Genomic DNA, 115,343 nt, shown 5'->3' on the forward strand with positions numbered 1-115,343 from the left:
AGATTTTGCTAAAGCAGACATTTTGCTAAAAGGTGATGTCAATCTATGGGCACGTTATGCAAATTCTTTACGCTTAAGATTACTGATGCGTATTTCGAAAGTTGACGAAGGAACAGCCAGAACAGCTGTATTGGATATGTTAAACAACTCGGCTGCTTTTCCATTGATTGATGGTGGAAATAATCCTTCTTACAACCCGGGTGTATCTGATGTTTTACTACAACCTTTAACCAATAGCACCAGTGATTTAAGTGCAGCTTTTATGGAAGGCAGCTGGTATGCTACAGATTACATGTTAAACACGGTGATGTTGCCAGCGAACGACCCGCGTATTCCGGTAATTTATGATAAATACGGCAGAACAGTAAATGGTAAGTTTGTACCAAATGCAGGCTATAAAGCAATGCCGGTTACGATGACCGGATCAGATCAGGAAACTAAATTTGCAGATTATTCAGTACTTGATTCTGCTACCTTTCTTTATAACCAAAAATTACCGGGTATTGTAATCACAGCTTCTGAAGTCAATCTTTTGAAAGCTGAAGCCTATGAAAGATGGGGTAGCTCAGCCAGTGCGCAGACTGCTTATGGAAATGCCTTAAGACAATCCGTTACTTTTTATCACTACCTGAATAGTTTAAATCAGGGTGGTGGATATGTGAATGTTCCAGTTCCTGCCGCTGCTGATATTGATGCCTGGGTAAATACGTCTTCTGCTGCCTATACGGGTACTTCTGCAAATAAACTGGCTAATATTTATACTCAAAAATGGGTTCATTTAGGGGTACTTCAATCTACAGAAGCCTGGTCTGAGTACAGAAGAACAGGTTTTCCTGTCTTAACTTTCCCTTCAGATGGTAAATTATCTGGTTTTGATACTCCTCCAACCAGGTTAATTTATCCAGGTAAAGAAAAGATCCTGAATGCAGCAAATTATCAGGCTGTTCAAGCTAAGGATACGCGTAAAACCAAGATCTTCTGGCAACCGTAACCTATAGCATGTTAAGTTAACATCTTGTCCCGGTTAGTTTTTTTAGCCGGGACATTTTTATATTCCGGAGATAAAATCAGTTCAATAAATCCGATCCTAATGAAGATAAAAATTATAATTGCAGCGATGCTGATTTGTGCTGCCGGCAAATTAGCAGCACAAGAAAACGGAGTTCATCAGCAGTCAACGGTTTATGAATGGCCTGAAGATCCACTGGTTAAAAAGAAACTTGACAAATGGCAGGACCAGAAATTTGGAATGATAATTCACTGGGGATTATATGCCGTACCCGGTATTATAGAATCCTGGTCGCTTTGTTCAGAAGATTGGATAGAACGCGATAGTACAAAGACTTATGACGATTATAAAAAGTGGTACTGGGGGTTGAGTAAAGCTTTTAATCCGGTACATTTCAATCCGGAACAATGGGCAAAAGCTGGTAAAAGTGCAGGCATGAAATATCTTGTTTTTACCACTAAACATCATGATGGTTTTGCGATGTTTGATACCAGAGAATCTGATTTTAGCATCGCTAAAGGCCCTTTTGCAAACAACCCTAAAGCAGATGTTGCTAAATATGTATTTGACTCTTTCAGAAAAGAAGGCTTTATGATCGGTGCTTATTTTTCCAAGCCCGACTGGCACTCTGAATATTACTGGTGGTCTAAATATGCTACTCCCAACCGCAATAACAATTATGACATTCAGAAAAATCCATGGAGATGGAATAAGTTTAAAGGTTTTGCCTATAACCAGCTGGAAGAACTGATGACCCGCTATGGTGGTATTGATATCTTATGGCTTGATGGAGGATGGGTAAGACCGCTGGAAACTGTCAATGAAGAGGTACGCTCCTGGGGCGCTGATATCCCAAAGTGGAGCCAGGATATTGATATGCCTGAAATCGCCCGGATGGCAAGAAAAGCGCAACCCGGTATTTTGATGGTAGACAGAACTGTTCACGGGCCTTATGAGAATTATCAGACCCCTGAACAAAAGATTCCTGACACGCAACTGGATCATCCATGGGAAAGTTGCATGACATTGGGCGGGGCATGGGGATTTGTTCCAAATGATCAATATAAGCCTGCCAGTGAAGTGATTCACAAACTCGTGGAAATTGTAGCTAAAGGCGGAAGTTTGCTTTTAGGGATTGGGCCAGATCCGGATGGTACGTTACCAGCTTCGGTAGTGACTAAATTAAATGAGATTGGTCAATGGACTTCTAAAAATGGTAAAGCCATTTACAATACCCGGATTACTAAAAACTACCACAGTGGCCAAACCTGGTTTACGCAAAGTAAAGATGGTAAATTAAAGTATGCAATCTATTGTAGAAATGTTGAAGAACATCCGGCGAAGACCATTAGCTGGACAGGGAATTTACCAAAAAAAGGGACAGTGATGAAATTAGTTTCTACAGGTCAGCCGCTAAAATGGACAATATCAAATGAGCAAATCACCGTAGAATTACCTGCGGATACAATAGGTTCAGAAGCCGCTTTGTCTTTTGAATTTATACCTGCCACTTAGTGGTTTACAATTTTTACAGGAAGAAAACTTAAATTATAATTAATGAAGTATAAAGTCGTTTTATTGCCGTTCCTGCTTTCCTTTTTAAGTTATGCTGCTGTTGCGAACGATACACTTAAAGTAGTTAAAAATAAAAGCAAGGTAAAGACATCATCTATTTTGCCCCTATATAAAAATCCGGGTATCAGTATTGAAGAAAGAGTGCGTGATTTGCTCTCCAGAATGACCCCAGAAGAGAAATTCTGGCAGCTTTTTATGATTCCCGGAGACCTCGATGGGGTAGATAAAAACCGCTATAAAAACGGGATCTTTGGCTTACAGGTCAGTGCAGTTTCACAGGGAGGGGGGGGCGCAGGACAAATGTTAAACTACAATACAAAAGAAAACGCTTTTACACTGGCCAAAAAGATTAATGCCATACAGCGGTATTTCGTTAAAGAAAGCCGTTTAGGTATTCCTATTATTGCATTTGATGAAGCACTGCATGGCCTTGTCAGACAAGGAGCTACCGCTTTTCCACAAGCTATTGGTCTTGCAGCCAGCTTTGATACCGCTATGATGGGACAAGTAGCCAGCACAATAGCAAAGGAAACTAAAATCAGGGGGATCAGGGATATTTTAACACCGGTAGTGAATATTGCTTCGGATGTACGCTGGGGGCGCACCGAAGAAACTTATGGGGAAGACCCTTTTTTGGCTTCTCAAATGGGGCTGGCTTTTGTAAGCGCATTTGAAAGAGAGAATATCATTACTACGCCTAAACATTTTGTAGCCAACGTTGGCGATGGTGGCCGTGATAGTTATCCGATCCATGCCGATGAACGTTTATTGGAAGAAGTCTATTTCCCTCCGTTTAAAGCTACCCTACAGCAAGGAAAAAGCCGTTCACTGATGACTGCTTATAATAGCTTAAACGGAACTCCTGCTACTTCAAATGCTTATTTGCTGACTCAAAAACTGAAAACAGAATGGGGATTTAAAGGGTTCGTTATTTCTGATGCAGGAGCTGTTGGGGGTGCAAATGTTTTGCATTATACAGCTGCGGATTATACGGAGGCAACCAGGCAAGCGATTATTGCAGGTCTGGATGTGATTTTTCAGACAGAATATGACCATTACAAATTATTTATTCCTCCGTTCCTTGATGGGTCAATTCCTCAAAAACGAATAGATGATGCAGTTTCAAGAGTTTTAAGAGCAAAATTTGAATTGGGACTTTTTGAAAACCCTTATGTTTCCGAAAAGGATGCTGAAAATGCTTTGAATGACCAAAGTCATAAAGCTATTGCTAAACAGGCTGCTTTAAAATCTTTTGTTTTGCTGAAGAATTCAAAATCTGTGTTGCCTCTGCAAAATATTAAGAACATATTGGTGGTTGGAGAAGATGCTGCTGAAGCCCGTTTAGGAGGCTACAGTGGAACTGGTAATGGTAAGGTCAGTATAGTGGACGGTTTGAAAAAAAGAGCTGGTGAACAGGTTAAGATTACTTATAGTAAAGGAAGCACACGCGATCCGGTTTTATACCTGCCTGTCGCTAAACAATTTCTGAAAACAGATACCGCTTCCGGGCTTTTCGCTGAATATTTTGATAACCTTACTTTAAGTGGTAAACCTTTGTTTACGCGGACAGATCAGGGTATCGATTTTATGTGGACACTGTCTGCTCCGGACAAACGTTTAGAAAAAGATCAATATGCGGTCCGGTGGAACGGGGAAATTAAAGCCCCGAAATCGGGAACTTATCAAATTGGACTGGAAGGGAATGATGGTTACCGTTTGTATCTGGACGGAAAACTATTAATTGATCAGTGGGAGAAAATATCTTATCATACCCGTTTAGTTCCATTCACTTTTGAGCAGAACAAGTCCTATCGGGTCCGTGTAGAGTTTAAAGAACCTAAGGGCAATGCGCACATCAGGCTGATCTGGAATTACGGCGTTGCAGATGCGCGCGCTAAAGATTTAGCTGATGCAGTTCAACTCGCTGAACAAGCAGATGTTATTGTGGTAGCTGCTGGAATTAAAGAAGGAGAATTTCAGGATCGCGCATTATTGAGCTTGCCAGGTAACCAGGAGAAACTGATTGAGGCGATGGAGAAATCAGGGAAACCTGTAGTTGTTTTATTAGTGGGTGGCAGTGCCATTACGATGGACAATTGGTATAATGACGCTGCGGCAGTTCTGGCCATCTGGTATCCGGGAGAAGAAGGAGGAAATGCGGTTGCAGAAACTTTGTTCGGGGACTACAATCCCGCAGGACGCTTACCAATTACTTATCCGGTTCATGAATCACAACTGCCATTAATCTACAACCATAAACCAACCGGAAGAGGTGATGATTATAACAACCTGAGTGGTGAACCTCTTTTACCATTTGGCTTTGGCCTGAGTTATACAAAATTTGAATACAGAGACCTGAAATTAAGTAAAAAGGTGATTTCAAATCAAACTGATATCTCCAAAACGGAATCCGTAACAGCAAGTTTTACTTTACAGAATACAGGGACTTTTGACGGAGAGGAAGTTGTACAACTCTATATCCGTGACCTGCTGAGTACGGTAGCCAGACCGGTTTTAGAATTGAAGGGTTTTGAACGCGTCAGGTTAAAAGCAGGTGAGTCAAAGCGGGTTTCATTTGAAATTACTCCTCAAATGTTACAAATGCTGAACGCTGAAATGAAGACTGTTATCGAGCCCGGAGACTTTAGAATAATGATTGGATCTTCGAGCAAAGAACTCCTGTTAAAGGATACTTTAAAGGTTATTAAATGACCGGAGAAAATCGTGTAACATATCAGATTGACTAAGCAGTTAAAGGCCCTTTTTATTCATAAAAAGGGCCTTTTTTCGTATCTTTAAGCTTAATCATTTATGGGAGAAACACAAGTGGGGAAACCCGGATTCAAGGAAGCTTTAAGGTTTTGGTTTAAGTTAGGATGGATTAGTTTTGGTGGAACCGCAGGGCATATCGCCATCATGCACGATTTTCTGGTTGGTCAGAAAAAATGGGTCAGCAATAGCCGTTTCTTTCACGCCCTGAGTATTTGTATGTTGCTGCCCGGGCCCGAAGCACAACAATTGGCTATTTATATTGGCTGGCAATTACATGGAAAAAAAGGAGGATTGGCTGCGGGTATATTATTCGTGCTTCCCTCCATGTTTATTTTGCTGGCTTTAAGTATTGTTTACGTGTCTTACGGAAGCCTCCCGTGGATTTACGCCATGTTTAACGGTTTAAAACCGGCTGTAATTGCAATCATTATTATTGCGCTGTATAAGGTCGGGCAAAAATCCCTTAATGGTGTTTTACACTATTTGGTAGCTGTCCTTGCTTTTATCTGTATTTTCTTTTTCAATGTTTCTATGCTGATGATTATTGCAGGAAGCATTACGCTTGCTCTGCTGATCCAGTATCTTAAGCCCGGTTTATTGCATGAGAAAAGTAAAGCAGCAGGGCAGGAGTTGCAGGAAGAACAGGATTATTATATCAACTCCTGTTCAGCTGAGCCGGACGGTGGTTTTAAAATTAAAACATTCCTCAAACAAATATCCATTTTTCTGCTGTTATGGTGTATACCGATAGCCGTTTTCTACTGCCTGTCAGGAGAATTTATTTTCTGGAAGCAATTGACCCTTTTCTTTACGCAATCTGCTTTTATGACTATAGGAGGCTCTTATACGGTATTGCCATACGTTGCACAATTTGCAGTTGCCAAATTAGGATGGCTTTCTAAAATGCAAATGGTGGACGGTTTTGCACTGGCAGAAACTACACCGGGGCCGCTGATCATTGTAGTCGGCTTTGTCGGTTTTATGGCGGGATTTAATCATTTCCACGGATCGCTGCTGATGGGAAGCCTGGCCCTTGTTACTACTGTTTTTTACACCTTTTTACCCTGTTTTCTATTCATATTTGCTGGCGGGCCTTTAATTGAAAAGTCACACGGAAATGAAACCATTGGCGGTGTCCTGAAACTGGTTACTGCTGCTGTGGTAGGGGTAATTTTGAACCTGACGCTGTTTTTAGGTAAAGATGTGATATTTCCAGGCGGTGTGACCCTCCAGCATCTGGATCCGGTAGCACTGGTCTGGGTAGCCGTTTCGTTGTTTCTTTTGCTCAAACTGAAACTGAATGTAGTTTATCTTATTTTATTAAGTTTGCTATTTGGGCTGATACGTTATTATATTGGCGAAGTTTATATTGGATAACAAATACCCGGGTATCAATTTGATTATGACGCATTGGAAAAAGCTGGAAGTCTACAGACCATTGAGCAAGCTATTTATTTTGAAATCTCGGCAGCGTTTAAAATGACTTATCCGTTAACGCAGGAATTTTTAATACTGGCCGAACATATTGCAGAAGAAATAAGGAAAGATTTACTGCCATTTACTTTATCCATTGTGCTAAAGAGCTGATGAATTCTGTCTGCTGATCTGTATATAAATAGTGGGCGCAATTTTCAAGATATTTCAACTGACCAGCACCCACCAGATTTTGCAGGTTCATGATTTGTGCTGTGGAAAACAGGCCGTCATCTTTACCATATAAAGCATGGATACTAAGCTTGTTGTCATGTAAACGCTTCAAAACTGGCATAATGCTCATACCAGAATAATTCTCGTTTTTCCAGAAACCAAGCACAGGAGCATCCGTTTTATGTGCAGATAGCTGCTTATAAACTATATCTGATTCCAGTTTAGCATATAAACTTTTAGCTAACGCATTCTGATTTTTTGTACTGAAAAATCCATTTCCGGAAGAATGCTTAAAACAAGCTGCCCTGTATTCAAAAGAATTGGGATCCATCTTTTCAATTGCAGAAACACGGCTCAGGTTTATGCTGTCATTTTTAGACCGGTAAATTACCTTTGACCGTTCCAATATAGTTTTATAAGTTTCAGGCTGTGATAACAGGGAACTGACCAGAACTAAAGACCTTACATTTTGCGGATATTTTTCTGTATATAATGTGGCTGCAATTCCACCAAAGCTAAAGCCAATCAGTGTCGCTTTTTTCAAAGAATACTTTTGATAAATGCCATTCAAATCCTCAAAAGTCTGCTGGAAATTGTATTGTGCATTTTTATCATTTTATAACCCTTCACCACGTCTATCATAAAGCACCACATAAAAACCCTGATCGGCAAGTTTCTGCGCTGTAGTAACCTCAAAAGCCCTGGAGCTGCTGCCTGGGCCACCATGAATAAAGATTACAGGTTTATGCTTATGGTTTCCGTAAGCTTTGCTGTAAAGTGATTGTCCATTTGCAAGAAATGCCGTTAAGAAAAGGAGAAAAAAGAAGGTATATTTCACAAACGAAAGTACAAAAAATGCCGCCCAATCTGAGCGGCATTTTTTGTTAAATTACAAGCTATAAATCCAGCCCGATTAATTGATGAATTATTGCTCTGCTGCATATTTATCACTGAACTTTTTGTCCAGTTGCTTATGCAGGTTATCCAGATTAATATCCCTTCCCTGGATAAAAGCCTGCTCTACCTTATTTGTTTTCATATCCAGTGCATCTCCCGCAGAAATAAAGAAAGTGGCATCTTTCCCAACTTCAATACTTCCGGTGGTTTGGTCTGTACCCATTGCTTTTGCTGCATTCAAGGTAATTGTACTTAATGCCTTTTCTTTATCCAGGCCCCATGCAGTAACTGTTCCTGCCATAAAAGGCAAGTTGCGCTGTTGCCAGTACCCATCAATGCTTAAAACAACATTTAAGCCAGCATTAGCCAGAATAGCTGCATTTTTATAAGGCATATTTACATCGTCATCATTGTTGTTTGGCAAAGCATGCGGCTGTTTAACCACCACCGTAATGTTGTTCGCCTTTAAAAAATCAATGATTAAATAAGCCTCATCCGCGCCCGTAATTACCGGTGTGATACCGAACCCTTTCGCGAAATTAACCGCTGCTACAATATTCTTTTGACTTTCTGCCTCAATAAACAACTTTTCTGTACCTGCGAAAACAGGCTTCATAGCCTCAAACCGCGTATTGATCACTTCAGGTTTGCCCATTTCTGCATAAGCTTTTGCTTCCGCAAAAAAAGAAGTCAATTGGTTAATAGCCGATTGTGTACGTTCTGCTAATACTTCTGGTGCCAGCTGCGGACGGCCATAACCCCTGAAGCGGGGTGTCGCCGGCCAGCTCATATGCATCGCATCGTCTTTCCTGAGCGCAGCATCTTCCCAATTCCAAGCATCCAGTTGAACCACAGAAGAACTGCCAGAAATTACTCCACCCTGTGGTGTGGGTTGTGCCATCAATATACCATTACTACGTAAAGTAGCAGGTACTTTTGAATCCGTATTGTAAGCAACAATAGAGCGGATATGCGAATTATAATCACCAATCTCCTCAAAATCAAGCGTAGCTTTTACAGCCTCAATTTCTGTTAACCCTAAATTTGTTGTTGCGGCAATAAAGCCCGGGTAAATATGTTTCCCACTCGCGTTGATGCTCATGACATCACCTTGAGGAACTTGCCCGCTGGCAGCTACCGCTATAATTTTTCCATTCCCAAAAAGGAGTGTTCCGTTTTCAATCACTGAACCATTTCCAACATGTATTGTTGCGCCGGTTATCGCTATGGTTTTACTTTGTTTTTTCGCCGGAGATATGTTGGCCTGTGCAAAACACATCAGGCTTGATGCCGATAAAGCCAGGCTAAATAGATATGTTTTCATCTTAGTGTGCATGTTCTGATTCATTTAATTCTGCTGAGTAGTTTTCTAAAGTTTCGCAATTGTAAAGGCGTGGAGCAATTCCCTGGGCACGTTGCGTACCAGAACCGCTGCTTTTGCTCTCTAACATCTTTTGAATTAAACGTGCTTTTTCAGTTTGCTGAGTTTTAATCACCAATGCATCCTTCTCTATATCCCAATAAGCAACACCATCTACAAAAGTCTTTTCAGCTTTTGCATAAATAGAAAGCGGGTTGTCTGACCAGATCACTACATCAGCATCTTTACCCGCTTTTAAACTTCCAACCTGGCCGTCAATATGAAGCATTTTTGCAGGATTTAAGGTCACAAACTTAAAAGCTTCCTCTTCAGGAACATTTCCATATAAAACAGCCTTGCCAGCTTCCTGATTTAAATGTCTCGCCATTTCTGCATCATCAGAATTGAAAGCAGTTGTAATCCCTACATTGTGCATAATCTTTCCATTGTAAGGAATAGCTTCTGCAACTTCATTTTTATAAGCCCACCAATCAGAAAATGTCGAACCGGCAATGCCATGCGCCTTCATTTTGTCAGCCACTTTGTAACCTTCTAAAATATGTGTGAACGTATTGATCTTGAAACCCAGACTATCTGCCACATGGATCAGCATATTAATTTCACTTTGCACATACGAGTGACAGGTAATGAAACGCTTATTCTTTAAGATTTCTACAATCGCATCTAATTCCAGGTCACGGCGGACATTGTTCCCTTTTACGGCGATTGCTTTCTCATACTCTTTTCCGCGTGTAAACTCATCCACAAAAGTCTGTTCAACACCCATACGTGTTACCGGGAAGCGTGCACCAGTACCAAAATTACTCTGCTTTACGTTTTCACCCAAAGCAAACTTGATGAAACCATCAGCACCAGCAAATTTCAACTCTTCTGGTGCTTTACCCCAGCGTAATTTAATCAATTGAGACTGACCGCCAATCGGGTTTGCCGAACCATGTAAAATATGAGAAGTGGTTACACCTCCTGCCAGCTGGCGATAAATATTTACATCTTCCGAATTAATAATATCCGCGATACGAACCTCCGCAGAAACAGATTGTGCACCTTCATTAATACCACCGCTGCCTGCAATATGCGAATGCTCATCAATAATTCCCGCAGTTACATGTTTGCCTGTTGCATCAATAACTTTTGCATTGCCTGCATTCAGGTTTTTGCCTACTGCTTTGATTTTTCCATTTTCCAGCAATACATCTGCATTTTGCAGGATGCCTTCTTTTTCATTTGTCCAGACTGTCGCATTTTTAATCAGCACATTTTCTGCTTTTGGCAATTCTGTATTTCCGAAAGCGCCAAAAGGATAGATGACCGGGCCCATGGCTAAACTAGATTTCGGCTCTTCCTTTTTGAGTGTTTCTTTAGCTGCTTCTTTGTAAGATGCTGTAAATCTGCCGGTCGTTCCATCCGGAAGTACTGCTTCACCTTTAAATACCAGGGGAGAAGCTGCGGTCAAAAATCCACTTAAGCGGACATTACCAGCAGGATTCTTTTTTAAATTGAAGTTAATGCTTACCCAATCGCCATTTCTTGTAAAAGCAGCAGTAGCTTTAACGCTATCTACACCAATTCTTTCAATTGCTGCCACTGAACCACCTGATGCCCCGGTGATTTTTAAAGTTAAGGCACCTAAACCGTCAATGTTTAAATTGTAATTTCCACGGATATCTGTGATATCTATTCTGTTGATAATAAAGCGTTTTCCCTGTACCCAGTTTTCAAAAATGATGTTCTCTTTTTTGAACAGGTTATCGGATGAAATCAGGAAATTGGCTACTTTACCTTTTTCCAGTGAACCTACTTTATCGCTGATCCCTAAAAGAGAAGCCGGGATTTCGGTGATGGATTGTAAAGCTTGTTTCTCTGTTAAACCTTTTTCAATTGCAAGGCGGAGATTGGCCCAGAAATCACGGGTGTTTTCTAAACCGAACGACGTCAAGGCGAATTTAATTCCTGCCTTTTCTAAAGCAGCTGCATTGGCAGGTGCCATTTCCCAGGCTTTCATTTGTGCCAGCGTTAAGTTTCTTGCTTCCGAAGGATCTTCCACATCATAAGCTTTAGGGAAATTCAACGGTATAATTAAGCTTGCCCCGGTTGCTTTAACTTCCTGAATGCGCTGATATTCATCACCTGTAGATTTGATGATATATTGTTTGCCAAACTCTTTTCCAATTTTATCGGCACGAAGGATATTAGCCCAGCCATCAACCTCAAAAAGCTGGGGGATATTTTGCTGCTTTCCAAATTCTTCGAGTGAAATATTGTATTCCTCTTTTTGTTTGCTATACCACTGTGCATCGTAATAAGTTTGACGCAATAAAGCAATTGAACCCATTAAAGAGGTTGGATAATCGTTTGAAGACGTCCCTTTGCTGAATGAATAGTTTGCAGCAGTCTGATCTTTCAGGAATATAGTGTTAGCAGCACCATCATTCAAGGTTACTGCCGCAGAAATTCCGCGTGCAATTCCGTCACGGTTGATTACATTGACACTTCCGAAACCAGCTTTCCGCAGCTCATCTGCTTTTTTGCTGTCCACAGAGAAAATGTTTTTCACCTGTGTTTCCGGTCTGATAGCTTCGTTCCACCCATAAGCGCCTTTTTTTGTCGAAACAAAAACAGATTGACGTGCGCCGCGAGGTTGAACAACAGCTTCCGGTAAACCATAGCCGGTAAAAGCGTCTACTAAGGAAGGATAAATGAATTTTCCTTTCACATCAATAATCACGTAACCTTTAGGTACAGCCAGGCCAGAGCCAACTGCTTGTATTGTTTGGCCTTTCACCAATAAGGTAGCGTTTGTAAGTGTTTGATTGGAATTGACGACGATTGTTGCGTTGGTAAACGCAAACATACCCGGTCTGGTGTCAAAAGAGCCATTAACAGGGTAGGTAGTTTGCTGTGCAAACAAAAATGCAGCATAAAATACCAGCACAACGGCGAGTAAAAGTTTCTTCATAATAGGTTAAGGGGTTAATTTATTTAAAAATAATACAAATTAATAATCAACTCACTTAATCACTCAATTTTTACAATTGAGACAAGGAAAAAAGTGGTTTATTATTTCTTCCGTTAGAATTGTAAAAAAAATAATTTAAAATAAACCAATTGAAATATAGATTGTTAAGGATTTCAAATTGTCAATATTGAAAGTCCAATTTTAGAAAAAAATGGATACTGATCATCAAACAGTTGCAATTATTGTAGCTCATCCGGACGATGAAACATTATGGACAGGTGGTACATTAATTGACCATCCGGACTGGCGGGTTTTTATAGCCTGTTTATGTCGTAAAAACGATGAAGAGCGTGCTGGCAAATTTAGCAAAGTCCTTAATTATTATAAGGCAAAAGGGGCAATGTCAGATCTGGACGATGGCCCGGCTCAGCAACCTTTAGCTGAAAAATTGGTACAAAGGAAAATCCTCGGGCTGGTTCCTCATAAATGGTTCGATCTGATCATTACACATAGCCCGGATGGTGAATATACCAGGCATCGCCGGCACGAAGAAATAGGAAAAGCAGTAATCAAGCTCTGGCATTCAGGAAAAATCCGGGCAAGTGCACTCTGGACATTTGCTTACGAAGATGGAAACCGTACGTATTTTCCAAAAGCAATCACTAATGGAACTTCCAATTACGAACTCAGCTGGCAAAGCTGGCAGAAAAAATATAATATTATCACCGAAATTTATGGTTTTGCCACAGATAGCTGGGAGGCAATGGCTACTCCAAAACACGAAGCTTTCTGGCAATTTAAGGAACCTGAAAAAGCGATGGCGCAGCTATATCTTCAGAAAAAGGACATCAAATGAAAGTACTTTTGCTTTATGACTACCCACCATCTCCAAGCGGCTTAGCTACTCAGGGAGATCTTTTATACCGTGGGCTGACCGAAATGGGGATTGATGTACATGCAGTACATTTTGAGTCTCATCTGGAAAAAGAATGGTATTACCGATGGTTTAAACCAGATATTGTGACTGGTGTAGGCTACTGGGGTTATACACCTGAACAGGTAATACATCCCCAAAAGTATGGATTAACTGCTGTGCCATGGCTGGTTGCAGATGGGTATATCGCAAATCATCAGCAAGTACTGAATAGGCTTCCATTACTGTTAGTGACCTCAAATTGGGTAAAAGAAATGTATATCCGTGATGGGATCATTGGAGATCGTATAGCAGTATTGCCGGTAGGTTGTGATACAGCCAGGTTTGCAGCTGCTCATCTGGAAGAAGCGAAAATAAAGGCAGTCAGAGATTCATTTGGTCTGTCCCCGGATCAATTAATGATTTTGACTGTTGGTGGCGATGCCGCCTCAAAAGGGGCAAGGGAAGTTATGCAGGCATTATCTATGATCCAGAACGAAGTGCCTGACTGGAAATATGTTTGTAAAGTATGGCCGCAGCCAAGAACAACAATTCAGAATAGTGCTGATCTTGACCTTGCAGATGGGCTCGGTATTCACAAGCGGTTTAGTTTTGCAACAAGTATTACCTCGAGAAATTTTATGCCTTATTTGATTTCGGCTTGTGATATTTATGCCGCTCCTTCCCGGTTAGAAGGTTTTGGAATGTCACAAGTGGAAGCAGGTGCCTGTGGAAAACCTGTCATTGGAATGAAGGCTATGGGGATGCTGGATACTATGGTTCATCAGCAAACAGCTTTGCTGGCGGAAATAGGGGTCCGTATCATTGCCGATGAAGTCAGTGTGCCGGATCTAACCGATCCTGAGAAAACTTGTAAAGTTCGTCTTGATCCGCCCAGAACTGTAGATTATCGTGCTGATCCAATCAGTATTGCTGGCCATTTAAAGGAGTTAATGACAAATCCGGCTTTAAGAGAAAGCTTAGGTAAAGCAGCTCAAAAGCATGTCGAAGCACATTTTGATTATCGGGTAGTAGCTAAGCGGTATCTAGAAATTATCAAAGACAGACTGGGCGTTCAATAATAAGGGGCCTGCAATTCAATAAAAAGATTGGAGATCATAACAATGGAAAAACAACTGATCGGGAAAGCAAAACAAGCTGCACTTGAAGTATTGCTGCACAATATGAATGGCCCTTATCATGGACTGCCCCGTACTGCGGGTTGGGGATATCCTGAGCCTTATACCAGGGACCTGCTGATTACTGCATTAGGAATCGGTGTTAGCGGTAATGACCCGTTGAAAGAGAGCATGGTCAAGGTATTGGAAACCCTTGCCGGAACACAAAGTAAAAATGGTCATATTCCATCGCTTGTACATGATCAAGAGAATCGGGGTGCCAGTGATACCACACCTTTATTTTTACTGGCTACAGGGATCTTTAGAAAAATAATGGATCAACCTGATTTTCTGGAAGAAGCTGTCCAAAAAGCAATGACCTGGATGGAATTTCAGAAACCTGCTGATAGTGGACTGGTTGCTCAGCAACCCACCAGTGATTGGAGAGATGAACAATGGGTGCCAGGTTACGGGCTCTTTGTGAATACGCTGACCTATAGTTATCTCAAATTGTTTGACAAACAGGAGCAGGCCAATGAAATACTGAAGGAAATGAGCCGGTTTGCACTCACTGATAAACCCTATTATGCATTGTGGACTTATAAGGTTTACAGCAGTGAACGCTTTGATTTATTGGGAAATAGCCTGGCTATTTTATCCGGGATAATCCCAGTTTCCAATGCAAAAGATATAATTGCATGGATTGAAGACGAATGTGCGGGCATGAGATTAAAAGGAGAGCTTGCGGTTGATCTTCCCCCGAATTTATTTCCATTCATTGAGCCTGGAGATCTCGACTGGATTACAAGGTATCAATACTTTAACCAACCCGGGGAATACCATAATGGAGGAATCTGGCCATTTGTTTGCGGATTTTATATCGCGGCACTGGTTGCCTGTGAGCAATATCAACTGGCCGGAGAAAAATTAATCGTGCTGGGCAAAGCATTGCAAGCAGCTGCTGATCAAAGTAAAAATCTTCAGTTCGGATTTAATGAATGGCTAAAAGCACAGAGCGGAAAGCCTGCCGGACAAGACTGGCAAAGCTGGAGTGCATCTATGTATATCTATGCTGCTGAATGCGTAGCAACCAAAAGAACACCCTTTTTTGAAAATATAAGATAATCGAAGGAGGTTATTTATTCACCCGCTAAAATCCATAGCGGGTTTTTTTATGCGCATTCAAGTTCAAAAATGACCAGTTCAAGATCGACATCGTCCAGATTAGGTATTTGCTGATTGATTTCGGATGGAAGCAGGGATACTTTTGAAGAAGAAATTAAAACACAAGCTAAAAAATAGAACGATGAAAAAGAATCAACGCTACCTTGCCAATACCCTGATTACCGGGGCGCTTGCCATCTTGGCAACTCCCATTTTTGCACAGTCAGTTTCAGCCACAAAGGGTGCTGATCAGATCCGTCATTTCCACATTAATGTCCCCCAGGCGGCGATTGCCGATCTTCGTCAACGTATTGCCGCTACAAGATGGCCGGAAAAGGAAACGGTAAAAGATCAGACTCAGGGTGTGCAATTAGAGAAGATCCAGAAACTGGTAAAGTACTGGGGAACAACCTATGACTGGCGTAAAGCAGAAGCCAAACTGAATGCTTTGCCACAGTTTATAACAACCATCGACGGATTGGATATTCAGTTCGTACATATCAAGTCTAAGCATAAAAATGCGATGCCACTGATTATTACGCATGGCTGGCCTGGTTCTATCTTTGAACTGCTGAAAATCGTTGGCCCACTTACAGATCCTACCGCTTATGGAGGCCGCGCAGAAGACGCTTTTGACCTTGTTCTTCCATCAATGCCGGGATATGGTTTTTCTGGTAAACCTCAGGGAACCGGCTGGGATGCAGATCACATTGCTACAGCATGGGATGTATTGATGAAACGTCTGGGCTACCAGCATTATGTTGCTCAGGGGGGAGACTGGGGTTCAGTAGTTGCCGATAAAATGGCGCACCAAAAGCCAGCAGGATTGCTTGGCATCCATGTGAATATGCCTGCAACTGTGCCTGCTGATGTAGCGAAAGCACTTAACAATGGAGAACCTGCACCCGCAGGACTATCTGTTAAAGAAAAAGCAGCATTTAAATCACTGAATTATTTATACAAAAAAGGTGGAGGTTATGCAGCAATGATGGTTACCCGTCCACAGACTTTGGGCTATGGTTTATCGGATTCACCAGCCGGGCTTGCTTCCTTTTTCTACGACAAACTAAATGAGTGGACTTTTAGTGGAGGCGATGCAGAAAAAGTATTGACTAAAGATGAAATTCTGGATGACATTTCTCTCTACTGGCTTACCAATACCGCAGCTTCTTCTGCCCAACTTTACTGGGAGAATAATGCCAATAACTTCAACGCTGTAGATATCTCGGTTCCGGCAGCTGTAACGGTCTTTCCCGGGGAAATTTACCAGGCACCAAAAAGCTGGACGGAACGCAGTTACCATAACCTGATCTATTTCAATGAGGTTAGCAAAGGGGGCCACTTTGCCGCCTGGGAAGAGCCGCAGCTTTTTGCAGAAGAGCTTCGTGCAGCATTCAAATCATTACGTTAATTCAATACGCATTCAGTTAAAAACATAAACATTTAAAATAGAAATCATGGAAAATCACACGATAGAAAAAGTACTTTATACAGGTAAAACACATACCACAGGCGGCAGAGACGGTGCGTCTCAAAGTTCTGACGGACGCCTTGATGTTAAACTCTCCATCCCTGGTAGTTCAGGAAGCGGTACTAATCCGGAACAACTATTAGCGGCGGGCTGGTCTGCCTGTTTTATCGGAGCAATGAAAATTGCAGCGGCTAAGATGAAGATCAATCTTCCTGAAGATGCAGCAATTGATACAGAGGTGGATCTGGGGACAGCGGGAGATGCTTACTTTTTACAGGCACGTTTAACTATAAGTCTGCCCGGTTTACAGCCGGAAGTCGCAAGGGCGCTTGCAGATGCTGCTCACCAGACTTGCCCATATTCCAAAGCCACGCGTGGTAATATTGATGTAGTCATTAACCTGGTTTAAAAAGCTCAAGGCCTGTTCGTTTACCGGACAGGCCTTCATTTGTAAAATGATAACTGTAAATTAACATTTGTTATCACAAAAAATAGAAAGATGAAGATTATAGGTGTACATTATGATACCTTCGGATTATGATATTACAAGATTAGAGCCAGCAGCTATATATGAAAATTTCCAGAGACGATCCGTTTGACTTGAATCTTTGTATCAGAGGGTTAGGTGTTTTAACTACTTATATGCATTCTGATATTTATGAATATATCTACTATTTCACTTTTAAAAAAGTGATGAAATCCTATGCGAAAGATTTCAATGATGCGTGGGAACAATATCTGGATGAAGATGAGTTTTTTGAAAAAATAGAGGATCCTTTTGTTCAGAATGCGCTTAAAGCTCAGTTCAAACTCATGAAGTTTAAATTGGAACTGATCCGGAGATTTGGGTTTACGGAAACAGAAGATCTGGAAGATGCTGAAATTATTATACAGGCACAGCGGTTTAAACCTTATGTACTGATTTATAAGCGGGCTAAAAGTTATAAAAAACTAAAGCTTTATTACGAACGGACATTGGAGGGGATTATCGCGTGTTTGTATAGCTATGCCGCGGCGATCACTGTACAGCGTTATAAAATTCCACTGTTATTTAAAAGACAGTTTAATTCAGCTGATCAGAACTGGTCGCGTCTGCTGAACACTGATGATAATAATGTCATATTATTGAAGCAATTGATTGCTGGATTAAAGGAAGATCTGGATCAGTTGAGGTTATTGTTGTAGAAATAAGAAAGCCAATCATTTTTAAAAGTAATAGGGGTATTAACTTTTTGTTCGTTTAAGTTATAAGTGTTAACTATACACTGTTGATTATATAATTTAAATTATGAAACTTACAAATTTTAAGGTAGTGGTTATGTTGCTGTTCCTCACGCCTTTAATGACCCTGGCGCAAAGTGGCGGACAAAGAAAAAGTGATCTGGTAGTCGTACTGATCAAAAAATATATTACTGAAAAACGCGTGGATCAGATTTATGCGCTGGGCAGTAAAAGCTATAAATCTTCTATCAGCCAGGAAAAATTGGCTGATTTTTTTGAGAAAAACATCTATATTCTGGGGAAAATTAAGGAATCTTCTTTGATCAGCCCCAAGAAAAACCTGAATAGATACAAGTTGGAGTTCGAAGCTGAAAATATAGAACTTTCTTTCTCACTTGATCAGAATAACAAACTAACTGAACTTTCTTTTTCAGATTTTGTGCCTGTCATTACTAAAAAGATCACACTGGTTCCTTCTTCCAATCCCTTGAAATCAAAACTGGACAAAGAAATTAATACGCTGGCAAGGAGTTATATTCAAAATTCAAATACTGTAGGTTTGAGCATTGGTATTTTAAAAGATGGAAAGACCTATACTTATGGGTATGGCAGTACACAAAAGAAGAATGGGGTGCTTCCTGATGCGAATACAATTTTTGAAATAGGTTCCATTAGCAAAACATTTACTGCTCAGCTGCTCGCCTGGTATGTGAGTGCAGGAAAGATCAGTTTAACGGATCCAATTACGAAATATCTGCCGGATTCAGTAGCTGCGAACCCTGAGCTTCAGCAAATAAAGGTTGTAAATTTAAGTAACCATACTTCGGGATTAGTTCGCTTGCCGGAAAATCTTATGAACAAAAACTCTGATGCTGCAAATCCTTATAAAAGCTATACTAAGGAATTATTATTCAGTTACTTAAAGTCTTGTAAGCTGGCCTCCGTTCCGGGAGAGGTTTATAGTTATTCCAATACGGGCACGGGGCTTCTGGGCGTGATTTTAGAACGGATCAGTGGTAAAACCTATGAAGAGCTGGTGAAAGAAATCATAACTGATCCTTTAAAAATGAACAGTACATTTCAGCACCTGACTCCTGAATTGGCAAAACGCTTTGCGAAAGTATATAACTTGGAGGCGAAGGAAGTTAAAGCATGGGATCTCGATGCCCTTGTTGGTGCCGGTGGTCTTCGTTCCACTGTTAATGATATGCTGATTTATGCGGATAACAATATTGAAAGTAAAAATCCTGATTTAGCAAAAGCATTTGAACTTACCCATCAGGTTACTTTTTCGAAAGACCCTATGGTTGGTTTGGGTTGGCACATCATGAAGCCAACAACGGATACTTATTATTGGCATAATGGTGGAACTGGCGGAAGCAGAAGTTTTATTATCATCAATATCAATAAAAAGACTGCTGTAGTTGTACTTTCTAATTCGCAAGCCGATACTGATAATGTAGGCGTAGGAATTATAGAGAAATTATAGTGATTTAAATAACCGGTGCGTTTGCTCACCGGTTATTCATTAAATGTTAATTCAGAATTAGCGTTTGTTTTCTATCCGGGCCCACAGAAAGGTATTTTACAGGTATATCTAACTGCTCTTCTAAAAATGTGATATAAGTTTTTAGTTTTGCAGGTATCTGATTTATCGAGTTTATACCAGTTATATCCTCTTTCCAACCTTCAATTTCCTGTAATACAGGTATAGGTTGAATAGAAATTATATCATAAGGCATGTAATCAATGACCTCACCATTGTAATTATAATGTGTACAGGCGTAAATCTGATCAAATCCACTGAGTACATCTGCTTTAGTCATAATCAATTGCGTGACCCCGTTAATCATAATCGCATATTTTAATGCGGGTATGTCAATCCATCCGGTACGTCTGGATCTTCCGGTTATTGCACCAAACTCGTGACCTTTAAGACGTAATTCTTCTCCCGTTTCATTATCTAGTTCCGTAGGAAAGGGGCCGCCGCCTACACGTGTACAGTAAGCTTTGAAAATACCTATTACTTCGCCAATTTGGTTAGGCGCAATCCCCAGGCCTGTACAGGCGCCAGCAGTGGTCGTATTGGAAGAGGTTACAAATGGGTAAGAGCCAAAATCAATATCCAGCATAGTACCCTGTGCACCTTCAGCCAATACCTTTTTTCCTTGTTTTACATAGGTATTGACTACATGTTCTGAATCCACTAATGGAAATTGACAAATTAAATCCAGTGCTTCGAAAAATGCGTTTTCCTGTGCGCTGAAGTCAACAACTTCACCGTATAAGGATTGCAGTATAGCTTTGTGTTTGCTAACCAGTTTTTCGTAACGCTGCTTAAAATCTGGCAAAGTGAAATCACCAATACGTAAACCATTACGGCCGGTTTTATCCATATATGCAGGGCCAATTCCTTTTTGTGTAGAACCAATTTTGCCGTCGCCCATTCTTTTTTCAGAAGCGGCATCCAGCAGCCGGTGCGTAGGTAAGATCAAATGTGCTTTTTTTGCAATCATCAGCTTCTTATTCCCAAGTAAATCATGCCCGGCTTCTTTTAAATTGTCCAGTTCTCTTTTTAAAGCAATTGGATCGATAACCACACCATTTCCAATCAGGTTCATCGTGTTTTCAAAGAATATGCCCGATGGTATTGTATTCAGTACAAACTTTTTACCTTCAAATTCTAAAGTATGACCTGCATTCGGGCCTCCCTGAAAACGGGCAATCAGATCATAGTCCGGACTTAAAACATCCACAATTTTTCCTTTACCTTCGTCGCCCCATTGGAGGCCTAATAAAACATCAACAGCCATTATCTATTTATTTTTTTGTTGAAGCAAAGTTGAGGATAACCTGGTAGCTGTCAATTGTCAAATGGCAAAAAAACAAATCAGTTATTTTTTTCTGATCCGGCTCAGTGAGGATGGCGTAATTCCAAGGTAGGAAGCCAGCATGGAAAGTGGGACGCGGTTAGCCAGGCCAGGATAATGGTCAAGAAAATGCAGATAACGGGTTTGCGCATCCTGAACCAGCATATTACTGCTTGCTCTCATTTTATTTTCCATCACATAAGAAGTGATTTTTGAAAATAGATCGCTCCAGCCGGTAATGGTATTGGAAAGTTCTTCAAAACCTACTTTGGAAAAGACCAGCAGGGTAGAATCAGTTACTGCTTCAATATATTCTGCTGTAGGAATTTCATCCCGAAAGCTATTGATATCGGCTATAAAACGGTTTTCATAAACAAAATAACGGGTATAACCTTCACCAGTTTTATCATAATAACAAACTCTGAATACCCCATCTGTGATGTATCCTATTTTATCTGCTATCTGACCAGCTTGTGAAAAGTATGCTCCTTTTTTTATTGTTTTTGGTTTTACTTTGGATTGAATCATTGCAATCTGCTCCTGACTGAGGTGCCCAAATTGAAGGAGGTAGTTAATTAATTCTTCCATATTCAAAGTTAATCAGTCCTGGTTAAACAAAAATTGCCATTTGACAAAAAATCGTGGAGAAAGGTGGAATTTGACGTAGTTTTATAAATTGTCACAAGTTTACGGATTTCCGTAAATAAAGTATTCTTTTTCTGCATACTTTTGATCAATTAACATGCTAATACGGTGCCTTTCTGTATAATTGCAATAGTCTGTTTAGTTAATATTACGAGGTAGTTGAATTATTGATTAATAAGGCTATGAATAATATTTAAATGAAAAATAATTCACAGCTGATTAAGGTTCTGTTCGGTAGGAACTGAACAGTGTTTGAAGCAGGTCTGAAAGGTGTCTGAACAAGAGATGTCTACTAGCCTTATAGTCAGTAGTTTACGTATAGCCTATTTCGGTCGTTTTTAGGGTGTAATTGGCTGTTTTTCAAGGCTGATTTTAATGGTTTTTTGATTTAGAATAAGGAGATATCAGCTAAATACTTGTGTTTCGTTATTGGTAAGAGAATTGTATATTCGTGATTTAGCTGAAAACTACAATCTGACAATTTATAAATAACCTGATTGATGAAAATGCATGATATTCCTGTTCATAAACTTGAGCTGAGTACTGCGATAGGCGTAGAGCTGCAATACTTTGATAGGGATGATTTCTCAGATTCCAAAATGGAAACGATGGGCGCCCATCGGGATGATCATTATTTGTTTTTTTTTATTGAGAAAGGACATGCCTCTATGGAAGTGGAATTTAAGGAAAGACAATGTAAAACGGGAACATTATACTATATCTTACCATCACAGGTACATCGACGGATAAATAATAAAGATGCTACGGGCTGGATCTTAGCTGTAGACCCCTCTTTGGTTCCACTTAATTATGTAGATATCTTTGATCATCTTTCCTATCTTCAGGAACCATATTTACTGAATCCGGTTCAATTAAAACAATGGAGCAGTGTGTTCAAATTACTTAATGCGAAATACAATAAGGATCAGGATGATCCTTTTTACATACCGGTAGTCCATGCCATAGTTCAGTTGTTCCTGACTATGACTGCCAAATGTTTCAACGCTGGCCCGGGCATGAGTCTGAAATTATCCAGACCCGTTGAAATGTCCAAACAGTTTAAAAGATTGGTGATAGAAAATTTCCGGACAATCAAGAGCCCCTCTGCTTATGCAGATAAGTTAAACGTTTCTGAATCCTATCTGAACGAGGTTGTGAAAAAGGTGACCGGATTCCCGGTAACATTCTGGATAAACCAGGAAATTATACTGGAGGCAAAAAGACAGCTTTATTATAGCCAACTGGATATCAAGGGAATCTCAACATTGCTGGGCTATGATGATCAATCCTATTTTTCCAGGTTCTTTAAGAAACTTACAGGAATGTCTGCTATAGCTTTTCGTGCTAAATACCGCAAATAGTGCTAAAGTTACTCGATTATTGCTATTTAAACGGCGCTTAAATCTGCGTCCCTTTGCTTGTACTAAAACAATAGTATATGCAAAAAGAGTCTCTTCAACAAGCAAATGGCAATTCAATCGATGAGCGGTTATTGCTGCAAACAGGATATGTAGAAAAAGTAAATAGCGTAGGAAAGGGGGAAATCATAGAGATCAGTTTGTATCTCCCTCTGGTTAACATGCTGGACTGGACAGAGGTTCCTTATATAAAATTTTCTGTTGGCGGAGCGCTTTTCCGCAAGTATACACCAGCTGCATGGGATGCCAAAGCTCAGACCTGCACCTTGTTTATTGATGCTGCACATGATGGGCCTGGAACTACCTGGGCACGCAGGCTGCGGGAAAGGGATTTGGTTCAATATATAAAAGTTGGAAGCAGCCGCCAGTCACCTCATCCTACCGGCAGAATAGTTGGACTGGGAGATGTGACGAGTATAGGACAACTGCTTGCCTTATTTCAAATGACGAATCCAGGCACCCGTTTTTCTGGTGTATTATTAATTACTGACCGTGAGCAATCCGAATATTGTAATAAAAATCTGTCTCCTTATCTGCACCCTGTTTTATGTGAGGATACAGATCAGATAACGCCTGTAATTTCCTGGATCAATGCGCAAAAATACTCAATTCCAGACACGTGTTTTTATATCACGGGTAATGATTTTGTGGTTATTCAGTTGAGGAAATCATTGATTGCTATGGGATTTGCTACTGAGCAGATTAAAGTGAAAGGATTCTGGTCATGAGCGACTCTTTTGCAGCCTTAAGGTACAGGGATTTCCGGGTTTATATCGGGACACGTTTGTTTTTTACTTTCGCCTATCAGATGCAAACTGTAATTACAGGGTTTTATATCTATCACTTAACAGAAAGTGTTTTTTTACTTGGATTATTTGGGCTTTTTGAAGCCGTACCTGCGATCACAATTGCATTGTATGGTGGTTACATTGCTGATAAATCCGAAAAACGAAAGATGTTATTGTGGATTTATACGGCCGTATTATTATGTTCTTTGGTTTTGCTTTGTGTAACGATGACTAGTGTACAGGTCTTTATATCCACTGCGGTATTGATAAAAATCATCTTTTTCCTTGTTTTCTGCAATGGAATAGCACGCGCATTTTTGGGGCCTGCTAATTTTACGATCTATACGGAAAGTCTGCCAAAAGAAGCTTATGCGAATGGAAACAGCTGGAATAGTACCATAAGGCAGGCAGGATCTATTCTTGGCCCGGCTGTGGGCGGCATAGTATATGGGTATTTTGGAATAACTGCTGCATTAGTGTTAATTGTCCTGTTTATTTTAATGGCGCTGATCACCGCCTGTTTTCTTAAAAAATATCCGCCTGTTTTTACACCCAAAGAAAATTTCTGGAAAAGTTTGGCCGGGGGTATACAGTTTGTTTTCAGGAATAAAATGATGCTGGGGGCAATGAGCCTTGATTTGTTCGCTGTGTTTTTTGGGGGCTTTGTTGCACTCTTACCAGTTTTTGCGAACGATATTTTAAAAGTCGGCCCGCAAGGATTGGGATTGATGCGGGCTTCAACTTCCGCAGGTGCAATTTTAGTCATGCTGCTGATGACAAAATATTCTCCTATGCACAAGCCGTGGCGGAATTTACTTTTGGCTATCACGGGTTTTGGTTTATCAATCATCTGTTTCGGAATCTCCAAAAATTTCTATTTGTCACTTTTCCTGCTTTTCGCCAGTGGAGGATTTGATAGTGTAAATATGCTAATCAGGGGTACTATTATGCAGTTACTGACGCCAGATACCATGCGTGGCCGGGTATCCGCAGTGACGTCAATGTTTATAGACTCGTCCAACGAAATTGGTGACTTTGAATCCGGAACGGTTGCAGGTTTAATTGGTACTGTACCGGCAGTAGTTGTTGGAGGGTGTATTACCTTAACAGTAGTTGGAATTACCTACTGTAAAACGAAAAAATATATGTCATTCTCCATCGGAGATATCCATCCGGAAATTTAAATTATTATGAAATTATTGAATAATATAATCGCAATAACATTAATGTTTACTGCTATTTCGGGCTTAAGTTTAGCGCAAACGGCTAATGAAGGTCAACTCACTGGAACAGTAATTGATTCTTTAACGAATATGGGTGTTGACTTCGCTACAATCAGTTTATTTAAAGCAGGCGTTACCGAACCAATTGCTATGATCAGTACAGATCCAACGGGTAAATTTGAGTTTGTAGCTATTCCCCGGGGAGTGTATCGCCTTACTGTTGATTTTATTGGCTATCACAGAAAAATTATTACATCTGTCGTTATCGGGCCTGAAGTGTCTTTGGTTTCTCTCGGCAAGCTCATGCTTGCACCCGCCGGTAACACTTTAAAGGAGGTAACTATACAAGCTAAAACCCAGGTTCTGGAAAACAGAGCTGATAAACTGATATACAATGCCGCTGCCGATGTTACCTCCCAAAGTGGTGTGGCTACTGATGTATTAAAAAAGGTGCCGATGGTCGCGGTGGACATTGACGGCAATGTGGAGTTACAGGGAAATGCCAATGTCAGATTTCTGATCAATGGAAAACCTGCTACCATATTTGGCTCGAATATATCGGATGTCTTACAATCTATGCCCGCCAGCCAGATCAAAAATATTGAAGTGATGACCAGTCCGGGAGCGAAATATGATGCTTCGGGCACAGCAGGAGTTATCAATATTGTCTTAAAGGATAATCAAATAAAAGGTGTAAACGGAAGCGTTAATTTATCTGGGGGAACCCGGTTTGAAAATGGTTCAGTAAACCTGAATGCCAGGAATAGAAATTTTGGTGTAAGTGCATTTTTCAGTGGAAATTATCAATTAAACTCTAATATTGGGGTTCTGAGTAACCGGCTTTCCTTCAAGTCCGCTAAAGATACCTTAACCCGGTATATACAGAATCGCTTTAGTCCTTTTTCAAGGAACGGCTATCAATCAGGGGTTAGTGTGGATTGGAATATTACACCTAAAGATGTATTAACAGCTACGTTTGGACTGAACCAGGTGATTACACATGGAACTGGCAGGATTGTACAAAATCAACAAACTTATCTTTCTACAGGCAGGATATTATCTGATATCAATAGTGAGCGTACAGATGCCACGGATTTTGGTGAAAATACGCAGAACTGGAGTCTGGCTTATAAAAAAACCTTTCAAAAAGAGGGAAGGGAGTTGAATTTTCTCTACGTATCGAGCGCTGCTAAAAATACAAATTATGATTCGCAGGTTACCAGTTATCAGAATGGCGCGTTTCCCAGCAGTGGTATCAATAGTGATAATCCTGGAAATGAGCATGAAACTGATATCTCAATTGATTATATTGAACCATTAGCAAAGAATTTCAAGCTGGAGACGGGATTAAAAGCCATATTCGAAAATATCAATAACAGTGTGGTTACTGATAGCTTGTTGAATGATGGGACATTTGTAAATAATCCGGGCCAGACCTATAGTTTTAATTTCAAAAGGAACATTTATGCCGGTTATATTTCAACTTCAATTTCCCTGTTTAACAATTTTTTAAACGGAAAAGCCGGGATACGTTACGAAAGGACGGATACCAAGTCCGATCTGTCAAATGTTGCTATACCAGTGAACAATATATGGGCACCAAATCTTTTAGTACAACATAAGCTGGATGAAACTCAAGCTGTCAGGTTTACTTATATCTACAGAATACAAAGGCCCGATTATGAGGATTTGAATCCCTTCCTGGAAATTATCGATCCACGCAATATCAATACTGGAACGCCTGAATTGAAGAATGAAACGGGACAGAAATTTGAAATAGGTTATAGTAAAACGTTTGCCAATAGCAGCAGTCTGTATATCGGTGCTCTTTATAACCGAAATAGTAATGATATTCAGCATTTTACTGCTTTTTTTTCTGTATATACTGCAAATGGAACTGACTATAATAATGTGTCCCTTACAAAAACCGCAAATATTGGATCTCAAACTACATTAGGAATCAATATTTCGGGTTCAGCAGTAATCAATGAAAAGTTAAACCTGCGTGTTAACCTTCTTTTGCTTGAAAAAAACAACCTGGTTCCCGGATTACCTGCTGTGGGTGGGTTTTCTTATAACGCCAACCTGAATGTGACCTATAACCTGAATAAAGATATAATTGCGGAAGGCTTTGGTACAATTGACTCAAAAAGAACAGATTTTCAAAGTATCCGTCCAGGTTCGTATAATTATACGGTTGCTGTTAAAAAGCAATTATTTAATCATCGGGCCAGTATTGGCCTGATGACCACGAATCCATTTAATCATTATGTAAATCAATATTCCAGCGCATATGGTACTGGTTTTACACAAACTAATTTAAGACAACGAACTATGCGTTCATTTGGAATTACATTTAGCTATAAGTTTAATCAACAGGCTAAATCCTGATAGTTAGTGTTTGATAAACAGGTCAATCAAAAGGCCCAAAAGGATTACTGAAGCAGAAAATGTCAGTAATCCTAATATATAGGAAGCCATTGCTTTTAAATAATTTGCCCATTTCTGTTTGTCAAAAAACTGCCCGATTGCCCAGGTACTATATGCCATACTTATAATTCCGGAAACCTTCATTAAACTTAGTTTTGTCAGGCCTTCTAAAATTGCAAAAACAGAAAAGATGAGCATGCTGGTTCCGATCACAAAACACAATAGAATCAATATTTCAAAAAAGTTGTAGTTCTGTTTTCTGAAAAATAGTTTGAGCCAGAAGGCTATAAATACACCCATGATGATATTCCCATAACCGTAGTGGTTCTGAACCCATTTGAAAATTAAGTTTGCTGTTGGATTTGTGGGGTCATTAAAACTAATGTACTCTTCCTTCAGATGAAAAAAATGGGTGGTTAATGTATAGATTAAAGAGGCTACTATGATGAATATAATTGGTTTTACAAGTTTACTCCTGTCTTTCGCAATAAATTCTCTTACGTTTTGTCCGGGTCTGATCAGCAACTCTTTAATGGTGAACAGGATGCCTCTTTCAAAGTGTAAAACGTGTTCAAGCTCGTGTATAATATAATGACCATTAATTCTTTTGATGCTTGCAGGCTGCCCGCAATTGGAACAATATTTTCCTGTTAATTCAAGATTACAGCTAGTACAATGTGTCATTTATTTATTTTTTTTGAGAAGTATTTTTTTAACTGGCAGTTCATGTTTCTGCCTCACTAAATGTATAAAATTATTTATTGATCTTTCCGGGTGAGCAATTAAAATATAATAATATTTCTTTATTAAACGCTCTGTTTGAGGGAGAAAAACACATTACCGATATTGTTTACAACCCAACTGAACTGGGTGGGGATGACAGGGAGCATAAAAAGGCCTGCTTCGATTTGTTGTGTACCGGAGACCATGGCGAGCAATTTATCGTGGAGATGCAGCGGGCAGCGCATAATAATTTTGAGGACCGCTGTATTTTTTACATGAGCCGGCTGATCCATCAGCAAAAGCTAAAGAGCAGGCGTAACTGGGAAGTTAAACTTAAAGAAGTTTTCCTGGTTGCAATCCTGGATTTTAACATGAAAAATTGCCTGAGTGACCATTATTTGCAAAGTATTTCCCTGGTCAATACCGGTACAGGTGAAATATTCCACAATGGACTGGGATTTAAGTTTTTGGAACTGCCTAAATTTGGGAAGAAAGAAGATGAACTGGAAACTGAGCTGGACAAATGGGTTTATTTGTATACGACTCGATTTTACAACGGGAAGAAGACGATCAGTACCGTCTTGGGTATGCAGAATGGAAGGGAAGAGAAGAAGGAATGGAAAAGGGGTTAGAACAAGGTTTAGGACAAGGAAAGGAAGAAAGGAAACATGAAACTGCGCTTGCTATTGCAAGAAAAATGAAAGAAGAAAAATTTGATATTGATAAAATTGCGGGGTTTACTGCGCTCCCGATTGAAGAAATAGAAAGGCTTTAAAAAGAGGCAAGAGACTATACCCTTAATTTGGTATAGTCTCTGATTCTTAATATACATTTAAGGGTGCTTAAATACTTACTACAAGCCTTTTTCCATCAGTGATTTCCATGTTCCAGATTTTTTCAATGTCCTGAACCGGGACTATGGTTACCTCTATTGTCAATTGCTGATCTGCTGCAAGCTGAAACATTTCCGGAAGGATCTCCTGAAAAAGCAGGCCGACTTCTTCTTTTGTCCAGCTTCCCAAACCGGAGCCTGATAGCTGGAGATCAATGCTGCGTAATATTTGTGAGGATAAAGTGATCGTATCTCCGGACATCGAGCCTATAGATACATAACGGGTACGGGCGGAGAAAGTTCCGGTGCCTTTTAAGGAGGAGAGAATTAGTTCTGCGGAATGCCCCCATAGATAATCGATAACGACGTTGATAGGCGTTACTGCGTGTATCTTTTTTAGCTGGTCAACAAAAGAAGCATCGTCCTGATTCAGAGAGATAAGCTGATCTGCTCCCAGGGCTGGCAAAGTCTTCAGTATTTCTTCATTTCTGCCGGTAACAACTATCTTTCCTGCGCCGTAATGTCTGGCAAGCTGAATAGCTATTTTACCAGTGAAACCAGTAGCGCCATTGATTAAAACTGTTTCCCCGGGTTGTAATCCGGCGCGGAAACGCAGTGCCAGAGCCGATCCCATAGCTGCATTTGGTAATGCTGCGGCGGTAGCATCATCCAGTCCGTCGGGTACAGGCGAGCACCACTCTTTTAAAAACACGGCTTGTTCTGCCATTGTACCAGAAGTGCCGACACCATAAATACGCTGTCCGTTTGATAAAATACCAACACCATCAGTACATACTACTTGTATCTTAGCTGTTTTTTCCGAAGAATAATGCTTGCCACTGGCCTTTAATTTGTCCAGGTTTTTGATGGATACGGCTTTTACCTGCACTAAAATTTCACGATCGTGCTGAACCACTGGTTCAGGGATTTCTGCATATTGAGGTATTTCACCTGCCTGATAGATTATTGCTGCTTTCATTGTTTATCAATTTATACCACAAATTTACGGTCGCAATGCTCAGGCCGCGATAACATTTGTTATCAAATGAAATCATGTTTTTTCCCTGATCAGCTGGCTTTTAATGCGGCTGAGGTGAACGGAACTCACACCTAAATAAGAGGCTATATAATGCTGAGGTACCCGTTGAATGATCATCGGCTTTTCCTGCATCAATACCTGGTATCGTTTTAAAGGAGAATCTCTGAGAAAGGAAAAGAAATGGTTCATGTAGTGAAACATCCGGTCGAAAAGATTATTGATAAATTCGTCTCTTAGTTCCGATACATTTTCCAGTTCTGGCAGTATTTTTTCCAGGTCTTGTTTACTGATATGCCAGAGTACACACGGCTCGATGGTTTCTATGTTGAGCAGACTTGGTACTTGCTTTTTTAAGCTCTCTATTGATGCTACCGTTTCATTTTCAAAAAAGAATTGTGTGGTGAGATCTTTGCCATCATTATTAAACCAGACACGGATACAGCCTTTTTCAATAAAGAATATTTTTTTTGCAATCTCGCCCTCTTTGAGCAAAGTTGTTTTTGCCGGGACTTCCAGTTTTTTGAGACAACCCGAAAATCCAGCAAACTGACTATCGCTCATCCGGAATTTTCTTTTTAATTGTTCAAGCATAGACAGATTTTTTGCTGAATATCCGGAATTTCTTTCAAACAAAACATTAACTTAATACCCAGGCTATACCAATAAGTTTTATTTGCAGCTTAATTCAAAAAAAATGGATAGAAGAGAACTCCTGAAAACTATTGGTATCCTGTCGGGTTCATTATTAATCAGTGATTATGTAGCTGCACAGGAAAATGCAACATCCACCCTGATAGAAAATGGAAAAGATCAGTTATCCATTCAGGAATTCCAGAAATATTATCAGACAGACCGTTCATTTACTAACCTTGAAAATGGTTTTTTTGGTGTCATGTCCGAACCTGTTCTCCATACATTTATTGAAAATACCAGGACTGTGAACAGCAGATTATCAGGTTTTGCAAGGTTAGAATTTCCACAGCTCTACCGGGACGCGCTGCTCTTGACCGGAACCTATCTGAAATTACCTTCAAACTCATTCATCTTTACCAGGAATGCCACAGAAGCACTTAATATTGCTATTCAGGGGTATCCTTTAACAGCTGGTGATGAAGTTATCCTGAGCCAGTTTGATTATGACAGTATGGTTGAGACTTGGGAAATGCTGCAAAAAACCAAAAAGATTAAACTGGTCTACCTGGAAATTCCTGCACACCCTGAGTCTACAGCACAAATTGTTCAGCTTTATAAAAATGCCGTAACCAGCAGGACCAGAATTGTTCATCTGACACATATCAATCATTTTACCGGGTTGATTCTTCCTATCAAAGAAATAACGGATGCTTTAAAGCCTTCTGGTGTCAAAACTATCCTGGATGCAGCACATTCGTTTGCACATATAGATTATTCAATCACGGAACTTGGTGCAGACTTAGTTGCGATTAATCTTCACAAGTGGTTTGGATCACCTGTAGGTACCGGGTTACTTTATGTGAAGCCAGAGCTGATCAGCACGATGAACCCTTTATTTGGTGATGTGAAGCAAAAGGAAAACAGTATTTATAAATTGGCGCATTTTGGGACTACACCATTTGCCAATATTATGACCATAAGTGCTGCAATGGCATTTCAGCAGAAGATTGCGCCTGCGGTCAAACAGAATTATCTGCATGAATTAAAAAAAACCTGGATAGATGGCGTACAGCATTTATCAGCAGTAAAGGTGCTGACACCGGTTAGTCCGGAATGGTCTTGTGCAATTGGTGCTTTCCGGATGAAAAATATGAGCGCTAAAAAAGCTGTTGATCAGCTATGGACTGCGCATAAAATTTTAAGTGTTGTACGTAACCTGAAAGGAGGGGACTGTATCAGGATCACTCCTCAGATCTATAATACAACTGAAGATTCAGAACGTCTGGTCAAAGCATTAACAGTACTTAGCAATTCATAGGACAGCAAAACAGGTCTGTATTTAATCCTGAAAAAGGATGCATCTGAAATAGAATGCATCCTTTTTTAGTAAATGAAGCGGGGGTTAGTAATTAGAAGCTATAACCCAGTTTAGCATAATAATATGCCCCTGTAACGCCTAATTGACTGTTATTCCCATTGTAATATTTAAAGTTTCCATTGAAACTCAGGCTTGGATCATTTAATGGCGGCATTTTATCAAAGATATTATTCGCACCTATTCCAAATCTTACCTTGTTCTTAAATTGATAAGAAACTTCAGCATCTAAAGTGACCAGTGCAGGCATCGTATTTAAACCAATTACCTTTTGAGCAATTGGATATTGGTTCGACAATTCTCCGGCTCTGTAAACCCGTAATGAACTTGTAAATCCATTCAGATTATGTACAATAGACATCGTAAAATTATTCTGTTTAGTTGCGGTTGCGGCAATACGCTCAGGATTAAAAATATTCTCATTTAAGGAAGCCAGAATTGCTGAGTTATGTACGCCAACAATTTTAAGCAGGTTGTAATTATAGGAAGCAAGGAAAGTAAAATGTCCTAAATTATTGGCATGTAATTCATATTGAGCAACAATGTCTATACCTTGGGTGCGGGTGTCAATTGCATTGGCAAAATACCTTGCAGATTGAATACCAACGATATTATAATCATCAAATAATTTCTTGATCAAAGGATTACTTGTCGTAAAAAAACTTGTTCTTACAATTCTGTCGTTGACTCTTACCGCATAAAGATCTGCTGTAATGAATAGGTTTTTTACAGGCAAAGCAGTTAATCCGGCGCTCACATTATATGATTTTTCAGGCTTTAAAGGCTGTGCACCTAAAGCAATTGCAGCTGGAGAGTTGATGGGTAAAGTACTGTTCTCTCTGGACACAATCTGACCTACAGCCGGATCAAGTGTATAATTGGTTTGTGTCTGTGAGAAATATGATTGTTGTAGCGAAGGCGCTCTGAATCCTGTATTGGCTGCACCACGAATCGCATACCCTTTGATAAATTCGTAACGGGCAGAAATCTTTCCATTGATTGTAGAGCCGAAATCACTGTAATATTCATAACGTGTTGCAGCACTTACGGTAAAAGATTTAGTGAAATCTGCTGTTAATTCAGCATAAGCAGCGGTAGTATTTCTGCTTTGAGCTACCTCGTTACTTGGACGGTATCCGACATAACCCTGTGAACCTACAGGAGCTCTCTTTCCTGCATTCGGACCATCAAGAATTGGCACTCCTCCATCAATATACGAAGCTTCTTCACCAGCTTTAATCGAATAGTTTTCCACTCTGAATTCAGCACCGTATGCTAAGGAATAAACCTTGTTCTGGCCTAGTGCTTTTACAAAATCAAGATTGGCAGCATATTGGTTAAAATGGTGCGTACCCAGGTAAAAATCCGTAGGGCTTTTAGTACCTAAAGAAGGATTGTCAGAATTCAGCAGGTTAAATTGCACCGAGTTTCCACCCAGAGAAACACTGGCATCCATCATCCCCAATGATTTAAAGTCTTGTTTGTAACCACCCGCAAAAGAGTAGTCTGTGGTTACTATTTTACCTCTGGCTAAAAAGCCGTCAGGATAGATAGAACGTACCGTACCATCATCACTTGGTAATCTGAAACGGTTACTTCCATTTAAAGTATTGTTGTAGTTTACGCCTCCAAATGCATAGATTTTGCCTTCATTTTTTAAAGGCTGTGAATAATTGATCATGGTTCCCAGTACCTTTTTCTGCGGATCTCCCTCAATCATGGTCACTTTTGGATCGGCAGCGTATGCGGCATTTTTTGCGTCGCCCACAGGGTCTGAATAAGTCACGTTACCGGCTGCATTTTTAATAGTTCCAAAATACTGTTTTCTTAAATCGGCACCAGCTCTTACGGTTTTCTCTGCATACAATCCTTGTACAGCGATGTTAAGTATACCATTGTTTTTTAAAGCAAAACCTTTGTCTATCCCAATCTTTGTATTGAAACCATCTCCTCTGGAAGTAATTCCACTTTGGACATCAACGCTGCCCCCGGTATCTTTCTTCAGAATGATATTGATTACCCCGGCAATCGCATCTGATCCATAAATAGCTGCTGCTCCATCTTTTAATACTTCGATAGATTCAATGGCTGATACTGGAATTGCATTTAAATCTACACCTGTATTGTCAGCAATCAAAAAGGCACTGATATGTCTTCTTTTTCCGTTGACTAACACCAGCATCTGATCGGTTCCCATACCACGCATAGTGCTCGGCCTGATCGTTTCCGAACCATCTCCCCGTACAATACGATTTTGAGTAAATGAGGGAACAAGCATTTGTATCAATTCGGCGGTATTGGTATACCCGGAAGTTTTGATCTCCTGAGAAGAAATCAGCTGAACAGGAACCGGTGATTTAATGATACTTCTGCTTTTTCCCCTGTTACCGACAGAAATGCTAACCTCATTCAAGTTGGATGAGTTATCGGTCATCATTACCGTGATCACCGTATCTCTTGTTAGTTTAATCGTTTTAGTATATTTAACAAAGCCGACACTTGAAATTTCAAGCTGATATACCCCGGTCTTTATTCCTGTGAGTACAAATGAACCATCCGGAGCAGATTTGGTCATTCTGTGTACAGGGTTCAGCGTGATTGTAGCGCCTTCTATCAAGTGACTGCTTTCTTCAGTAGCGATCTTACCTTTTAGGGTTAGCTGCGCTTTTAAAGTGCTTGCTGACAGGGTGAACAGAACAAGTAAACCAAACAATTTTTTAAAGCTGGTGGACATAATTTTCATATAAATATTCTCTTTTTTGACAAAGATGTTCTGCGTATATGAAGTTGATGTTATGACATCTTTATGCTAGCCTACATTGGTCGGATGGATATTCTTAAAAGTTGTGAAAGCAGAGGGAATTCAGTTATACTAAAATCAGGGCAATTGCGTTTAAAACGTATTATTGTTCCCTAAAAAAGTGTAACAGATAAGTTATATGAAATTAAAGCTAGCAATTTAACTATGTTAAGCTAATTTTATTTGGTTTTATTTTCTACATTGCAAATGTGTTCTTTGCATACCACATCAAACGGAAATGGTTATACTTAATTGTAGATTAATAGGGAATCGTGTGTAAATCACGAACTGTCGCGCAACTGTAAGTAACTAAAAAAGTTTTCATCCGCAAAATATCCACTGTTCTACCGATAGAATGGGAAGGATGATGAAAAACGTTACAAGTCAGGAGACCTGCCTGTTCCGAATGGACAATGCTTTCGCGATCCGAAGCTTTTAGTCTGAAAGATGTTTATTCTTACATAAAAAATTGCGTCCCTGATTCAGGTACTGGTATAACTTTGTATTTTTATTCGCCTTTCTCTTCTTAAAATCTTCCCGTCAGCAGCATGGTATTAAAAATCAAAGAACATTTTTAACCGAAGCTAATTTTTCTAAAAAAAACTGACGATGCAAACAAACAATCTTAAATCCCCCGGTCAAAAATTCCGGGAGGCTTTGAAAACAGAAAGTCCCCTTCAAATTGTGGGAGCGATCAATGCTAATCATGCTTTATTAGCGCAACAAGCAGGATTTAATGCCATTTATCTTTCAGGAGGCGGTGTAGCTGCCGGATCATTAGGGATTCCTGATCTGGGTATTACTACACTGGAAGATGTATTAATTGACATTCAACGGATCACTAATGTCTGTGATTTACCGCTGATGGCCGATGTAGATACTGGTTTCGGCCCATCTGCATTTAATGTAGCCCGTACTGTAAAATCATTGATTAAAGCAGGTGCTGCGGCACTTCATATCGAAGATCAGGTAGGTGCCAAGCGCTGTGGCCACCGTCCGGGTAAAGAAGTGGTGAGTAAAGCAGAAATGGCAGATCGCTTGAAAGCTGCTGTGGATGCCAGAACAGATGAGCACTTTGTGATTGGTGCCAGAACAGATGCTTTTGCAATCGAAGGACTGGAGAAAACATTGGAAAGAGCTGTTGCCTATAAAGAAGCAGGGGCAGATTTCATTTTCGCAGAAGCCGTACCAGATCTTTCTTATTATCAGAAATTTGTAGATGCTACAGGAATTCCTGTACTGGCGAATATTACTGAATTTGGCATGATTGACATGTATACGGTCGACGAGCTTAAAAATGCCGGTGTGGGATTGATCTTATATCCATTATCTGCTTTTCGCGCGGCCAATAAGGCTGCTGAAAATGTCTATCGGCACATCCGCAAAGACGGTACGCAAAAGAACGTACTGGACACGATGCAAACCAGGGAAGAACTCTATAAGAGTATAGGATACCACAATTACGAGCAAAAATTAGATAATCTTTTTAAAGCGCAGAAAAATGATTGATAACCAGGAAGTACCAACGTTCAAGCCAAAAAAAAGTGTAGCACTTTCGGGTGTTGTAGCAGGGAATACTGCTTTATGCAGTGTAGGGAAAAATGGTAATGATTTACATTACAGAGGTTATAATATTCTGGACTTAGCAGAAAAAGCCGAATTTGAAGAAGTAGCTTACCTGCTTATTTACGGTTCTTTACCTACTAAACCACAACTGACAAATTATAAGACCAAGTTAAGGTCACTCCGGGGACTGCCTAATTCGGTTAAAAATATTTTACAGCAGATTCCGGCAGCTGCGCATCCGATGGACGTAATGCGTTCCACGGTATCGGCCATTGGCAGTATACAACCGGAAAAGGATGATCATAATATTGCAGGAACAAGAGACATCGCCGATAAATTACTGGCTTGTTTCAGCTCTGCACTATTATACTGGTATCATTACGCACACAATGGAAAAATCATCGAGGTAGAAACGGATGATGATTCGATTGGCGGACATTTCTTACATCTTTTACATGGTCGCAAACCTTCAGCATCCTGGGTAGATGCCATGCAGATCTCACTTAACCTGTATGCAGAGCATGAGTTCAATGCTTCTACTTTTACCAGTAGGGTAATTGCAGGAACAGGTTCTGATATCTATTCAGCTATTACAGGAGCGATAGGGGCATTGCGCGGACCTAAGCATGGTGGTGCAAATGAGGTAGCTTTTGATATACAGAGCCGTTATAATTCACCTGATGAGGCTGAAGAAGATATTCGCAGGCGTGTAGCTAACAAAGAAGTAATCATCGGATTTGGTCATCCGGTTTACACTATTTCAGATCCAAGAAACGTAGTCATTAAAAAGGTAGCCAAAGAGCTTTCGGAAGAGGCAGGAGACATGCTGCTTTACAATGTTGCGGAGCGTTTGGAAACCCTGATGTGGGAGGAGAAAAAGATGTTCCCGAATCTGGATTGGTTCTCCGCAGTTTCTTATCATTTAATGGGTGTACCCACCTTAATGTTCACTCCGCTTTTTGTGATTTCAAGAGTTACAGGATGGAGTGCACATATTATCGAACAAAGACAAGATGGGAAAATCATCAGGCCGAGTGCCAATTATACAGGCCCTGAAAACAGGGAATTTGTTTCAGTTGAAAATCGTTAAAAGTAATCGTTAATAAATCAGATAAAAAAATGTCATCACACATCTCAAATGAAAGACCACAAACTGATCAGGTATTAGTTGATATTGTGGATTATGTATTGAATTACGAAATAAAAAATGAACTGGCCTGGAAAACAGCACACTACTGTTTGCTGGATACTTTAGGATGCGGTTTGGAAGCGCTAACTTATCCTGCCTGCACTAAATTATTAGGCCCTGTGGTACAGGGTACCATTGTTCCCAATGGGGCTAAAGTTCCGGGAACACAATTTCAATTAGACCCGATTCAGGCAGCATTCAATATCGGTACAATTATTCGCTGGCTGGATTTTAACGACACGTGGCTGGCAGCAGAATGGGGCCATCCTTCGGATAATTTAGGTGGTATTCTGGCTACTGCTGATTGGCTTTCCAGAACATCTGTTGCCAATGGAAAACCTGCATTACTGATGAAAGATGTATTGGAAGGGATGATCAAAGCACATGAAATTCAGGGTGTACTAGCTTTGGAGAACTCTTTCAACAAAGTGGGATTAGACCATGTTATCCTGGTTAAAGTAGCTTCTACAGCTGTTGTTGGAAAATTAATCGGGCTTACCCGTGATGAATTGGTCAATGCAGTTTCACTGGCTTTTGTAGATGGACAAGCTTTAAGGACTTATCGTCATTCTCCAAATACTGGAAGCCGTAAGTCGTGGGCTGCGGGAGATGCAACTTCGCGCGCTGTTCGTTTGGCGTTAATTGCGAAAACAGGAGAGATGGGTTATCCATCTGTACTGACCGCTAAAACCTGGGGATTTTATGATGTCTTGTTCAAAGGAAATGAGTTCAGGTTCCAACGTGATTACGGTTCTTATGTGATGGAAAATGTACTGTTCAAAATTTCTTTCCCTGCTGAGTTTCACTCTCAAACTGCGGTAGAAGCTGCCATGACGATTCATGAGAAATTAAAGGCGTCAGGCAAAACAACGGATGATATCAAAAAGATAACTATTCGTACGCATGAAGCGGCTATTCGTATCATTGATAAGAAAGGGCCATTAAATAATCCTGCGGACAGGGACCATTGTATCCAGTATATGGTTGCTGTACCGTTAATTTATGGAAGGTTAACTGCTGCCGATTATGAAGACAACATCGCAGTTGATTCAAGAATTGATTTATTACGTGCGCAGATGGAATGTGTGGAAGATGTACAATTTACCACAGATTACCATGATCCTGCAAAACGTTCGATTGCCAATGCATTGCTTGTGGAATTAAATGATGGAACTGTGCTGGAAGAAGTTGTAGTTGAATATCCTATCGGGCATCAGCGCAGAAGAGCAGAAGGGATTCCTGAGTTATTGAAGAAGTTCAAGATCAATCTTGCGCGGAAATTCCCTGAAAAACAACAACAGGCTGTTTTACATGCTGCATTAGATTACAGCAGACTTGCCAATACGCCTGTAGATGAATTCATGGATTTACTGGTAATTTAATTATTTTAAATGAACTTCGTCACAAATGACAACAGAAGAAAAAATTGATCAATCGGAGACCCATGTTTTTAAAGTGGTATTTCCTGATACGACCAATCATCACAATACGATGTTCGGCGGAAGAATATTAATGATGATGACCGAAACGGCGTTTATGACGGCAACCCGGTTTTGCCGGAAGAGTTTTGTGCTGGTGAGCAGTGGTCAGATAGATTTTAAAAAGCCTATTCCTGCTGGTTCTATGGTTGAATTGGTAGGCAGGGTGGAGCGTATTGGCAATACCAGTATTACTATTCAGGTAGAGGTCTATCTGGAAAAAATGAGGGAAGAGTTCAGAGAAAAGGTAGTGAGCGGTGCGTTTACTTTAGTCGCAATTGACGAGGATAATAAACCTGTTTTAATCCGTTAAATCCTTAACCAACCCGGCTTTAAAAGCCGGGTTGGTTTTTAAAAACTAATATTATAAGAGTTTTTGATTTCTGCCATTGCAAAAGTACTATGTGTACTTCCTATGCTTTTAACAGAGCCTAATTTGTTAAAAACAAAATCCTGGTAATGTTTCATATCTCTGGCGTAAACCTTTAGTATAAAATCAAAGTCCCCCGAAATATTATAACATTCCACCACTTCATCGATCTTTAAAATGTCTTCTACAAATTGGTGACCTATTTTTCTATCGTGTTGTTTGAGTTTAATATTGCAAAAGACTATGAATCCCTGGTTAAATTTTTCGGGATCAAGTATCGCAATATACTTTTTAATATATCCATTACTTTCCAGTCTTTTTACCCGTTCAAAAACAGGCGATGGTGATAAACTTACTTTAGCCGCAAGCTCTTTTATCGTGTAATTTGAATTGTTACCTAATATCTTCAGCAGCAATAAATCTGTATCATCTAATTCGTCCATAGAATAATTTTCCTTAGTGATGCCAAAAATAAAGACTTAAAAGCATAATATGCTTCTGTTTTATCATAAAAAAGTTATTTATCCTTATTTATTGCAAGTAATAAAGTTTTAAAATCTTCATATATACCTTTGTAAGGAATTAAAAACTGATTTGTAGCAAATAGAGCACTGGTTATTGAGAAATAAACGGGGAGTTTTTTACAATGATTATTAACCATTTAAAAAGTTGAACAAAGATGCAAACGCACAACCTTGGCTATCCGCGAATTGGTAGCAACAGAGAACTAAAAAAAGCCTGTGAACAATACTGGGCAGGAAAAATTACTTTAGCAGAGCTATTAAGTAAAGGAAAAAATATATCAGAACATAACTGGAAATTACAACAGGAAGCGGGAATAGACCTGATCCCTTCTAACGATTTTTCGTATTATGACCAGATCCTGGATATGTCCTTAACAGTAGGTGCTATTCCAAGGCGCTATAATCAGGTAGCCTTAAAATCCAATAATGAAATGGATTTGTATTTTGCTATGGCAAGAGGTTATCAGAAAGAAGGATTGGACATTACCGCAATGGAAATGACAAAATGGTTAGATACAAATTACCATTATATCGTTCCTGAATTTTACAAAGATCAGGAGTTCAAATTATTCTCTAATAAAATCGTTAACGAGTTTGTAAGTGCAAAGCGTTTAGGCATCAATAGCAAGCCTGTAATCATTGGCCCGGTTTCTTACCTGTTATTAGGGAAAGAAAAAGAGGAAGGCTTTGATAAACTGGATTTAGTGAAACGTTTACTTCCAGTATATGTAAAGATTTTAACGGAGTTAAAAGCACATGGAGCTGAATGGGTACAATTTGATGAACCATTCCTGGCTTTAGATATTAATGCTCAGGCAAAAGAAGCTTATCAGTATGTTTATGCAGAGCTGAAAAAGAAATTTCCACAACTGAAAATCCTGGTAGCTACTTATTTTGAGGGTTTAAAAGATAATCTGGTTTTAGCAGCGTCATTACCTGTTCATGCTTTACATATTGATCTGGTACGTAATCCAGAGCAATTGGATGAGGTACTGAATGCTATTCCTGAGCAATTGATTTTATCTCTGGGGGTAGTTGATGGAAGAAATGTCTGGAAAAATGATTTTGAGCAATCTTTGTCGATCATAAAAAAAGCAGTGGATCAACTAGGAAGCGACCGCGTACTGATTGCACCTTCGTGCTCTTTGTTGCATTCGCCTTGTGATCTGGATTTAGAAACCAATGATCAAACTTTAACTCCTGAGATTAAACAATGGTTAGCTTTTGCTAAACAAAAGATTGATGAAGTAGTGACGTTGAAGGCTTTGGCCTGTGAAAACCCTGATGCAATTGCATTGGAGAAATTAGAAAAAAATAAAAAGGCTACTTCCAACCGCAGAACATCGAAACTGATTCACAATGAGCAAATCAAACAGCGTGTAAGTGCGATTACGGCTAAAGATGCAGCGCGTACAAGTCCTTTTCCTGTACGTAAAAAAATACAGCAGGAAATTTTACAGTTGCCTCTTTTTCCAACGACAACTATAGGTTCATTTCCACAGACTCCTGAGGTTAGAAGCTGGAGAGCGCAATTCAAGAAAGGCGAAATTACTCCGGCAGAATATGATACCTTATTGAAAAAAGAGACAGAAGAAACAATTCGCTGGCAAGAAGAAGTAGGTATTGATGTATTGGTTCATGGTGAGTTTGAACGCAATGACATGGTAGAATATTTTGGCGAACAGCTGGATGGTTTCACCTTTACAAAAAATGGCTGGGTACAAAGTTATGGTAGTCGTTGTGTTAAGCCTCCTATCATCTATGGAGATGTACACAGACCAGAGGCAATGACTGTTTACTGGACGGAATTTGCACAATCATTGACTAAAAGTTTGGTGAAAGGTATGTTGACCGGCCCTGTTACGATTTTACAATGGTCTTTTGTCCGCAATGACCAGCCACGTTCTGTTACTTGTAACCAAATCGCATTTGCGATTCGTGATGAAGTGGCAGACCTGGAAAAAGCGGGGATCAAAGTTATCCAGATTGATGAGCCAGCTATCCGTGAAGGTTTACCTTTAAGAAAAGCAGATTGGCAAGCTTATTTGCAATGGGCAGTAAACGCGTTTAAAATTTCAGCAAGTGGTGTAAATGATGGAACACAGATTCATACACATATGTGTTATTCTGAATTTAATGATATCATTCAGAATATTGCTGATATGGATGCGGATGTAATTACCATTGAGTGCTCGCGTTCACAAATGGAACTATTAGATGCTTTTGCTGATTTCAAATATCCGAATGATATCGGGCCGGGAGTTTATGATATCCATTCTCCAAGGGTACCTTCAAAGGAAGAAATGGTAGCGCTTTTAGTAAAAGCGAAAGCTGTGATTCCAGCTGAGCAACTTTGGGTAAACCCTGATTGCGGATTAAAAACCCGCCATTGGCCAGAAACTAAAAGTGCTTTAATTGCAATGGTCGCAGCAGCTAAAGAACTAAGTGCAAAGGAATACGCATTAAATTAGCTATAAATGCCTGATGAGGCAATAAAACCCGCTATACAATTTGTATAGCGGGTTTCTTCGTTGATGAAGTTCTGCTTCGGCAAATAAATGAAAAAAAACTTGTGTAGTTAAATAGCTACATTTATATTTGTAGTCAAATAGCTACATAATGAATTTAAGACGAGACGTATTTCAGGCGATAGCAGATCCGACCAGGAGGGCCATCCTGTTATTGGTTGCTTCACAATCCTTAACAGCAGGGGCAATAGCGGCAAATTTTAATACTGCCAGGCCAACAGTTTCCAAACATCTGCAAATACTTACAGAATGTGAACTGCTGGAACAAAAACAAACGGGCAGGGAAATTTACTATCAGACGAATGCGAAAAAGATGAAGGACATAGCTGACTTTATCGAACCGTTCCGCCAGTTGTGGGATGACAGGTTTAACAAATTGGAAAGTATCATGAAAAATTATCAACCAAAATAATAGCATCATATGGAACAAAAAACAAAAGTTAATGCCGAAGAAGGTAAACAGGAGGTAACAATTACAAGAGAATTTGACTTGCCGCTGGAGTTACTTTTCAAAGCATGTGCGGAGCCTGAAATTATTGCACAGTGGATGGGAACGAAGGTGTTGAAAATGGAAAGCCAGAAGCATGGCAGTTATCAGTTTGAAACGAGCGATGCAAAGGGGAATGTAGTATTCCGGGCAAATGGGGTTATTCATGAGTTTATTCCAAACCAAAAAATTACCCGGACATTTGAAATGGAAAACACACCTTTTGGCGTCCAGCTTGAATTTGTAGAATTTGAAAAACTAACTGATCATACTAGTCAGTTGCGTATGCGGGTAATTTATGAATCACTGGCACAAAGGAATCAGGTTTTACAATTGCCTTTTGTTCAGGGAATTAATATGGCACATAACAGGTTACAGGATATTGTTGGTAAAAATAATTTCAATTAATTTATACAGAAATGGATAATTATAAAGAAGAGTTCTCAGCAGCGGAACAAAAAGAGTTTTTCGGGATATTGAAAGTGCGTTTTGAGAAGAACAGGAATCGCCATAAGGATTTGGAATGGGCTGAGATACAGGAGAAACTGGAAGCTCATCCTGAAAAACTCTCGTCCTTACGGGCAATGGAAAAAACTGGCGGTGAGCCGGATGTTGTTGGTTATGATCAAAAGACAAAAGAATACATTTTCTATGATTGTTCGCCGGAAAGTCCGAAGGGGCGCAGAAGTCTTTGTTACGATCTTGAAGCGCATACGTCAAGGAAAGAGTTTAAGCCAGAAAACAATGTTATTGACGTGGCAGCTGATATGGGTGTTGAGCTTTTAACTGAAGAAGAATACAGGGAATTACAGCAAATAGGGAATTTTGACACCAAAACGTCGAGCTGGATAAAAACACCTGCCCATATCAGAAAGTTGGGTGGAGCTGTTTTTTGCGACCGGCGTTATGATACGGTTTTTTTATATCATAATGGAGCAGAATCTTATTATGCGGCGCGTGGTTTCAGGGCTTCAATCCGGGTGTGAATTTATTTCAGTAATCTGAAGCTGGACGGGATTTGTTGCGTATGCTTTTTGAAGAAGTGACTGAAGTTAGATGGATCTTCAAAACCAAGACTATAGCTGATTTGTGAAATATTCCATTCTGAATGCTTCAGCATTGCAATTGCTTCGGTAGTGATCCTATCTGAAATGTGGTTTGTAGTTGTTTTCCCTGTAACAGATTTCACAGCCCGGTTCAGGTAGTTTACATGAACCCCTAATTTATCCGCATAAGCTGCTGCTGAACGCATTTCGAATTCCTCTGATGGAGATTCAATTGGAAACTGCCTGTCCAGCAATTCATTGAAAATTGCTGTAATTCTGGCTTTTGCATCAACAAACTGATAAACTTTATCCAAAGGGGACATTTTCATGGCCAGGTGTATCAGCTCATTTAAATGGGTTCTTATCACATCATGTTTATATTCATAGTCAGTTAACAGGTCTGCCTGCATTTTTTTAAAGATGCTGTCAACTAATTTTTCCTGTGTTTTATTTAACATGAATACTGGTTTCGCACCGTTGGCAAATAAGGTTAGCCCGCGAATTCCATTTTTGTAATAATCGTTGTAATAGGATTCCCGAAAAATTAAATATCCCCCAAAATTGCTTTCTTCAAGCATGTCCAAAGTGTAAGGTATATCAGGATTGAAAAAAACTAAAGCAGTTCCATTTACTTCAAGACTTTTATCGCCATAATGGAGCAAAACACGACCTTTAAAAAGTGATACTTTATAAAAGTCGCGTCGCCGATAGCTTATTTTAGCACCATTTGAACATTGTTCATTCGTTACAATCGCAAATTGGGTTTTACCACTATTTGCAGATTGATCGTATGGCGTAAATTTATCCTTGTAAAAACTTTCTAATGATTCAGTTTTTTTCATTAGCTAAATCTATGCATTTCCGGGGGATTTTAACTTTTACTTGCTATCCGGTTACACTATTCAGGAACTTCAGCGCGTCTTGCGTTGATTTTTGTGATTTTTCGAACACTTCTTTAGTCAGACCTGCGTGGAGCTCATATTCATCTTTTTTCAGGCCAGCCATGAGCGCATCGATAATCGTTGAGGCAGGCATTTTGTAATCTGCTTTTACTGCTTTAGAAAATGGAGTATCCACTAAGGGGGCCATAAGCTCAAATAGCTTAATAGAAGATGAATTACGTTCTAAAACAAGTCTGAGCCCCAGAATATAGGAATGTAACGCAGCCTTGGTTGCACTATAGGTCGGATGCATTAAATCAGGTACAAATGCTACAGCAGAAGTGGTTATAATCATCGCTGATTCTGGATGTACAGCAAGAAGTGGCGCTAGCTCATGCGTGAGTAAAACTGCGGAGTTATAGTTGGTCAACATCTCTTGTTTGCTGATTTCATAAGCGTTGCTACCATCTAAAAGACTATAATTAGTTGCGATACCAGCATTTAGAAAGATCATATTTAAATCGGGATATTCACTTTTGAGTGTGCTGACAAGACTGCGTACAGACTGCTCATCTGATAGGTCACATGCAATGGCAATAGCATTTGGCAACTTTGCTGCCTCTTCTTTCAGCCTTTTCTCATTCCGGGCAATCATGATCACTTTGTTGCCCGCCTGGCTAAACTGCTTTGCAGCTTCAAGCCCCATTCCAGTTCCGCCGCCAGTAATTAGTATGGTGTTTTTAGTCGTTTTCATTTTATTTAGATTCTTTGTTCAATATTTCCGGAATAAATAATTTTCTCATGTAGTTTACATAGTCCTGATCACTTTTATTTTGTCTCGCCCCAAAATATAAACGGGTATCTACGCCGGCCATATAACGCAATTGATCTTTATTATCGGAAGCGGCTTCATAGATTACTTCAGCAATATCAGCTGTGGTTGAGGTCATAGTGTCGTTTTTATACCAATTGTCCAGCGCTATTTTATCAAATTCCTGATAGGCAGTGATGTTATCATTTGCAGCCATGCTTACTGCGCCAAAGAAATTGCTTTCTGTTGATCCTGGCTCAATAATTTTGACTGAAATGTTTTGTGAAAGCAACTCATAAGCTAAGGACTCAGAGAAACCTTCTATTGCAAATTTAGTGGAGTGATAAAGGCTGCATGTTGGAAAAGTTACTCTTCCACCTTGTGAAGTAATATTAATGATTAAGCCTGCTTGTTTTGCTCTGAAATGTGGCAGGATAGCTCTAATGACATCCATTACACCAAATACATTGACACTGAATTGCTGCATGACCTGTTCTGAAGTCGATTTTTCAAACGCACCCAGTACGCCAAAGCCTGCATTGTTCACAACGGCATCAATACTTCCGAATTTTTCAATTCCAGAGGCGATTGCAGCTGCAATACTTTCTTTATCCTGAACATCCAGCTTTGTCAAAAAGATATTTTTGATGGCAGATAGTTCTTCTTCTTTTTCTGGTGCGCGCATAGTAGCGATTACATTCCATCCTGCTGCTGCGAATTTTTTTGCAGTTGCTTTACCAATACCTGAAGATGTTCCTGTGATTAATATAGTTTTCATAATGTTATTTTATTAAGTTAAATTTTTCTATAAGCTGGATTGATTTGAAAGGTTCAGCTGTAAATGCTAAAGCCTGTTCAACGTATTGGTTTGTGGCAACAACTTCTAAATGTCCTTCGAAGCTTTTTTGCGATTCCCATGTTTCAATAATACAGGACACTAATGGATTGGTGCTGTCGCCGTAAATTTCATAACTAATGCATCCCGGTTCGGATGGTGTGTTTTTCCTGAGTACTGAAAAAATAGGTTCAAGAGATGCTGCGTTACTTTGGTCGCTGGCTGTGAATAATGTTAAATAGGTGATCATATAAATGTGTTTTAACACTACAAAGTTATAGAGTGAGGTAAAGGGGATCATGTTTGTTTCAAACCAATACTTGTTCAATTCAAACCTTGCAGTGTTTCTTATCCTTTTATACTTGTGCTGGCGCTATCGGCTCATATTATTTACGACTATTTTTAAATTGAACCCGGCTATTTTACTTGCAGGAATAGGAGTAAGTTTAGAGTGCCTGAATCAAAATATTTTTAGCTTATGTTATTACAGAATAAAAAAGTCGCTATTGTTGGCGGCGGTCCTGGAGGGTTAACTCTGGCGAAGTTGCTTCAACTTAAAGGCGTTGATGTGAAAGTTTATGAAAGAAGTAAAGATAAATCGGCTGTTCAGCAGGGTGCTACGCTTGATTTGCACTACGAATCAGGTTTAAAAGCATTACGGGAATGCGGATTGATGGAAGAGTTTGAAAAAAACTACCGGCCGGGAGCTGACCGGTTAACTATTACTGACCAGCACGCAGTAGTCCGCTTTGGCGAGGCTGAAGAGGGAAGAATTCAGGATTTGAACAGCGAATATGCGCGTCCGGAAATAGACCGTGGCCCGCTCCGTGATTTACTGATTGAATCATTGCAAGACGAAACTATAGTTTGGAATGCCCATTGTGCTGAACTGAAAAAAGATGGGAGCAGATGGGAGCTGATTTTTAAAAACGGGACAGTTGCTGATGCTGATTTTGTGATTGCAGCAGACGGAGCTAATTCAAAAATCAGGAAATACATTACGGACATTCAACCTGTTTATTCAGGGATTACCGTTTTGGAGGGCAATATTTACAACGCTGCGGTTAATGCACCGCATTTGTGGGAATTGACTAACGGGGGAAAAGTTTTTGCACTGGGCGGTTCCAAAACAATTGTGCTGAGTGCAAAGGGTGAAGGTTCACTTTCATTTTATACAGGTACCAGGGAAACAAAGGACTGGGTAAAAGCATCGGGTATTGACTTTGAAAATAAAGAGCAGATTCTCGCCTGGTTTAAACAACGTTTTTCAGATTGGAGTGTGGATTGGCAGAAGGTATTCTTAACTGATGAATCTTATTTTGTGGCCAGACCACAATATTATTTCCCTGTAGATCAAGCATGGCAGGCGCTTCCGGATTTAACTATGATTGGCGATGCAGCTCATCTTATGCCGCCTTTTGCAGGTGAGGGAGTGAATCAGGCCATGCAGGATGCATTGGAATTATATGAAGCATTGTGCATGGGGGATTTTAGTTCTTTGCAGGAGGCCATTGCAGCATTTGAAAAGAAAATGTGCAGCAGAACTTCAGAGGTAACAGTGGATACTCTGCTACAAACTGAAGCATTGCATTCAGAGGACAGCCTTCAGTATTTGCTGGATATGTTTAATCATTTTCGGAGTTAATATTCATAAAAAAGCCGTCCCCTTTAGTTGGAGACGGCTTTTACACAATATAAAAACCTTATAAAGAATAACGTAGTGTTACCCCATAGGTTCTTGGATCACCAAGTACGCCAGCATATAAACCGGAGTTACCCGCTGCGGCCTGCAATTGTTCGTAATAATTTTTATTGGCGATATTTCTGGCCCAGATAAATACAGAGAATTTATCTGACTTAAATCCTAATCTACCATTCAATAGCGAATAACCCTCCACATTTAACACACTTGATGGAGTTGGGTTTGAAGAATATTCTGAGCGGTAACTCGCATCGGCAGCAATAAAATATCTGCCTGTTGTAGTGGCCAGTTTACCAGGATTGCTGAACTCTGCACCACCAGAAACATTCCATTTAGAGATACCCGGTAATCTGCCACCTGAAGCATCTTTAAAGGCTACTTGTGTAGCTACACCATTCACGAGTTCTGTATGACCGGTTTCTTCTAATGGAAGCGGTGCATTTGTAAATTTCACATATTTGCCATCAAGATAAGCCAGAGCCGCATTTATAGTTAAGAACCTTCCTATCTGGTAAGTTCCATCAACTTCCAAACCTTTTACCCTGACTTTTTCTGCATTGGCAAGATAACCTCTGTTTACACCCAATTGTGGTGATTGTACATTGGTCTGGTAATCTTTAATGTCTGTATTAAAAGCACTAACGTTTACGATTGCACCTTTAACAGGTTTAGTTTTAATTCCTAATTCGTAATGTTGAACATATTCTGGTTTTACGACGGCTACAGACAAGTCTGCTTCTCCGGTAGCAGTAGTTGGCAACCCACCCACGTTAACACCAACTGGTTTATAAGCGGTAGAAAAAGTTCCATAAGCGTTTAACTTGGTCGTAGGACGGTATGAAACTGTGATATTACCAGACAAATTGTTGTTGTCCACATTGGTTGTGAACCGCTGATTGGCATAAACAGCTGTTTTTAGTGCAAGTAAAGCAGGATCTGTGGTTTGCAAGCCTCCGTAAGTTGTCCTGTCATAGTCTACATCTTTTTTATCATAAGTATATCTTAACCCTGGTAAAACATGCAGGTGGTTCACAATCTCCCAATCAACCTGTGCGAATACAGCAGCACTCAATGATTTAATAGTTGAATTAGTTTTGATACCGTAACCATCTAGCAGACCTGGTGTTGAATATAATGCCTGTGCACCAGTATTACTAGTTTGCACAAATCTCCACTGATCTTTACCTACTTCTTCTGTCTGTCCCAGACCTTTTAGATTCTGACCAAGGAAATATACACCAATCACACCGCTTACTTTTTCTGAGAGATTACCGGCATATCTGACTTCTTGTGAATACTGATCGTGGCGGGAGGTCCCCTGAGATTTAGTCAATGCAGATAGTTCTGAGAAATCTCTGTCGTTTGTAGGATTCCAGTTCCAGAATCTCCATGCAGTAGTTGAAGTCAGGGTTCCATTACCTATTTTATAATCCACATTTACGGATAACCCACCGATGGACTGATCGTGTTTCCATGGCGTATTGGTATTGATTGTTCTGGACTTCGGATCTACTACAGGCTGCTGGTAGCCTAAGTCAGAAACAATTTTAGCATACTGACGGTAAGGACTTCTTTCTGTTGCAGTAACCCCTGCAATTACCAGTGGGTAACCTGCGGGGTGCTGAATGCTTGCATCTCCACTAAACAAGATTTGTAGTTTATCTGAAGGGGTATAATATAATTGACCTTTAAAACCAAGGTTGTTCTGACCGCTATATCTGCGTTCTTCTTTAGTATTGAAAATTGTACCATCGCGTTGAGTTCCGGAAATGGATAATCTTGCGGCAAGATTTTTTCCAATCCCTCCGGTAACTGATGTTTTCGCCTGCATAAAGTTGTAGTTTCCAAAACTCAATTCAACTTTTCCGCTTGGTGTTTGTGTTGGTTTTGCTGTAGTGATGTTAAATGCACCTGCGGTAGTATTCTTACCAAACAATGTTCCTTGCGGGCCACGTAATATTTCTATTTGTTCAATGTCCAGAAAATCTGTAGAGGTAGCAGCCGGACGAGCCTGGTAAACTCCATCTACATAAAAGCCTACACCTGGATCAATACCATCGTTGGTTAAGCCAAATGTTGAACCTAAACCCCTGATATTAAGTGTCGTATTTCTGGCATTTGAAGCATATAATTGTACTGAGGGAACCAGTTCTTTTAAACGGTTAACGTTAAAAGCACCTGCGTTTTCTGCGGCCTGACCTCCGATAACAGTAATTGCAATAGGCACATCTTGCAATACTTCTGAGCGTCTTCTTGAGGTGACAACGATTTCATCAAGCAGCGCACTTTCGATCAGGATTAACTCAAAAGGTGTATCCTGAAGCTTTAGAATCTGAAAATCCTGTGATTTATAGCCAACTGAACTCACCCGAAGGTAAAATGGGAGTTCTTGCTTTGAATCGATACTGAACTTGCCATCAACATCCGCAGTTGCAGAAATCTTAGTGCCTCTGATCAGCACTGTTGCATGTGGTACCGGAACGCCGTTACTACTTTTTATAACGCCCGTTATCGCACTTTGGGCAGAAACATAATTTGCCGTTAGCAGAAGTGAAAGGATAATGAGTAAATGTTTCTTCATAATGTTAATATTCAATGGTTAGCAGGTTATACGCACCAGATAATTGGTTTTATGCGTTAGTTTTAGGTGATTATTGCATAGCAAAGCCATCTGGATATTTTTAGCATCCAGCCAGGTTTTAAAATATGATATTTATAGGCGTTTTAGTCTTGCTCAGTGACTACTGAGCAGAATCAATAGCAACAGCTACAGTCTGATAGAAAGAGGGTTCCTTCCTGAGCTGTTTTTCTTTTCATTTTTATAAAATGTAAATCTGTTTTCATTTAGTTCTGGTTGTAAAGATTTATTTTGATTATACGAATATAGTATTCTTTTTTTGTTAAAAAGATTAAATCTATGGATTTTGTAGTTTTTATTTGAAGTGTCAGAAAAATCTCTCTTTAATATGGTGTTAAGACAATAATTCATTATTGAAAATCATAAGGGCCGGCTGAGCAGGCTGTTATAAAAATGCCAAACAATCATACGAACATGATGTTATCCTGAAAAAATAAATGAATTATGGCTAAGATATTAATAACAGGAGCGGGGTCAGGATTTGCGAGAGAAGCAGCCTTGCGTTTAGCAGAAAAGGGAAACTCAGTAATTGCAACAGTTGAAATCGTAGCTCAGATTGCTGGTTTGAAAAAAGAAGCTGAAGATAGGGGTATAGATTTGCAAGTTGAGAAATTGGACGTTACCAATTCTGATGATCATATTAAAGCGTGGAAATGGGACATAGATGTGCTATTAAATAATGCAGGGATTTCAGAAGGCGGATCTGCTGTTGATATCCCGTTAGATAAAGTTCGTCGTCAATTTGAAGTTAATGTTTTTGGCCCACTGGCGCTGACACAGGGCTTTGCTAAGAAGTTTATAGAAAATAAGAAAGGGAAAATTGTATTTCTTTCTTCTGTAGCCGGATTATCGGCCGATCCTTTTACTGGTGCTTATGCGGCATCCAAACATTCAATTGAGGCTTTCGCAGAGGCATTGAATAAAGAAGTTAGTGAATTTGGGGTTCAGGTTGCTACTATAAACCCTGGCCCTTACCTGACTGGTTTTAATGACAGGATGTTTGAAACATGGAAAGAGTGGAGAGATGATGATAATCATACGGTATTTGACTATAGTAAGATATCTTTTCCTCATGAACAATATGATCCGGAAGCTATTGTAGATTTAATTGTTAAAGTTCTGAGTAATGAGATCGATAATTACCGTAATCTTTTACCTGAATCTTTTGCAGATCAAATCAAAGAACAACAAAAATTAGTATGGACTAAAAAGCAAAATAGTACAACTGGTAAACGTGATGAACTGGTACAAAAAGCTTATGAAATTGAACCTGGTACTCCGGTCGGGGAGGAAAAATAGAGATTGATAGAATAGATTCAATGTTTGAGGTAATGCAGGTTTCTGCCACCTCAAACATTATTTTGAAGGTTTAATCAATCTTTATACTATCAATTGCGTCTTCCATTGCAGTTTCCTTTACTCCGGGTACTTTTAATCCTTCTGCACGGAATACAGTGAGATCAGTCATGCCTAAAAAGCCAAGAAAAGCTTGCAAATAAGGAGCAACAAAATCGTTAGCTTTACCCGGGCCTTGTGAATATACACCGCCCGAAGACATGGCCACATAAACTTTTTTTCCTGTTACCATTCCGACAGGGCCATTTTCACCATACCCAAAAGTTATTCCTGCCCTGGTAATATGATCAATCCATGCCTTAAGTGACGAATGGATAGTGAAGTTGTAAAGCGGTGCACCAATAACAATGATGTCCGCGGCCAATAATTGTTTAACGACCTGGTCAGAAAAACGGATAGATTCTTTTTCCTGCGCGGTTAGCTGCTCTCCAGGAATAAAGAAGGTACGAAGAACTTCAGGACTAAGATGTGGAATTTTGGCATCGACAAGATTTAATTCTTCCACAGTACTACCCGGGTACTTTTGCTGAATTTTTTCAACTATGGTATAACCCAGCTTAATGCTGTGTGATTCTTTGCCTTGCATGCTTGAGATTAAATGAAGGATATGTTTCATAATAATATTGCTTATTTTTAATACTGTTAACACCAGCAAAAGTAGGGTTGGCAAGTCATTAAAAGTCCGTACTTACCTAAAGGAAAGTAGTTACATTGAGGTAAGTGATGTATCTTTACTACTATGAAAATGATTAGAAATGAGGATCTTCCAAGCCATGAAGAATGCGCAGGCTCGCTCAAAAACGTGCTTGATGCACTCTATGTTCTGAATGGAAAGTGGAAGGTGGCATTGATCCTTTGCCTGGTACAATCCTCAAAACGTTTTAATGAGATTCAACATGAAATCACTGGAATATCCTCCAAGGTATTAGCTAAAGAGTTAAAAGATCTGGAATTGAATGACTTTATCAAACGTAATGTATATCCGACCACCCCGGTAAGTATTATTTATGAAGCAACTGAGTATAGCCAGACTTTAAAAAACGTGATAGGTGAATTGAGTGCCTGGGGTGAACAGCACAGAGAGAAAATTAAGCAAAGTATGCGAAAACAATCCTGAATTCTAAGAATTCCGGTTTAATAATTTCCTTACTTTTTTTACGATCACGTGAGTGAGTGGTAATGCCATATAATCCGTTGGTTTTTTCCAGGAGGAGAACTTTGTGATAACAATATTGTTAGTCCCGTCAACAAACAGATTTTGTCCAGCCGCGTTTTCAATGGCCCAGCCCAAAAGATCAGTATCCGCGGACACATAACTGAAATTCTTCTCTTTAGATTCCTGAATCCTTCAAACTTGTATAGAATTCATAGAGATTCACAGGCTTGTAGCCTGCTGGCACGGGCTCCCAATTTGTTGCTATAGCATAGGTTTTTTGCTGAACTTCATTAAGCTCGTCCATATCCGGTTATTTTGCTAAATGTGAATATAGCTTAAAATTACCTGGGACTCCCCGAACCATACGGTATGATTTCAGTAACCCTTCGTACTGGTAACCACATTTTGTAAGTACACTTTCAGAACGTGAATTTGTTTCAAGAACGGTAGCTTGTATCCTAATGAAGCCAAAGCTTGAAAATCCCCAACTAGTTATTTCTTTGCACATGGCAGTTGCTATGCCTCTTTTCCAGTAAGCAGGTGATAAATCATAAGCAATTTCTGCACTTTTGTTTACAGTAGAGATGGTATGAAAACCTATTGTTCCTATCAGGGTATTATTGTTTTCGTCAATGACGGCTAAACGTATAGCAGAGTCTTTATCAGCAGCATTATATTCCAGGTATAATGATTCCAGATCGTTAACGGAGTTAAGGTTCCAACTGGTACCCTCATATACTTCTTTGATAGATAAATAATCATACCAGCTTTGTAAATCTTCCTTTTCAAGCTGCCTGAAATAAATTCCAGGATAATTCATTTCAGGAATACATTCTGCTCTCATCTCATATTTTTAAATATTAGGGCATAGATAATATTTTATACTATAAATAACAATATAATCTTGTATTCCTTTCGGAAGAATCAAAAAGCCAGAGCAGGAGATGGACTGAATACGTAAATTTATCTAACTCAAAAGGGGAAGGACCTGAAAAGCCTGTTATAAATAGAGTAGGGACATAAAAATGTCCGAAGGGTGGGACACTGGTGTTTAGTTGATTATCCTGAATACAATTCTTTTTAAATAAAAAACCATAAAGGATTTTAAGTGTCCAACAATCTTTAAAGTTTATTGTTGTCATTTAGAAATTATAAAAGAATGGATCAATACCTCGTTATACTTACGATCATAGGGGTAGGAATCCTTGGAATGGCCTGGATGCCATCATTTACTGCCAAAACAAGAATATCATATTCCATCATTTACCTTTTAATCGGTATGCTGCTTTACAGCGTTTTTGACTTTCTGCCTGCCCCAAATCCAAGGGTACATGGTGAATTTACACTTCACTTAACAGAGCTCGTACTTATTGTCTCGTTGATGTGTACAGGACTGAAAATAGATCAGAAATTTTCATTCAGGACATGGATAATTCCATTCCGGCTGATTACTATTACCATGTTTCTTTGTATAGCAGCAGTTACATTAATAGGTATTTACTATTTTAAAATGCCTCTTTCTACTTCCATATTACTTGCTGCCGTACTTTCACCTACAGATCCTGTACTAGCTACTGATGTGCAGGTTGGTGATCCCAATGAGCAGGATCGTGACAATGCTAAGTTTTCTCTGACTGCCGAGGCTGGTTTTAATGACGGCATGGCTTTTCCCTTTGTATGGCTCGCCATAGCGCTGGCCATGACTTCAGGAGGTGATACTTCCTTTTTGTTTACATGGGCATTGAAACATGTGCTTTACCAGATTGCTGCCGGCTTAATTTGTGGATTTCTATTGGGTAAATTATTAGGGTATGTACTTTTTACGCTTGGTAAGAAATACGAGACTTTCTTTACTCAGGATGGTTTTGTCTCTATAGCAGCAACATTGATCGTATACGGTGCGACTGAAAGCATTCATGGATATGGATTTATTGCCGTATTTATTGCTGCAATAACCCTCAGAGCTTACAAGAGGGATCACAAATATCATAACCGCCTGCATGCATTTTCAGATCAGATTGAAAGGATTCTTGTGGCCATTATGTTAATTCTCTTTGGAGGAAGTCTTGTGCGGGGCGTAATGAACAGCCTTACCTGGCCAATGGCCGCGTTTGGGATTGTCTTTATCTTTGTGATCAGACCATTATCTGGTTTGATCGGACTGATTGGCACAAAGCTCAAAATTCAGGAGAAACTGGTGATCAGTTTTTATGGTATCCGGGGAATGGGATCTATTTATTACCTGGCTTTCGCCTTTGGAACTACTTTCTTTAAGGATCAGGATGCCCTTTGGTCAATTATAGCTTTTATTGTACTTATTTCTATTGGCATACACGGGATTACTGCTGGCTTTACATTTAAAAAACTCGAGCAGGTATTACCTGAGGATAACGAATTAATTGCCAGATAATCAGTAAAAAGAATACAAATCTCCTGAATTCGTATTACCTGCCACTAATCCATTGACACGACCTTTACCCTATAATTAAAATCGAAAAAATGAAAAAGACAATTTTAATAACAGGTGCAAGCAGTGGTTTAGGAAAAGAAACTGCGAAGTTATTTCAGCGGGAAGGTTGGAACGTTATTGCTACTATGCGTAATCCAGAAAATGGGGCAGAACTACAAGCATTAGAAAATGTTTTGGTGACCAGACTCGACGTTTTGGATTTAGGTTCTATTGAAAGTACAGTATATGAAGGTATTCAAAGATTTGGAAAAATTGATGTACTGCTTAATAATGCCGGTTATGGTGCTTATGGCCCTTTGGAGGCTTCTCCAAGAGAGAAAATTATTCGCCAGTTTAACACGAATGTAATTGGTCTTTTAGATGTTACTAAAGCATTGCTACCCCATTTTCGCGTGAATAAAAGCGGAATGATCATTAATATTTCTTCTATTGGTGGCAAAATGACTTTTCCATTAGGCAGTTTATATCATGGAACCAAGTTTGCCGTAGAAGGTATCTCCGAATCTTTGAAGTATGAGCTGGAACAGTTTGGAGGAGAAGTAAAGATTGTGGAACCGGGTGGTATTGACACTGATTTTATTGGCCGCTCCCTTGATGTAAGTAATGATGAAACCCTTATTGAATATCAGCCATTAATCGGAAAGATCATGTCGGCAATGCAGGTATTATTTGAAAATGCTTCGCCGGCTGCTGTGATCGCTGGTGTTATTTATGAAGCGGCTACAGACGGTAAGGATCAACTCAGATATGCCGCGGGAGAAGATGCCCGGATAATGTTAGCAGATCGCAGGCAATATGACGATGAAACATTTGTAGCAGGGATAAAAAGTCAATTTGGGATTTAATTTCTTTAAAAGGATATTTACCATATATGAAGAGTGAATTTATTCATTTAAAAACAATCTCAGATATGCTGAAACTATTCGGTTTGGGTAATAATATTCAACATCCTTTAGTCGCTGTAATAGACTTTAGTAAAGTGGATGAGCAAATAGATAATGAGATGAAAATTTCCGCAGACTATTACTCACTGATGTTTAAAAATTATCCTAGTAACAAAATGAAGTATGGTCGCAAAGTTATTGACTTTCAGGATGGTAGTTTGATCTGTATGGCGCCTAACCAAGTTCTTGAAGTTGATAACGATCTGGAAGCATCAGAAAACCTGATGGGTTGGGGATTATTTTTCCATCCCGATTTAATCAGGACAACTTCATTAAATGATAAAATGAAAGATTATAGCTTTTTTTCTTACGAAACATCAGAAGCACTTCATTTGTCTGAAAAGGAAAAGCAGGTTTTATATGATTGTGTATTGAAAATTGAAACTGAACTTAAAGAAAATATAGATGTACATAGCCAGACTATTATTGTTTCTACGCTTGAATTGCTGCTAAGTTATTGCAGCCGTTTTTATGGCCGGCAATTCATTACCAGGAAAAGCTCCAATAATTCAGTGGTTATTCAAATTGAAAAAATTCTGACTGCATATTTTAAGGGTAATATAGAAGAAAAGGGCCTGCCTACAGTGAAATATATGGCAGATCAGGTGCATTTGTCACCTGGTTATCTGAGTGATCTGCTAAAAAAAGAAACCGGAAAAAACACCCAGGATCACATTCATTTTTATTTAATTGAGGAAGCTAAAAATACATTGTTAAGTACAGATAAATCTGTTAATGAAATAGCGTATGCATTAGGATTCGATTATCCTCAATATTTTAATAAACTTTTTAAGCAGAAAACAGGAAAAACTCCTGTAGAGTTCAGAACTATGAATTAAACTTGATTTATACTCAGACAATTGTCAAAGGCTCTTTACGCTAACGTAAAGAGCCTTTGATTTTACCATGGACAGTTTGTTCCGGGGAAATATTCTTCACTGAAATATTCTCCAGTAGGGCCGTCCTGGCCGATTAATGCATATTTGGCAATACGTTGCCCTGCTTCTTCCACAGTACTTGTACCTTGTTGATCTGTGAAGTCAGTTTTAGTCCATCCCGGACAAACAACATTGACTTTAAATGGAGTATTCCGAAGCTCGTAGGCAAGGTTAATTGTATACATGTTCAGCGCCGTTTTACTAGACTGGTATAGCGCCATTTTATTGTCGTAACCAGCAGAAGAAGTATCGGCTGCTAAAGTCAGCGAGCCCATCGCAGAGCTTACATTTACTATACGTGGTTCGGATGATTTTTTCAACAATTCAATAAAAGCCTGCGTTACGCTAACTACACCAAAAACATTTGTTTCATACACCGTTCTGAACTGATCAGTAGTTGCATTTAGTGCGGATTGCGGAAGTCCTCCCGAGATACCTGCGTTGTTAACGAGTACATCCAGAACATCCGATTTTTTACTAATTGTTGTATATGCACTATGGATAGACTCCTGATTGGTTACGTCCAATTCAATAGCCTCAACGTTTGTAATCCCTTGAGATTTAAGTTTTTCAACTGCTGATAAGCCGTTTTTTAAATTCCGGCTGCCTAAATAAACTAAGAATCCTTTTTTGGCAAGTATTTTTACTACCTCAAAGCCAATGCCTTTATTTGCTCCTGTTACTAATGCTGATTTCATTTTTTTTTTCTTTTAATTAATGAACAAAGCTAGGCAGCAGGAAAACGGGCGATGGGGACAAATCTGTTTAATTGTGGGACAAATCCTGTAATTCAGCCAGGTAACGGCTAACACTTTTACCAATACTCTTTTTGAAAAGACGTGAAAAGTAACCAGGATCGTTAAATCCAAGCTCATAAGCCAGTTCCTTGACCGAAATATTGGTGTATTGTAGTTTTCGCTGTGCTTCTAGCATGATCCGGTTTGTGATCCATTCTTTTGGAGAAACACCTCCAAATTCTTTTACAATACCATAAAGGGTACTGGAAGTTAACGCCAGTTCATCTGCAATACGCTGTACATCGTGATGCTCGGTCAGTTGGGTTTCCACTGCCAGCTTAAAAGCTATATATTTTGCCAGTTTGGAACCGGCAATACCTTCCTGACTTTGATATTGCTCAAAATAAGCGGTATTGAACTCGGTCAGCAGCGTGTGTAAATGCGCGAGGATAACCTCGGCTTTTCTTTGCTTTCCGGGCGCATGCAGGAGCAGAAACAATCCTGACAGCAGATTTTTTATCCTTTGCTGTGCAGCCGCGTCAAAAGTAATTTTGTTGGCATTGAACGGGTTAACGAGGAATTGATAAGTACCTGGCAGCAGCGTCAGTGTATGCTCATCAAAAGAAAGCGCATACTGCTGCATGTTTTTATCATAAGGTAACTTGGTAAAGATCTGGTTGGGCAATCCGAAAGCCAGTTCACCATCATTAATGGTAAACTCTTTCAGATCAGTTTTAAATGTTTCTGAACCCTTTTCCAGGTATTGGAAATAATAATAGGAAAGGCGGTGCGGTTTTCGCAATATGCGCATGACGTCCTCAGGCAAAGCTATCTTACAATTCTCATTCAGGGCAATCGACAATTTATCGTGATGCCTGATCTTGTCCAGTAATCCTGTTGTTTCTTCCACAGTTGGTCATTTATTTAAAACAAAGATAATGTCAAATTTGCATTGATGCACCTTTAGTTCAGTACATCAATTTTTAAAGCTACACTGGTTCTGCTATTTTTTTTGCCTTTTTAATTTTTAGATTAATATTATTTATGCAAATATGAGTTTTGTTACTGTTTTTGGTTTTTATGTTTCCATAACAGAGTGTTGTATTGTGTTTTATGGAAAAAAATATAATCAATGTGATGGTGTTGTGATTTTAATTTTTTAATTTACATGTAAATTAAATCTACACTATGAAAAATTATCTACAAGCTAACCGAAAGTTAAGTTTCTATATTCTTACTTTCACAGTATTAGTCCTTGCCGGCTGTAAAAAGGAAGCGCTGCCCGATAGAAGTAATATCAGTCAGATCTATGGCAATAAAAAGCTGATTTCTCCCATGGGGAACGGAATTCCTTCTTATCCTTTGGACTGGGAAAATATATCTTATATGCCCGCCCCTCCGAATACCACTCCGATACCAGTGCCATGGCAATCCGGGCTTGGTGGCAGAAAGATTGACGATGATATTGTATTTGACTATAAGAAATCTGATGGATGGGAACTTGTTTATAATACATTTAATACGAGCTCTGCTTTAAATCCTGCTTATTTTATGCTTTATAATAAATATAGGGGCCTTTTAAGAACTTACTTTTATTTTACAACACCTTCTTCCTATCCTTCCAGTAATTTGGCTTATCTGCTTAATCTAAGAGGCCCCGCAGCAGCAGGTTCTCCTTTGTTGAATTTTTCGGGAGGAGATGTTGTAGATGTTGGGATAAATAATGTTAATGTATCTCAGATACAGCCTTATATGGTTTCAGGTACGGGGGCATGGTATGCTTCGGAATTTGAAATGGCGTATGATAGTAATATCAATGCTATAAATTATCAAAATCTACAGCTCAACTGGTCAATTAATCCCAATTCTATTAGTCAAATTACACTCAACGGAAAAGAGACAGGAACTATTTCGGGAACTGTAGAGCAGAAAAAAGAAGGGACTAACTTCTTTACAGGCATCGCCAATAACCTTATTGATGGTGGCCTGAAAATTGGCAGTAAGAAAGCTGCTGATAATCTGGGTTTTATAAAGAGCCAGTTTATTAAAGATAATATATTGAATGCGGTAAACCTTGCCAGCAATGGAATAGGGGGAATTGTAAAAGGTTTCCTTAGTGGAATAATTGGTGGTGGTTCTTCCACTTCTTCAGCACAGCAAGTAAACCTGAAAATAAATTCTACTATAGAAATAACCGGTCAGTCTGTGGTACAGTCACAGTTATTCGATAATATATTTACACTGCCTGGAACACTTGATAACCAAGGTTCAGTTCCTTTTTATCCAAATTACAATAGCCCGATGGGCGTGTTTTATGTTTCAGCCAAGCCTGTGGTAAAGGTAAAAAGAACATTGTATAATATAAACCATCCTGCTAATATACAAGGTGCAAGGACTAATTTCCAGTTTAGCCTGGATGAGAGTTCTTATCAGCTTTTATTTAATCCTGCATTGCTTGCAGAGGCGACGATCAGTAACGTCCGGAAAGAAGTAATCCTTACAAAAATTTATTATGGAGATGATATAGATCGTGGATCTTCCAGCTTAAGTGAGGAAAATGTTGCCGGAGTTGATATGTTCAGCCACCTGGAGAGTTTAACACTTACTGGGCCGCGTTTAAGTTTAGCATTGTTTCCGAACCTTGTGGTGAGGATTACTTTTGATGTTATACCAAATAATGGTTCTGGAAAGGTAACGATCGTGAAAACCTTTAAAGCAACAGGCAAGCAGATCTAAAACTGGGAATTATAGTCTTTAGTTTATCTGAGATCTTTATTTTACCGGCTCAAATGTCATCCTTGTGGAAATGCATTTGAGCTGGTGAAATCTGAAGGAGAATATTTGCTAACTTTTCTTTTGATTGGTCGCTGCCCAATCCTTAAATTGAGCTATTGCTTTGCTCAATACTCCAGCAGATCCTTTAAATTTGCCTGATCCGTCGGGTATATTTCCTTTACCATACCATTCATAAAAGCCTTTGTTTTTTACTACGCGATCGATCATAGGCCGGACTTCTTCATACGCTTCTTTGACGAAACCATTGGCAATGAGTTGCTGGATCATTCTTGCGCCAAACCACGTCCAGTCACCTCCATTTTGATAGTTATAAGGTTTGGACATTCCTCCGGTAAAAAAGCCTTCAGGATAGGTCGGGTATAAGGTCAGGCCAATACTCGGCATTCCAGAAAGTCTTACATTTTCTACCATTTTCTTGTTGACAGTGGCAATTTCGTCTTTAGAGAGCAGTCCTGCTTCTATTGCAATCGCGGTGCCACCGTGATAAAAGATTGTATTCTCGTCAAAGCCAGCTGGGATAGGAGATTTACCTGGATAAATATGTGGGATGAATTTCTGATTTTTTGCATCCCAAAGGTGTTTTCTTACATTCTTATAAATACCTTTTTTTAATTGAGTCCATTGCTCCACTTTCTGTTTATCCGGTACAATATTTATTAAGTATTGCAGCGCAATAATGAACATGGCATTATCATAAACATCGATAGCTTCGTTAGACAGCTCGTTCCAATCACAGCCAAAAGTATCGTGTGGTTGAACATCGCCCCAGTCTGCCGTCATTGCTCCCCAAAGTAATCCATATTGTTTATTGTAACGTTCAAGCATTAGATAAGCAATCATTTTCTCTATTCTGGTCAACACAGTTAAGCCGGCTACTTTTTCATTCAGCAGATCAACATCTCCGGTTTTTTCAACATATTTTCCTACCAACTGGATGAGTGACGTTTCCTGATCAGTTTCAACGGTGTTTTTAAATCCTACATGACCCGGGGCTGCACTGGAGTAATATGGCGTATCATCATTCCATGTAAAGTCTTTTTTTAACACATAACCATCTACCATTTCGTTATTCTTTTGCTGGAGTGCAAAGAACAGCAGGATTGCCCCCCGGACATCTGCTTTGGAACGTACATCTAAAGAAGTTTCAATCAATGTGTTGAAGTCTCTTGCCCAGATCTGAGAATAACCACTTCCAGCATTAAAACCTTCTTTAATGACATCCTTTGCCATATTGCCGACAAGAGTTAACGAAGAGTCGGCAAGGATTTGAGCAGCCAATTCCTGATTTTGGGCCTTTCCCTGAGTAGGGCAGGCGGCCACCAAAAATGCAGAGTACAGAACGTAAATTTGATATTTTTTCATGTTAAATTTCAAGTTGTTTTTCCAGTTGGATTTTATCAGAAGCAGACCCGATCATAATGGTGAATGTGCTGCGGGATTCAAATACTTTTTTCATCTCCATATTAATGATAGACAGGTCATCAACTGTCAATTCAAATTCTACGGGTTTCGAAGCCCCCGCTTTAAGTTTAACACGTGCAAAATGTTTCAATTGTCTGATAGGTTGGGCTATTGAGGCAAACTGGTTTTTCAAGTAAAGTTGAGCTACTTCATCTCCATCGTAGGGGCCGGTATTTTGTAGGATAAAGGACACCCGGTAAGTCCCTTTGGTACTTTCTTTGCTAATTTTCAGGTCATGATAAGCGAAAGTTGTATAACTTTTTCCATAACCAAAAGCATAACGTGGAGTGGCCTCTTCTTCGACATAACGATGGTCAAGCGGACTTTTTCTGTTATAATGAACAGGGATTTGTCCGACACTTCTGGGTACAGAAACAGGAAGCCGCCCAGCGGGGTTATAATCTCCGGATAAGATATCTGCAACGGCCGGGCCGCCCTGCTGGCCAGGATACCAGGCACAAAGTAGTGCATCCGCATTTTCAGCAGCCCAGTTCATGTTCAGCGGCCGTCCTTGTATATAGATGACAACGAGGGGTTTTCCTGTCTTTTTTAATGCCTTTAATAAATCCATTTGTTTGCCAAGCAGATCTAGTGTGGATCGGTCAAATCCTTCACCACTTTCCATATCTCCAATGGTTTTATCTGTTGCAATTGCGGCACCTGTTGTAGCGTATTCTGTCTTAAAATCCCGGGCACTTGATCCACCAACTACTGCAATCACTACATCAGCTTCTTTTGCTGCTGCGATGGCCTGAGGAATAGTATTTTCTGTGGTATCACGAATGGCACATCCTTTAACATAGCTTACTTGCGAATCAGGTAATCTGGAGCGAAGTCCCTGTAAGATAGTGATTACATTTCCTTCAGCTTGTGGAGCTGTATAATCGCCCAGCATATTGTATACATTGTCGGCATTAGGGCCTACAACAGCAAGCTTAATTCCTTTTTTCAATGGGAGAATGTTATTTTTGTTTTCCAATAGAATGATAGATTCTCTGGCTACCTGGCGGGAAAGCAAGAGCTGTTCCTGTGTGTTAATTTCCTTCTTAGCTTTTTGGGGATTTACAAAAGGATGTTCAAATAGCCCCATTTCGAACTTTAAACGGAGTACTCTGGATACTGCTGTATCAATAAACCGTTCTTCAATTCTTCCTTTTTCAACAGCTTCGATCAGGTTGGGATAAGCATTTCCTCCGAGATCTGCATTTAAACCAGCTTTGAGTGCCAGGATAGCGGCTTCGGTATAATCCCGCGCAATTCGATGACTGCCTTTTATTCCCTCAATACTTCCTAAATCCGATACCGTAAAACCCTTAAATCCCCATTCCTTTATTAAAATATCAGTCAGTAAAAAACTATTAGAACTACAAGGGATGCCATCTATGGAATTATAAGCGGCCATAATTGATTTTGCTCCGGCATTTACAGCCGACTGAAAAGGAGGCAGGTAATACTCACGCAGTTCCCGTTCACCAACACTGGCAGCAGCTCCATTATGTCCTCCTTCAGGTATGGCGTAGGCTACAAAATGTTTGAGTGTGGCTATTGTGCTATAAGGATCAGACAGGTTTCCTGCTCCTAATCCTTTAATGATGGAGGCAGCAAGTGTACCCGTTAATACAGGATCTTCACCATAACTTTCTTCCACACGTGACCAGCGCGGATCACGTGATAAGTCCAAGACAGGGCCATAGCTGATATGGGCTCCTTGTAAACGCACTTCTTTTGATACACATTCAGCCATTTTTTCTAATAATAATGGGTTCCAGGTGGAAGCCTGGCCAATACCAGTTGGAAATACGGTAGTACCAATCGCCATATGGCCATGAGGCGCCTCTTCTGCCAAAAATATCGGAATACCAAGACGCGTATTTTTTAGCACATATCGCTGTATTTCATTCGCAGCTTCGGCTGCCATCTCAGGATTAAGACCGGTTTTTAGGGTTTTTTGTGTCCAGGGATCGGCTCTGAATGTTGCCCAGAGCATGCCAATCTGTTTTTCGGCTACGATGTCCTTGAATTTTTGATATATTTTAACCTTATTTCCTTGTCGTTCGTACATTTCCCATCCCAGAGGACTTAAAAGTTGACCTGCTTTTTCTTTGAGCGTCATTCTTTTAATTAAATCCTGAGTTCGTAATGCTATAGGCTGACTGGCGTCTTTGTAAAGCGGTTGTTGGCAGTAAGAGTGAATAGGTAAAGAAAGAAGAGTACAGCAGGTCAATATGGTGAGTCTATTCATCTGGTTGATTTCTAAATAATATGTACATACAAGTATAGTAAAATTTGGATATTACCTTATAGGTAATTGACTTTTTTTTGAAATTAGAATGATTAATATGTGTAAATGGTTGTTTTTTAATGTATTTTGGATTGTTAAGAATTTAAAATATATTTGATTATTATGTATGTACATTTAGATTGACTGTATTTTGTATTTATCGTTTCTTTAATAAAACCAAAACCCTGAACCATGATGAAAAGGATTGTTTTCCTCTTATTAATTAGTATTCAAGCGACCTTACTTTATGCACAGCAAGCGGGTGGGCCGGTTCAATATGTAAGGCCGAATATCGGGTCTGCACATAGCCGGTATTTTTTTTATACACCCGCAGCAGTTCCTTTTGGCTTGGCCAAATTAGCACCCAGCACAAATGGGAGTGAAGGCAATCCATCAGGATGGGAAGCTGTAGGATATGATGACCGCCATAGTTCTATTGAGGGATTTGCTAATTTTCATGAGTTTCAGATTGGCGGGGTGGTATTTGCACCAACAGTAGGGAAACTGAAAACATTTCCTGGCAAAAAGGAGGAGAAAAATTCAGGATACAGGTCTTCTTTTGATAAGTCTGACGAATATGCTACTGCTGGATATTACCGGGTGCTTTTAAAAGATTATAATATCAAAGCAGAGCTTACTGCAACAGAAAGGGTTGGTTTTCATCAATATACTTTTCCGGAAACAGATAGTGCCAATGTTATCTTTGATATTGGTCATAAGATGGGCGAGAGCGGGCCGGTACTTGATGCAAAAGTGACTTATGATCATGGTCATATATGGGGCTTTGTGATCACCAAGCCTGTATATGTTCAGAAATACCAGGAATCAGCAAATGTGACAATGTATTTTTATGCAGTACTGGATAAAATGCCGGCCTCTTATGGTTCATTTAAGGATAGTACACAGTTTAAAGGAGTTAAAACAATTCAGGGAAAAGGTACTGGAATATATTTACAATTTAAGACAAAGAAAGGTGAGCAAATTGGAATTAAAACAGGTCTTTCTTATACTTCTGTGGACAATGCCAAACTCAATTTGACGAGGGAAGCTTCAGGATTAACTTTTGCAAAGGCAAAGGCTGATGCCATTCAAAACTGGAATAAGTTATTGGGCAGGATTGAAGTAAAAGGTGGATTGGAACAGGATCGTATTAAGTTTTATACTGGACTTTTTCACGCGCTTTCAGGCAGAGGCCTGGCTAGTGATGTGAATGGTGCCTATCCTAAAAATGATGGGGGAACAGGGCAGATCCCACTATTGAAAAATGGTACTCCGAAGTTTCATCATTACAATACGGATGCCATTTGGGGTGCTTTCTGGAACTTGACTCAGTTATGGGCCATTGCCTATCCGGAATATTATAATGACTGGATACAAAGTCAATTGCTGGTTTATAAGGATGCAGGCTGGCTTGGCGATGGTATTGCTACTAGTAAATACGTATCAGGTGTTGGAACGAATTTTACAGGACTGGCGATTGCAGCAGCTTATAATGCAGGAATCAGGAATTATGATGTTTCATTAGCCTATGAAGCGGTACGGAGAAATGAGTTGGAAGCTAAAGACCGGATTCCCGGAGCTGGCAAGCTGGACGTTGGTGTTTTTGTGGCGAAAGGTTATTCGCCGTATTTGAAGGATCTGACTGGCAGCCCGGAGTTAAATACGCAAGGTTCTCCTTTTGGGGCTTCTCATACGCTGGAATATTCTTTTTCTGCCTTTGCAGCGGCGCAATTTGCTAAAGCTCTTCATAAAACAGAGGATTATAACCAGTTGACTAAACTTTCAGAGGGCTGGAAGTTACTGTATGATCCTGCTACAAAGTTCATCAGGCCTAAGGATAGTGAGGGTAGGTTTTTAGATAATTTTGATCCTTTTGAACCGTGGAAAGGTTTTCAGGAGGGTAATGCCTGGCAGTATACATTTTATGTGCCTCAGGCACCAGAGCAGTTGGTAAATTTGATTGGAAAGGAAACTTTCAGCAGCCGGCTGGATAGTATTTTTACTGTTTCACAGAAAAATTCATTTGGTGGAGGGACGCAGATTGATGCTTTTGCAGGAATTCAAGGTCTGTATAATCATGGGAATCAGCCAAATTTACATGTTTCCTGGTTGTTTAATTATGCAGGAAGACCGGATCTGAGCCAGAAATGGGTTAGGGCAATTTGCAATGAGTTTTATGGTACTGATGGAATACATGGTTATGGATATGGTCAGGATGAGGATCAAGGGCAGTTGGGCGCATGGTATGTATTGTCTTCTATGGGGCTTTTTGATGTCAAAGGGTTGACGGGACCTGATCCTTCTTTTTTAATAGGGGCGCCGTTGTTTGAAAGTGTGAGAATTAAACTTCCCGAGGGGGTGAGGAAGAAGGAGTTTTTGATTAAGGTTAGTCAACAAGATCCGGATCATGTTTATATTCAAAGCGGTAAGTTTAATGGTTTGAATTTGAAAGAGTTGTCGATTAGATTTGAAGATTTTGTTAAGGGTGGAGTGTTGGAATTGGTGGTTGGTGGGGAGGTTAATCGGTAAACAGAATGTTTGGTGGTCTTTTTAATATGGTTTTTCAAGACTGAAATATTGAAAATTATTAGTTTACGGGTTCCCATAAAGAAGGTTATTTGATCTTCTTTACTTTTGATTATTGGATAGTTAACGCTTAATAACAATGTTATAAAATATTGGGGCTTTACCAATATAGCGAAAGATCAATTTTTTAAAGATAAAAAAATCAGTATGAAAAGACAATTATTAACAGTATTGATCGCATCTGCATCAATACTGTATTCATGTGAAAATAATGGGGCAAATGAAAATTCTTCGCAGAATAATAATGAACCTTTAAATGAATCATCATCTGGTACGTCAACAATAGGTAATACAGGTAAAAGTTCAGCAGAAGGATATGAAATGTTACATGTTGTCTTTGATGGTAAGCCACAGGCAGAAGCAATCAAAAAACTTATGAGCGCTGTTATGGCTAAATATAATATTGAGGAGAATTATGAAAACCTTAATAGATGTGGATCGGCTTTATTAAGTATGAGGAATTCTAGTGCTGTGGGGGTTACGGAAATACTAAAACATATGTATCAGTATGGCGATGCTGGTCAGGCATTCCCAGCTCAAGTAGCAATATCTGCGACAATCTTAGAACAAACTAAATAATTTGGCATGTTTTGGATCTAATAAAAAACGTATGCTTAACTGATTTCTTTCCAATGGTTTATCCTCCAATGTGGATTAGCTCGCTGCTCTCGCTGATCCCTTTTGGGGGAGGCTTCAACCAAAAATGCTTTTCGCTTCGCTCAATGACCTTTTTTGTTTTTAATCCAGTCTTGCGCTTTCAGCGCAGAACTGGATTAAAAACAAAAAATGCCACCCTGTGGGTAGCATTTTTGTTTGGCGGAGAGTGGGGGATTCGAACCCGCGGACCCTTTGACAAGTCAACAGTTTTCAAGACTGCCGCAATCGACCACTCTGCCAACTCTCCGCGACAAAAGTACAAATAATGTGCATTTCTGCAAGCGTTAATCTGCTTTATGTGTTTAAATGCCTCATTATGAATTGAAAAAAATGCTGTTTACGTCAAAATAGGCGGTATTTTTACCGGAAAACTTGTGATAACCTCAGTTATCAATGATAAAACGGAAGCCAATTCCTCTTATACTTTCAATATGGATGGTTTTATCTTGTGCTAAATACTTTCTCAGCCTGCTGATAAATACATCCATACTCCGGCCGTTAAAGAAATCAGATTCTTTCCATAAGTGATTAAGTATATCATTTCGCTTGATGATCTGGTTCTGATGCAAACACAGGTAATGAAGTAACTGAGCTTCTTTTTCTGTAAGTAGCTTAACTTCTTCCAAAAAAGTAAGCATTAGATTCCCGGGTTCGAATTTATAATTGCCAATCTGCATGATTTCCTGAGCAACCAAAGTAGCCTTTGTTCGTTTTAAGATATTCTTTACCCGCTGAATCAGCTCGTCTGCGTCAAAGGGTTTTAAAATATAATCATCAGCACCTAGCTTGAGGCCGTGCAGGATATCTTCTTTTAATTTACGGGCAGTTACAAACAGAAAGGGGAGTTGCGGATAAGTCTGCGCTAGTTTTTCTGCCAATGTGAAGCCATCTTCTTTTGGCATCATCACATCAATAATTAGAATATCATATGTTTCTCTTTTCAGTTCTTCCCGGGCTTCAATACCGTTAAACACTCTATGTGCCTGAAAATTGTTTATTTCCAAATATTGTTTTAACAGGTTTCCCAGATCAATATCATCTTCTACAATTAATACTTTGATATTCATATGGGTAAACGGATTAAAAATGTGCTGCCTTTTCCTGATTTGCTTTTCAAAGTAAGCTCAGCGCCGAGCTGTAAGGCCGCTTGTTTAGCGAGATATAACCCAAGCCCTAAACCTTTAACGGTATGCTTATTTTCCTCTGGAATGCGGTAAAACTTATCAAAAATATGCTGTTGATACTGTAGAGGAATACCTGATCCCTGATCAGTAATTTCTATATGATAATGAGTTTGGGTTTGGAAAGCCGTCAAATGAATCCACATGCCTTCTTCGCTATATTTTGCAGCATTATCTACTAATATGTTTAATATCTTTTCTAACGTCACGGCATTGGTTAGCAATGTTTGTGGTTTTGTCTCTATTTCTGCTATCAATTCATGATTGGCAATAGCTAAGTCGTTAACATACTCATGCAGAAATCCAGTAATTTCCAGCTCTTTTTGTTCAACTTTTATAGCCGTTATCATTGCACTATCGAGTACGCTATCCACGAGTTGCCTTATTTTTCCATGCTGCCTGTTTAGTGATTGCAACAAGTCGTTCAGCAAGGGTGGTTTTTCCTGCACTTCTTTTAATAAGATACTTTTTAAAATTATACTTACGGAACTTAAAGGGGTTTTCAGCTCATGGGTAATGTTATTCGCAAAATCTGTTTTCATTTCTGCCAGTCTCTTTTGTCTGATCATCGCACTAAAAACCAGGTATAATAAAATAATCACAGCTACAATTAAACCAATAGCGAGAAATAATACACCACCCATACGTTTGATAACTTCATTTTCCCGCTTGGAAATATCCATGAGATTTGATTGTCTGATTAAAATGCGTAAATCATCTCCAGTGCTCAGCGTCACATCCTTATTTAAAATAATCGTATGCGCTGTGTGGAAGTCATCTGCGGAAAAGACAATAGGTTTTGCCGAAGCAGCAAGTAATGTGTCTGATTTTCCATCAGTTTCAAAGATGATTTCATCAAATTGTGATTTATAGACTATATCCTCAAAACCAGTTTTTTTATCCAGCATTTTTTTTAGGTAAACGCTGAATTTATGACCGCTTTCCTGCGTGTTGCTTTTTAATAATTTTATAAACGCAGGTTTGCTCATTCCGTTGGTTATATACTGGATCACCGTTTTCCGTAACTCTGCTCTGGTTTGCTCTTCTACGGAAATCATCGCAGGGGTATTGGTAATCATAAGTATCCCTTCTTTTACTTCTTTATAAAAATTATCCCTGGTAAGCCGGTAAGTGTTTCTGACCAGATAATACTGAATAAAGGATAAGGTGCATACAATGATTACGCATGCTATTAAAAGGGCTCTGGTTGTGTGATTCTTGTTCATCTGCGCTGTCAAATATAATGATACTACAATTATTTAAGTTATATCTATGTGCCCGTTAACTCTTCATTAACTCTTTGTTAACCGTCGATCCGGTTGAATGACAGCACTTTTGTTTCAACTCAAATAAACAATGATGAAACTTAGAATTATAACGCTATTGGTCGCCTGGCTCATTACAATCTCAAATTTTGCAGTTGCACAAAATAGATTGACGTTAAGTGGTCAGGTTATTAGTAATATTCCATTGGATGGTGCTGCTGTTTCCCTTTATAAAACTGCTGATTCAATACCTGTTCAAACAGTAATTACTGATTCAAAAGGAGCATTTAGTTTGGCTCATTTAAAACCTGGTACTTACAGGGTTGCTGTGATGATGATCGGACATTCAGTTTATAAGGGAGATAGTTTCCAATTAAATGTGAATATGGTTTTACCTGTTATTCGGTTGCAACAAACTGGCCTGGCTTTACAAGAGGTCAGAATAAGCAGTCAGAAACCTTTGATAGAAAAAAAGATAGACCGTACCGTGATCAATGTAGACGCAATGATCAGCAGTGCAGGAAGTACTGTTTATGAAGTCCTGGAAAAATCACCGGGCATTATGATTGATCAAAGCGGAGGGGTCAGCTTAAAGGGAAAAGGTGCAGTTATATTTATTGATGATAAGCCTGCTAATCTTTCAGGAGCAGATCTGGAAAGTTATTTAAAATCGCTGCCTTCGTCCACCGTTGATCAGATTGAGCTGATGACTAATCCTCCTGCCAGATATGATGCGGCCGGGAGTGGTGGAATTGTAAATATCAGAACGAAAAAGAGCAAATTAAAAGGGTTTAACGGTGGAGTTAACCTGAGTTATGTCCAGGGGAAATATGCACGAACCAATAATAGTCTTAACTTCAATTACCGTTATAATAAAGTGAACTTGTTTGGGAATTTCGGGTATGCAGTGATTAATAACTATAGCGATCTGAATATTAACCGGCATTTTGAAAATGTAAATGGAGAAGTCGTTTCTAACTTCTTACAGAATTCTTTTTCCCGCACAACCGGACAAAGTTATACCAGCAAGGTCGGTATGGATTACTATTTTTCGGAGAAAACCACTTTTGGTATTGGATTGACTGGCCTATACCGTCTTACGAAACAAAAAATGTTTGTTGAAAGTATTTTTACAAATGCTCAGAATTTGATGGATTCTACTGTTCTGGCGGATAACAGAGAACAGAATAAATTCAAAAACATTGGTTTTAATTTGAATTACAGGCATCTGTATGATAAAAACGGCAGGGAATTAACGGCAGATATAGATTATGTAAACTATAAAACTCGGAATGATCAGTCATTTGATAACAATAGTTACCCGAAGGATGGATTACCTGTAAACAATTATCTGTTAAGTGGATCTCTGCCTGCGGGGATTAACATATATTCTGCTAAAATAGATTATTCGCATCCTTTGAAAAGTGGCGTCAAATTAGAAACAGGACTTAAAACCAGTTATACGCAGACCGGCAATACCGCCGATTATTTTTATACTGTAAACCAGGTTACCAAGCCTGATTATAACAAAACCAATCATTTTTTATATAAAGAGCATATTAATGCAGCCTATGTAAATGCAAATAAAGATTTTAACCAGTTAACGCTACAGGCTGGACTGAGGCTGGAGAATACAGTTTCTAACGGACACCAGTTAGGGAATGCACAGAAAACTGATTCTACGTTTAAACGTAATTATACTGGGCTGTTTCCTACGCTGTTTTTACAGTATAAGCTTGATACCGCAGGTACTAATTTGCTTAGTATGGATTATGGACGAAGAATTGAAAGACCTTACTATCAGGACTTAAATCCATTTTTATCACCAATTGATAAGTTTACTTATTATACAGGAAATCCTTTTTTGAAGCCATCTTATACAAATAGCATTGAGCTGTCCCATACCTATAAGGGCAAATTTACAACGTCACTGAGTTATGGGAAATCAATAGATCAGGTGAATGAAACTATTGAAATTGTTGATGGTATTTATTACAGCAGACCAGGGAATATCGGGAATGCTACGGTGAAGTCGCTATCTTTTGATGGGAGTTTTGATCTGGCTTCCTGGTTTAACTTTCATTTTTATGGACAGGTAACCAATATTCATACAATCAGTGCATTTTATACCGGTCAGTTGGATACTAAAGGGACATTCGTCTATTTAAAACCAATTTTACAGTTTAAAGCCGGAAAAGACTGGACGATACAGCTGGATGGTTATTATCAAAGTAAAGTAACGAATGTACAGTTTGTTGCTGGCCAGCGGAATAGGATGAATGTGGCTATTGCTAAAAAATTGTCAGCGAGTACCACGGTTAAGCTGGTGGTTAACGATGTATTTCACTCGTTTGTGAATAGTGGCGTAATTAATAATTTAGCACTGACCAGAGCTGATTATCATAATGTAATCGATAGCCGTACCGGTGTTCTTTCTTTGAGCTACAGGTTCGGTAAAACTATCTCCAATTTACGGAAGCATGATGGAAATGGTGCAGAAAGCGAGCAGAAGCGGGTAAAGGACTAGTGCGGTAAACGTTCCAGCAGGATCACACCAACTAAAGCGAGCAGGGTCAGGGCAATATTCACTTTGAAATGTTTTCTCCATCCCATATGACTGAAAAAGCCTCCACAGGGACATGGGTACCGGTCGTAAGCCTGATACATGATTCCCGCTACGTAGATGGTAAAAATGAGCATCATCGTTAGTGAAAGATACATCCCAAATAACCTGGTTGCCGAATTGATCAGGAGAATGATAATTCCGATTTCAGTTAAGGGCAGCAGTACCGTAAGCGGGGAAACCATCCATTTAGGAATAGCCTGACTGCGTAGTATTGCTCTGAAATATCTCAGGTTACGAAACTTTGGAAATGATGCATAAGACCAAAGTGCGATGAAGATGCCAGTGATGGAATAGGTTAAGATTGTTAGTATCATTTTTTTCCTTGTTGGTTAATACCAATGTCAGAAGATTTTTGTGGTATGGGTAGGGACAAAAGTCCCAAAATAAAGGGTGACTATAGAAGTTCGGACTAATAAAGTAGCATTTTTTATCGTTCAAATAGTTAATTTATCTTAACTTTCTCTCCGCTAGATTATAACAGAACCGAAATATTGCAGCCCCTATTCATGATTAATTCTAACTTAAAGCAAAAAGTCTTATTTATTTTTATTCTCACCTGCTTATTTTCAAAGAGCTTCGCTCAAAATAATATAACCTTAAAAGGGATCATCAGGAATACAGACAATGTGGCCATTGATGGTGCAACTTTATTTTTAAAAGATGGCGATACTGGTGAGGTCATTAAACAAGGATTGACTGCTATAGATGGAACTTTTGCTTTTACTGTTGTTGCCGGAAATTACATGGTTTCTGTCAGTTATTTGGGCACATTATCTTACCAAAGTGAACTCTTAAAGTTATCAGGAAGTCTGGATTTAGGTATTGTCAAAATTGAAACAACCGCCCGTAGTTTAAAGGAAATTGTTATTCAAAGCTCAGCTAATAAACCTCTGGTTAAGATTGAAGGCAGGAAAATGATTTATAATATCCAGAAAAGTATAACTGCGCAAGGGACTAATGTGCTGGAAGCATTGAAGAAAACTCCGGGCGTAATCGTCAATCAGGATAATTCAATTACACTGAACGGGGCAAACGGTGCACTGGTGATGATTAACGGCAGACAAACTTATTTACAAGCTGCGGAACTGGCACAACTGCTGAAAACGATGTCTTCTTCCGATTTAAAATCTATCGAGATTATCAGAAACCCATCTGCTGAATATGATGCTGCTGGTACCGGTGGTATTATTAACCTTGTGCTTCAAAAATCAATTGCTGAAGGTTTCAATGGAAGTATCAATAATGGGATTGCTTATGGGGTCAGCTTAAAGCAAAATACCAATATGAATCTTAACTTCCGTAAAGGGAAAGTTAACCTGTTTGGAAGTTACAACCATAATTTTGGACATTTTGCTATGGACTATGACAATGACCGGACAACCAATGGAAAGGTTTATTTGAATTCGAATCATGATGTTGATAAACGCCGTAGTATCGGGTCAACTATAGGGGCGGATTATGCTATCGATACAACCAAAACGATTGGTGTGGTGATGAATGGTAATTTCTCCAGTGGTGGCGGTTTGATTACTCCGTTAACGAATATTTACGATCAGCCAACGGGCCAGCTTTTACAGACGCTGAAAAGCCAGAGTGACTACCCGGATCAGAAGGCCAACCGGTATAATTTTAACTTGAATTACCGGTACAAAGGGAGTAAGAATACTACGCTTGATATAGATGCTGATTATGGAATCTTCGATGCGGCTACAAAAAATCTGAGTACCAATAGTTTTTATGCGCCAAACGGTGATTTTCAATCCTCCAATAATTTCCTGGTAGCCAATAGCAGGGATATTAAATTATATGCGGTTAAGGCTGATTACGGTTTTCCGGTTGGGAAGGGGAGAATGGCAGCCGGTGCAAAGTTTTCTAATGTAAACGCAGATAATGTATTCAATCAGTATGATGAGAATGGTAGTGTGAATGTGATTGATATTAATTTATCAAATACCTTCAAATATCAGGAGCAAATAACCGCAGGATATTTGAAGTATGAGGCACCTATTAATGACGAATTCAGTATGGATATTGGCGTAAGGCTGGAAAATACACATTCTAAAGGAGATTTGCAGCCGCGCGAAGGCAGTACTCAGTCGCCGGATCTGGTAGTCAGAAACTATTTAAATATCTTTCCCACGGCGGGTATCACTTATAAGACTAAAAATTCAGGGGCGTATAATTTAAGTTTTGCCCGCCGCATTGACCGTCCTGCATATAATGATCTGAATCCATTCTCCTATCCGGTAGATGAACTTTCTTATTGGAAAGGGAATCCATTTCTACGGCCTCAATATGCAAATACCCTGGTATTGCAATACAGTTACAAAAACACAACTGTATCAACCAGTTATACCAGAACAAATGATCTGAGCAGTGGGATAACGGAGGTTTTAGAAGAAAACAGGATTATTATGATCCCAAGAAATATAGGGCTTCAGAATAACCTTAACTTGACTGTTACCCAGCAAATTATCCTGGCTAAATGGTGGAATGTGAGCCTGACCGGGATCGGGTACCGTCTGGAGAATAAAGCAGGTACTCTGGAATATGGTAACTATAGCCGCAGCCGTTTCGCAGGTACAATTAATGTTCAGCAAACTTTTAATCTGCCAGGTCATATGACAGCTGAAATTGCTGGTATAGTTAATTCGAAAAATATAAGTGGGCTGAATACTTATATCAAAAGTAATTCACAGGTCGATCTGGGACTGCAAAAGAACTTGATGAAAGATAAAGCAACGCTTAAACTCGCTGTTACTGATTTATGGAAGGCAAACAGGATAAATACAGATACGCAATTGGATAAGCTATTGCTTCATACTACGTATGTGGGGGAAAGCCGCCAGATAAGATTGAATTTTACTTACCGGTTTGGCAATAATAAGATCAAGACTAGAGATAAACGCGAATCGGGATTACAAAATGAATCGCAGAGATTATAAAATGATAAATTAAGAGGACAGTTTAACGATTTTTCGGCCTTATGCAGGTGAACAAGATGAATAAAGGAAGGCAAGTAATTATTCCTAATTTGTTTTAAATCCTGTACCTATGAAAAAGAACATTATGCTTTATTTTCTTGTTGTTTTTGTGACTTTCTCTTGCCGAAAGATTGGGCCTGTAGAAATTACAGCTATAAAAAAAGTGACAGCTGAGCGTACTGCTTCCTATTATATTGACCCGGATAACGGAAAAGACTCGAATGCTGGCACTTCAGAAAGCACAGCATGGAAAACAATAGCAAAGGTGAATGCTACAACTTTTCAACCGGGGAATACTATTTTACTGAAATCCGGGGGGATATGGAATGCGCAGCTTTACCCTAAAGGATCTGGAAGTGCAACAAGTCCGATCAGGATCAGCTCTTATGGTACTGGTGCAAAACCTAAAATTTTCCTCAGTGGAACTATAGGCGCTCCGGTTTATCTATTCAATCAATCAAACTGGATTATTGAAAATCTGGAGGTTTCAAATTACAGTGCAACTCGTGGAGATGTATTCCGTCAGGGTATTTTTATTCAGAATACCGGTGGTGGGGTGACCAGTAATATTATCATCCGTAACAATTACGTTCATGCAGTTTCGGGTAGTTTCAGGTATGCTGGTTTCGATCCTCATGCTTTTGGAGGGATTGCTGTGGTGACTACCGGAACAGCTGGAACAGACCGTTTCGACAATGTAACCATTGAAGGTAATATTGTTGAAGATGCCGGTCGTACAGGAATTGTAGTATGGGATAATGTGTGGGAAGCCAGTGGTCACGCCTCCACAAATGTAAAAGTGCTGAACAATTCGGTCAAAGATATTGATAGCGACGGCATCCTGATATTTGGCTGCGAAGGAGCACTGATTGATCATAATGTTGCTAATAACTGTGGCCGCTATCGTGAAGATGGTCAGTTTAATGGGGCCGCTGCTATCTGGCCTACACGTGGCCGTAATTGTATCACGCAATTTAATGAGGCCTTTAATACGCAGGCTTTAGATGGCAATGGGGATGGACAAGGTTTTGATATGGATATCGATTCTTATAATTTTATCATGCAATACAATTATAGTCATGACAATGCCGGAGGTTTTATGTTGATTTTGGACGCCTCCAATTCAGTAAACAGTATAGTCAGGTATAACATCAGTCAAAATGACCGGCGTACCATTTTCAATTTTGCAGGTGGCATTACCCCAGGAACTATGATATATAATAATACAATTTATATTAAATCGGGCTTGAATACAAACATTATAGATCATGCATGGGATGATGGAGGAGGAAAAGGTGATTTAAACCAGGCTTATTATTTTAAAAACAACATTGTTTATAATCAAGGCAGTGGAAATTATATAGTTCCCGGAGTTTTGGGAGTATTCGGTTCCAATACCTTTTATGGTAATCACCCTTCTGGAGAACCTGCTGATCCGGATAAGCTAATAGCAGATCCATTATTTGTGAGTCCGGGCAATGGCCTCAATGGTATAAATACGGTGAACGGATATCGTTTGTCTATTGGGTCACAAGCACTGAACTCCGGAACTCTCATCCCGGACAATGGTGGTAAAGATTATTATGGGAATATGGTTTCATCTACTGCTTTACCTAACCGCGGAGCGTATAATGGCAATGGTTTGTAAGATGAGATTGATTTTATATACATTGCTTGTTTTACTTTGTTTCTCCTGTTCTCCTGTTTCAAAAGGCGTAGTGTTTACTGTAGATGGTGAACCGGTTAGTCTATCTCAGTTTGAACAACAAATGGAAAAGGAGAAACTGATGGTCATCAGAGATTTTGAAATTAAATATAAGGCTACATTTGGCCCCGGGTTCTGGACTATGAATTTTGGCGGAGATATTCCTGTTAATGCTTTACGGAGGCGGGCAAAAGATGCGATTGTAGTCAGTGTCGTAAAAAAGATGATAGCACGGGAAATGGGGTTAATTGAGCACATTGGATATGAAGATTTTTTAAAAGAGCTGGATAGTGTAAATAAAGTAAGGATTAAGGCAGTAAAAGAAGGGAATGTGATTTACGGGCCAGTAACCTACACGCTTGAAATGTATTCAGACTATTACATGTCTACACTGGAAAATGCGATCAGAGCTAAAATAAGTACACCTGAAAATACGCCCGATGAGATCTTATTAAAATATAATAGACTGATCCAGGAACGTGTAAAAAAAGCAGAAATTGATACTTATCAGATCGATGAGGAAGATGCAGCGGTTCTGTAAGCTAATGCTATAGCTCATTTTCAATTGTTTTGAATCCTTTTAGACTTAGGTGTTTGGATTAATCATTCTGATAGAATAGACTGTTTTTTCATGATAAAGATCATGGATGAAAATGTTTAAGCTCATGTGGAGGCTGGAAAGTCATGAATACTTTTGATCATAATTTAAATGATTTCATTATGAAAAAAGTATGGATACTAGCGCTTTTAATAAGTTCGACATTGACAGGTTTAGCACAACAAAAAGGGGAGTGGCGTGTACGGTTGCGTGGAACAGTAGTTGCCCCTGATGCCAGTGCGGCTATCAGTACAATAGGAGGATCGGCAGATATTAGTACGACAGTAATTCCTGAGCTGGATTTTACTTATTTTTTAACTAAAAATTTCTCGGCAAATTTAATTCTGGGTACAACCCGTCATCAAATAACAGCTACAGAAACTGCTTTGGGAGATGTAAATATCGGTAAGGTATGGTTATTACCACCAACTTTAACATTTTTGTACCATGCACCAGTTGCAAAAGGTATTTTGCCCTATATAGGTGCCGGTATTAATTATACCATTTTTTATGGTGCTAAAAATGGACCTGCCATAGCTAACACTGATTATAAAAATAAATTTGCTTTCGCTGCTCAGATTGGTAGTGATTTTGATATTGGCAAAAATTTATTCCTGAATGCAGATGTGAAAAAAATCTGGCTAAGAACAGACGCCACAGTAACTACTATACCAGGCGTTGCCGGTGGTGCAACTGTAATTGCGAATACCAAAATAGATCCATGGTTATTTAGTTTTGGTATCGGAAAAAGGTTCTAATACTAAACGTTTCAAAAAAGGGTTATTTTCCGACTAATAACCCTTTTTCTATACATTTTATAACTGTTAAATTTATCTTTTAAGGATAACCTCTTCAGTCTCTATAATGGTTTTACCTTTTTTTGTCTTAGTCTCCGTTTTGAGCAAAGTAGTTCTTCCCTGGGTATAGGTAATTGTATAGGCATCTTTATTTTTATTGTTCTTCCCGATAAAAAGCTTATTACCCTGAGTCCATGCAGGAAGTTCTTCTTTATGCTTACCAAATCCCTGAGTTATGATTACTTTATTATTTTTTGTAAACTCATAGCTCTTTTCACCAGCTTTATATATATCCTTGTCCAGGTCTGTGACCGTTCCACCGGTCTTTTCAGTTTCTATCTTAGATACAGCTTCCCATTTTCCAATAAGTTTCTGATCTAAAGCTGTTTTGCTTTGTGCGTAAGAATAAAAGCTGGCCAATGTAAATAAGATGATAAGTGATTTTTTCATTTTGATGATGTTTAGTGATTATGTTATACTTACTAAAATAGTGTTTTTTTAGTTAAAAGTTAATTTCAACGTATGTAGTTCCAAAAGGCACGTGACACATCCTGTCTTCCAGTAAAATGAGCTGACCTGTATAGGGTAACTAAGGTATATTTTGTGACAAATGACACATAAGTATCTGTAATAAAGCTCTTTATGTAACTTTAAATTTCTTAATTTAACCTTAGTTTAAATTGATGAATTATGAGTTTGAAAATACATCCATCTGTAGGGGTTGCCCGATTGGGTAATAGCGCTACGCAAATATGCCTTACCCCGGAAACGATCGGAGGGCTGCCTTTTGAAGCTGACTTTTATGGGAACGCTACAGGGACTATTGTTAATTTTAAAGACGAAACAGGGTTAGTTAAGCGGCAGGGTCAATTATTCAGGATTTATCAGGATGACGGAGCGGAGCTGACCTTAAATAGCCCGAATGTATTATCGATTATATGGACTGTCCATCTTGCTAACAAAAAAGCAGCCTGGTACCAGTTTAGTGAACTCGAAGGTAACTTGTTATACGGACCTCAAAACAACTATGTAAACAGGGGCGTACCTTTCCGTAATGCCGGTGTAACAGGAAATGCAAGACAAAGGCTGATTGTAGATCCCGGGCCAAGAACAGTTTCTGGTATACGTGATTCTATTGGCTTTGACAGAGCCGATGCACCCGAAGGCTATCCTGTACAATATCCACCAAATGTGGTTACTTACGGCAGTCCGATCAGAACGCTGGGAGAACTCAGGACTGATAATACAGGTCGTCTGGTAGTATTAGGTGGATTTGGAAATGCTGGTGGAGATGAACCACTAATTAATTATGGAGGCTCTGATACCTGGCATGATGATATTTCTGATGGCCCTGTATATGCAACAGTTAACTTTAGAAATGGTGATCCCCCACAACATTTAACTGCATGGGTAATTATAGGATCGCCGGATTTTGCCCCTGAAATCGTAAATATTTCCAACCTGAGTGATACGATGTATGATGTTGGGGTAAGAAAGTTTAACCTTGAGCCACAGCTCTACAGTAATGGTCAATATAATGTTAACTATCTGGCTGCATATAAGCGGGATATTCTGCCTGTTATTACCAGGCTTGGCCGTTATCAGTGGGTTTCTAATATACAGGCAATGTCTGCTTTTGCTTCCAATAATTTTGACTACTCCAATAACTCTTCCACCAACCTGGCTAACCGTCAAAATTATTTTGCCTACTTCAGGAGGCCGGATGCAGTTCCGCCTGTATTGCCTCCCGATCAGCAATCGCAGCAACAATTGTTTAGAACACAGGGCACTGATTATTTTCCTAAGATCCCATTAGGCTCAGGAAGTAACTCTGTGAGTGAAGTGAATATCCAGAAATTTCTTGCGTTGAATGATACGCAGTATTTCTTGCTGCAACAATGGACAAGAGGTTTCTTTATTGATGACCCTAGTCCAGCACCTATACCAGTCAATCCGCACGATACCGCAAGTGTAGGTAACTGTGTAGGATTACCGATGTGCCCGGGTATAGAAGTAACCTGGAGTATGCAAAACAGTAATGTATACAGCGCTCCTTATGTGATCAGTCATTATAAAAATGAAGATTATTATTATTTGCATGGTTTAACTCCATCACGGGATGAATGTGAAGGTGGAGGATGTGAACCTGGAGATCTCACTAAAAGGATGGCTTGCCCATGGCAGGCGGATTTCCTTCAATGTACCTTTCAATACATTAATTTTACCGATCCTACTATCAATAAAGTAAATTCCAGACCAAAACCACCAACCTATTATTCCTATTGGTGGCCACCTCAAAGCCCATGGGATGTGCTGATTGGTGACCTTACTGAAGAAGCGCAGGCAGAAGCTCATAATCCGGCAGGGACACAGGTAAACTACCAGAGAGGCGTAAACAGCTTCGTGCAAATGGTAGAAAACTGGTTTTCCCTGGGGTTTATCCGTGATCAGAACCCAGGTCAGAAAGGCTATCCTTATATTGTAGAGACAGAAAGAGACAATGTATTGTTTAGTTTCAGAGATGTTCCGGTAGGTGAAATCAGCGGAAATCCTGAAGACGATGCCACTACCATTCCTGTTTATTTCATTGAGCAGAACAGGGCCCTGATCAGAAGAAGGGGGAGAAGAGGCAGAAGACTGGCCGACTATCTGGATCAAAGGAACTTTAAACCGATCAGAATTTCGGCTGCTGGCTTAGGATTCCCGCGTTCAGGTTCAAGAAACAGGAGATAAATATGGCTGATATCTTCAATACTGATGTACTTATAGTTGGCGGAGGCCCTTCGGGGACCTCCGCTGCTTTAAGCATTTTACAGCATTCTTCATTAAGTGTAATTTTAACAGATAACACCGCATTTGACGTAAGCAGGGTGGGTGAACATGTGGATGCCAGTCTCTTTAAATTACTCAGCTACCTGGAAATTGAGAAAGATGACTTTGAAGCAGATAGCTTTATCGAAGGGTACAACAGTCTGGCTGCCTGGGGAAATGAAGTAATTACTTCAAGGAGTTCTATTCATAACCCAGAAAGCAAAAGCTTTCAGCTGGATCGTGAAAAGTTTGATCTGCTGATGCTGTCTGAAGTCACAAACAGGGGAGGTAAAATCTTTCCGAGAACTAAATGCATACAGATAGAACAACTGGAAAATGACTCCTGGGAACTGCAAATGAAACATCAAACCAAGGGCAATTTTACGATTCGTACCAAATTTTTAATCGATGCAAGTGGCAGACAGGGACACCTGTGCAGAATGTTAAACCTAAAGGTAATCAAGTACGACCAATTGGTGGGGATAGGCGCATTCCTGCGTTTCAGGGAACCTAAAATACTGCCTCAGGAGATATTTCTGGAAACTGTAAAGCATGGATGGTGGTATAGTGCGACTTTACCTGGCGACCGGCTGGTGGTTACGTTGTTTACAGATGCAGATATTATCAAAACTCAGCAATTGCAAAAGCCCGGAAACTGGAACAAACTGCTCTTAGAGACGAAGCACATCGGAAAAAGAATTCAAAATACTATTGCAGATGAACAGCTCTGGGTGAGAAATGCTTTTTCTCAGCTTACCGATTCTTCTGTAAAGAATAATTTTCTGGCCATTGGGGATGCAGCAGCAGCATTTGATCCGATTTCTTCAATGGGGATTGGTTTTGCAGTTTCTTCAGCCTGTAATGCTGCACGGGCCATCGAACATTTCTTTAGCAGTGATGGTGATGACAGCTATATCAGAACCTATCAGGAAGATTTAAAGGCAATTTTTGACAACTACCTTAACCTGCGAAAACAGTATTACTATATGGAACAGCGTTGGGCAAAGGAGCTGTTCTGGGAAAGACGGATTTAATCTGAATTACAAGGGCTAACAATTTATAAGCACTGACCCGGCCATTTGGCTACAACAATTTGGTATTTGGTTATTTTTTCAATTGCGTTGCTTCAGAACTTTGTATCAGCAAAATAGAAAAATTATGAACATTGTACTTACAGGTTCCATAGGGAACATTGGAAAACCTCTTACCCAGACTTTAATACAACACGGTCATACCGTAATAGTCATCAGTAGTCATGCAGAACGACAACCGGCAATTGAAGCACTTGGTGCTCAGGCAGCAATCGGCTCCATGCAGGACGCTTCTTTTCTTGTCAAAACCTTTCAAGGCGCAGATATTGTATATCTCATGGAAACACTGGATGCCGCTGGTGGTGACACTTCTGAGAAGGAAATTGATTTTATTGGTATCATTAGTCAGATCGGCCGTAATTATAAAGAGGCTATTGAACAATCAGGAGTGAAAAAGGTAATCCACCTCAGTAGTATTGGCGCGCACATGGATAAAGGTAACGGCTTTTTAGTATTTCATCATCATGTGGAAAATATCTTGAAGCAACTGCCAGCTGAAGTGTCCATTAAAACTTTACGTCCGGTGGGTTTCTATACTAATATGTTCTCCTTCATTTCAACTATCAAAAACAAAGGTACTATCATCTCTAATTACGGTGGTGATCAAAAAGAACCATGGGTTTCCCCTTTAGACATTGCTGCGGTGATTGCAGAGGAGGTGGAGTTGCCTTTTGAGGGAAGAACTATGCGTTATATTGCCAGCGAGGAGATATCGCCTGATGAAATTGCCGGGGTGCTTGGAAAAGCGATCGGAAAGCCTGATTTGCAATGGAAGGTCATTTCAGATGAACAGCTTTTAAATTCCTGGTTAAGCGTCGGGTTTAATCCTCAGATTGCCCGGGGCTTTATTGAAATGCAAGCCAGTCAGGGCAGTGGTAAATTGTACGAAGACTATTACCGCAACCGGCCTGTTTTGGGCAAAGTTAAACTTACAGAATTTGCGGAGAACTTTGCTGCTATTTATCAGCAGGAAGACTAAGTTTTTTTAGCCGGTCTAAATAAGCTTATCAAAGGGAAATATAACACTATAGTTCCCTTTGATAAGCTTGTTTTGGCTAAACTAAACGGAGATTTAGATAAATTCAGCTGGTTAAATCAGCCAGTTTAACTTATATTGCCGAAGGAGTTCAGGCCTTCTTTTAATTAAATGCAGGACTATCTTAAAGACTTTTGAAGGGAATATCCATCAGCGCATAATTCTGCCACCCTATAAAATCGTAGTGCCACCATTCGTTTTTGATAACCCTGAAACCATGTGCCTGCATCGTTCGGATCAGAAAATCCCGGTTGCGGAGCACAGCAGGTGGTAATTTTCGGTAAGCTGCGGCAGCCTCCGGGGCAAAACTGTCATACGGAGTAGGCATCGGGACTTCTTTCTTTGTTTTGAAATCAATCAGGGTGAGATCTACTGCACAACCACGGTTGTGTTTGGAACCCTTTGCCGGATTGGCTACAAAACTTTTATCAGAAGCCTTTTTATAAAAAGAAACCGTGATTGCGTAAGGACGGTAAGCATCATAAATTTTTAATCCATACCCTTTTTTGCGAAGTTCTGCCTGAACTTTTTTTAGCTGTTCTGCAACTGGTTTTCTGGCAAAAGCCCGTGCCTGGGGATACATAACCTGTTTCATGAAATTGTTTGCTGTTGCGTACCGAATGTCCAGGACCAAATCGGGAATCATTTTCCTGAGTTCTATCAACTCCTGGTTTGGATCCCGTGCACAGGTGTTTTTATAGACTTTCAGGGAATTAATCACCTTTAGACCATTCTTTTGCTGTGCAGACAGGTTATGTGTAAGCAAAGAAAAAAGAAGTAGTGTAGTTATTCTCATCATGCGTTAAAAGTAAAAATATTATATTTAAGAACGCTTAATCAAGTAAACAACAGTTTAAATTGGATATGATTACAAAAAAGGTATTAATTAAAAAATAATTCTATGAAATATTTCTTGTTACTCTGGATAGGAATCACTTTTATGTCGTGTGAATCACAGACAAAAACTAATCTTTTAGCATTGAAATTTGATGAAAATGTATTAAAAATTGTCCATCGAGATAAGCAATTGAAAAAGGATCAGGATCCTGATCTTGGATTGAGAAATTACACTACAAATAAACCAGATAATTATGCACTAGGTGGAGTTAAACTTAGCACCTATTCTTTTCCTGATGGAAACCTTGCAGATTATAATAATCTGTCCTTGTTTGTTGCCGGTAAGGATAAACCAAATTATTTAGGATTTAAATATACTTCTGTTAATCAGGAAGAAACGAAGTCAATTGTAGACTATTTAAAAAAGACATATCCAAATTACCAGCAGAGAGACTCAAAAGGAAATGGAGAATCTTTTTTTTGGGATGTACCCACGCTTAATGCATGGATTTTTATGTATCAGGGAATCTCGGGTGATCAGAAAAATAAGAAGTTTTTTACTACCAATTTTATCTTTGTAAAAAGAGGGACAAGGATGGAGAATAGTACTGATCCTAAGGTTATAACTATTAAGGATTATTATAATATGATGTATCCGGATTAATAATGATATCAATGAGTTTAAAAAAAAAACGCTCTGGCCCGGAGTGTCTTTTTTTTATTGCCTTGCTACAGTTTTGTTGGCAGGCCACAAACCGATAAAGGTTCTTACATAGCAAACATTAATTTATAAACTGGTGTTGATACAAACCATGTTTTGAGTATACCATCACCTTTTTTGCTATCACCGGAATAATAATAAAGCGGCCATCCTTTATAAGTAGTTTGTTTAGTATTATCGGTGCGGATTATTACCCCAAAAGGTATTCCAGAATGAATTGTAATTCAGTGGGGTCGGGCTTCTTGTCCGACCCGCAGCCTCTCTCAGCTGGTTATAGTTACTTCCGAAGTTCAGTGTCCTGATTGTTCCGGCCTGATACTGTAAATCTATCAATTGTCGTGATAAGTCATATTCCCGATCCTCGAACTCGAAAGTTTGTCCGTGAGTATTGGTAAATCCACGGACGTAAAGATCCTGTGGCGATATCCAAAGCAACATTTGTGTTGCACCACTGATAAATCTTACCCGGATTATTCCCGGATTGCTTGTGCCTTGTGTTGCCAGGACGTTTTGCCGGAAAATGTGAACAGTCGCGGCCCGTATCTCACTGATCAACTGTGCATATCGGGATTGCATACTCGACCCACTGTGGTCACCAGGTGAATTCATAATAAAATCTATGTAGACAATACGATTCGAAGGAACATCTGCATGAGCGCTTAACGCTCCAAATAATAAAGTTGCAAAAAGACAACAGGTTTCGATCACAGAACCCGATGCCCGAGCCAATCTGTCGGCAATAGCTTTTCAATTCCTTTAGTTCTGCCCGTTACCAGGGCCATTTCATCTTTAAATTTTGTGTTTTGGGTTCATGTGTTATAATTGTGTTTTGTCTGCCCATTGGTCGGGGAGATCTGGCGAACCTTACAAAAGTTTTTATTTTTTTAAAGAGAATTTAAGACAGCTATATTAATAGGAAATCTTGGTATAATAATCCCTTTATTGGATTGCTTTCTGAATATTTGACAGTCAGAAACTGAAAAATATTCAGTGATTTTGTAATTTTTTCAGCTTGTACAGGCAAAAATGCATTTGGCATTTCAGTTGCGATAATTTTATCGAACACAAGTTCATAACGTTTAATTAATTAAAGTTTTAATCATTAAATCAAATTAAGGAGGAAAAACCCATGACATTGGTTAAATTTAATCCAGAAAACAAGAGAAACTCATTAATGCCAGGCTTTAGTGATGTATTTGATTCCGTATTCAATGATACTTTTTTTACTGACCGTATGATTAGCCGCGTACCCGCAGCTAATATCAGTGAAACAAAAGATAACTATCATGTTGAAATAGCGGCCCCTGGCCTTAAAAAGGAAGATTTCAAATTGAATCTTGAAAGGAATGTATTGAACATTTCTGTGGAGAAACGTAAAGAAGAAAAACAGGAAGAAAGAAATTTTTCTAAGCGTGAATATAGCTATAGCTCTTTTGTCCGCTCATTTACCTTACCTGAAAGCGCTAATGAAAATGGCATTCAGGCAACTTATAACGACGGCATTTTAACCATTGATATTCCAAAAAGAGAAGAAGCAAAGACAATAAGCCGTCAAATAGAAATTAAATAATTTTCCCGAAAATCTATTTTTAAGAGCTACCGTGAGGTAGCTCTTTTTTTATAAAAACGTATTGGCTATACACCCCATTAATGCAGAATATTATTGTACTGCTATAGCCTGAATGATTTTTTTTACTATTTCTTCCGGATTATTATTCCAGACAATATGTAATTTGTCTCTTAACAGATTTATATGATCTAAGATCTCCTGACGTTCATTGTAGGTTCCTGCTAACATTGGAAATACAAATGTGGATCCACTGTCAGTTTCTTTATTTAATGCAGATTCAATTTCCTGCATCGCCCAGGGTTTTTTTATAAAGGTAGTAGTCAACACTGCAAAAATAAACCTCGAATTCTTCAACCCGTGATTTATTTTTCTGGTAATGCGGTCGCCCAATCTAATTTGTTCTATATCATACCAGTATTTTAAACCGTAGATTTTCATTTGTTCTACAATAGGATTTACGAGAGTTTCCTTATCCTCGCTGGCATGAGAAATAAAGATATCAAAACTGAAATTTACAGGTCTGGTGCTGGCCAGTAATGTTTCATTTTCACTGATTATTCTTTCTCTGACTATTTCCTTCTGATCAACATTAAATGAACGCAATTCTTCCTTCCGTTCCTTTGTTTTTACCTTTGGATCGAAAGAAAAATCTGTGATAGAAACAATCTTCAGATATTTAAAATCAGGGTGGGCCGGGTTGATTAAAAAGTTAAACTCATAATCGATTATTGCACTGGGTACTTTTAAAGCCAGGGATGCCTTGTCTGAAATCCATTGATCTCCTAAAATTTGAAGTGCTTTTGGAGGCGGATAGCTTCTCCATCCGTCTGGAAGGTGATTTTCGGAAAGTATATCTGTTTTGACATGATCTGGTATTTCGATTGTAGTCAGTACAAAGTCTCTGTTTGGAATGTAATCAACTTTATGAACCAATTGTTCTAACGTTGCTAATGCTATGGTATCGGCAGTGTATATTACGGAATTGCCTGGGTTATTCCAACGGCCTCCATAAAGGCTTGCGCCGAGACCGGAGAGGTCAGCCGCATTTTTCCTATTTGTTATACGATATAAGAACATGCACTAAATTAATTCTTTCTACTCGTATACTATAGATATTTTTTGTTTAAAAAATATGGTTTTAAGGGCTTTATCGGTTTATTTATCTACTAAATCCTTTACCCGTTGGTGAACTTCAACTACTAATCACTTAATGGCTTTTTCGCAGGCGAAAACAGATGCCCAGGCAACCCAATTGGCGATAATGGACCAGCAAATTCATCACTGGATGTTGAAGTTCATTGGGCAGAAGATTTATACAAAGCAGATGTCTTGAGATACAAACTGACAAAGAAACATGAATTGTGAGTTTACTTAATTATATTTTTCCCTTTTTCAATTTTCTTATCTCCCCATTCCTTTAAGTAGGTTATAAATGGAATAAGTTCCAATCCAGTTTCCGACAAAGAATATTCCACCATAGGCGGTACCTGGTGATAGACTTTTCGGATAATTAAATCATCTTTTTCCAATTCCCTTAGGGTTTGTGTTAGCATTTTGGTTGTCACATCTGCTAAAATTCTTCCTAACTCTCCAAAGCGTATAATTTTATGTTCATTTAAAGACCATAAAATCCTGCCTTTATATTTGCCGCCAATTCTTCTAAACGCATAATCAACTGAACAAGTTGGTGAATCAGAACATTTCCTTGTCATCTTTGCCATATTTGTAATATTAATATACTGATAATCAACATACTTACTTTTTGGTAGCTAGGCTACAAAAAAGTAGGTACTTTCTGCAAAGATATATACAATATACTTTTGTAACCTACTAAAGTTTAATCAAATGACATTGAAATTAAAAGACAAAGTTGCTATAGTAACCGGGGCATCAAAAGGAATTGGCGCTGGTATCGCCAAAGCATATGCCTTAGCAGGAGCGAAGGTGATTGTAAATTATGCTAAAGACAAAATAAGAGCTATGAAAGTTGTAGACGAAATTGTGGCGCTTGGTGGTAAAGCAATTACTGTTCAGGCTGATGTATCAAAAACGACAGATGTTGAAAGACTATTTAATGAAGCCATACTAGCGTTTGAGAAAGTAGATATCCTGGTCAATAATGCTGGTATTTATGATATTGTTATGCTGGAAGCTATTACAGCAGAACTTTTACAGGCTAATATCAATACCAATTTAATAGGCGCTATCCTTTGTGCACAAAAAGCTGCTGAGGTTATGGGAAAAGGCGGAGGTAATATTATTAACATTAGCTCTACTGTAAGTACAAACCCTATGCCTGGTACACTAATTTATGCGGCAACAAAGGCAGCCATAGATAATGTAACCAAAGTACTTGCGAAAGAGCTGGGGCCAAAAAAGATAAGAGTCAATACAATATCGCCTGGTATAACCGAAACAGAAGGAGCCCATGAACAGGGGTTTATTGGAGGAGAGTGGGAAGCGCAACTTCTTGCACAAATTCCGCTAGGCAGGATAGCACAGCCTGTTGACATTGCCAAAGTTGCTGTTTTCTTAGCATCAGATGACGCTGGATGGGTGACTGGAGAAAGAATTCAGGTTTCTGGAGGTCAATTATAAATCAATTAAAATATATGAAACTAAAAAATAAAGTGGCGGTCATTACCGGATCGTCCAAAGGAATCGGCGCCGGGATTGCTAAAGAATATGCAAGAGAAGGTGCCAAAGTAGTGGTAAATTATTCATCCAGCAAAGAATCAGCAGATAAAGTTGTCGAAGAGATTACCCAAAATGGAGGAACAGCTATCGCGGTGCAGGCAGATATTTCAAAGATTGCCGATATAAAAAGACTCTTTGAGGAGACTAAAAAAGCTTATGGCAGGTTAGATATTTTAGTCAATAATGCAAGCGTATGGAGGTATGAAAAGTTAGAGGATATTAGTGAAGAAACCTTTCATTTACAGATTAGTACAGGTCTGATGGCACATATGTTTTGTGCACAACAAGCCGCAGCTATGTTTGGTGAAAGCGGAGGAAGCATTATTAACTTAAGTTCCACTATAAGTTTGAATCCAATACCAGGCACATTGATTTATTGCGCTGTCAAAGCTGCTGTTGATAGTTTGGCGAAAACACTGGCTAAAGAACTTGGGGCAAGAAATATAAGAGTCAATACCATAGCTCCCGGTATGACAGAATCAGAAGGTTCCACAGCAGATGGGAGACCTGGTAGTGAGATGGAAAAACAATTTCTTGCTTTGACCCCATTAGGACGGATTGGACTGCCCATAGATATTGCCAAAGTAGCAGTTTTTCTGGCCTCAGACGATGCTGGCTGGGTTACTGGTGAAAGAATTACCGTTGCAGGTGGTTTATTATAACTGTTTAGCAACATCTAAAAAAGGTATTTGCCGGAGATCTTAGCAGGCTAAGTATATAACCCCTCTTTAAAATACTTAGAGAGGGGTTATTGTTTTTTATTAATTTTAATTAAAATTCTCTTCTGTAATATTAAGACCAAACTCTGCTAAACGGCTCATTAAATTAGCTGTTGATACAATAGTTTCAGGAAGATATATACCACCTTTCTGCGGGACAGATTGACCGCCTAAGCCAAATATCCCTTCCATTATTAGAAATACACCAATGGCAGTTAAATGAGATACTCCTTTGGGATCAGAAATTATTGTCCGCATTTTAGTTTTTTCTCCAGATATCAAGACGCCTTCAATATCAATATATAGATCATGAGAAGCTACTGACCCATTTTTACTACCTATGGATTTTCCTGTAATGAAATCAAAGCGAACATTTTGAGCATTTGTAAAAGCAGCAATACTTGGCACATCAAGAGTACTCATAGGGTAACCAGTAATTGATGAATCATCATGTAAACGAATTGTTCTGGCATTCTCCTTTGCGTCTGCAAACTGCCAGTTCCCATCTTGACGCAACAATGCCCTGCCAACGAAACTATCAACCTGACTCGCTACCAGTGGGCCGACAGGATCCAGTTCGTCATATAATCCAGCAGTATCCACACTATTTATTTCGCTGAATCTGGCTGCTAGTTGTTTAGCAACGAGGGTAATTATTCCTGCCTGCCAATGCGCCGCCAAAACAATAGGGGAGGAAACAGTTTTATGCAACGAAAGAAATATGGTTGGGGAAATGTCCTCCGCCAGCTCAGTAATAGTGATACAAGCAATTCCATTTGAGATCGCCGTTTCCCGCAAAATATTCTTATAATCCTCCACTGCTATGATCATAAGGTCTACCGTCCCATAAAGGCTCAGCTCAAAACCATCTTCCAAATTAAGGTAAGCAGTTTCTGCATTGGTCAACTCTCTGGCTAACACTTCTCCATTTTGAGGATTTCTACCAGCAAGAATTAATTCAATGGATTTATATTCTTTCCTGATCAGACGCGCAATGTTTGTTCCTACAAGTCCATAACCGCCAACAATTAAGATACGTTTTTTGTGTAATTCCATAAGATTATTTTAATATATCACATAGGTCACATGACCTACGGAAGTAAATATAGGTCATGTGACCTATATGATGGATGTACTATTATTTTTCTTTATTTTTGAATGACAAATGGATAAAAAAGAGGAGAGGTTAAATCAAATTATATTAGCAACCATAAATATTCTTAGTGAAGAAGGAGCAGATCAGCTTTCTATGAGGAAAGTTGCAAAAGCTGCAAATCTTTCATTAAGTAATCTACAGTATTATTATAGAGATAAGGATTTGCTATTAATAGCAACAGTAGAACAATATTTTCAATCCTGCAAAGAGGAAGTAACACATACCTTGAACGTGTTAAAGGCCGAAAGTACTCCTTCAATTGAAGTGTTTTTAGAGAAACTATTGAATTTACTGCTGCTAAATGGTAAGTCAAATAATCAAACCATGATGTTTCAGGAGATATGGGCCTTGTCATCAAGAAATGATGAGCTTAAACAAGCTGTCGAAACCTATTATAAAAATTACTGTACCTGGATGGTAGATCTCATTGCCGCATTCTCTAAACAACCCGGAGAGGTAGTAAGTTTGCTTGTACCCTATGCAGAAGGTTATACCATTGTAGGTACTGTGCTTCCTTTAAATAAGGAAAGTGTTATTAAGTTGTTAGTGAAACTAGTTTTAAAGATGTAAACTAGTTTCACCAGACACCTTTTTTAAGGTATTTCTGACTGAGAACAATAGTAACGATTGTACACACAATAGCAGCTATAATACTTACTGTTATAGTATGTAAAATTGCAGTTCCGCCATTTGCTGCAATAGCGCCAAAAACAGCTACTCCAATTGCACCTGCGGCTTGCCTAACCGTATTCAATGCTGCTGAGGCAGTTCCTGAAAGTGTTTTGTCAACACTGGAAAGAATACCAGTGGTCATTGCAGGAACAGCAAGCCCCATACCTAAAGAAATAAGAAGGAATGGAATTGATAATTGCCAGAAAGAGGTGTGCATGCTGGCTGTAAACAGACCTGAAAATCCAAATGCAAAAAGCGTTAGCCCTATCAGAATAGGCGTACGCAAACCATAACGATTAATGATATTGCCGCTCAATAGATTGGAGATCACAAATCCGGCCGTTAATGGTAAAAATGCGAGACCGGCTGTAAGTGGGGGATAGTGTAATATGTTTTGTAAATAGAGGCTAAGGATGAACACCGTGCCATAATAAAAGCCGTTGAGCACTGCACCTAAACCTAACAAAACATTGAAAGAAACTGAATTAAAAAGGCTCAATGGCAACATTGGATGGCTTACCTTATTTTCAATGATCAGGAAAGCAATAAAGGATATTCCACCAAGTAACAGGCTTCCATAAATTAACGGGTGGGTAAAGCCTAGTTTAGACCACTCAATCACTGCTGCGATCAGTAGCGTAATGGAAAGCATCCAGGCAACTTGTCCCAGTATATCAAATTTTTTAACAAGGGTTGGTTTGGCTTGTTTTTTAAGAAAAAAAGTAAGCAGGATGCCCGCAAGGCATATAGGAGCATTGATGAAAAATATAAAACGCCAGTTGCTAAGCTTAATGAGTATTCCACCAACTATAGGCCCTGCTGCAATAGCGGCACTTCCTGCTGCTGTCCACAACCCAATAGCTTTGGCTCTTTTGTTTGGTGTGTCGGCAAAGGTTTGATTCAAAATAGCCAATGAACTAGGGATCATCGTTGCTGCACCAACACCCTGAAACACCCTCGCAGCAATCAGGAGAAATGGACTGTTAGCTAATCCACAAGCTACAGATGAAATCCCGAAAATGATCATGCCAATCTGAAAGAGACGTTGGGCTCCAAAAAGATCACTTAAGTTTCCAGCAGATAACATCAGGACAGCAAAGGCAAGCGTATAGCCATCCACTATCCACTGCAAAATATTGATATCTACTTTATAAGTGTCAGCAATTTGTGGTAGTGCAATGTTTACAATTGAAACATCGAGCTGTGCAACGACAAAAGCCAGGCTGGTTACTACTATTGTCCAACCATAGACAGGTGTCTGGGATGGTAATGTTGTCTGTTTGTTTAAACTCATTGTACGAAGATAAAATGTCGCGCCTTTTGATTTTGCAAAGCTGAATATAAAATGGCGCTTTACAATTGTCAATTGATAAAAAAATGGGATAATTATTCACAGAAACATTATTTGAAATGAGTAATATCATTTAAAAAGAAAATCACTGCTAAAATAACTTAAACTCTAAGTATTTCAGCAGTGATTTTTCACCGGGTTAATCAGGTAGTATTTAATTTAAAGTGGCTGTACCAGACCATGCCTGATTGCTTGCTATATCTGTTATAGAGATTACAATCGTTTTGTTAATCGGCTGTCCACTTGTCCATGTTACCAGGAGGCTACTTTGTCCTCCAGCATCCAATATCGTATTTTTAGGAACACTAATGCTTATTTGATCGCCAACGCTCAAATCCAAAGTTGACTGACCACCATTATTTGTAACAGCAATTTGTCCGGTATTCAAATTTTTAATTGTTGCCCTTTCAACTGGTACAGTTATTCCTGAAAATGCTAGTTTTCTTGTAAGTGTAGCAGACGTACTTACTCTTGCTTGACTTTGAATCGTCATTTTTGGAGTTTCATGCGTTTTTTCTTTTTTCGTAGTTGCACTTGTTAATAGTACTGCCAGTACTATAAAACAAAAATAAAAATGTGGTTTCATAATATATTGTTTCCGGGTTTAAGATGTTTACTGCAAGTCATTGAAAAATTATCCTGGTGTAAGATGATGACGATCTGCTCTGATTAAAGATTTTTGTCTTTCGTATCTTTAACTATCTCAGAAGTATGAGAAAAGTTACCCTTGCTCCATCCATTGTTAGTAACATACGGGTTGGTAATATATGCACCCGTTTTTGTGTCTAAAATAACCACCCCCTTTTCTCCTACAGAGGTTTGATATCTCCCAACTGGTTCAGATCCTTCTTGTTTGAAACTAAAAGCGCCGAATAATACTGTTGCGATAAAAAGGCCGATCATAACTGATTTAATGTCAATTGAATACTTCATAAGATTTAAGTTTAATTTGTGCGATAAAACTAATATACAATAATTGACAGGAAATTTCCCATAGATAATTAAGTTTTACTCCGGCACGATCCGTTCTTATCATGAATAAAATATTGACTTTACAATTCTGCTTAAATTAAAATCAAAAGGATTTGTAATTAAATGAATAATCATTTAGTTTTGAGCGATTATTAGATTATGCGGATCAGAGATATTAATAAAGAGCAATTAGTAAAGGAAAAAGCTATAGAAATCATCGTAAAACACGGTTTGGAAGGCTTTACTATTAATAAACTTGCGAAAGCTTGTGGTGTTTCGGTAGGAACACCTTACGTTTATTACAAAGATAAGGACGACCTTATTTTAAAGATCGTGTTGGAAGAGGGGGCAAGAATGGAAGACGCAATAAATAAAGATTTCGATCCGGATGCTTCATTGGAAGACGGTTTGCGGATTCAATGGCGCAACCGTTTCGACTATATGATGAAAAACCCTCTGCTTGGGCAGTTTTTTGATCAGATCAGCAGTTCATCTTACCATCAGCAATTCCTTGAAATGTTCACAAGCAGTACAGGCGCATTCTTAAATAAGTTCAAAGAAAATATGGGGCGTTTTATTAGTAATACTGTAATGCGGGGTGAAATGGATGACTTGCCCATTGATGTTTACTGGTCAGTTGCATTTGGTCCGTTATATACTTTAATGCGCTTTCACCAACAAGGGAGAAGTATAACTGGTGCTTCATTTCAGATCAGTGAAGAGCTTATATGGGCCACTTTTAAACTTGCACTGAAGGCTTTGAAAAAATAGTTGTTCTACTAACAGACAGTATAAATATAAAAAATATGATAAATTCCTTTTTGATGATAGGCCAGTCAAATATGGCGGGGCGGGGATATTTGAATGATGTTAAGCAGATCTATGATGAAAAGATCAAAATGCTGGTGAACGGCCGCTGGCAAACGATGACAGAACCAATTAATTTTGACAGGCCCACATCTGGTATAGGACTTGCCGCATCATTTGCAGGTGCCTGGAGATTAAAAAATGATCAGGAAGAAATAGGTTTGATACCATGTGCTGACGGAGGTACGAGCCTGAATGATTGGGCAGTTGGGGGCGCACTCTTTGAAAACGCTGTATTTCAGGCAAAACTTGCCTTAAGGAACAGTAAATTATGTGGTATCTTATGGCATCAGGGAGAAAATGATAGTTTCGGTGGGCTTTCTGCTCTTTATTACGATAAGCTGAGTATTATCATTGATGCATTTCGCAGCGAGCTTGACGCACCAGATATTCCTTTTATTACAGGTGGTCTTGGCGACTTTTTAAGCGGTGGCAGATACGGTAAATATTTTACTGAATATAACCAGGTTAATTATGCCCTTCAGAAATTCGCTGAAACAAAGCCGGACTGTTATTTTGTAACAGCAAATGGATTAACAGCTAACGCAGACGGACTTCATTTTGATGCAGTATCGCAGCGCAGGTTTGGAATCCGGTATTTCGAATCATTTTTCGAAAAGAAAAATATTCTGGCACCACTTGCCAGCGAGAATGAGTTAATGGAGCTCATAGAGAACAGGCCTTTAACGAAAAAAGAACAAGGAACATTGTTAGAAATTGATTTTGCCTTTGGTAAAATTTCCTTAGGTGATCTGGAGAAAAAATTGGGCTTGCTGAACGACTAATCAAATTGATCTGTCCGGCGAAACTTAAAGGTAAAGATGTATTATTAAGCGTTCCTGATCTTTCTTTATGAAAATCAGGAGCAGATACTATCAGTTTCAGTTTTATCCTATCTAATTAATTATTTTAAAAGTCACATTTCCCTTCCGCCCATTATAACCATCGAAACCGTTACGACCATCCCGGCCATTTGAACCATTATTCCCATTCGGGTTTCCAACGCCTCCATTTCCACCTGCGCCACCTTTGCCGGCCTTGCCTCCGGCCCCACCTCTACCCGGAATGCTGGATGCTTGAATCAGGTTTAGATAGGGGGTAACACCGGGAGAATAATTAATAGTAATGTTTCCGCCGTTACCACCTGCATCGCCGTCCTGGCCGTTTCCGCCATCCTGGCCATTTCCACCATCGCCACCCTGACCAGTTACTATGTTGGTAGTAGTGGTAATTGTTCCATCACTATTAGTTTTTGTTTCTACACTAGTCGAAACTGTGCCAGGGGAGCCTTGAGTGCCCGAAGAACCGTCCGAGCCATTTAAACCGTCACTTCCATTTGCACTTTTACTTGAAATAGCAATCGAACCTCCATTTGTATTTATCCAATAATTATAGATTTGATTTGTAGTCTGATTTTGTATCTTAATTTTTAACAATTGAGCATTGATAACCGGCTCATAAAAAATATCTGCCATAACATTTAAATCATGCCCCGTTCTGCCCGATTGTGTATTGAACTGATAGTTGGCAACATAATCGAGTAAAACATTAAGCGTATCAGTTATAGCGGTGTTTTTAGCTAATAGAGTTATTAACTGTATTTTATTGTTTTTAATTTTAGTTGGATCATTATCAATTTTTAAATCATCCTTTGATTTTGAAATATGAACACCATTAAACAGAAAAACAAAATCTTTTAAATTTTTCCTGACCGGAGCCCATTTGTCAATAAACATCTTGTTATCAAAGTATTTTCGTATACCAAAATGGACATGGTCACCAGGTGCTTTAGAAAAATTCCCTGCGGTTAAAATATTGATGCTTGTTTCATAATTATATGGTATTTTCTGCATAAATAACCACTTTTCTTTCCCACCTAAAAACCATTTTTTTGCGTAAACATTAACCGTTAGTGAATCTCCTTTTTTATATATTTTTCTGTTTCCTTTAATTTTAATTTTCCCATTTGAATAATTGCCACTATCTACTTCTATTTTATATTTCGACCAATTATCAAGACCTTTTAAAAAACCTTTAGTTTGTGATTTTTGTGCCTTATCAGATAGGACTACAATACCTATAGGCAACGAATTGCCTTCTATACGTAATATATTTGGGTCATATTCAAGAAGATATTTTTGCGTTTCTGTTTTTGCGTTGCTAACAGGAGATTGAGCAATTGCTGGCAAACACCAAATTAAAGAGACAATGACTGTAATAAAAAATTTCATAGCTATTGATAAGACTAACTAGTTTCCGGTTAAAACTAAGATAAACAAATGATGAAAAAGTTTAATAGCCTGTTTAAATTTGCAATTCACTAAGAAACCTTTTTTAATCCATTGATTATAGGTAAGTTCTGAGGATTGTCCATATATTGAGAACCCCAGTCGTCCATTGTACCGATTACGGGTAATAATGAACTTCCCAGGTCTGTTAGAGAATATTCTACTTTTGGCGGAAGTTCGGCATAAACGACACGTGTAATTATACCAAATTCTTCCAATTCTTTAAGTTGCTGATGGAGTACCCTTCTGCTAGCCTTCTTATTTAATCTTTGTAGTTCGCTGGGTCTTCTAAAGCCACGACTAATGTTCAGTATCAGGCATGGTTTCCACTTACCGCCTATAATCTCCATAATCATTGCCATGCCGCAATCCAGGTCTTTGGGAATCTTTCTTTCGTACATATACTGCTGTTAGGTAATGCGATATAAAAGTAATTATTAATTCTAATATGGGGTATAGGGATAAATTCCGCCCTATATGATAATGAATTGCGTACTTGTTTAAGCGTATCTATCAGCACATCTTTGTATACGATCTGTTAGCAATGGAGGTAACGGATAGCTTAGAAATATGAACCAATCATTTCATTTTACAAACTTTTTAAAATCACTTTTTACGATTGCAGTTGTTGCGGGAATGGCAACAACAACCAACGCACAGCTACGGGTATCCGAACCGCTTGCTCAGCCGGGATATTACCAGATGAAATTGGGCGACTTTGAAATCATTGCTTTATCAGATGGAACAGTACCACAAGAACTGAACAAACTTTTACAAATCAGTTCGCAGAAACTGACTAAAGCATTGTCCTTTAATTATCAAACAGACCCTGTTGAAGCTTCCGTGAATGCCTATCTGATTAAGGCTGATCATAAATTGATACTTGTAGATGCGGGAACAGCCGAATTATACGGCCCATCACTTGGACATTTGAGTGAAAGTCTGAAAAGAGCCGGTTACTCTCCGGATCAGATAGATGCAGTATTAATTACCCATATCCATACCGATCATACTGGCGGGCTAATGGAAGGAAAGCAAATGGTTTTTCCAAATGCTACGATATATGTGAGTAAAGCAGAAGCTGATTTCTGGTTAAGTCCGGAAAACTATAAACAAGCCGCCGCAGGAATGAAAAAATACTTTGTTGAAGCAACAACTAAAGTTGGCCCCTATATGAATGCAGGCAAAGTGAAAACCTATACCTATGGCAGCGAGCTTTTTCCAGGAATAACTCCGATAGCCAGTCCTGGTCATACACCCGGGCACAGCTTTTATGCAGTGGAGAGTAAAGGACAAAAAATAGTTTTCTGGGGCGATATTATGCATTCAGCTGCTGTTCAGTTTCCAGATCCATCCATAACTATCATCTATGATGTAGATCCGAAGGCTGCTGCCGCTTCCCGAAAGAAAGCATTTTCAGAAGCCGCAAAAGATGGATACTGGGTTGCAGGAGATCATCTGTCATTCCCCGGGATTGGTCATGTACGTAATGAAAAAGATGGAATTGGATATAGATGGATCCCCATTAATTACAGCACTTATTCCAAAAGGTAGTGATTTTAATTGTCAACGGGGCAGTATTGGCCGCTTACAGAGCCACCTTCTAAATGTCTTTGGAAAAATGGATAACTTTCCCTGTTACAGGTTCGTTCATCAGCTTCTGAAAAATATCTATAAATTGTCCGATGTGTAAGCCATCAACTAGTGCATGATGCACATGGATAGACATTGGGATAGTACGAACTCCATTTTTTTCAGTCATTTTGCCGAAGGATATTTTTGGAGCACTGTCTTTAAAGGCAAACGAACGGGCATGGGATACTGAAGTAAAATCGATCCAGGGTAGTGCGGAAAACCGGATCAAGTCTTGCCGGCTGGTACGCTCCAGGTCATTACGCCCTCTGACACGTGTCATTTCCTTTAAGCCTGTTTCCATAAAATCACCAAAATTAGCGGCGTAATCATAAAACGCAAAACCAAAGGTGCCATCAGGTCTGTCAACGGTGGAGCCCCCGTTGATGACATCGTATAAAAACACCTCGTCATTCTCGATACGCAATCGGAATGCATCTACTTGCTGTGCTGCTGCCAATGATTTATGGAGATAATAAAGAAAGAAAGATGCGCAACTGGCTTTCGCATCCCGATAAGCTGCTGTACAATCAATGGAGATATTTACACCATAGTAAGGTTCCTCGAACTCTTTAAATAGCAAGAAATGTTCTTTTCTTGGCCAGGTTTCAATATCGATTTTCGTTTTCATACTCTTTAGCTTGTGTTGTTGCAATCATGGGCTAAATTAAGTATAAAATTGACATTCTAAATTAAATTACGGTATGGGAAGCAGGACTCAATCTTTCCATTACATCTTCATTTGTTTAACCAAATATTCGTATTTTTGAACAATTAGTATGAAAATACGATTTAACAATATGCATTTATAGCAATTGACTATTTATCTGGATTATAATAAAGAGTTTCAATGAATATACTAAGCAGAAACAATGTAGTAATAAAGGGGAATGGTACATCACCTATGATGTTTGCACATGGTTTTGGTTGCGATCAAAACATGTGGCGCTTTATTACACCGGCTTTTGAGGATTCTCATCAAATCATTTTATTCGATCATGTTGGAGCAGGGAAATCTGACCTGAAAGCATATCATCCGGCAAAATATAAGGACCTGGATGGTTACGCTCAGGATATAGTAGAAATTGCGGATGAGCTGAACTTAGAAAATATTATTTTTGTCGGGCACTCCGTTAGTGCCATGATGGGTATACTTTCAGCAGAAAAGGCACCCCACTTATTTAAAACATTAATTTTAGTATCTCCATCTGCTTCTTTTATTAATGACGGAGATTATATCGGAGGATTTAGTAAGGATGAGATTGAGGAACTTTTAGAGTCGTTAAATACAAATCATATGGGATGGTCAATGACAATGGCACCATTAATAATGGCCAATCCTGACAGGAGTGAGCTGGGTGAAGAATTAACGAATAGTTTTTGCCGTACCGATCCTACCATTGCTCAGCAATTTGCACGTGTAACTTTTCTCACTGACAGCCGAAGTATATTGAGTACATGTACTACACCCGCATTAATACTTCAATGTTCAGATGACATTATTGCACCTATCGAAGTTGGTGAGTATATTCATGAAAAAATGGTTGAAAGTAAGCTCGTGATTTTGGAAGCAACTGGTCATTGTCCACATTTGAGCGCTCCTGAGGAAACGATATCAGCCATAAAAGCTTATTTATAATATGTCCTCAGATCCAAAAAAAAATAACAGTTCAGACCTCGAGAATAATTTTGAGGACTTTCTTGAACATTCACTATCTGGTTATATCTCTACAAGCCCACGCGGCGACATTATCAGAATAAACTCCAAATTACTGGAATGGCTGGGTTATAATAAGGAAGATCTGATTGGTAAGCGCATGAGCAGTTTGCTGGCTATGGGGAGCAGAATTTTTTATGAAACCCATTTATCTCCTTTATTAAAATTACAAGGATCTTTTGAAGAAGTAGCTGCTGAATTATTATTAAAAGATGGCAAGAAGCTCCCTGTTCTTCTCAATGGATATATTAGAAACGATGAGCACAACAAGCCATTATTTATACGCTTAAATGTCTATCGGGCTACAGACAGAAAAGTTTATGAAGAAAATTTACGCCTCGCGGTTATTGATGCGGAAAAGACTCTATTAAAAGAACGTGAACTATCGACATTAAGAGAGCAATTTATTGCTGTTTTAGGTCATGATTTAAGAAATCCTTTAGGCGCTATAAAATCTGGTGCATCGCTTTTAGCCCGTTCTGCTTCATCCGACCGCGATAAAACAATTGTAGGTATGATTAAAAAAAGCAGCCTGCGTATGGAAGAATTGATAGCTAATGTGATGGATTTTGCCAGGGTGCGTTTAGGAGGGGGGCTGTCGCTGGATTTAAAAGATGTATTCATAGAACCAATTATTTTACATGTTACAGAGGAGCTGCGGATAACCTTTCCTGAAAGAATAGTAACTGTAGATTTCGAGGTCAAAAAAACTATAAATTGTGATGCAGACCGTATTTCACAATTGTTATCAAACCTGGTAGCAAATGCGCTTACACATGGATCACCACATGAACCAGTAAAAGTCATTGCCAAAATAGAGTTAGATTATTTCGAACTTACTGTTTCAAATGGAGGTAAGCCAATTCCGCAAGATGCAATCGAAACATTATTTGAGCCTTTTACAAGGGAGGCCAATACTCCAAGTCAGCAAGGACTGGGCTTAGGGCTGTATATCGCATCGCAAATTGCTCTCGCCCATGGTGGAAACCTAACGGCAACTTCCAATACTACTGAAACGTGCTTTACATTTCGTATGCCTGTCTATTTGTCTTAATCAGTAGATTTATCTAAAGTATATGTGATATTTACGATATTTCTGATTCCATTATCCAGATCAGTTGATGATTTATTTAAAAAAGTTAAAATCTCTTTTTGAGCATCGGTGACAAAATCTTCATTTTTCAGCAAATCAACTAATCCAATTATTTTCGCTAGAGAGTCTCTGATTTTATGGGATTGCGTCCATGCAATTTCCTGTAGTTGCATCGCCTGTCTTTGAACCTGAGAAATATTCTCTTTATAAGCGGTAATATCTCTATAAGAGCCAATAGATCTTATTGCATTTCCATCTTTATCCCGAAGAAATATGCCTCTATAATGGATAATAGCAACTTCTCTGTTTGCTTTAAGAAATCGGTATTCAGAATGCAGCACTTCTGTTTCTGGATTTTTTACCGCATCATTTAACTCTTTTAAAGCTTGTTCCCTATCGTCAGGAAAGATATTGTCAGACCATAATGTATTATTATATACATCCAGATTATAACCGAAAATTTCATTGAAACCTACACTCCAATAAGCTATATCATTTTGAATATCCCAATCGCAGATAGCTTCATCTGCTGCCTTAAGCATTAACTTATACCTGTCATTACTTAGCTTTAGTTCTTCATTTATATTGATTAACTCCGTGATATCAGTAGAATTTGTCACAATACCTGAAATAGCAGGGTCTTCAAGCATATTTCTTGCAGTAGTAGTTAACCATCGCCATTCATTATTACCATTCAGGAACCGAAAAGGTTGTATATGAACTCTTTCAACTTCAAGCAGAGAATTCATCTGTTCTACTACTCTTTCCCGGTCTTCGGGGTGTATATAATCATAAGCAGTTTTACCAATCATTTTATCAGGATATATTTTAAGCAAACTGATACAGCTCTCACTTAAAAACCTATATTTTCCATCCATATCAATTATAGATGTTAAGTCTGACCCTGCCTGTATGAGTGCTTTAAATCTTTTTTCACTCAGGAGCAGCGTTTCTTCTAATCTTTTCGCTGCTTGTTCATGTTGTAACTCTGAAGTTATATCAGTAGCAATTATAAGTTCAGCGGGCTTTCCATTTAATTCAAATAGATTACTCTTAATCTCTACAGCAATAACATCCCCGTTTTTTTTTAAGTGTTTATAGCGTTTGTTAGTGAAACGTTCTTTATGTCTGTGACCATTATCCATGGCAAGCTCAAATTGAGGAATAGTATCCTCTGGTCTTATTTCTTTAATCGTCATGCTTAGAAAATCTTCTCTGGAATAGCCATAATGGCGTATAGCTGCTTCATTGACTTCAAGAAAACGTAGAGTGTCAATATCATAAATCCACATTGGTTGTGGGCTAAGCTGGAAGATATCTTTATATGGGTTATTTTGGAAGTCCATAAATTATTGAATAGTATGTTTATAAAAATAAGCCTACAGGCTTAAGAAGATAATACCTGAATGTGCTTTGAATATTTAAATGTATAGCTGTACTAATAAGCTAATCAGTATCGGAAAAACTACTTGTTGTGTTCGTTAAATAAAAATAACTTTTTTATTAAGAAAGTTTAACTATTTTTAATTAATGTGAAATTAGTATTTTACTAAGTTATGATCAAAGTATTTAGCTTTTAAATAGGATGACTGATGTTTTCTGGTTATTTAACAATAGTAATATATTAAAATTTTTTAAATATTTAATAACAAACCAAAATCTATTATTTACGTAAGTTTATATAATGTAACACTAAAGAATTAAAGCGCTATATTGTTTCATATATAGCTCTTATCTCTGGAATGTTGCTTTTTTTGGCCTTAAATAACTTATTGTTGTTTGAAATCATAAACGATATCAAATAATTACAAGCTTTTGTTTAACTTTTTTAGGTTTTTGTTTAAGGGTGATTTTAATTAAAAATTAATTGTTTTGTGAATTATGCTTTCTTTCGCTGATTTAAATAATATTTTAAACAATAGCCCGGTGTCCATGGCTATTTTAGACTTAAACTGGAGATTTCAGGCTGTGTCTAATCAATGGCTGGTAATTAACGGGCTTGAAGGGATGCAGGTAATTGGCAAATTACATAGTGAATTATTCACTGTAGATAGCAACAAATGGCAGGATATTTTTGATAATTGTCTGCTTGGTAATGATTATCATGGAGAGACAAAGAGAATAAATCCTATTGATCAAACCGAGGTATTGATCAAATGGCAAATTAATCAGTGGACGGCAAGTTTATCAGGCTGTGGAGGATTTGTATTGTATTGTGAAAATATTACGGAAATAAAGAATAGTAAACATCAGGAGGCACAATTCCGAGTGTTTATGGACTATATACCTGGTCTTTGCTGGATTACTAACTCAGCTAATATTTTAACCTATGCAAATAAGCATTTTTTAGATATCCATCAGCTTCCGTCTACAGTGATCGGTAAAAACAAAAAGGATATTTTCGGTTATGATGTGGCAAAAGACGCGTTCGTAAATAACTCAGAAGTCCTGAAAACAAAGCAAAGTAAAGAATTTCAGCAAACTATTCGTGACCAGGAAGGTTTTCCTCAATACTTTATGACGTTCAAATTTCCCTTTTTAGATTCTTCGGGGAATATGAGTCTGGTAGGTGCTGTTGGTTTTAATATAACAAAGCATAAACAGTTGGAAGAGAACTTGTACCAGAGCGAAGAACAATTTCGCCAGGCATTTGAACACTCTTTGGTTGGGATGGCTTTGATCTCTCCTGAAGGATGCTGGAAGCGTGTTAATGCTAGTTTATGTCAAATAACGGGTTACACTGAAAAAGAATTGCAGTCTATGTGTATGCAGGATATTACCCATCCGGATGATTTACCGGAAAGTATTGCAAAACTTATTGATCTTGCTGATAACGTTACCGAAAGTGTTAAAGTTGAAAAGCGGTATATTCATAAAAACGGCGATATCATCTGGGTCGTCATTGCGGCAACGATGTTAAAGGATAGCCAGGGCAGGGCACTTCACTATGTATCACAAATTGAAGACATTACCAAAAGAAAAGAAATTGAAGGTGACCTGAGGCAAAGCGAAAAGAAATACCGCTCTATATTTGAAAATGTACAGGACGTATTTTATCAAGCTGATCAATCTGGTTTAGTGACTGAAATCAGTCCGTCAATTCTTCAATATTCTGGTTTTTCCAGGGAAGCTATTATTGGTCAGCCTGTTTCTGATTTTTACTATTATCCACAAGACAGAGAAAGGATTATCAATAGTTTGAAGAATGATGGAACAGTAATCGATTTTGAGGTTAGATTAATCACAGCAGATAAGGAATTAAGATATGTGTCTGTAAATGCCAGGTTAATCTTTGAAGATGGCCGGATTGTAGGCACCGAAGGAAGTATGAGGGATGTAACAGCCAGGAAGTTTCAGGAGAATGCATTGAAAGCATTAAATTTGGAGTTAACTGCATCGAATGAGCAGAAGAACAAGCTGCTTTCCATTATAGGTCATGATCTCAGAAATCCAATTTCAGGTAGCCTGGAGCTTTTAGAAATGACGCTGGCTGACCTTTATTTAATTTCAGTTGATGAAATTCACTTACACCTCTCTATGATCAGGCAGGAATTATCTAATGCAAATGAGCTTTTAGAAGGGTTGCTGATCTGGGCAAAGTCGCAATTTAATGCTATTGGTTTTCATCCTGTGGAAATTAATGATATTTCAAACCTTATAGAAAGATCAGTGCATAATGTTTTGCCAATGGCCAATAAGAAATCTATTCGGATAGCACACCATATAGAGCCAGGGATGGGCATCTATGCTGATAAAGAAATGCTGGAAACTATAGTAAGAAATTTACTCTCCAATGCTATCAAATTTTCACATACAGGAGGAGAAATAACTATCAAAGTATTGAAAAAAGGAAGTGATATGCTCTTTTCTGTAACTGATAATGGGATTGGGGTGCCGGCAGAGAAAGTTTTGGAACTCCTTAACAGCAAATCAAATTATACTACTTATGGTACAAACGGAGAAAAGGGCACAGGGCTTGGATTAAATCTTGTTGTTGATTTTGTATTGAGACATGGAGGGGAAATCTGGGTAAACAGTGAATTAGGGGTAGGGAGCGTATTTTATTTTACTATACCTTTTAGAGAATGAGATAAAAACGCTAACCAAATATAATTACTATAACGATTTGAAGTGAACCCCAAAAGTTGGACAAAAGCTTTTGGGTTCACTTCATATTCCTATCTTGTTGTCATTGAGATTTCACTTAGTTCATTATACAAATTAGTAGTCTTTATCATTTCATATCCTGCTTCCTTAGCCGCAGCAATAGGTTTTTGATACATGTATTGTAATTCTAATGGCTGGGACCGGTCAAAATCATATTTCATACTCGGAGAATAATCTTTTATTTTTTCAGTAAAAATAATCAGTTCATCTGCAAATGATAAAGGGAGTTCAATTCCATTTGCATTTGCTCCTTTAATAACTTCATGCATGATTGTTCTGCAATAGTCAAAATGATTGGTTATAATTTGAGCGGTTGTTGAATTTAATACAACTGAAAGACCATTAAAGGCCATATTCCACACTAATTTTTTCCACCTTAGCTGCAATAGATCCTGACAAGAAGAAGGTATATTTATGCTATTGAAAATTGAAGCCAGGTATTCAAGCATGGTATTTTCCCTCACACTATAATTGCCAAAATCAATATTACCGTAACCTTCATGTACGATCAATCCATTTTTTTCTTTGTGAATACCGACCAGGGCAGTGGCTCCTGCTATTTGTAAAAAAGGAAATTCAGCAGATAGGTCTTCCTCCATTCCCAAGCCGTTTTGTATAAGTACAACTACTGTGTTTTCATTAGTAATATGTGGTAGTACTTTTGGTAATATTGTTTTGTTCTGACCTGTTTTTAAGCAAACAAGGACAATATCTGAAACAGGCATATCGGATGCGTCGTTATAGGCATTTATTTCTGGCAGATGAATATTCCCATGCACTACGGACTGCAATGTTAATCCATTAGACTTTACATAGTCATAATCACTACGCAGTAAAAAGTGTACATCATGTCCCATTTGAGAAAGTAATATTCCATAATAACCTCCAATGGCTCCTGTACCTACTATTGATATCTTTAACTTTTTATTGATCATATCTTTATTTCTTAAGCCTTTTAATTCGCAACGAAAATATCAAAATGCTACATTTTAAACAATCAAAACTATTTGTATTTTTACTTCGAAAAAATTAAAGTATGGATGTTCATCAGCTCAGGAGTTTTAAAACTATTGTAGAAAAAGGTAATTTTCAAGATGCTGCAAATGACCTGAATTATTCATTATCTGCTATTAGTTATCAGATACAGCAGTTGGAAAATGAGCTTAAATTTCCATTGTTTGAAAAAATTGGCAGACGAATGTTTCCAACCGAACAATCTTTAAAGCTAATTCCGCACATTAAAAAGATTGAGGAAGAGCTGGAACAGATTAAACTCTTAAATTCAAGCAGTAATAAAATAGAAGGGAGTATTAATATTTCTGTCTCTGATAGTTTGCTGACTTATATCATTCAACCTGTGTTAAAAGAGTTCCTGGAAAGAGCTCCTGGTGTGCAAATGAAGTTAAAAGTGAAAAATTGTTATGAAACACAAAAAGATATTATAAAGAATAATATTGATTTAGGAATTCATTTTCAGGTTAATGGATATGATTCCCAAATTCAGGTTATCCCTCTTGCACAGTTTGATGTGGGCTTAATGGCTTCACCTGATTTTGCCAAAAAAGAGAGAAACTTTGATCTTAAAAACCAGGTTAAACATTGTCAGGTAATTAATAACGATCCTAATGGAGTTTATCAGGGGTATTTTGAGGATTACTTAAAGGATAAAAACATCAAAGTGGGGCAGAGTATTGAGCTGTGGAGCATAGAAGCGGTTAAAAAAAGTGTTATGAATAACCTTGGAATTGCCTGTCTTCCTCATTTTGTTGTAAAGGAAGAACTGTTTAGCAAAAAGATTGATGAGATTCCTATTAAAACTTTTAAACCTAAAATTACGATGATTGCAGCACACCATACGCATAAATGGATAAGTCCTGCTATGCTGTTATTTCTCGAAATCTTAAAGGTCAGGATGAAGGAATATGCTTGTCCTTAAGTGGGAATGTTCATGGGCCTCAATTTTTTTGGCTAGACTGTTTGTTCTTCCACTTCACGTTTTATGATTTTGATTAAAACACTCATATTCATTGAATCCTGATGTACCCTGGACATCAATACACCGCCTTCCAGCATTGCGAAAATCTTTAAGGCATACTCATCGGCATCCCAATCCTTTTGAAATTCCCCATCAATTATCCCCTTTTTAAGAATTGCAGCAATACCCAGTTGGGCTTCTTTCATAGCAATGTGTACCTTCTCTTTAATTACGGGGTTAGTATCGTCGGCCTCCGTTCCGAAATTTAGCATTGGGCATCCACCTTTAATAGGGTGATTGACCGGATCATGCAGGAAGTCAAGAAAGGCAAATAACTTTTCTTTAGCTGAATACTCTAAATTTATTACTGTCTCCATCTTTATAAAAAAATCATTTAAGTTGTAATCAACAACACTATATGCCAATTGTTCTTTACTTTCAAAATGTGTGTATAGACTGCCTTTCCCCATTTTTGTCGCCTCCATTATATCACTTATTGAGGTAGCAGCAACACCTTTAGTATTAAATACATGTGCTGTCTGATGTACAATGAACTGCTTTGTTATTTCCGATTTCGTTCTTACCATGATTGGCAAATTTACGACGAACATTTGTTCATTTGTGTTTTTTGTTTTATTTTAATTTGTAAACGAACGATCGTTCGTTTACATTTGTGCTTTTAATAGCCAAGTGTATGTATAACTCAAAAACATTTTTAACTCATTAATTTATGGAATTTACCTATTATGGACATTCTTGCTTTTCGGTCTTAGCAGGTGGAAAAAGACTCTTATTTGATCCTTTCATTTCAGGGAATGAACTCGCCGGGAACATCAATATAGAAGAGATCGTAGCGGATTACATTTTTGTTTCTCACGGCCATTTTGACCATATCCTTGATGTGACAGCGATAGCAACCCGTACAGGAGCAAAGGTTATAGGAAGCTGGGAGCTTTATAACTACTTTAATCAGCAAGGCTTAAAAAACACGCTGCCCTTAAATCCTGGTGGTAAGGTGTCGCTTGACTTTGGTGTAGTCAAGGCGGTGGCCGCACAGCATTCCAGTAGTTTTTCTGACGGTAGCTATGCCGGAACAGCAAGCGGATTTGTTATAACGAGCAATGACGGGAATTTTTATTATAGCGGCGATACTGCACTTACTTTAGATATGACATTGATCAAAAACTTCGCACAAATTGACTTTGCCATTTTCCCAATAGGTGATATGCTGACAATGGGTATAGATGATGCGATCCAGGCGGCTAAGTTTGTAGGGACAACAAAAGTAATGGGGGTACATTACGATACTTTCGGATTTATAAAAATTGATCAGCAAGCCGCGATCCGTCAATTCAGTGCTTCTTCCATAACATTACAATTGCCCAAAATCGGTGAAACTACAATTATTTAAAAATAAAACTGCAATAAGAAGTCAGCATAACAGCATTAAAAATGCCTGATTCAGTTATTGTTTTGTCTAACTCATCCAGTTAGGAATTGATCTTTTATCAGGCTCACTATACTTTCGGATTACAATTATATAAATAGAAACAAATTAATATTAACCATAAATAAAACACAAATGAAATCAGTCAAAATGTTATCTTTTATCCTGTTGATCCTGCTGGGCACCCATATAACCCGTGCTCAGGATAAGACTACTAATAAACCCACTATTATCTTTGTACACGGCGTATGGGCTGACGGCTCAAGTTTTGTTGATCAGATTACTGCGTTGCAAAGTAAAGGTTATAATGTCATCTCCGTACAAAATCCGGTGACTTCTCTGGATGACGATGTTGCAGCGACGAAAAGGGCTATAGCTATGGCACCTGGTAAAGTTATATTAGTTGGACATTCATGGGGCGGTTTTGTAATCACGCAAGCCGGTAATGATCCAAAAGTTTCCGGTCTTGTATATATTGCTGCTTTTGCCCCTGATTCCGGTGAAAGTGTTGCAACATTATCGTCAAAAGGCCCTGCTACTGATATAAGCAAGTATTTTATCCCTTCAGGGGAATTTATTTTCCTATCTAAAGAGGGAATGCAAAAGTCTTTTGCACAAGATCTGAGCATTAAATTACAAAATCTGATTTACGCGACACAAATCCCATTAAAACAATCAGCATTTAATGATAAAAGTATTAGCCCTGCATGGAAAGAAAAAGCAAGCTGGTACATTGTCACTAAACAAGACAAAGCTCTGAGTCCTGAATTGCAGCGTTTTATGTCTAAAAGAATTAAAGCCAGGACAGTCGAAATTGAATCTGGCCACGTTGCGATGTTCTCTCATTCTAAAGAAATTTTGGGTGTGATTGAGGAAGCAGCAAGCGCGCAATAGATCCAGTTAAATTATCAGGTAATTACAAACAGGTATAACGTCATGCTTGATGACGTTATACCTGTTTGTAATTGGTTCATTGTATTATTTACAATATTTCTTTATTAGTTTATCCAGACTCCCTTTTTTGATAGCGGCTTTAGCAAAAAAATTAAATACCGGCCCGGCTATTTTTTGAAACCCTACCATTCTGGAGTTACTTAAGTATACAAATAGCACTAAATCTGAAAATTTACGTGGAGTTCCTGCCGCATTTACTAAGCCATCTTTCGCAAGCCCTTTTAAAATAAACAGTGAATTCTCAAAGTTTTTATTGCCAGGATTAAGGGTTGTCGTTACCATACATTCCTCGTTAGAAACATTATGATAATAATGCTTTTCGTTCGGTGCTATAGATACAATATCTCCCTTCTTTAAACGGTGAATATCTTTACCTTTACCTACTTCCAGTGTCCCTTTCAAAACCTCAAATGTTTCTGAAAATAAAGTGTGGAAATGCCATGGAGTTTTTTCGCCCGGCAGGATATTTAATTCCAATACACTATTTTCATTGTTCTCTGCTGAACTGATCAGTTTAATGTATCCTTGAGTTTTCATAGCGATATTTTTGGTTTAGTTGCAAATAAGATTATCCCGGATACGGTACAAATGATGATAGCAATGATGTGTGGCATAGCTTGAATAACACCATTGTAGCTTTTGTTAAGGACAATAAACATATCCGACTGTAGCAACCTCAGGAGATAAGAAAAAGCGGGCTCCAAGAAAAATCATTCCCAGCCCAAGTAAAAGTGCAATTGTATAAGAAATTTTTAATGACATGATAATTTGTTTTAAATGTTAAATAATAACACAAAATTATCACGACAACTGCCGGCATTAATGCACCTGGGTTAACAAATCAAAATCGGGTAAAAATTCTTTTACGGATACGGCTAAGTGATTGTGGCTTAACCCCAACAAATGAAGCTATATGGTATTGGGAAATTCTTTGTTGTAAGTCTGCATGGGAATTTATAAAACGCGCATAGCGAAGTTCAGGAGTTTCAGTATAAAATGAATTGATATCTTTCAGTAGTTGTATAAAAACAGCTTCAATTGCTATCCTGCCAAAACGTTCCCCTTCACTAACGTTCGCATAGAGCAATTGCAGATCATCGTACGAAATAGCTAAGACAAGACTATCTTCTAAAGCCTGTATAATTTTTGAAGATGGTTTTTGGGGAAGAAAGCTTTCATAATTACATACATAATCATTTTCCTGAGAAAAGGCGTATGTTTTTTCCTCACCATCGTGATTAATGTAGTATCGCATTAATCCCTTTACAACAAATCCGACTTGTTTACAAATTCGTCCCTCTTCTAAAAAGAAATCTCCCTTTTTGTATATCTTTTCTTTAAACAAAGAAGTTACAATTTCTATTTCGGCCGGGGTTAGTGTTATTAGATTTTGTATACTATTAAGTAGGTTATTTATCATTCGGGTATCGTTCTGAAATTAGTCTCATGTCTATGGGTTTCGAACATCCGCAATCATTTAACAAGTTGTTTTAAAATCGGCACAATTTCCCGATTAGACTTTTCTGAGATGGGTAAACACTGATCAACGAACTTTTACTTGCCATTTCGAATTCTGAAAAATCGAAACCAGGTGCAACTGCGCAGCTTACCAGCGCAAAACCCAATTTTGATGGAATCTCTGCTGCAAACCAACAATCCGGTTCAATGAAAGCTTGTAAATTCCCAGTTTCCGAATCACTAAGTTCTATACATCTATAACCCCCGTCTGTATCTAAAACATGAATATTTACTGGCTGACCTGTATGAAAGTACCAAAACTCATCAGACTTTAAGCGATGAAAGCCGGAGAAATCATTACCTTCAAGCAAATAATATATTGATGTGCAAGCGCTTTTTAATTTACTTTCGTTAACACGATAAACTTCAGACTGAGATCTGAAAATTTCTTTATAATAACCACCTTCAGGATGTGGTTGAAGCCCAAGGTGGTCTATCCAGTAACTAGCGTTTTTCATATATTGAATCTTTATATTTAATTACCATCATTCTTGACAACTTGTTTACAATTATAAATAACGCATTCTTATTGAGAATAGATATTATTTCCCGACAATTTTCTTTCGATGTACAATTCCTCAATCTGTCAGATTACTGATAATGACCTGGAGTGTATCGCCGTGTTCCGTAAGTTCATACTGAACTGTTATGGGTTGTGTATCTAAAACGGTTCGTTTTACCTACAGATTTACTTCCAATTCCTTTAATTCTTTGCTCAACATTCTGTTAGAAATTCCATCTATATCATTCGAAATATCGGAGAATCTCCTTTTGCCATAACATAGATGTGATTATCGCTAATGCAGGTGGTGCAGTTACAAGAGCAGCTTTTGGCTCTGTAGCAGATATTGGCGAAGCAGACTACGACAAGACAATGGCAGGATCGGGCAACCATCTGACACAGATAAAACAGTGGTTCTGGCTTCTGATGATTCATTTGATCCTATTTCTTCAATGGGGATCGGCTTTGCTATGAGTTCTGCTTGTAATGGGGCACTGGCTATTATAAATCAGGATGATGATGCGAATAGCATTAACAATTATAATGAAGGTTTGAAAAAAATATACGATCATTATATCAGTACTAAATCTCAATATTACAAGGAAGAAAAGAGATGGCCTGATGCTGTGTTCTGGAAGAATAGAAAGGTTGGGGTATAGTTTCTGTATATAGTGGGCAGTTCCAGACCTTCTGCCACGAAAAATTAGTGAAGGTCTGGAATAAGATTCAGGGTGCCCTTTTGTAACTGAATTAATTACAGCGATCTACCCATTGCGATAGATCCCGTTTTTTTAATATTGCGGTGTACTTCAGTTGTTTGGCTGAAGGGCAAACGTTTGTTTGAAAATTAGATTGGGACATTTTGTCCGAGTACTCAACAGCAAAAACAGGCTTATTTAATTTGATATAACCAGAAAATTGATCTTGCCAGCCTTGTGCAAAAGCATCTTCTGTTAAGGCCCAGTCAAATTTAGAAGCATAATCTGCTGTTAATTCTTTGACATTTTTCTGGCCTATGGATAAGCCGTTGCTATGTGCCAGACTAATAAGATAATCTGCATACTTTTTTACATCAGCTATCTGAATGTTAAAACCTGGATCATTATCATAACTGTCCATATTGTCTGGTTCAATGCCATCAAATCCCTTCTTTAATATCATGTTTAATCTGGAGTTTAACCATGGTTTAAGCTTGTCTATTTGACGGATATCCAGCCATTTTTCTTTTGGCCATTCAGGATATTGTTTTCCAATAACTTCAGCAGGAATTAACGAAGCATCGTTACGGTCATTTTCAATAGTTCCAACAGAGAGATAAGCAATTACTTTCTTTCCTTTAGCGTGCAAAGCTGCTACTGTCTCCGCACTGGTAGTAAACGCATCAACATCCACTACGTCGGCTGAGAAATTTGCTGTGCTGTTAATATCATCAAGCTGCCAGTCAAAACTAACACCGGTAGTTGGTTGCCACCAGGATAACTTGTTTCCAGCAGGTTGAGAAGTATTAATCGCAGACGTATCATCGTTTTTGTCTTTTTTGCATGCCAAAGATGTTGTCATCAATGCGAATAATAATAAAATTGATTTTGGGTGATTCATTTGTGTATGTGTTGTGTTAGTTTGTTGCGAAATATTAGTGCTCTCCACTAAGTAAACGGACTTTCTGAACAAAACCCTATCTGCAATTCTATTTAAATTTGTGCTACACTGTGTTCTGGAAGAATAGAAAGGTTGGGGTATAGCTTACCTTAAGCCTTGAAGAAAATTACGCAAATAAATATGTTCGTATATTTATGAGTTACCTGTCAGTTTCAAAAAACTTAAAATTATGAAAAACCTTTATTTATACCTTGTACTCATTTTCTTTTCATCTCAAATGAATTTATTCGCTCAGAATATTAAAAATAAAAATAATTATACTTATCAAGTAAGAGAAGAAGAGGGCGACTTGAATAATGATGGTAAAATGGACAGAGTAATTGTAAAAATGGATACAATCAGTGAAACAAAGCCATTAATATTACAAATTTTCCTTTCCCATCCAAATGGAAAATTAA

General features: G+C 38.7%; 103 protein-coding genes, 1 tRNA gene, 2 pseudogenes and 1 riboswitch (2 of these 107 cut by a window edge). Of the genes and pseudogenes, 59 read left to right on the forward strand and 47 right to left on the reverse strand.

The genetic code is table 11. The features are described from left to right. The 4 genes from HDE70_RS06315 to chrA all read left to right on the forward strand — a co-directional run. Positions 1-991: the 3' portion of a SusD/RagB family nutrient-binding outer membrane lipoprotein gene (locus HDE70_RS06315; protein ID WP_183888796.1), read on the forward strand. 605 nt of this gene lie to the left of the window's left edge; only the last 991 of its 1,596 coding nucleotides appear in the window; its start codon lies off the left edge, out of view; its stop codon occupies positions 989-991. Positions 992-1,090: 99 nt separating this feature from the next. Further along, the gene (locus tag HDE70_RS06320; RefSeq protein WP_183888798.1) at positions 1,091-2,524 is read left to right on the forward strand and encodes an alpha-L-fucosidase; all 1,434 of its coding nucleotides are present in this window, start codon (positions 1,091-1,093) and stop codon (positions 2,522-2,524) included. A 42-nt stretch (positions 2,525-2,566) separates the two neighbouring features. After that, positions 2,567-5,296, forward strand: coding sequence for a glycoside hydrolase family 3 N-terminal domain-containing protein (locus HDE70_RS06325; protein WP_183888800.1), 2,730 nt, complete (start codon positions 2,567-2,569; stop codon positions 5,294-5,296). A 99-nt stretch (positions 5,297-5,395) separates the two neighbouring features. Further along, the gene (gene chrA, locus HDE70_RS06330; RefSeq protein ID WP_183888803.1) at positions 5,396-6,733 is read left to right on the forward strand and encodes a chromate efflux transporter; all 1,338 of its coding nucleotides are present in this window, start codon (positions 5,396-5,398) and stop codon (positions 6,731-6,733) included. Between the two features lie 181 nt (positions 6,734-6,914). On the opposite strand, the pseudogene HDE70_RS06335 reads toward chrA, so the two are convergent. The 4 genes and pseudogenes from HDE70_RS06335 to HDE70_RS06350 all read right to left on the reverse strand — a co-directional run. Then, positions 6,915-7,589, reverse strand: a pseudogene (locus HDE70_RS06335) (alpha/beta fold hydrolase); the annotation flags it as partial. 30 nt (positions 7,590-7,619) lie between these two features. After that, a complete protein-coding gene (locus tag HDE70_RS06340; protein WP_183888807.1) occupies positions 7,620-7,841 on the reverse strand; it encodes an alpha/beta hydrolase family protein in 222 nt (73 codons plus the stop codon). A gap of 87 nt (positions 7,842-7,928) precedes the next feature. Next, positions 7,929-9,224 (reverse strand): amidohydrolase family protein, encoded by a 1,296-nt coding sequence (locus HDE70_RS06345; protein WP_183888810.1) that lies wholly within the window; start codon positions 9,222-9,224, stop codon positions 7,929-7,931. A 1-nt stretch (position 9,225) separates the two neighbouring features. After that, a complete protein-coding gene (locus HDE70_RS06350) occupies positions 9,226-12,237 on the reverse strand; it encodes an amidohydrolase family protein (protein WP_183888812.1) in 3,012 nt (1,003 codons plus the stop codon). A gap of 211 nt (positions 12,238-12,448) precedes the next feature. On the opposite strand from HDE70_RS06350, the gene HDE70_RS06355 reads away from it, so the two are divergent. The 7 genes from HDE70_RS06355 to HDE70_RS06385 all read left to right on the forward strand — a co-directional run bounded on the left by HDE70_RS06355 (position 12,449) and on the right by HDE70_RS06385 (position 19,613). Then, a complete protein-coding gene (locus tag HDE70_RS06355) occupies positions 12,449-13,093 on the forward strand; it encodes a PIG-L deacetylase family protein (protein ID WP_183888814.1) in 645 nt (214 codons plus the stop codon). Further along, a complete protein-coding gene (locus tag HDE70_RS06360) occupies positions 13,090-14,232 on the forward strand; it encodes a glycosyltransferase family 4 protein (protein ID WP_183888816.1) in 1,143 nt (380 codons plus the stop codon). Before HDE70_RS06355 ends, HDE70_RS06360 begins: the two co-directional genes overlap by 4 nt. 42 nt (positions 14,233-14,274) lie before the next feature. Next, entirely contained in the window at positions 14,275-15,393 is a 1,119-nt protein-coding gene (locus HDE70_RS06365) for a glycoside hydrolase 100 family protein (RefSeq protein ID WP_183888818.1), read from the forward strand. Between the two features lie 181 nt (positions 15,394-15,574). Beyond that, positions 15,575-16,843: an epoxide hydrolase family protein gene (locus tag HDE70_RS06370; protein ID WP_183888820.1), complete on the forward strand. Its 1,269-nt coding sequence runs from the start codon at positions 15,575-15,577 to the stop codon at positions 16,841-16,843. A 46-nt stretch (positions 16,844-16,889) separates the two neighbouring features. Next, positions 16,890-17,312: an organic hydroperoxide resistance protein gene (locus HDE70_RS06375; protein WP_183869065.1), complete on the forward strand. Its 423-nt coding sequence runs from the start codon at positions 16,890-16,892 to the stop codon at positions 17,310-17,312. A gap of 161 nt (positions 17,313-17,473) precedes the next feature. Continuing rightward, positions 17,474-18,088, forward strand: coding sequence for a hypothetical protein (locus HDE70_RS06380; RefSeq protein ID WP_183888821.1), 615 nt, complete (start codon positions 17,474-17,476; stop codon positions 18,086-18,088). Between the two features lie 103 nt (positions 18,089-18,191). After that, positions 18,192-19,613: a serine hydrolase gene (locus HDE70_RS06385; protein ID WP_183888823.1), complete on the forward strand. Its 1,422-nt coding sequence runs from the start codon at positions 18,192-18,194 to the stop codon at positions 19,611-19,613. Positions 19,614-19,659: 46 nt separating this feature from the next. Here HDE70_RS06385 and HDE70_RS06390 read toward each other — a convergent pair whose 3' ends face one another. Continuing rightward, the gene (locus HDE70_RS06390) at positions 19,660-20,937 is read right to left on the reverse strand and encodes an adenylosuccinate synthase (RefSeq protein WP_183888826.1); all 1,278 of its coding nucleotides are present in this window, start codon (positions 20,935-20,937) and stop codon (positions 19,660-19,662) included. Positions 20,938-21,018: 81 nt separating this feature from the next. Continuing rightward, entirely contained in the window at positions 21,019-21,582 is a 564-nt protein-coding gene (locus tag HDE70_RS06395) for a Crp/Fnr family transcriptional regulator (protein WP_183888828.1), read from the reverse strand. Between the two features lie 557 nt (positions 21,583-22,139). Here HDE70_RS06395 and HDE70_RS06400 point away from each other — a divergent pair. From HDE70_RS06400 to HDE70_RS06415, 4 genes are all read left to right on the forward strand, one after another. Continuing rightward, complete coding sequence (locus HDE70_RS06400) at positions 22,140-23,000, forward strand: AraC family transcriptional regulator (protein ID WP_183888830.1); 861 nt, start codon at positions 22,140-22,142, stop codon at positions 22,998-23,000. A 77-nt stretch (positions 23,001-23,077) separates the two neighbouring features. Beyond that, positions 23,078-23,785: a hypothetical protein gene (locus HDE70_RS06405; RefSeq protein WP_183888832.1), complete on the forward strand. Its 708-nt coding sequence runs from the start codon at positions 23,078-23,080 to the stop codon at positions 23,783-23,785. Next, complete coding sequence (locus HDE70_RS06410) at positions 23,782-25,029, forward strand: MFS transporter (RefSeq protein ID WP_183888834.1); 1,248 nt, start codon at positions 23,782-23,784, stop codon at positions 25,027-25,029. Before HDE70_RS06405 ends, HDE70_RS06410 begins: the two co-directional genes overlap by 4 nt. Positions 25,030-25,071: 42 nt before the next feature. Further along, a complete protein-coding gene (locus tag HDE70_RS06415) occupies positions 25,072-27,459 on the forward strand; it encodes an outer membrane beta-barrel protein (protein ID WP_221302012.1) in 2,388 nt (795 codons plus the stop codon). Between the two features lie 3 nt (positions 27,460-27,462). Here HDE70_RS06415 and HDE70_RS06420 read toward each other — a convergent pair whose 3' ends face one another. Next, positions 27,463-28,182 carry a DUF3667 domain-containing protein gene (locus tag HDE70_RS06420; protein ID WP_183888838.1) on the reverse strand — a complete coding sequence of 240 codons (720 nt, stop codon included), beginning with the start codon at positions 28,180-28,182 and terminating at the stop codon, positions 27,463-27,465. Between the two features lie 77 nt (positions 28,183-28,259). Here HDE70_RS06420 and HDE70_RS06425 point away from each other — a divergent pair, with 77 nt between their 5' ends. After that, the gene (locus HDE70_RS06425; protein WP_183888840.1) at positions 28,260-28,853 is read left to right on the forward strand and encodes an Rpn family recombination-promoting nuclease/putative transposase; all 594 of its coding nucleotides are present in this window, start codon (positions 28,260-28,262) and stop codon (positions 28,851-28,853) included. Beyond that, positions 28,838-28,996 carry a hypothetical protein gene (locus HDE70_RS06430; RefSeq protein WP_183888842.1) on the forward strand — a complete coding sequence of 53 codons (159 nt, stop codon included), beginning with the start codon at positions 28,838-28,840 and terminating at the stop codon, positions 28,994-28,996. Before HDE70_RS06425 ends, HDE70_RS06430 begins: the two co-directional genes overlap by 16 nt. Before the next feature lie 67 nt (positions 28,997-29,063). On the opposite strand, the gene HDE70_RS06435 is transcribed toward HDE70_RS06430, so the two are convergent. Then, the gene (locus HDE70_RS06435; RefSeq protein ID WP_183888844.1) at positions 29,064-30,032 is read right to left on the reverse strand and encodes a zinc-binding alcohol dehydrogenase family protein; all 969 of its coding nucleotides are present in this window, start codon (positions 30,030-30,032) and stop codon (positions 29,064-29,066) included. Between the two features lie 72 nt (positions 30,033-30,104). After that, a complete protein-coding gene (locus HDE70_RS06440; protein WP_183888846.1) occupies positions 30,105-30,683 on the reverse strand; it encodes a Crp/Fnr family transcriptional regulator in 579 nt (192 codons plus the stop codon). A 103-nt stretch (positions 30,684-30,786) separates the two neighbouring features. Here HDE70_RS06440 and HDE70_RS06445 point away from each other — a divergent pair, with 103 nt between their 5' ends. Beyond that, positions 30,787-32,043 carry an aminotransferase class V-fold PLP-dependent enzyme gene (locus HDE70_RS06445; RefSeq protein WP_183888848.1) on the forward strand — a complete coding sequence of 419 codons (1,257 nt, stop codon included), beginning with the start codon at positions 30,787-30,789 and terminating at the stop codon, positions 32,041-32,043. Positions 32,044-32,134: 91 nt separating this feature from the next. On the opposite strand, the gene HDE70_RS06450 is transcribed toward HDE70_RS06445, so the two are convergent. Further along, entirely contained in the window at positions 32,135-34,843 is a 2,709-nt protein-coding gene (locus HDE70_RS06450; RefSeq protein WP_183888850.1) for a TonB-dependent receptor, read from the reverse strand. Positions 34,844-35,122: 279 nt separating this feature from the next. Further along, positions 35,123-35,316: riboswitch (cobalamin riboswitch) on the forward strand. A gap of 193 nt (positions 35,317-35,509) precedes the next feature. Here HDE70_RS06450 and prpB point away from each other — a divergent pair. The 4 genes from prpB to HDE70_RS06470 are packed head-to-tail and all read left to right on the forward strand — an operon-like array spanning position 35,510 to position 39,446. Next, on the forward strand, positions 35,510-36,409 hold the full coding sequence (gene prpB, locus HDE70_RS06455) for a methylisocitrate lyase (protein WP_183869034.1): 900 nt from the start codon (positions 35,510-35,512) through the stop codon (positions 36,407-36,409). Then, a complete protein-coding gene (gene prpC, locus HDE70_RS06460; protein WP_183869032.1) occupies positions 36,402-37,556 on the forward strand; it encodes a 2-methylcitrate synthase in 1,155 nt (384 codons plus the stop codon). The genes prpB and prpC overlap by 8 nt, the downstream gene beginning before the upstream one ends. Before the next feature lie 29 nt (positions 37,557-37,585). Next, a complete protein-coding gene (locus tag HDE70_RS06465; RefSeq protein WP_183869030.1) occupies positions 37,586-39,037 on the forward strand; it encodes a bifunctional 2-methylcitrate dehydratase/aconitate hydratase in 1,452 nt (483 codons plus the stop codon). Between the two features lie 25 nt (positions 39,038-39,062). Continuing rightward, positions 39,063-39,446 carry an acyl-CoA thioesterase gene (locus HDE70_RS06470; protein WP_183869028.1) on the forward strand — a complete coding sequence of 128 codons (384 nt, stop codon included), beginning with the start codon at positions 39,063-39,065 and terminating at the stop codon, positions 39,444-39,446. 38 nt (positions 39,447-39,484) lie between these two features. Here the strand turns inward: HDE70_RS06470 and HDE70_RS06475 are convergent, their stop codons facing one another. Then, on the reverse strand, positions 39,485-39,946 hold the full coding sequence (locus HDE70_RS06475; protein ID WP_183869026.1) for an Lrp/AsnC family transcriptional regulator: 462 nt from the start codon (positions 39,944-39,946) through the stop codon (positions 39,485-39,487). Between the two features lie 236 nt (positions 39,947-40,182). Here HDE70_RS06475 and metE point away from each other — a divergent pair, with 236 nt between their 5' ends. From metE to HDE70_RS06495, 4 genes are all read left to right on the forward strand, one after another. After that, positions 40,183-42,498: a 5-methyltetrahydropteroyltriglutamate--homocysteine S-methyltransferase gene (gene metE / locus HDE70_RS06480; protein ID WP_183888852.1), complete on the forward strand. Its 2,316-nt coding sequence runs from the start codon at positions 40,183-40,185 to the stop codon at positions 42,496-42,498. Between the two features lie 148 nt (positions 42,499-42,646). After that, positions 42,647-42,967 carry an ArsR/SmtB family transcription factor gene (locus HDE70_RS06485; protein ID WP_183869022.1) on the forward strand — a complete coding sequence of 107 codons (321 nt, stop codon included), beginning with the start codon at positions 42,647-42,649 and terminating at the stop codon, positions 42,965-42,967. Between the two features lie 9 nt (positions 42,968-42,976). Next, positions 42,977-43,450 (forward strand): SRPBCC domain-containing protein, encoded by a 474-nt coding sequence (locus HDE70_RS06490; RefSeq protein WP_183888854.1) that lies wholly within the window; start codon positions 42,977-42,979, stop codon positions 43,448-43,450. Positions 43,451-43,461: 11 nt separating this feature from the next. Further along, a complete protein-coding gene (locus tag HDE70_RS06495; protein WP_183888856.1) occupies positions 43,462-44,028 on the forward strand; it encodes a DUF4256 domain-containing protein in 567 nt (188 codons plus the stop codon). A gap of 2 nt (positions 44,029-44,030) precedes the next feature. On the opposite strand, the gene HDE70_RS06500 is transcribed toward HDE70_RS06495, so the two are convergent. Genes HDE70_RS06500 through HDE70_RS06515 form a run of 4 tightly spaced genes read right to left on the reverse strand, consistent with a single transcriptional unit; the run spans position 44,031 to position 46,865 of the window. Further along, positions 44,031-44,930 (reverse strand): helix-turn-helix domain-containing protein, encoded by a 900-nt coding sequence (locus HDE70_RS06500; RefSeq protein ID WP_183888858.1) that lies wholly within the window; start codon positions 44,928-44,930, stop codon positions 44,031-44,033. A gap of 43 nt (positions 44,931-44,973) precedes the next feature. Beyond that, the gene (locus tag HDE70_RS06505) at positions 44,974-45,723 is read right to left on the reverse strand and encodes an SDR family oxidoreductase (RefSeq protein WP_183888861.1); all 750 of its coding nucleotides are present in this window, start codon (positions 45,721-45,723) and stop codon (positions 44,974-44,976) included. Position 45,724: 1 nt separating this feature from the next. Next, positions 45,725-46,558, reverse strand: a complete 834-nt coding sequence (locus HDE70_RS06510; protein ID WP_183888863.1) for an SDR family oxidoreductase — start codon at positions 46,556-46,558, stop codon at positions 45,725-45,727. A gap of 4 nt (positions 46,559-46,562) precedes the next feature. Beyond that, entirely contained in the window at positions 46,563-46,865 is a 303-nt protein-coding gene (locus tag HDE70_RS06515) for a putative quinol monooxygenase (protein ID WP_183888865.1), read from the reverse strand. A gap of 228 nt (positions 46,866-47,093) precedes the next feature. Here HDE70_RS06515 and HDE70_RS06520 point away from each other — a divergent pair, with 228 nt between their 5' ends. Continuing rightward, positions 47,094-48,260 (forward strand): FAD-dependent oxidoreductase, encoded by a 1,167-nt coding sequence (locus HDE70_RS06520; RefSeq protein WP_183888867.1) that lies wholly within the window; start codon positions 47,094-47,096, stop codon positions 48,258-48,260. A gap of 58 nt (positions 48,261-48,318) precedes the next feature. On the opposite strand, the gene HDE70_RS06525 is transcribed toward HDE70_RS06520, so the two are convergent. Beyond that, entirely contained in the window at positions 48,319-50,898 is a 2,580-nt protein-coding gene (locus HDE70_RS06525; protein ID WP_183888869.1) for a TonB-dependent receptor, read from the reverse strand. Between the two features lie 501 nt (positions 50,899-51,399). Here HDE70_RS06525 and HDE70_RS06530 point away from each other — a divergent pair. Further along, on the forward strand, positions 51,400-52,254 hold the full coding sequence (locus tag HDE70_RS06530; RefSeq protein WP_221302013.1) for an SDR family oxidoreductase: 855 nt from the start codon (positions 51,400-51,402) through the stop codon (positions 52,252-52,254). Between the two features lie 70 nt (positions 52,255-52,324). On the opposite strand, the gene HDE70_RS06535 is transcribed toward HDE70_RS06530, so the two are convergent. Then, on the reverse strand, positions 52,325-52,927 hold the full coding sequence (locus HDE70_RS06535) for an FMN-dependent NADH-azoreductase (RefSeq protein ID WP_183869004.1): 603 nt from the start codon (positions 52,925-52,927) through the stop codon (positions 52,325-52,327). Between the two features lie 123 nt (positions 52,928-53,050). Here HDE70_RS06535 and HDE70_RS06540 point away from each other — a divergent pair, with 123 nt between their 5' ends. Continuing rightward, complete coding sequence (locus tag HDE70_RS06540; protein ID WP_260160010.1) at positions 53,051-53,428, forward strand: winged helix-turn-helix transcriptional regulator; 378 nt, start codon at positions 53,051-53,053, stop codon at positions 53,426-53,428. Between the two features lie 349 nt (positions 53,429-53,777). Here HDE70_RS06540 and HDE70_RS06545 read toward each other — a convergent pair whose 3' ends face one another. Further along, positions 53,778-54,311 carry a GNAT family N-acetyltransferase gene (locus HDE70_RS06545; RefSeq protein WP_183888871.1) on the reverse strand — a complete coding sequence of 178 codons (534 nt, stop codon included), beginning with the start codon at positions 54,309-54,311 and terminating at the stop codon, positions 53,778-53,780. 315 nt (positions 54,312-54,626) lie between these two features. Here HDE70_RS06545 and HDE70_RS06550 point away from each other — a divergent pair, with 315 nt between their 5' ends. The 3 genes from HDE70_RS06550 to HDE70_RS06560 all read left to right on the forward strand — a co-directional run bounded on the left by HDE70_RS06550 (position 54,627) and on the right by HDE70_RS06560 (position 57,720). Beyond that, positions 54,627-55,877, forward strand: a complete 1,251-nt coding sequence (locus HDE70_RS06550; protein WP_183868998.1) for a cation:proton antiporter — start codon at positions 54,627-54,629, stop codon at positions 55,875-55,877. 89 nt (positions 55,878-55,966) lie between these two features. Beyond that, entirely contained in the window at positions 55,967-56,782 is an 816-nt protein-coding gene (locus HDE70_RS06555) for an SDR family oxidoreductase (RefSeq protein ID WP_183888873.1), read from the forward strand. Positions 56,783-56,847: 65 nt separating this feature from the next. After that, on the forward strand, positions 56,848-57,720 hold the full coding sequence (locus tag HDE70_RS06560) for a helix-turn-helix domain-containing protein (RefSeq protein WP_260160012.1): 873 nt from the start codon (positions 56,848-56,850) through the stop codon (positions 57,718-57,720). A 62-nt stretch (positions 57,721-57,782) separates the two neighbouring features. Here the strand turns inward: HDE70_RS06560 and HDE70_RS06565 are convergent, their stop codons facing one another. Beyond that, positions 57,783-58,517 carry an SDR family oxidoreductase gene (locus HDE70_RS06565; RefSeq protein WP_183888877.1) on the reverse strand — a complete coding sequence of 245 codons (735 nt, stop codon included), beginning with the start codon at positions 58,515-58,517 and terminating at the stop codon, positions 57,783-57,785. A 67-nt stretch (positions 58,518-58,584) separates the two neighbouring features. Then, positions 58,585-59,466, reverse strand: a complete 882-nt coding sequence (locus HDE70_RS06570; RefSeq protein ID WP_183888879.1) for a helix-turn-helix domain-containing protein — start codon at positions 59,464-59,466, stop codon at positions 58,585-58,587. 278 nt (positions 59,467-59,744) lie between these two features. Here HDE70_RS06570 and HDE70_RS06575 point away from each other — a divergent pair, with 278 nt between their 5' ends. Next, positions 59,745-61,292 carry a hypothetical protein gene (locus tag HDE70_RS06575; protein ID WP_183888881.1) on the forward strand — a complete coding sequence of 516 codons (1,548 nt, stop codon included), beginning with the start codon at positions 59,745-59,747 and terminating at the stop codon, positions 61,290-61,292. Between the two features lie 108 nt (positions 61,293-61,400). On the opposite strand, the gene HDE70_RS06580 is transcribed toward HDE70_RS06575, so the two are convergent. Both HDE70_RS06580 and HDE70_RS06585 read right to left on the reverse strand, forming a co-directional pair. After that, positions 61,401-62,714: a hypothetical protein gene (locus HDE70_RS06580; RefSeq protein WP_183888883.1), complete on the reverse strand. Its 1,314-nt coding sequence runs from the start codon at positions 62,712-62,714 to the stop codon at positions 61,401-61,403. A gap of 1 nt (position 62,715) precedes the next feature. Then, entirely contained in the window at positions 62,716-65,055 is a 2,340-nt protein-coding gene (locus tag HDE70_RS06585) for a glycoside hydrolase family 3 N-terminal domain-containing protein (RefSeq protein ID WP_183888885.1), read from the reverse strand. A gap of 231 nt (positions 65,056-65,286) precedes the next feature. Here HDE70_RS06585 and HDE70_RS06590 point away from each other — a divergent pair, with 231 nt between their 5' ends. Continuing rightward, on the forward strand, positions 65,287-67,623 hold the full coding sequence (locus tag HDE70_RS06590) for a GH92 family glycosyl hydrolase (RefSeq protein WP_183888887.1): 2,337 nt from the start codon (positions 65,287-65,289) through the stop codon (positions 67,621-67,623). Between the two features lie 204 nt (positions 67,624-67,827). Beyond that, positions 67,828-68,259: a hypothetical protein gene (locus HDE70_RS06595; protein WP_183888889.1), complete on the forward strand. Its 432-nt coding sequence runs from the start codon at positions 67,828-67,830 to the stop codon at positions 68,257-68,259. Positions 68,260-68,494: 235 nt separating this feature from the next. Here the strand turns inward: HDE70_RS06595 and HDE70_RS06600 are convergent. The 3 genes from HDE70_RS06600 to HDE70_RS06610 form a co-directional block, all read right to left on the reverse strand. Continuing rightward, a tRNA-Ser gene (locus tag HDE70_RS06600) sits at positions 68,495-68,584 on the reverse strand. 136 nt (positions 68,585-68,720) lie between these two features. Continuing rightward, a complete protein-coding gene (locus HDE70_RS06605; RefSeq protein ID WP_183888891.1) occupies positions 68,721-69,404 on the reverse strand; it encodes a response regulator transcription factor in 684 nt (227 codons plus the stop codon). Further along, a complete protein-coding gene (locus HDE70_RS06610; protein ID WP_183888893.1) occupies positions 69,401-70,744 on the reverse strand; it encodes a sensor histidine kinase in 1,344 nt (447 codons plus the stop codon). The genes HDE70_RS06605 and HDE70_RS06610 overlap by 4 nt, the downstream gene beginning before the upstream one ends. Positions 70,745-70,874: 130 nt before the next feature. Between HDE70_RS06610 and HDE70_RS06615 the strand changes: the two genes are divergently transcribed. Continuing rightward, positions 70,875-73,310, forward strand: coding sequence for a TonB-dependent receptor (locus HDE70_RS06615; protein WP_183888895.1), 2,436 nt, complete (start codon positions 70,875-70,877; stop codon positions 73,308-73,310). On the opposite strand, the gene HDE70_RS06620 is transcribed toward HDE70_RS06615, so the two are convergent. Continuing rightward, positions 73,307-73,723 (reverse strand): MauE/DoxX family redox-associated membrane protein, encoded by a 417-nt coding sequence (locus HDE70_RS06620; protein ID WP_183888896.1) that lies wholly within the window; start codon positions 73,721-73,723, stop codon positions 73,307-73,309. The genes HDE70_RS06615 and HDE70_RS06620 overlap by 4 nt on opposite strands. Before the next feature lie 192 nt (positions 73,724-73,915). Between HDE70_RS06620 and HDE70_RS06625 the strand changes: the two genes are divergently transcribed. The 4 genes from HDE70_RS06625 (at position 73,916) to HDE70_RS06640 (ending at position 79,454) form a co-directional block, all read left to right on the forward strand. Beyond that, the gene (locus HDE70_RS06625; RefSeq protein ID WP_183888898.1) at positions 73,916-76,354 is read left to right on the forward strand and encodes an outer membrane beta-barrel protein; all 2,439 of its coding nucleotides are present in this window, start codon (positions 73,916-73,918) and stop codon (positions 76,352-76,354) included. A gap of 109 nt (positions 76,355-76,463) precedes the next feature. After that, positions 76,464-78,041, forward strand: coding sequence for a right-handed parallel beta-helix repeat-containing protein (locus HDE70_RS06630; RefSeq protein WP_221302014.1), 1,578 nt, complete (start codon positions 76,464-76,466; stop codon positions 78,039-78,041). A gap of 1 nt (position 78,042) precedes the next feature. Further along, complete coding sequence (locus HDE70_RS06635; RefSeq protein WP_183888900.1) at positions 78,043-78,639, forward strand: hypothetical protein; 597 nt, start codon at positions 78,043-78,045, stop codon at positions 78,637-78,639. A gap of 179 nt (positions 78,640-78,818) precedes the next feature. Beyond that, complete coding sequence (locus HDE70_RS06640; protein WP_183888902.1) at positions 78,819-79,454, forward strand: OmpW/AlkL family protein; 636 nt, start codon at positions 78,819-78,821, stop codon at positions 79,452-79,454. Positions 79,455-79,526: 72 nt separating this feature from the next. Here HDE70_RS06640 and HDE70_RS06645 read toward each other — a convergent pair whose 3' ends face one another. Beyond that, positions 79,527-79,943, reverse strand: coding sequence for a hypothetical protein (locus HDE70_RS06645; protein WP_183888904.1), 417 nt, complete (start codon positions 79,941-79,943; stop codon positions 79,527-79,529). A gap of 240 nt (positions 79,944-80,183) precedes the next feature. On the opposite strand from HDE70_RS06645, the gene lodA reads away from it, so the two are divergent. The 3 genes from lodA to HDE70_RS06660 all read left to right on the forward strand — a co-directional run bounded on the left by lodA (position 80,184) and on the right by HDE70_RS06660 (position 84,374). Beyond that, complete coding sequence (lodA, locus tag HDE70_RS06650) at positions 80,184-82,226, forward strand: CTQ-dependent lysine 6-oxidase LodA (protein ID WP_183888906.1); 2,043 nt, start codon at positions 80,184-80,186, stop codon at positions 82,224-82,226. A 2-nt stretch (positions 82,227-82,228) separates the two neighbouring features. Further along, entirely contained in the window at positions 82,229-83,338 is a 1,110-nt protein-coding gene (gene lodB / locus HDE70_RS06655) for a lysine-epsilon-oxidase maturase LodB (protein ID WP_183888908.1), read from the forward strand. 124 nt (positions 83,339-83,462) lie between these two features. Then, complete coding sequence (locus HDE70_RS06660; RefSeq protein ID WP_183888910.1) at positions 83,463-84,374, forward strand: SDR family oxidoreductase; 912 nt, start codon at positions 83,463-83,465, stop codon at positions 84,372-84,374. Positions 84,375-84,555: 181 nt separating this feature from the next. Here the strand turns inward: HDE70_RS06660 and HDE70_RS06665 are convergent, their stop codons facing one another. Then, positions 84,556-85,230, reverse strand: a complete 675-nt coding sequence (locus HDE70_RS06665; RefSeq protein WP_260160027.1) for a M15 family metallopeptidase — start codon at positions 85,228-85,230, stop codon at positions 84,556-84,558. A gap of 102 nt (positions 85,231-85,332) precedes the next feature. On the opposite strand from HDE70_RS06665, the gene HDE70_RS06670 reads away from it, so the two are divergent. Then, a complete protein-coding gene (locus tag HDE70_RS06670) occupies positions 85,333-85,932 on the forward strand; it encodes a hypothetical protein (protein ID WP_183888912.1) in 600 nt (199 codons plus the stop codon). Between the two features lie 104 nt (positions 85,933-86,036). Here HDE70_RS06670 and HDE70_RS27430 read toward each other — a convergent pair whose 3' ends face one another. Continuing rightward, positions 86,037-86,213: a hypothetical protein gene (locus HDE70_RS27430; RefSeq protein WP_183890889.1), complete on the reverse strand. Its 177-nt coding sequence runs from the start codon at positions 86,211-86,213 to the stop codon at positions 86,037-86,039. Further along, on the reverse strand, positions 86,164-86,598 hold the full coding sequence (locus HDE70_RS06680) for a ribosome-inactivating family protein (RefSeq protein WP_183888914.1): 435 nt from the start codon (positions 86,596-86,598) through the stop codon (positions 86,164-86,166). Before HDE70_RS06680 ends, HDE70_RS27430 begins: the two co-directional genes overlap by 50 nt. Before the next feature lie 520 nt (positions 86,599-87,118). Between HDE70_RS06680 and HDE70_RS06685 the strand changes: the two genes are divergently transcribed. Beyond that, positions 87,119-87,559 (forward strand): Hsp20/alpha crystallin family protein, encoded by a 441-nt coding sequence (locus HDE70_RS06685; RefSeq protein ID WP_183888916.1) that lies wholly within the window; start codon positions 87,119-87,121, stop codon positions 87,557-87,559. A gap of 90 nt (positions 87,560-87,649) precedes the next feature. Here the strand turns inward: HDE70_RS06685 and HDE70_RS06690 are convergent, their stop codons facing one another. Both HDE70_RS06690 and HDE70_RS06695 read right to left on the reverse strand, forming a co-directional pair. Further along, entirely contained in the window at positions 87,650-88,636 is a 987-nt protein-coding gene (locus HDE70_RS06690) for an RES domain-containing protein (RefSeq protein WP_183888918.1), read from the reverse strand. A gap of 290 nt (positions 88,637-88,926) precedes the next feature. Beyond that, a complete protein-coding gene (locus tag HDE70_RS06695) occupies positions 88,927-89,280 on the reverse strand; it encodes a winged helix-turn-helix transcriptional regulator (RefSeq protein ID WP_183888921.1) in 354 nt (117 codons plus the stop codon). A 124-nt stretch (positions 89,281-89,404) separates the two neighbouring features. Here HDE70_RS06695 and HDE70_RS06700 point away from each other — a divergent pair, with 124 nt between their 5' ends. Both HDE70_RS06700 and HDE70_RS06705 read left to right on the forward strand, forming a co-directional pair. Continuing rightward, positions 89,405-90,157: an SDR family NAD(P)-dependent oxidoreductase gene (locus HDE70_RS06700; RefSeq protein WP_183888923.1), complete on the forward strand. Its 753-nt coding sequence runs from the start codon at positions 89,405-89,407 to the stop codon at positions 90,155-90,157. A gap of 14 nt (positions 90,158-90,171) precedes the next feature. Beyond that, complete coding sequence (locus tag HDE70_RS06705) at positions 90,172-90,918, forward strand: SDR family NAD(P)-dependent oxidoreductase (protein ID WP_183868946.1); 747 nt, start codon at positions 90,172-90,174, stop codon at positions 90,916-90,918. 105 nt (positions 90,919-91,023) lie between these two features. Here HDE70_RS06705 and HDE70_RS06710 read toward each other — a convergent pair whose 3' ends face one another. Beyond that, positions 91,024-92,031: a hypothetical protein gene (locus tag HDE70_RS06710; RefSeq protein WP_183888925.1), complete on the reverse strand. Its 1,008-nt coding sequence runs from the start codon at positions 92,029-92,031 to the stop codon at positions 91,024-91,026. Between the two features lie 109 nt (positions 92,032-92,140). On the opposite strand from HDE70_RS06710, the gene HDE70_RS06715 reads away from it, so the two are divergent. Further along, positions 92,141-92,701 (forward strand): TetR/AcrR family transcriptional regulator, encoded by a 561-nt coding sequence (locus tag HDE70_RS06715; RefSeq protein ID WP_183868942.1) that lies wholly within the window; start codon positions 92,141-92,143, stop codon positions 92,699-92,701. A 7-nt stretch (positions 92,702-92,708) separates the two neighbouring features. Here HDE70_RS06715 and HDE70_RS06720 read toward each other — a convergent pair whose 3' ends face one another. From HDE70_RS06720 to HDE70_RS06730, 3 genes are all read right to left on the reverse strand, one after another. After that, complete coding sequence (locus HDE70_RS06720) at positions 92,709-94,097, reverse strand: MFS transporter (protein WP_183888927.1); 1,389 nt, start codon at positions 94,095-94,097, stop codon at positions 92,709-92,711. Between the two features lie 211 nt (positions 94,098-94,308). Beyond that, positions 94,309-94,740, reverse strand: coding sequence for a hypothetical protein (locus HDE70_RS06725; RefSeq protein ID WP_183868938.1), 432 nt, complete (start codon positions 94,738-94,740; stop codon positions 94,309-94,311). Positions 94,741-94,823: 83 nt separating this feature from the next. Continuing rightward, a complete protein-coding gene (locus HDE70_RS06730) occupies positions 94,824-95,087 on the reverse strand; it encodes a hypothetical protein (protein ID WP_183868936.1) in 264 nt (87 codons plus the stop codon). 198 nt (positions 95,088-95,285) lie between these two features. Between HDE70_RS06730 and HDE70_RS06735 the strand changes: the two genes are divergently transcribed. Then, positions 95,286-95,897, forward strand: a complete 612-nt coding sequence (locus HDE70_RS06735) for a TetR/AcrR family transcriptional regulator (RefSeq protein ID WP_183888929.1) — start codon at positions 95,286-95,288, stop codon at positions 95,895-95,897. Positions 95,898-95,932: 35 nt separating this feature from the next. Beyond that, on the forward strand, positions 95,933-96,778 hold the full coding sequence (locus HDE70_RS06740; protein ID WP_183888931.1) for a sialate O-acetylesterase: 846 nt from the start codon (positions 95,933-95,935) through the stop codon (positions 96,776-96,778). A gap of 111 nt (positions 96,779-96,889) precedes the next feature. Here the strand turns inward: HDE70_RS06740 and HDE70_RS06745 are convergent, their stop codons facing one another. Beyond that, on the reverse strand, positions 96,890-98,224 hold the full coding sequence (locus HDE70_RS06745) for a hypothetical protein (RefSeq protein ID WP_183888933.1): 1,335 nt from the start codon (positions 98,222-98,224) through the stop codon (positions 96,890-96,892). An 89-nt stretch (positions 98,225-98,313) separates the two neighbouring features. Beyond that, a complete protein-coding gene (locus HDE70_RS06750; protein ID WP_183888935.1) occupies positions 98,314-98,682 on the reverse strand; it encodes a winged helix-turn-helix transcriptional regulator in 369 nt (122 codons plus the stop codon). A 169-nt stretch (positions 98,683-98,851) separates the two neighbouring features. On the opposite strand from HDE70_RS06750, the gene HDE70_RS06755 reads away from it, so the two are divergent. Further along, a complete protein-coding gene (locus tag HDE70_RS06755) occupies positions 98,852-99,835 on the forward strand; it encodes an MBL fold metallo-hydrolase (protein WP_260160033.1) in 984 nt (327 codons plus the stop codon). 49 nt (positions 99,836-99,884) lie between these two features. On the opposite strand, the gene HDE70_RS06760 is transcribed toward HDE70_RS06755, so the two are convergent. Beyond that, positions 99,885-100,544 carry a chloramphenicol acetyltransferase gene (locus HDE70_RS06760; RefSeq protein ID WP_183888937.1) on the reverse strand — a complete coding sequence of 220 codons (660 nt, stop codon included), beginning with the start codon at positions 100,542-100,544 and terminating at the stop codon, positions 99,885-99,887. Positions 100,545-100,763: 219 nt separating this feature from the next. Here HDE70_RS06760 and HDE70_RS06765 point away from each other — a divergent pair, with 219 nt between their 5' ends. Then, positions 100,764-101,552 (forward strand): alpha/beta fold hydrolase, encoded by a 789-nt coding sequence (locus HDE70_RS06765; RefSeq protein ID WP_183888939.1) that lies wholly within the window; start codon positions 100,764-100,766, stop codon positions 101,550-101,552. A gap of 1 nt (position 101,553) precedes the next feature. Beyond that, on the forward strand, positions 101,554-102,684 hold the full coding sequence (locus tag HDE70_RS06770) for a PAS domain-containing sensor histidine kinase (protein ID WP_183888941.1): 1,131 nt from the start codon (positions 101,554-101,556) through the stop codon (positions 102,682-102,684). On the opposite strand, the gene HDE70_RS06775 is transcribed toward HDE70_RS06770, so the two are convergent. Further along, complete coding sequence (locus HDE70_RS06775; RefSeq protein WP_183888943.1) at positions 102,681-104,069, reverse strand: PAS domain-containing protein; 1,389 nt, start codon at positions 104,067-104,069, stop codon at positions 102,681-102,683. The genes HDE70_RS06770 and HDE70_RS06775 overlap by 4 nt on opposite strands. A gap of 535 nt (positions 104,070-104,604) precedes the next feature. On the opposite strand from HDE70_RS06775, the gene HDE70_RS06780 reads away from it, so the two are divergent. Then, positions 104,605-106,812, forward strand: coding sequence for a PAS domain S-box protein (locus HDE70_RS06780; protein WP_260160036.1), 2,208 nt, complete (start codon positions 104,605-104,607; stop codon positions 106,810-106,812). Between the two features lie 89 nt (positions 106,813-106,901). On the opposite strand, the gene HDE70_RS06785 is transcribed toward HDE70_RS06780, so the two are convergent. Continuing rightward, a complete protein-coding gene (locus tag HDE70_RS06785; protein ID WP_183888947.1) occupies positions 106,902-107,825 on the reverse strand; it encodes a 2-dehydropantoate 2-reductase in 924 nt (307 codons plus the stop codon). A gap of 101 nt (positions 107,826-107,926) precedes the next feature. Here HDE70_RS06785 and HDE70_RS06790 point away from each other — a divergent pair, with 101 nt between their 5' ends. Continuing rightward, positions 107,927-108,826, forward strand: a complete 900-nt coding sequence (locus tag HDE70_RS06790; protein ID WP_183868913.1) for a LysR family transcriptional regulator — start codon at positions 107,927-107,929, stop codon at positions 108,824-108,826. A 32-nt stretch (positions 108,827-108,858) separates the two neighbouring features. Here the strand turns inward: HDE70_RS06790 and HDE70_RS06795 are convergent, their stop codons facing one another. After that, positions 108,859-109,452 carry a TetR/AcrR family transcriptional regulator gene (locus HDE70_RS06795; protein ID WP_183888949.1) on the reverse strand — a complete coding sequence of 198 codons (594 nt, stop codon included), beginning with the start codon at positions 109,450-109,452 and terminating at the stop codon, positions 108,859-108,861. A 143-nt stretch (positions 109,453-109,595) separates the two neighbouring features. On the opposite strand from HDE70_RS06795, the gene HDE70_RS06800 reads away from it, so the two are divergent. Together HDE70_RS06800 and HDE70_RS06805 are read left to right on the forward strand one after the other, a co-directional pair. Next, positions 109,596-110,276: a metal-dependent hydrolase gene (locus tag HDE70_RS06800; RefSeq protein WP_183888951.1), complete on the forward strand. Its 681-nt coding sequence runs from the start codon at positions 109,596-109,598 to the stop codon at positions 110,274-110,276. A gap of 171 nt (positions 110,277-110,447) precedes the next feature. Further along, a complete protein-coding gene (locus HDE70_RS06805) occupies positions 110,448-111,206 on the forward strand; it encodes an alpha/beta hydrolase (protein WP_183888953.1) in 759 nt (252 codons plus the stop codon). 84 nt (positions 111,207-111,290) lie between these two features. Here HDE70_RS06805 and HDE70_RS06810 read toward each other — a convergent pair whose 3' ends face one another. The 4 genes and pseudogenes from HDE70_RS06810 to HDE70_RS06825 all read right to left on the reverse strand — a co-directional run. After that, on the reverse strand, positions 111,291-111,803 hold the full coding sequence (locus tag HDE70_RS06810) for a cupin domain-containing protein (protein WP_183888955.1): 513 nt from the start codon (positions 111,801-111,803) through the stop codon (positions 111,291-111,293). Positions 111,804-112,107: 304 nt separating this feature from the next. Then, positions 112,108-112,686: a Crp/Fnr family transcriptional regulator gene (locus tag HDE70_RS06815; protein ID WP_183868902.1), complete on the reverse strand. Its 579-nt coding sequence runs from the start codon at positions 112,684-112,686 to the stop codon at positions 112,108-112,110. A 70-nt stretch (positions 112,687-112,756) separates the two neighbouring features. Further along, positions 112,757-113,242 (reverse strand): cupin domain-containing protein, encoded by a 486-nt coding sequence (locus tag HDE70_RS06820; RefSeq protein WP_183868899.1) that lies wholly within the window; start codon positions 113,240-113,242, stop codon positions 112,757-112,759. A 120-nt stretch (positions 113,243-113,362) separates the two neighbouring features. Continuing rightward, positions 113,363-113,560: pseudogene (locus HDE70_RS06825) on the reverse strand (winged helix-turn-helix transcriptional regulator); the annotation flags it as partial. A 136-nt stretch (positions 113,561-113,696) separates the two neighbouring features. Here HDE70_RS06825 and HDE70_RS06830 point away from each other — a divergent pair. Further along, positions 113,697-113,945 carry a hypothetical protein gene (locus HDE70_RS06830; RefSeq protein WP_183868897.1) on the forward strand — a complete coding sequence of 83 codons (249 nt, stop codon included), beginning with the start codon at positions 113,697-113,699 and terminating at the stop codon, positions 113,943-113,945. Between the two features lie 91 nt (positions 113,946-114,036). Here HDE70_RS06830 and HDE70_RS06835 read toward each other — a convergent pair whose 3' ends face one another. Continuing rightward, positions 114,037-114,846, reverse strand: a complete 810-nt coding sequence (locus HDE70_RS06835; protein WP_183868895.1) for an endo alpha-1,4 polygalactosaminidase — start codon at positions 114,844-114,846, stop codon at positions 114,037-114,039. Between the two features lie 268 nt (positions 114,847-115,114). Between HDE70_RS06835 and HDE70_RS06840 the strand changes: the two genes are divergently transcribed. After that, positions 115,115-115,343 carry the 5' portion of a hypothetical protein gene (locus HDE70_RS06840; protein WP_183868893.1) on the forward strand. 401 nt of this gene lie beyond the right edge of the window, so 229 of the gene's 630 nt are visible here — the first part of the coding sequence; it begins with the start codon at positions 115,115-115,117; its stop codon lies off the right edge, out of view.

The sequence above is a fragment of the Pedobacter cryoconitis genome (assembly GCF_014200595.1).
Taxonomy (GTDB): Bacteria; Bacteroidota; Bacteroidia; order Sphingobacteriales; family Sphingobacteriaceae; genus Pedobacter; species Pedobacter cryoconitis_C.

What these genes read in the sequence shown, in the direction of transcription:
- HDE70_RS06785 (WP_183888947.1), bottom strand. Translation starts at nt 107,825, where the DNA reads ATGATCAATAAAAAGTTAAAGATATCAATAGTAGGTACAGGAGCCATT.
- HDE70_RS06520 (WP_183888867.1), top strand. Translation starts at nt 47,094, where the DNA reads ATGTTATTACAGAATAAAAAAGTCGCTATTGTTGGCGGCGGTCCTGGA.
- HDE70_RS06740 (WP_183888931.1), top strand. Translation starts at nt 95,933, where the DNA reads ATGATAAATTCCTTTTTGATGATAGGCCAGTCAAATATGGCGGGGCGG.
- HDE70_RS06390 (WP_183888826.1), bottom strand. Translation starts at nt 20,937, where the DNA reads ATGGCTGTTGATGTTTTATTAGGCCTCCAATGGGGCGACGAAGGTAAA.
- HDE70_RS06705 (WP_183868946.1), top strand. Translation starts at nt 90,172, where the DNA reads ATGAAACTAAAAAATAAAGTGGCGGTCATTACCGGATCGTCCAAAGGA.
- HDE70_RS06710 (WP_183888925.1), bottom strand. Translation starts at nt 92,031, where the DNA reads ATGGAATTACACAAAAAACGTATCTTAATTGTTGGCGGTTATGGACTT.
- HDE70_RS06660 (WP_183888910.1), top strand. Translation starts at nt 83,463, where the DNA reads ATGAACATTGTACTTACAGGTTCCATAGGGAACATTGGAAAACCTCTT.
- HDE70_RS06440 (WP_183888846.1), bottom strand. Translation starts at nt 30,683, where the DNA reads ATGCTTGAACAATTAAAAAGAAAATTCCGGATGAGCGATAGTCAGTTT.
- HDE70_RS06450 (WP_183888850.1), bottom strand. Translation starts at nt 34,843, where the DNA reads ATGAAAATTATGTCCACCAGCTTTAAAAAATTGTTTGGTTTACTTGTT.
- metE (WP_183888852.1), top strand. Translation starts at nt 40,183, where the DNA reads ATGCAAACGCACAACCTTGGCTATCCGCGAATTGGTAGCAACAGAGAA.
- HDE70_RS06575 (WP_183888881.1), top strand. Translation starts at nt 59,745, where the DNA reads ATGAAAAATTATCTACAAGCTAACCGAAAGTTAAGTTTCTATATTCTT.
- HDE70_RS06735 (WP_183888929.1), top strand. Translation starts at nt 95,286, where the DNA reads ATGCGGATCAGAGATATTAATAAAGAGCAATTAGTAAAGGAAAAAGCT.
- HDE70_RS06525 (WP_183888869.1), bottom strand. Translation starts at nt 50,898, where the DNA reads ATGAAGAAACATTTACTCATTATCCTTTCACTTCTGCTAACGGCAAAT.
- HDE70_RS06800 (WP_183888951.1), top strand. Translation starts at nt 109,596, where the DNA reads ATGGAATTTACCTATTATGGACATTCTTGCTTTTCGGTCTTAGCAGGT.
- HDE70_RS06530 (WP_221302013.1), top strand. Translation starts at nt 51,400, where the DNA reads ATGGCTAAGATATTAATAACAGGAGCGGGGTCAGGATTTGCGAGAGAA.
- HDE70_RS06325 (WP_183888800.1), top strand. Translation starts at nt 2,567, where the DNA reads ATGAAGTATAAAGTCGTTTTATTGCCGTTCCTGCTTTCCTTTTTAAGT.
- HDE70_RS06560 (WP_260160012.1), top strand. Translation starts at nt 56,848, where the DNA reads ATGCTGAAACTATTCGGTTTGGGTAATAATATTCAACATCCTTTAGTC.
- chrA (WP_183888803.1), top strand. Translation starts at nt 5,396, where the DNA reads ATGGGAGAAACACAAGTGGGGAAACCCGGATTCAAGGAAGCTTTAAGG.
- HDE70_RS06505 (WP_183888861.1), bottom strand. Translation starts at nt 45,723, where the DNA reads ATGAAAACGACTAAAAACACCATACTAATTACTGGCGGCGGAACTGGA.
- HDE70_RS06565 (WP_183888877.1), bottom strand. Translation starts at nt 58,517, where the DNA reads ATGAAATCAGCATTAGTAACAGGAGCAAATAAAGGCATTGGCTTTGAG.
- HDE70_RS06790 (WP_183868913.1), top strand. Translation starts at nt 107,927, where the DNA reads ATGGATGTTCATCAGCTCAGGAGTTTTAAAACTATTGTAGAAAAAGGT.
- HDE70_RS06420 (WP_183888838.1), bottom strand. Translation starts at nt 28,182, where the DNA reads ATGACACATTGTACTAGCTGTAATCTTGAATTAACAGGAAAATATTGT.
- HDE70_RS06795 (WP_183888949.1), bottom strand. Translation starts at nt 109,452, where the DNA reads ATGGTAAGAACGAAATCGGAAATAACAAAGCAGTTCATTGTACATCAG.
- HDE70_RS06470 (WP_183869028.1), top strand. Translation starts at nt 39,063, where the DNA reads ATGACAACAGAAGAAAAAATTGATCAATCGGAGACCCATGTTTTTAAA.
- HDE70_RS06350 (WP_183888812.1), bottom strand. Translation starts at nt 12,237, where the DNA reads ATGAAGAAACTTTTACTCGCCGTTGTGCTGGTATTTTATGCTGCATTT.
- HDE70_RS06780 (WP_260160036.1), top strand. Translation starts at nt 104,605, where the DNA reads ATGCTTTCTTTCGCTGATTTAAATAATATTTTAAACAATAGCCCGGTG.
- HDE70_RS06720 (WP_183888927.1), bottom strand. Translation starts at nt 94,097, where the DNA reads ATGAGTTTAAACAAACAGACAACATTACCATCCCAGACACCTGTCTAT.
- HDE70_RS06495 (WP_183888856.1), top strand. Translation starts at nt 43,462, where the DNA reads ATGGATAATTATAAAGAAGAGTTCTCAGCAGCGGAACAAAAAGAGTTT.
- prpB (WP_183869034.1), top strand. Translation starts at nt 35,510, where the DNA reads ATGCAAACAAACAATCTTAAATCCCCCGGTCAAAAATTCCGGGAGGCT.
- HDE70_RS06400 (WP_183888830.1), top strand. Translation starts at nt 22,140, where the DNA reads ATGAAAATGCATGATATTCCTGTTCATAAACTTGAGCTGAGTACTGCG.
- HDE70_RS06365 (WP_183888818.1), top strand. Translation starts at nt 14,275, where the DNA reads ATGGAAAAACAACTGATCGGGAAAGCAAAACAAGCTGCACTTGAAGTA.
- HDE70_RS06545 (WP_183888871.1), bottom strand. Translation starts at nt 54,311, where the DNA reads ATGAGAGCAGAATGTATTCCTGAAATGAATTATCCTGGAATTTATTTC.
- HDE70_RS06665 (WP_260160027.1), bottom strand. Translation starts at nt 85,230, where the DNA reads ATGATGAGAATAACTACACTACTTCTTTTTTCTTTGCTTACACATAAC.
- HDE70_RS06685 (WP_183888916.1), top strand. Translation starts at nt 87,119, where the DNA reads ATGACATTGGTTAAATTTAATCCAGAAAACAAGAGAAACTCATTAATG.
- HDE70_RS06535 (WP_183869004.1), bottom strand. Translation starts at nt 52,927, where the DNA reads ATGAAACATATCCTTCATTTAATCTCAAGCATGCAAGGCAAAGAATCA.
- HDE70_RS06680 (WP_183888914.1), bottom strand. Translation starts at nt 86,598, where the DNA reads ATGAATTCACCTGGTGACCACAGTGGGTCGAGTATGCAATCCCGATAT.
- HDE70_RS06630 (WP_221302014.1), top strand. Translation starts at nt 76,464, where the DNA reads ATGAAAAAGAACATTATGCTTTATTTTCTTGTTGTTTTTGTGACTTTC.
- HDE70_RS06815 (WP_183868902.1), bottom strand. Translation starts at nt 112,686, where the DNA reads ATGATAAATAACCTACTTAATAGTATACAAAATCTAATAACACTAACC.
- HDE70_RS06635 (WP_183888900.1), top strand. Translation starts at nt 78,043, where the DNA reads ATGAGATTGATTTTATATACATTGCTTGTTTTACTTTGTTTCTCCTGT.
- HDE70_RS06500 (WP_183888858.1), bottom strand. Translation starts at nt 44,930, where the DNA reads ATGAAAAAAACTGAATCATTAGAAAGTTTTTACAAGGATAAATTTACG.
- HDE70_RS06765 (WP_183888939.1), top strand. Translation starts at nt 100,764, where the DNA reads ATGAATATACTAAGCAGAAACAATGTAGTAATAAAGGGGAATGGTACA.
- HDE70_RS06810 (WP_183888955.1), bottom strand. Translation starts at nt 111,803, where the DNA reads ATGAAAACTCAAGGATACATTAAACTGATCAGTTCAGCAGAGAACAAT.
- HDE70_RS06490 (WP_183888854.1), top strand. Translation starts at nt 42,977, where the DNA reads ATGGAACAAAAAACAAAAGTTAATGCCGAAGAAGGTAAACAGGAGGTA.
- HDE70_RS06805 (WP_183888953.1), top strand. Translation starts at nt 110,448, where the DNA reads ATGAAATCAGTCAAAATGTTATCTTTTATCCTGTTGATCCTGCTGGGC.
- HDE70_RS06405 (WP_183888832.1), top strand. Translation starts at nt 23,078, where the DNA reads ATGCAAAAAGAGTCTCTTCAACAAGCAAATGGCAATTCAATCGATGAG.
- HDE70_RS06355 (WP_183888814.1), top strand. Translation starts at nt 12,449, where the DNA reads ATGGATACTGATCATCAAACAGTTGCAATTATTGTAGCTCATCCGGAC.
- HDE70_RS06540 (WP_260160010.1), top strand. Translation starts at nt 53,051, where the DNA reads ATGAAAATGATTAGAAATGAGGATCTTCCAAGCCATGAAGAATGCGCA.
- HDE70_RS06745 (WP_183888933.1), bottom strand. Translation starts at nt 98,224, where the DNA reads ATGAAATTTTTTATTACAGTCATTGTCTCTTTAATTTGGTGTTTGCCA.
- HDE70_RS06690 (WP_183888918.1), bottom strand. Translation starts at nt 88,636, where the DNA reads ATGTTCTTATATCGTATAACAAATAGGAAAAATGCGGCTGACCTCTCC.
- HDE70_RS06725 (WP_183868938.1), bottom strand. Translation starts at nt 94,740, where the DNA reads ATGAAACCACATTTTTATTTTTGTTTTATAGTACTGGCAGTACTATTA.
- HDE70_RS06345 (WP_183888810.1), bottom strand. Translation starts at nt 9,224, where the DNA reads ATGAAAACATATCTATTTAGCCTGGCTTTATCGGCATCAAGCCTGATG.
- HDE70_RS06750 (WP_183888935.1), bottom strand. Translation starts at nt 98,682, where the DNA reads ATGTACGAAAGAAAGATTCCCAAAGACCTGGATTGCGGCATGGCAATG.
- HDE70_RS06380 (WP_183888821.1), top strand. Translation starts at nt 17,474, where the DNA reads ATGAAAATTTCCAGAGACGATCCGTTTGACTTGAATCTTTGTATCAGA.
- HDE70_RS06550 (WP_183868998.1), top strand. Translation starts at nt 54,627, where the DNA reads ATGGATCAATACCTCGTTATACTTACGATCATAGGGGTAGGAATCCTT.
- HDE70_RS06435 (WP_183888844.1), bottom strand. Translation starts at nt 30,032, where the DNA reads ATGAAAGCAGCAATAATCTATCAGGCAGGTGAAATACCTCAATATGCA.
- HDE70_RS06755 (WP_260160033.1), top strand. Translation starts at nt 98,852, where the DNA reads ATGAACCAATCATTTCATTTTACAAACTTTTTAAAATCACTTTTTACG.
- HDE70_RS06445 (WP_183888848.1), top strand. Translation starts at nt 30,787, where the DNA reads ATGGATAGAAGAGAACTCCTGAAAACTATTGGTATCCTGTCGGGTTCA.
- HDE70_RS06395 (WP_183888828.1), bottom strand. Translation starts at nt 21,582, where the DNA reads ATGGAAGAATTAATTAACTACCTCCTTCAATTTGGGCACCTCAGTCAG.
- HDE70_RS06580 (WP_183888883.1), bottom strand. Translation starts at nt 62,714, where the DNA reads ATGAAAAAATATCAAATTTACGTTCTGTACTCTGCATTTTTGGTGGCC.
- HDE70_RS06590 (WP_183888887.1), top strand. Translation starts at nt 65,287, where the DNA reads ATGATGAAAAGGATTGTTTTCCTCTTATTAATTAGTATTCAAGCGACC.
- HDE70_RS06695 (WP_183888921.1), bottom strand. Translation starts at nt 89,280, where the DNA reads ATGGCAAAGATGACAAGGAAATGTTCTGATTCACCAACTTGTTCAGTT.
- HDE70_RS06640 (WP_183888902.1), top strand. Translation starts at nt 78,819, where the DNA reads ATGAAAAAAGTATGGATACTAGCGCTTTTAATAAGTTCGACATTGACA.
- HDE70_RS06370 (WP_183888820.1), top strand. Translation starts at nt 15,575, where the DNA reads ATGAAAAAGAATCAACGCTACCTTGCCAATACCCTGATTACCGGGGCG.
- HDE70_RS06615 (WP_183888895.1), top strand. Translation starts at nt 70,875, where the DNA reads ATGATGAAACTTAGAATTATAACGCTATTGGTCGCCTGGCTCATTACA.
- HDE70_RS06645 (WP_183888904.1), bottom strand. Translation starts at nt 79,943, where the DNA reads ATGAAAAAATCACTTATCATCTTATTTACATTGGCCAGCTTTTATTCT.
- HDE70_RS06700 (WP_183888923.1), top strand. Translation starts at nt 89,405, where the DNA reads ATGACATTGAAATTAAAAGACAAAGTTGCTATAGTAACCGGGGCATCA.
- HDE70_RS06670 (WP_183888912.1), top strand. Translation starts at nt 85,333, where the DNA reads ATGAAATATTTCTTGTTACTCTGGATAGGAATCACTTTTATGTCGTGT.
- HDE70_RS06610 (WP_183888893.1), bottom strand. Translation starts at nt 70,744, where the DNA reads ATGAACAAGAATCACACAACCAGAGCCCTTTTAATAGCATGCGTAATC.
- HDE70_RS06585 (WP_183888885.1), bottom strand. Translation starts at nt 65,055, where the DNA reads ATGAATAGACTCACCATATTGACCTGCTGTACTCTTCTTTCTTTACCT.
- HDE70_RS06595 (WP_183888889.1), top strand. Translation starts at nt 67,828, where the DNA reads ATGAAAAGACAATTATTAACAGTATTGATCGCATCTGCATCAATACTG.
- HDE70_RS06360 (WP_183888816.1), top strand. Translation starts at nt 13,090, where the DNA reads ATGAAAGTACTTTTGCTTTATGACTACCCACCATCTCCAAGCGGCTTA.
- HDE70_RS06835 (WP_183868895.1), bottom strand. Translation starts at nt 114,846, where the DNA reads ATGACAACATCTTTGGCATGCAAAAAAGACAAAAACGATGATACGTCT.
- HDE70_RS06510 (WP_183888863.1), bottom strand. Translation starts at nt 46,558, where the DNA reads ATGAAAACTATATTAATCACAGGAACATCTTCAGGTATTGGTAAAGCA.
- HDE70_RS06760 (WP_183888937.1), bottom strand. Translation starts at nt 100,544, where the DNA reads ATGAAAACGAAAATCGATATTGAAACCTGGCCAAGAAAAGAACATTTC.
- HDE70_RS06415 (WP_221302012.1), top strand. Translation starts at nt 25,072, where the DNA reads ATGTTTACTGCTATTTCGGGCTTAAGTTTAGCGCAAACGGCTAATGAA.
- HDE70_RS06385 (WP_183888823.1), top strand. Translation starts at nt 18,192, where the DNA reads ATGAAACTTACAAATTTTAAGGTAGTGGTTATGTTGCTGTTCCTCACG.
- HDE70_RS06320 (WP_183888798.1), top strand. Translation starts at nt 1,091, where the DNA reads ATGAAGATAAAAATTATAATTGCAGCGATGCTGATTTGTGCTGCCGGC.
- HDE70_RS06410 (WP_183888834.1), top strand. Translation starts at nt 23,782, where the DNA reads ATGAGCGACTCTTTTGCAGCCTTAAGGTACAGGGATTTCCGGGTTTAT.
- HDE70_RS06715 (WP_183868942.1), top strand. Translation starts at nt 92,141, where the DNA reads ATGGATAAAAAAGAGGAGAGGTTAAATCAAATTATATTAGCAACCATA.
- HDE70_RS06625 (WP_183888898.1), top strand. Translation starts at nt 73,916, where the DNA reads ATGATTAATTCTAACTTAAAGCAAAAAGTCTTATTTATTTTTATTCTC.
- HDE70_RS06730 (WP_183868936.1), bottom strand. Translation starts at nt 95,087, where the DNA reads ATGAAGTATTCAATTGACATTAAATCAGTTATGATCGGCCTTTTTATC.
- HDE70_RS06430 (WP_183888842.1), top strand. Translation starts at nt 28,838, where the DNA reads ATGGAAAAGGGGTTAGAACAAGGTTTAGGACAAGGAAAGGAAGAAAGG.
- HDE70_RS06375 (WP_183869065.1), top strand. Translation starts at nt 16,890, where the DNA reads ATGGAAAATCACACGATAGAAAAAGTACTTTATACAGGTAAAACACAT.
- HDE70_RS06775 (WP_183888943.1), bottom strand. Translation starts at nt 104,069, where the DNA reads ATGGACTTCCAAAATAACCCATATAAAGATATCTTCCAGCTTAGCCCA.
- HDE70_RS06465 (WP_183869030.1), top strand. Translation starts at nt 37,586, where the DNA reads ATGTCATCACACATCTCAAATGAAAGACCACAAACTGATCAGGTATTA.
- HDE70_RS06820 (WP_183868899.1), bottom strand. Translation starts at nt 113,242, where the DNA reads ATGAAAAACGCTAGTTACTGGATAGACCACCTTGGGCTTCAACCACAT.
- prpC (WP_183869032.1), top strand. Translation starts at nt 36,402, where the DNA reads ATGATTGATAACCAGGAAGTACCAACGTTCAAGCCAAAAAAAAGTGTA.
- HDE70_RS06620 (WP_183888896.1), bottom strand. Translation starts at nt 73,723, where the DNA reads ATGATACTAACAATCTTAACCTATTCCATCACTGGCATCTTCATCGCA.
- HDE70_RS06770 (WP_183888941.1), top strand. Translation starts at nt 101,554, where the DNA reads ATGTCCTCAGATCCAAAAAAAAATAACAGTTCAGACCTCGAGAATAAT.
- HDE70_RS06605 (WP_183888891.1), bottom strand. Translation starts at nt 69,404, where the DNA reads ATGAATATCAAAGTATTAATTGTAGAAGATGATATTGATCTGGGAAAC.
- HDE70_RS06515 (WP_183888865.1), bottom strand. Translation starts at nt 46,865, where the DNA reads ATGATCACCTATTTAACATTATTCACAGCCAGCGACCAAAGTAACGCA.
- HDE70_RS06485 (WP_183869022.1), top strand. Translation starts at nt 42,647, where the DNA reads ATGAATTTAAGACGAGACGTATTTCAGGCGATAGCAGATCCGACCAGG.
- lodB (WP_183888908.1), top strand. Translation starts at nt 82,229, where the DNA reads ATGGCTGATATCTTCAATACTGATGTACTTATAGTTGGCGGAGGCCCT.
- lodA (WP_183888906.1), top strand. Translation starts at nt 80,184, where the DNA reads ATGAGTTTGAAAATACATCCATCTGTAGGGGTTGCCCGATTGGGTAAT.
- HDE70_RS06475 (WP_183869026.1), bottom strand. Translation starts at nt 39,946, where the DNA reads ATGGACGAATTAGATGATACAGATTTATTGCTGCTGAAGATATTAGGT.
- HDE70_RS06555 (WP_183888873.1), top strand. Translation starts at nt 55,967, where the DNA reads ATGAAAAAGACAATTTTAATAACAGGTGCAAGCAGTGGTTTAGGAAAA.